The sequence below is a fragment of the Bordetella ansorpii genome (assembly GCF_900078705.1).
Taxonomy (GTDB): Bacteria; Pseudomonadota; Gammaproteobacteria; order Burkholderiales; family Burkholderiaceae_B; genus Bordetella; species Bordetella ansorpii_A.
The window spans coordinates 230,687-346,029 of record NZ_FKIF01000001.1 but is presented as its reverse complement, the minus strand read 5'-3'; the positions used below and the strand labels follow the sequence as shown (position 1 = coordinate 346,029).

98 protein-coding genes and 1 tRNA gene (2 of these 99 running past the window's edge) are annotated in these 115,343 nt (G+C 64.3%); 63 read left to right on the top strand and 36 right to left on the bottom strand.

Features of this window, described 5'->3' with window-relative positions; translation table 11 throughout:
- From A6745_RS01350 to A6745_RS01320, 7 genes are all read right to left on the bottom strand, one after another.
- Positions 1–525, bottom strand: partial view of an ABC transporter ATP-binding protein gene (locus A6745_RS01350; RefSeq protein ID WP_066122711.1) — the 5' portion only. 267 nt of this gene lie to the left of the window's left edge; 525 of the gene's 792 nt are visible here — the first part of the coding sequence; its start codon is at positions 523–525; its stop codon lies beyond the left edge, outside the window.
- A gap of 4 nt (positions 526–529) precedes the next feature.
- Positions 530–1,381, bottom strand: a complete 852-nt coding sequence (ntrB, locus tag A6745_RS01345; protein ID WP_066122710.1) for a nitrate ABC transporter permease — start codon at positions 1,379–1,381, stop codon at positions 530–532.
- The gene (locus A6745_RS01340) at positions 1,381–2,733 is read right to left on the bottom strand and encodes a CmpA/NrtA family ABC transporter substrate-binding protein (RefSeq protein ID WP_066122706.1); all 1,353 of its coding nucleotides are present in this window, start codon (positions 2,731–2,733) and stop codon (positions 1,381–1,383) included. Before A6745_RS01340 ends, ntrB begins: the two co-directional genes overlap by 1 nt.
- 16 nt (positions 2,734–2,749) lie before the next feature.
- Entirely contained in the window at positions 2,750–3,433 is a 684-nt protein-coding gene (locus tag A6745_RS01335) for a type 1 glutamine amidotransferase family protein (protein ID WP_066122705.1), read from the bottom strand.
- Positions 3,434–3,495: 62 nt separating this feature from the next.
- Positions 3,496–4,218: a response regulator gene (locus tag A6745_RS01330; RefSeq protein ID WP_082852835.1), complete on the bottom strand. Its 723-nt coding sequence runs from the start codon at positions 4,216–4,218 to the stop codon at positions 3,496–3,498.
- A gap of 67 nt (positions 4,219–4,285) precedes the next feature.
- On the bottom strand, positions 4,286–5,446 hold the full coding sequence (locus A6745_RS01325) for a PAS domain-containing sensor histidine kinase (RefSeq protein ID WP_066122704.1): 1,161 nt from the start codon (positions 5,444–5,446) through the stop codon (positions 4,286–4,288).
- Positions 5,447–5,591: 145 nt separating this feature from the next.
- Entirely contained in the window at positions 5,592–7,151 is a 1,560-nt protein-coding gene (locus A6745_RS01320) for an argininosuccinate lyase (protein ID WP_066122702.1), read from the bottom strand.
- Positions 7,152–7,314: 163 nt separating this feature from the next.
- On the opposite strand from A6745_RS01320, the gene A6745_RS01315 reads away from it, so the two are divergent.
- Positions 7,315–9,627: a hypothetical protein gene (locus tag A6745_RS01315; protein WP_066122700.1), complete on the top strand. Its 2,313-nt coding sequence runs from the start codon at positions 7,315–7,317 to the stop codon at positions 9,625–9,627.
- Between the two features lie 157 nt (positions 9,628–9,784).
- Positions 9,785–10,384 (top strand): nitroreductase family protein, encoded by a 600-nt coding sequence (locus A6745_RS01310; RefSeq protein ID WP_066122698.1) that lies wholly within the window; start codon positions 9,785–9,787, stop codon positions 10,382–10,384.
- A gap of 12 nt (positions 10,385–10,396) precedes the next feature.
- Here A6745_RS01310 and A6745_RS01305 read toward each other — a convergent pair whose 3' ends face one another.
- The 4 genes from A6745_RS01305 to A6745_RS01290 are packed head-to-tail and all read right to left on the bottom strand — an operon-like array spanning position 10,397 to position 13,805.
- Positions 10,397–11,182, bottom strand: a complete 786-nt coding sequence (locus tag A6745_RS01305; protein ID WP_066122696.1) for a GntR family transcriptional regulator — start codon at positions 11,180–11,182, stop codon at positions 10,397–10,399.
- 26 nt (positions 11,183–11,208) lie between these two features.
- On the bottom strand, positions 11,209–12,447 hold the full coding sequence (locus A6745_RS01300; RefSeq protein WP_066122693.1) for an amidase: 1,239 nt from the start codon (positions 12,445–12,447) through the stop codon (positions 11,209–11,211).
- 12 nt (positions 12,448–12,459) lie between these two features.
- Positions 12,460–13,365: a polysaccharide deacetylase family protein gene (locus tag A6745_RS01295; protein WP_066122690.1), complete on the bottom strand. Its 906-nt coding sequence runs from the start codon at positions 13,363–13,365 to the stop codon at positions 12,460–12,462.
- Positions 13,362–13,805, bottom strand: coding sequence for a nuclear transport factor 2 family protein (locus A6745_RS01290; protein ID WP_156513242.1), 444 nt, complete (start codon positions 13,803–13,805; stop codon positions 13,362–13,364). The genes A6745_RS01295 and A6745_RS01290 overlap by 4 nt, the downstream gene beginning before the upstream one ends.
- A 272-nt stretch (positions 13,806–14,077) precedes the next feature.
- On the opposite strand from A6745_RS01290, the gene A6745_RS01285 reads away from it, so the two are divergent.
- The 6 genes from A6745_RS01285 to A6745_RS01260 all read left to right on the top strand — a co-directional run bounded on the left by A6745_RS01285 (position 14,078) and on the right by A6745_RS01260 (position 21,922).
- Positions 14,078–15,262, top strand: a complete 1,185-nt coding sequence (locus A6745_RS01285; protein WP_066122687.1) for an ABC transporter substrate-binding protein — start codon at positions 14,078–14,080, stop codon at positions 15,260–15,262.
- A gap of 10 nt (positions 15,263–15,272) precedes the next feature.
- On the top strand, positions 15,273–16,151 hold the full coding sequence (locus tag A6745_RS01280; RefSeq protein ID WP_066122685.1) for a branched-chain amino acid ABC transporter permease: 879 nt from the start codon (positions 15,273–15,275) through the stop codon (positions 16,149–16,151).
- Positions 16,148–18,652, top strand: coding sequence for a branched-chain amino acid ABC transporter ATP-binding protein/permease (locus A6745_RS01275; protein ID WP_066122683.1), 2,505 nt, complete (start codon positions 16,148–16,150; stop codon positions 18,650–18,652). The genes A6745_RS01280 and A6745_RS01275 overlap by 4 nt, the downstream gene beginning before the upstream one ends.
- A gap of 178 nt (positions 18,653–18,830) precedes the next feature.
- Entirely contained in the window at positions 18,831–20,300 is a 1,470-nt protein-coding gene (gene pdxR / locus A6745_RS01270) for a MocR-like pyridoxine biosynthesis transcription factor PdxR (protein ID WP_197488071.1), read from the top strand.
- A gap of 124 nt (positions 20,301–20,424) precedes the next feature.
- A complete protein-coding gene (locus tag A6745_RS01265; protein ID WP_066122677.1) occupies positions 20,425–21,159 on the top strand; it encodes a sulfite exporter TauE/SafE family protein in 735 nt (244 codons plus the stop codon).
- A gap of 10 nt (positions 21,160–21,169) precedes the next feature.
- Positions 21,170–21,922 (top strand): SDR family oxidoreductase, encoded by a 753-nt coding sequence (locus A6745_RS01260; protein WP_066122674.1) that lies wholly within the window; start codon positions 21,170–21,172, stop codon positions 21,920–21,922.
- A 26-nt stretch (positions 21,923–21,948) separates the two neighbouring features.
- Here A6745_RS01260 and A6745_RS01255 read toward each other — a convergent pair whose 3' ends face one another.
- From A6745_RS01255 to A6745_RS01215, 9 genes are all read right to left on the bottom strand, one after another.
- Positions 21,949–22,920, bottom strand: coding sequence for a CobW family GTP-binding protein (locus tag A6745_RS01255; RefSeq protein ID WP_066122671.1), 972 nt, complete (start codon positions 22,918–22,920; stop codon positions 21,949–21,951).
- Positions 22,917–24,566: an amidohydrolase gene (locus tag A6745_RS01250; RefSeq protein ID WP_066122668.1), complete on the bottom strand. Its 1,650-nt coding sequence runs from the start codon at positions 24,564–24,566 to the stop codon at positions 22,917–22,919. Before A6745_RS01250 ends, A6745_RS01255 begins: the two co-directional genes overlap by 4 nt.
- A 32-nt stretch (positions 24,567–24,598) precedes the next feature.
- Positions 24,599–25,651 (bottom strand): ABC transporter ATP-binding protein, encoded by a 1,053-nt coding sequence (locus A6745_RS01245; RefSeq protein ID WP_066122665.1) that lies wholly within the window; start codon positions 25,649–25,651, stop codon positions 24,599–24,601.
- Positions 25,648–26,658: an ABC transporter ATP-binding protein gene (locus A6745_RS01240; RefSeq protein WP_066122662.1), complete on the bottom strand. Its 1,011-nt coding sequence runs from the start codon at positions 26,656–26,658 to the stop codon at positions 25,648–25,650. Before A6745_RS01240 ends, A6745_RS01245 begins: the two co-directional genes overlap by 4 nt.
- 1 nt (position 26,659) lies before the next feature.
- The gene (locus A6745_RS01235) at positions 26,660–27,532 is read right to left on the bottom strand and encodes an ABC transporter permease (RefSeq protein ID WP_066122661.1); all 873 of its coding nucleotides are present in this window, start codon (positions 27,530–27,532) and stop codon (positions 26,660–26,662) included.
- Positions 27,529–28,494 carry an ABC transporter permease gene (locus tag A6745_RS01230; protein ID WP_066122658.1) on the bottom strand — a complete coding sequence of 322 codons (966 nt, stop codon included), beginning with the start codon at positions 28,492–28,494 and terminating at the stop codon, positions 27,529–27,531. The genes A6745_RS01235 and A6745_RS01230 overlap by 4 nt, the downstream gene beginning before the upstream one ends.
- Positions 28,491–30,065 (bottom strand): ABC transporter substrate-binding protein, encoded by a 1,575-nt coding sequence (locus tag A6745_RS01225; RefSeq protein ID WP_066122655.1) that lies wholly within the window; start codon positions 30,063–30,065, stop codon positions 28,491–28,493. The genes A6745_RS01230 and A6745_RS01225 overlap by 4 nt, the downstream gene beginning before the upstream one ends.
- 68 nt (positions 30,066–30,133) lie before the next feature.
- Positions 30,134–31,522 carry an NAD(P)/FAD-dependent oxidoreductase gene (locus tag A6745_RS01220; RefSeq protein ID WP_066122654.1) on the bottom strand — a complete coding sequence of 463 codons (1,389 nt, stop codon included), beginning with the start codon at positions 31,520–31,522 and terminating at the stop codon, positions 30,134–30,136.
- Between the two features lie 29 nt (positions 31,523–31,551).
- A complete protein-coding gene (locus A6745_RS01215; protein ID WP_066122651.1) occupies positions 31,552–31,938 on the bottom strand; it encodes a nuclear transport factor 2 family protein in 387 nt (128 codons plus the stop codon).
- Between the two features lie 465 nt (positions 31,939–32,403).
- On the opposite strand from A6745_RS01215, the gene A6745_RS01210 reads away from it, so the two are divergent.
- The 12 genes from A6745_RS01210 to A6745_RS01155 all read left to right on the top strand — a co-directional run bounded on the left by A6745_RS01210 (position 32,404) and on the right by A6745_RS01155 (position 42,971).
- Positions 32,404–33,417, top strand: coding sequence for an ABC transporter substrate-binding protein (locus A6745_RS01210; protein WP_066122650.1), 1,014 nt, complete (start codon positions 32,404–32,406; stop codon positions 33,415–33,417).
- A 2-nt stretch (positions 33,418–33,419) separates the two neighbouring features.
- Positions 33,420–34,262, top strand: a complete 843-nt coding sequence (locus A6745_RS01205) for an ABC transporter permease (RefSeq protein ID WP_066122647.1) — start codon at positions 33,420–33,422, stop codon at positions 34,260–34,262.
- Between the two features lie 5 nt (positions 34,263–34,267).
- Entirely contained in the window at positions 34,268–35,089 is an 822-nt protein-coding gene (locus A6745_RS01200; RefSeq protein WP_066122644.1) for an ABC transporter ATP-binding protein, read from the top strand.
- A gap of 91 nt (positions 35,090–35,180) precedes the next feature.
- On the top strand, positions 35,181–35,882 hold the full coding sequence (locus A6745_RS01195; protein ID WP_066122641.1) for a GntR family transcriptional regulator: 702 nt from the start codon (positions 35,181–35,183) through the stop codon (positions 35,880–35,882).
- Between the two features lie 128 nt (positions 35,883–36,010).
- On the top strand, positions 36,011–37,510 hold the full coding sequence (locus A6745_RS01190) for a S8 family serine peptidase (RefSeq protein ID WP_066122638.1): 1,500 nt from the start codon (positions 36,011–36,013) through the stop codon (positions 37,508–37,510).
- Between the two features lie 12 nt (positions 37,511–37,522).
- Positions 37,523–37,768 carry a hypothetical protein gene (locus tag A6745_RS01185; RefSeq protein WP_066122632.1) on the top strand — a complete coding sequence of 82 codons (246 nt, stop codon included), beginning with the start codon at positions 37,523–37,525 and terminating at the stop codon, positions 37,766–37,768.
- Positions 37,769–37,889: 121 nt separating this feature from the next.
- Positions 37,890–38,825 carry a DNA/RNA non-specific endonuclease gene (locus tag A6745_RS01180; protein ID WP_066122629.1) on the top strand — a complete coding sequence of 312 codons (936 nt, stop codon included), beginning with the start codon at positions 37,890–37,892 and terminating at the stop codon, positions 38,823–38,825.
- 51 nt (positions 38,826–38,876) lie between these two features.
- Positions 38,877–39,110: a hypothetical protein gene (locus A6745_RS01175; RefSeq protein ID WP_066122624.1), complete on the top strand. Its 234-nt coding sequence runs from the start codon at positions 38,877–38,879 to the stop codon at positions 39,108–39,110.
- A 106-nt stretch (positions 39,111–39,216) separates the two neighbouring features.
- The gene (locus A6745_RS01170) at positions 39,217–40,416 is read left to right on the top strand and encodes a class I SAM-dependent rRNA methyltransferase (RefSeq protein WP_066122623.1); all 1,200 of its coding nucleotides are present in this window, start codon (positions 39,217–39,219) and stop codon (positions 40,414–40,416) included.
- A 32-nt stretch (positions 40,417–40,448) separates the two neighbouring features.
- The gene (locus tag A6745_RS01165) at positions 40,449–41,054 is read left to right on the top strand and encodes a glutathione S-transferase family protein (protein ID WP_066122620.1); all 606 of its coding nucleotides are present in this window, start codon (positions 40,449–40,451) and stop codon (positions 41,052–41,054) included.
- 243 nt (positions 41,055–41,297) lie between these two features.
- Positions 41,298–42,032 (top strand): flagellar brake protein, encoded by a 735-nt coding sequence (locus tag A6745_RS01160; RefSeq protein ID WP_066122618.1) that lies wholly within the window; start codon positions 41,298–41,300, stop codon positions 42,030–42,032.
- A 204-nt stretch (positions 42,033–42,236) separates the two neighbouring features.
- Complete coding sequence (locus A6745_RS01155) at positions 42,237–42,971, top strand: flagellar brake protein (protein WP_082852834.1); 735 nt, start codon at positions 42,237–42,239, stop codon at positions 42,969–42,971.
- Between the two features lie 46 nt (positions 42,972–43,017).
- On the opposite strand, the gene A6745_RS01150 is transcribed toward A6745_RS01155, so the two are convergent.
- Positions 43,018–44,322: a phospholipase A gene (locus A6745_RS01150; RefSeq protein ID WP_066122600.1), complete on the bottom strand. Its 1,305-nt coding sequence runs from the start codon at positions 44,320–44,322 to the stop codon at positions 43,018–43,020.
- Between the two features lie 152 nt (positions 44,323–44,474).
- Here A6745_RS01150 and A6745_RS01145 point away from each other — a divergent pair.
- Both A6745_RS01145 and A6745_RS01140 read left to right on the top strand, forming a co-directional pair.
- A tRNA-Arg gene (locus A6745_RS01145) sits at positions 44,475–44,551 on the top strand.
- Between the two features lie 167 nt (positions 44,552–44,718).
- A complete protein-coding gene (locus tag A6745_RS01140) occupies positions 44,719–46,095 on the top strand; it encodes a tyrosine-type recombinase/integrase (protein ID WP_231885874.1) in 1,377 nt (458 codons plus the stop codon).
- Positions 46,096–46,585: 490 nt separating this feature from the next.
- On the opposite strand, the gene A6745_RS28505 is transcribed toward A6745_RS01140, so the two are convergent.
- Positions 46,586–47,284: a hypothetical protein gene (locus tag A6745_RS28505; protein WP_156513241.1), complete on the bottom strand. Its 699-nt coding sequence runs from the start codon at positions 47,282–47,284 to the stop codon at positions 46,586–46,588.
- 162 nt (positions 47,285–47,446) lie between these two features.
- On the opposite strand from A6745_RS28505, the gene A6745_RS01135 reads away from it, so the two are divergent.
- From A6745_RS01135 to A6745_RS01110, 4 genes are all read left to right on the top strand, one after another.
- Entirely contained in the window at positions 47,447–47,809 is a 363-nt protein-coding gene (locus A6745_RS01135) for a helix-turn-helix domain-containing protein (RefSeq protein ID WP_066122593.1), read from the top strand.
- A 1,277-nt stretch (positions 47,810–49,086) separates the two neighbouring features.
- A complete protein-coding gene (locus A6745_RS27575; protein ID WP_197488070.1) occupies positions 49,087–50,118 on the top strand; it encodes a YagK/YfjJ domain-containing protein in 1,032 nt (343 codons plus the stop codon).
- Positions 50,119–50,377: 259 nt separating this feature from the next.
- Positions 50,378–54,886 (top strand): NACHT domain-containing protein, encoded by a 4,509-nt coding sequence (locus tag A6745_RS28500; protein WP_156513240.1) that lies wholly within the window; start codon positions 50,378–50,380, stop codon positions 54,884–54,886.
- Positions 54,887–55,188: 302 nt separating this feature from the next.
- On the top strand, positions 55,189–57,180 hold the full coding sequence (locus tag A6745_RS01110) for an ATP-binding protein (RefSeq protein ID WP_066122571.1): 1,992 nt from the start codon (positions 55,189–55,191) through the stop codon (positions 57,178–57,180).
- 139 nt (positions 57,181–57,319) lie between these two features.
- On the opposite strand, the gene A6745_RS01105 is transcribed toward A6745_RS01110, so the two are convergent.
- Together A6745_RS01105 and A6745_RS01100 are read right to left on the bottom strand one after the other, a co-directional pair.
- Positions 57,320–58,642 carry an MFS transporter gene (locus A6745_RS01105; RefSeq protein ID WP_066122569.1) on the bottom strand — a complete coding sequence of 441 codons (1,323 nt, stop codon included), beginning with the start codon at positions 58,640–58,642 and terminating at the stop codon, positions 57,320–57,322.
- A 38-nt stretch (positions 58,643–58,680) separates the two neighbouring features.
- Positions 58,681–59,811, bottom strand: coding sequence for a nickel/cobalt efflux transporter (locus A6745_RS01100; RefSeq protein WP_066122566.1), 1,131 nt, complete (start codon positions 59,809–59,811; stop codon positions 58,681–58,683).
- 302 nt (positions 59,812–60,113) lie between these two features.
- On the opposite strand from A6745_RS01100, the gene A6745_RS01095 reads away from it, so the two are divergent.
- The 7 genes from A6745_RS01095 to A6745_RS01065 all read left to right on the top strand — a co-directional run bounded on the left by A6745_RS01095 (position 60,114) and on the right by A6745_RS01065 (position 68,488).
- A complete protein-coding gene (locus A6745_RS01095; RefSeq protein ID WP_197488069.1) occupies positions 60,114–60,491 on the top strand; it encodes a hypothetical protein in 378 nt (125 codons plus the stop codon).
- Positions 60,492–60,591: 100 nt separating this feature from the next.
- Positions 60,592–61,719: an efflux RND transporter periplasmic adaptor subunit gene (locus tag A6745_RS01090; RefSeq protein ID WP_066122558.1), complete on the top strand. Its 1,128-nt coding sequence runs from the start codon at positions 60,592–60,594 to the stop codon at positions 61,717–61,719.
- Positions 61,719–64,802, top strand: coding sequence for an efflux RND transporter permease subunit (locus A6745_RS01085; protein ID WP_066122555.1), 3,084 nt, complete (start codon positions 61,719–61,721; stop codon positions 64,800–64,802). Before A6745_RS01090 ends, A6745_RS01085 begins: the two co-directional genes overlap by 1 nt.
- Positions 64,795–65,094 (top strand): DUF3240 family protein, encoded by a 300-nt coding sequence (locus tag A6745_RS01080; protein WP_066122552.1) that lies wholly within the window; start codon positions 64,795–64,797, stop codon positions 65,092–65,094. The genes A6745_RS01085 and A6745_RS01080 overlap by 8 nt, the downstream gene beginning before the upstream one ends.
- A complete protein-coding gene (locus A6745_RS01075) occupies positions 65,091–66,323 on the top strand; it encodes a TolC family protein (protein WP_066122550.1) in 1,233 nt (410 codons plus the stop codon). Before A6745_RS01080 ends, A6745_RS01075 begins: the two co-directional genes overlap by 4 nt.
- 105 nt (positions 66,324–66,428) lie before the next feature.
- Positions 66,429–67,124, top strand: coding sequence for a heavy metal response regulator transcription factor (locus A6745_RS01070; protein ID WP_066122549.1), 696 nt, complete (start codon positions 66,429–66,431; stop codon positions 67,122–67,124).
- Positions 67,100–68,488, top strand: coding sequence for a heavy metal sensor histidine kinase (locus A6745_RS01065; protein WP_330999979.1), 1,389 nt, complete (start codon positions 67,100–67,102; stop codon positions 68,486–68,488). Before A6745_RS01070 ends, A6745_RS01065 begins: the two co-directional genes overlap by 25 nt.
- Positions 68,489–68,509: 21 nt before the next feature.
- Here A6745_RS01065 and A6745_RS01060 read toward each other — a convergent pair whose 3' ends face one another.
- Positions 68,510–68,797 (bottom strand): metal-sensing transcriptional repressor, encoded by a 288-nt coding sequence (locus A6745_RS01060; protein ID WP_066122543.1) that lies wholly within the window; start codon positions 68,795–68,797, stop codon positions 68,510–68,512.
- Between the two features lie 205 nt (positions 68,798–69,002).
- On the opposite strand from A6745_RS01060, the gene A6745_RS01055 reads away from it, so the two are divergent.
- From A6745_RS01055 to A6745_RS01040, 4 genes are all read left to right on the top strand, one after another.
- Positions 69,003–69,692 (top strand): winged helix-turn-helix domain-containing protein, encoded by a 690-nt coding sequence (locus A6745_RS01055; protein WP_066122539.1) that lies wholly within the window; start codon positions 69,003–69,005, stop codon positions 69,690–69,692.
- Between the two features lie 154 nt (positions 69,693–69,846).
- Positions 69,847–70,299 carry a hypothetical protein gene (locus A6745_RS01050; protein WP_156513239.1) on the top strand — a complete coding sequence of 151 codons (453 nt, stop codon included), beginning with the start codon at positions 69,847–69,849 and terminating at the stop codon, positions 70,297–70,299.
- Positions 70,300–70,449: 150 nt separating this feature from the next.
- A complete protein-coding gene (locus A6745_RS01045) occupies positions 70,450–71,091 on the top strand; it encodes a HupE/UreJ family protein (protein WP_231885872.1) in 642 nt (213 codons plus the stop codon).
- Between the two features lie 15 nt (positions 71,092–71,106).
- On the top strand, positions 71,107–71,850 hold the full coding sequence (locus A6745_RS01040) for a transmembrane anchor protein (RefSeq protein ID WP_066122533.1): 744 nt from the start codon (positions 71,107–71,109) through the stop codon (positions 71,848–71,850).
- 245 nt (positions 71,851–72,095) lie between these two features.
- Here A6745_RS01040 and A6745_RS01035 read toward each other — a convergent pair whose 3' ends face one another.
- Complete coding sequence (locus tag A6745_RS01035; protein WP_066122530.1) at positions 72,096–72,395, bottom strand: DUF4148 domain-containing protein; 300 nt, start codon at positions 72,393–72,395, stop codon at positions 72,096–72,098.
- A 394-nt stretch (positions 72,396–72,789) separates the two neighbouring features.
- Between A6745_RS01035 and A6745_RS01030 the strand changes: the two genes are divergently transcribed.
- Positions 72,790–75,255 carry a heavy metal translocating P-type ATPase gene (locus A6745_RS01030; protein ID WP_066122529.1) on the top strand — a complete coding sequence of 822 codons (2,466 nt, stop codon included), beginning with the start codon at positions 72,790–72,792 and terminating at the stop codon, positions 75,253–75,255.
- Between the two features lie 124 nt (positions 75,256–75,379).
- Here the strand turns inward: A6745_RS01030 and A6745_RS01025 are convergent, their stop codons facing one another.
- Positions 75,380–76,483 (bottom strand): porin, encoded by a 1,104-nt coding sequence (locus tag A6745_RS01025; RefSeq protein WP_066122526.1) that lies wholly within the window; start codon positions 76,481–76,483, stop codon positions 75,380–75,382.
- A 365-nt stretch (positions 76,484–76,848) separates the two neighbouring features.
- On the opposite strand from A6745_RS01025, the gene A6745_RS01020 reads away from it, so the two are divergent.
- From A6745_RS01020 to A6745_RS01010, 3 genes are all read left to right on the top strand, one after another.
- Positions 76,849–77,565: a winged helix-turn-helix domain-containing protein gene (locus A6745_RS01020; RefSeq protein ID WP_066122525.1), complete on the top strand. Its 717-nt coding sequence runs from the start codon at positions 76,849–76,851 to the stop codon at positions 77,563–77,565.
- Between the two features lie 146 nt (positions 77,566–77,711).
- Positions 77,712–78,041 carry a hypothetical protein gene (locus tag A6745_RS01015; protein ID WP_066122522.1) on the top strand — a complete coding sequence of 110 codons (330 nt, stop codon included), beginning with the start codon at positions 77,712–77,714 and terminating at the stop codon, positions 78,039–78,041.
- 83 nt (positions 78,042–78,124) lie between these two features.
- The gene (locus A6745_RS01010) at positions 78,125–78,406 is read left to right on the top strand and encodes a DUF4148 domain-containing protein (protein ID WP_066122519.1); all 282 of its coding nucleotides are present in this window, start codon (positions 78,125–78,127) and stop codon (positions 78,404–78,406) included.
- A gap of 205 nt (positions 78,407–78,611) precedes the next feature.
- On the opposite strand, the gene A6745_RS01005 is transcribed toward A6745_RS01010, so the two are convergent.
- The gene (locus tag A6745_RS01005; RefSeq protein WP_066122515.1) at positions 78,612–78,911 is read right to left on the bottom strand and encodes a DUF4148 domain-containing protein; all 300 of its coding nucleotides are present in this window, start codon (positions 78,909–78,911) and stop codon (positions 78,612–78,614) included.
- Between the two features lie 525 nt (positions 78,912–79,436).
- Between A6745_RS01005 and A6745_RS01000 the strand changes: the two genes are divergently transcribed.
- Complete coding sequence (locus A6745_RS01000; RefSeq protein WP_066122512.1) at positions 79,437–80,591, top strand: porin; 1,155 nt, start codon at positions 79,437–79,439, stop codon at positions 80,589–80,591.
- A gap of 91 nt (positions 80,592–80,682) precedes the next feature.
- Here A6745_RS01000 and A6745_RS00995 read toward each other — a convergent pair whose 3' ends face one another.
- The 3 genes from A6745_RS00995 to A6745_RS00985 all read right to left on the bottom strand — a co-directional run bounded on the left by A6745_RS00995 (position 80,683) and on the right by A6745_RS00985 (position 83,669).
- A complete protein-coding gene (locus tag A6745_RS00995; protein WP_066123683.1) occupies positions 80,683–81,369 on the bottom strand; it encodes a heavy metal response regulator transcription factor in 687 nt (228 codons plus the stop codon).
- 273 nt (positions 81,370–81,642) lie between these two features.
- Positions 81,643–82,977, bottom strand: coding sequence for a heavy metal sensor histidine kinase (locus A6745_RS00990; RefSeq protein WP_197488068.1), 1,335 nt, complete (start codon positions 82,975–82,977; stop codon positions 81,643–81,645).
- Positions 82,977–83,669, bottom strand: a complete 693-nt coding sequence (locus A6745_RS00985; protein WP_066122508.1) for a heavy metal response regulator transcription factor — start codon at positions 83,667–83,669, stop codon at positions 82,977–82,979. Before A6745_RS00985 ends, A6745_RS00990 begins: the two co-directional genes overlap by 1 nt.
- Positions 83,670–84,059: 390 nt before the next feature.
- Between A6745_RS00985 and A6745_RS00980 the strand changes: the two genes are divergently transcribed.
- From A6745_RS00980 to A6745_RS00955, 6 genes are all read left to right on the top strand, one after another.
- Positions 84,060–85,226, top strand: a complete 1,167-nt coding sequence (locus A6745_RS00980; RefSeq protein ID WP_231885871.1) for a TolC family protein — start codon at positions 84,060–84,062, stop codon at positions 85,224–85,226.
- A 15-nt stretch (positions 85,227–85,241) separates the two neighbouring features.
- Entirely contained in the window at positions 85,242–86,708 is a 1,467-nt protein-coding gene (locus A6745_RS00975) for an efflux RND transporter periplasmic adaptor subunit (protein ID WP_231885870.1), read from the top strand.
- 15 nt (positions 86,709–86,723) lie between these two features.
- Positions 86,724–89,882, top strand: coding sequence for a CusA/CzcA family heavy metal efflux RND transporter (locus A6745_RS00970; protein ID WP_066122502.1), 3,159 nt, complete (start codon positions 86,724–86,726; stop codon positions 89,880–89,882).
- A 121-nt stretch (positions 89,883–90,003) separates the two neighbouring features.
- Positions 90,004–91,038: a glycosyltransferase family 2 protein gene (locus A6745_RS00965; protein WP_066122499.1), complete on the top strand. Its 1,035-nt coding sequence runs from the start codon at positions 90,004–90,006 to the stop codon at positions 91,036–91,038.
- A 16-nt stretch (positions 91,039–91,054) separates the two neighbouring features.
- Positions 91,055–92,476 carry an ArnT family glycosyltransferase gene (locus tag A6745_RS00960; RefSeq protein ID WP_231885869.1) on the top strand — a complete coding sequence of 474 codons (1,422 nt, stop codon included), beginning with the start codon at positions 91,055–91,057 and terminating at the stop codon, positions 92,474–92,476.
- A gap of 21 nt (positions 92,477–92,497) precedes the next feature.
- Positions 92,498–94,945, top strand: coding sequence for a heavy metal translocating P-type ATPase (locus tag A6745_RS00955; protein WP_066122493.1), 2,448 nt, complete (start codon positions 92,498–92,500; stop codon positions 94,943–94,945).
- A gap of 49 nt (positions 94,946–94,994) precedes the next feature.
- On the opposite strand, the gene A6745_RS00950 is transcribed toward A6745_RS00955, so the two are convergent.
- Together A6745_RS00950 and A6745_RS00945 are read right to left on the bottom strand one after the other, a co-directional pair.
- Positions 94,995–95,984, bottom strand: a complete 990-nt coding sequence (locus A6745_RS00950) for a cation diffusion facilitator family transporter (RefSeq protein ID WP_066122490.1) — start codon at positions 95,982–95,984, stop codon at positions 94,995–94,997.
- A 440-nt stretch (positions 95,985–96,424) separates the two neighbouring features.
- Entirely contained in the window at positions 96,425–97,870 is a 1,446-nt protein-coding gene (locus tag A6745_RS00945) for an MFS transporter (protein ID WP_231885868.1), read from the bottom strand.
- A 69-nt stretch (positions 97,871–97,939) separates the two neighbouring features.
- On the opposite strand from A6745_RS00945, the gene A6745_RS00940 reads away from it, so the two are divergent.
- The 5 genes from A6745_RS00940 to arsH all read left to right on the top strand — a co-directional run bounded on the left by A6745_RS00940 (position 97,940) and on the right by arsH (position 101,760).
- Positions 97,940–98,854, top strand: a complete 915-nt coding sequence (locus tag A6745_RS00940; protein WP_231885867.1) for a LysR family transcriptional regulator — start codon at positions 97,940–97,942, stop codon at positions 98,852–98,854.
- Between the two features lie 70 nt (positions 98,855–98,924).
- Positions 98,925–99,245, top strand: coding sequence for an ArsR/SmtB family transcription factor (locus tag A6745_RS00935; RefSeq protein WP_066123668.1), 321 nt, complete (start codon positions 98,925–98,927; stop codon positions 99,243–99,245).
- A gap of 63 nt (positions 99,246–99,308) precedes the next feature.
- Positions 99,309–100,595, top strand: coding sequence for an arsenic transporter (locus A6745_RS00930; RefSeq protein ID WP_066122486.1), 1,287 nt, complete (start codon positions 99,309–99,311; stop codon positions 100,593–100,595).
- Between the two features lie 30 nt (positions 100,596–100,625).
- Entirely contained in the window at positions 100,626–101,054 is a 429-nt protein-coding gene (gene arsC / locus A6745_RS00925; protein WP_066122483.1) for an arsenate reductase (glutaredoxin), read from the top strand.
- Complete coding sequence (gene arsH, locus A6745_RS00920; RefSeq protein ID WP_231885866.1) at positions 101,008–101,760, top strand: arsenical resistance protein ArsH; 753 nt, start codon at positions 101,008–101,010, stop codon at positions 101,758–101,760. The genes arsC and arsH overlap by 47 nt, the downstream gene beginning before the upstream one ends.
- A 64-nt stretch (positions 101,761–101,824) precedes the next feature.
- Here the strand turns inward: arsH and A6745_RS00915 are convergent, their stop codons facing one another.
- Both A6745_RS00915 and A6745_RS00910 read right to left on the bottom strand, forming a co-directional pair.
- A complete protein-coding gene (locus A6745_RS00915) occupies positions 101,825–102,841 on the bottom strand; it encodes a GlxA family transcriptional regulator (RefSeq protein ID WP_197488067.1) in 1,017 nt (338 codons plus the stop codon).
- Positions 102,816–103,790 carry a Bug family tripartite tricarboxylate transporter substrate binding protein gene (locus A6745_RS00910; protein ID WP_066122477.1) on the bottom strand — a complete coding sequence of 325 codons (975 nt, stop codon included), beginning with the start codon at positions 103,788–103,790 and terminating at the stop codon, positions 102,816–102,818. The genes A6745_RS00915 and A6745_RS00910 overlap by 26 nt, the downstream gene beginning before the upstream one ends.
- Before the next feature lie 186 nt (positions 103,791–103,976).
- Between A6745_RS00910 and A6745_RS00905 the strand changes: the two genes are divergently transcribed.
- From A6745_RS00905 to A6745_RS00880, 6 genes are all read left to right on the top strand, one after another.
- The gene (locus A6745_RS00905; protein ID WP_066122474.1) at positions 103,977–104,666 is read left to right on the top strand and encodes a DJ-1/PfpI family protein; all 690 of its coding nucleotides are present in this window, start codon (positions 103,977–103,979) and stop codon (positions 104,664–104,666) included.
- A 73-nt stretch (positions 104,667–104,739) separates the two neighbouring features.
- Complete coding sequence (locus A6745_RS00900; protein WP_066122470.1) at positions 104,740–105,564, top strand: metallophosphoesterase; 825 nt, start codon at positions 104,740–104,742, stop codon at positions 105,562–105,564.
- 50 nt (positions 105,565–105,614) lie between these two features.
- Entirely contained in the window at positions 105,615–106,499 is an 885-nt protein-coding gene (locus tag A6745_RS00895; RefSeq protein WP_066122467.1) for a LysR substrate-binding domain-containing protein, read from the top strand.
- A gap of 149 nt (positions 106,500–106,648) precedes the next feature.
- Positions 106,649–107,878, top strand: a complete 1,230-nt coding sequence (locus tag A6745_RS00890) for a CaiB/BaiF CoA transferase family protein (RefSeq protein WP_066122464.1) — start codon at positions 106,649–106,651, stop codon at positions 107,876–107,878.
- A 4-nt stretch (positions 107,879–107,882) separates the two neighbouring features.
- The gene (locus A6745_RS00885; protein ID WP_066122463.1) at positions 107,883–108,725 is read left to right on the top strand and encodes an enoyl-CoA hydratase-related protein; all 843 of its coding nucleotides are present in this window, start codon (positions 107,883–107,885) and stop codon (positions 108,723–108,725) included.
- 163 nt (positions 108,726–108,888) lie between these two features.
- Positions 108,889–109,857, top strand: coding sequence for a Bug family tripartite tricarboxylate transporter substrate binding protein (locus A6745_RS00880; RefSeq protein WP_066122460.1), 969 nt, complete (start codon positions 108,889–108,891; stop codon positions 109,855–109,857).
- A 16-nt stretch (positions 109,858–109,873) separates the two neighbouring features.
- Here A6745_RS00880 and A6745_RS00875 read toward each other — a convergent pair whose 3' ends face one another.
- Positions 109,874–111,835: a helix-turn-helix domain-containing protein gene (locus A6745_RS00875; RefSeq protein ID WP_066122459.1), complete on the bottom strand. Its 1,962-nt coding sequence runs from the start codon at positions 111,833–111,835 to the stop codon at positions 109,874–109,876.
- 126 nt (positions 111,836–111,961) lie between these two features.
- Here A6745_RS00875 and A6745_RS00870 point away from each other — a divergent pair, with 126 nt between their 5' ends.
- From A6745_RS00870 to A6745_RS00855, 4 genes are all read left to right on the top strand, one after another.
- On the top strand, positions 111,962–112,759 hold the full coding sequence (locus A6745_RS00870; RefSeq protein WP_066122456.1) for an SDR family oxidoreductase: 798 nt from the start codon (positions 111,962–111,964) through the stop codon (positions 112,757–112,759).
- 61 nt (positions 112,760–112,820) lie between these two features.
- Positions 112,821–114,068 carry a branched-chain amino acid ABC transporter substrate-binding protein gene (locus A6745_RS00865; protein ID WP_082852828.1) on the top strand — a complete coding sequence of 416 codons (1,248 nt, stop codon included), beginning with the start codon at positions 112,821–112,823 and terminating at the stop codon, positions 114,066–114,068.
- A gap of 7 nt (positions 114,069–114,075) precedes the next feature.
- A complete protein-coding gene (locus A6745_RS00860; RefSeq protein WP_066122453.1) occupies positions 114,076–115,017 on the top strand; it encodes a branched-chain amino acid ABC transporter permease in 942 nt (313 codons plus the stop codon).
- A gap of 4 nt (positions 115,018–115,021) precedes the next feature.
- On the top strand, positions 115,022–115,343 hold the 5' portion of the coding sequence (locus A6745_RS00855; protein ID WP_066123657.1) for a branched-chain amino acid ABC transporter permease. The gene runs 953 nt beyond the window's last position; only the first 322 of its 1,275 coding nucleotides appear in the window; the start codon lies at positions 115,022–115,024; its stop codon lies off the right edge, out of view.

Below are 115,343 nucleotides of genomic sequence, written 5' to 3'. Positions count from 1 at the left end.
CGTCAAGGCGTCCAGCGCGCCGAAGGGTTCGTCCAGCAGCAGCATCTTGGGTTGGATGGCGAAGGCGCGGGCGATGCCGACGCGCTGCTTCATGCCGCCGGAAAGCTCGCTGGGGCGCTTGTCCAGCGCGTGCTTCAGGCCGACCATGTCGAGATGCCGGATACTGTGTTCGCGCACCGCGTCGCGCGATTTGTCCGGCCAGCGCGACCGCACGCCGAACTCGACGTTCTGCAGGGCGGTGAGCCACGGCAGCAGCGCATGCGCCTGGAACACCACGCCGCGTTCCAGGCTGGGGCCGGATATCTCGCGGCCGTCCATGATGACCACGCCGTCGCTGGCTTCGTCGATGCCGGCCAGGATGTTGAGGATGGTGGTCTTGCCGCAACCCGAATGGCCGATCACGCAGACGAACTGGCCGCGCTCGATGCCGAAATCGATGTTCTCGAATACGGTTTGCAAAGGTTGGCCGGCGCGGCCCGGATAGCGCCTGGCCAGGCCCTGGACTTGCAGGAAAGGGGCGGTCATTCGCTTATTCCTTGTAGCTGACCAGCCGCGCGATGCGCGCCAGCGCGGTATCGAGCAGCATGCCGATCAGGCCGATGAAGAAAATGGCGCACAGGATGTTCGTGATGGACAGGTTGTTCCATTCGTTCCACACGAAATAGCCGATGCCGGTGCCGCCGATCAGCATCTCCGCGGCCACGATCACCAGCCAGGCGATGCCCACCGAGATGCGCATGCCCGTCATGATGGTGGGCGCGGCGGCGGGCAGCACCACCTGCAGCGCGGTGCGCAGGCGCGAGACCTCCAGCGTGCGGGCGACGTTCAGCCAGTCCTGCCGCACCGATCCCACGCCGAACGCGGTGTTCACCAGCATGGGCCAGACGGAGCAGATGAAGATCACGAAGATGGCGGAGGTGTTCGCGTCCTTGATCGTATAGAGCGCCAACGGCATCCACGCCAGCGGAGAGATCGGCTTGAGCACCTGGATGTAGGGATCGAAGGCGCGATACACGACGGGCGACATGCCGATCAGGAAGCCCAGCGGGATGGCGGCCAGCGCGGCCAGGATGAACCCCGCCAGCACGCGCGCGATGGAGTGCCCCAGTTGGATGCCCAGGCCCTTGTCGTTCGGTCCGCGGTCGTAGAACGGATCGCCGAGATGGCGCAACAACTGCGCGCCGACCTCGGCGGGGCCGGGAAACGGCGTCTTGCCGCCGCTGGCCGCGGCGTTGCCGACCAATGCCGCATAGGCCGGATCGACCGTCGCCGCGGCGGCGGGCTGGCGCGTGGCGACGTGCCAGACGGCCAGGAAGACGACCAATATCGCCAGGGAGAGCACGGCGGCGCGAGCCCGCACGTGGGCGGCAGCGGCGCGCATCAGCTCCTCCGGATGGGAAAGCCGGCCAGGTAGGCCTCGGGCTGGCTGGCGTCGAAGGGCTTGCCCATGACGGAGAACGGCTTGGACGTGCCGGACGGCGGCGTCAGGCCGGCCTCCCGCATCAGCCGTACGGCATCGGTGGCCAGGAAGACTTCGTTGGCGATCTTCGCGTAGTCCACTTCGCCCTTGATCTGGCCCCAACGCTTCATCTGCGTGAGGATCCACACCGCGAACGATTGCCAGGGCATGGGATCGAAGTCGATCCGTTCGGGAACGTTCATCACGTTGCCCAGGCCGTCGGCGAAGGTGCCCGTCAGCACCTGCTCCACCACGGTCACGGGCTGGTTGAGATAGTTGGGGGTGGAGATGGCGGCCGCGATTTCCTTGCGGTGCGCAGGAAGCCGCGCATAGGCCGTGGCTTCGATGATGGCCTTCAGCAGCGCCTGGTAGGTGTTGGGCATGCCGGTCACGAATTGCCTGCTGGCGGCGAAGGCGCAACAAGGATGGCCGTCCCAGATCGTCCTGGACAGGGTGTGGATGAATCCCACGCCGTCATAGACGGCGCGCTGGTTCACGGGGTCGGGCGCCAGGAAGCCGTCGATGTTGTCGGCGCGCAGGTTGGCCACCATCTCAGGAGGCGGCACCGAGCGGATCTGCACGTCCTGGTCCGGATCGATGCCGTGTTCGGCCAGGTAGTAGCGCAGCAGGTAGTTGTGCATCGAGTAGTCGAACGGCACCGCCAGCTTGAAACCCTTCCAGCTCTTGGGATCGCGGCGATCCTTGTGCTTCATCGACAGCGTGATGGCCTGCCCGTTGATGTTCTCCACCGCGGGCATGGTCCACGGTTGCGCGCTGCTGGTGCCCGAGCCCAGCGTGATGGCCAGCGGCATGGGCGACAGCATGTGGGCGGCGTCGTACTCGCCGGACATGGCCTTGTCGCGGATCAGCGCCCAGCCGGCCGTCTTGACCACTTCCACGTCCAGCCCCTGCTTGGCATAGAACCCCATGGGGTGCGCCATGATGATGGGGGTGGCGCAGGTGATGGGGATGAAGCCGACCTTCAGCTTCTGCTTTTCCAATGGCCCCGATCCCTGGGCGAAGGCCTCCTTGGCCGCGGCCAGGGGGAACAGCGAGGCCACCGCGGCCAGCGCGGTCCCCGACCCCACGGCGCGCAGGAACCGGCGCCGCAGCGCGTCGTTGGGGAACAGCGCGCGCATGACCGCGCTTTCCACGGCGCGGTCCTGCGCGGCCTGTTCGGGCAGCGCCCGGTCGTGTTCGGCTGGACTGGCGTGACGGCCGCAGGAGCAGCCCAGGCGGGCGGTGGGGTCGAAGGGATTGCGAAACAGAGACATGGCGCGCTCCGGCGGGTCAGTGGGAAACCAGGTTGGAGGGAAGCCCCGAAGGGGCGTATTCGATGTCGGCGCGATGCAGTTCGTAGGCATGCCGGTATTCCATGACGCGGGCGACCTCGTCCAGCATGGCTTCGGGGTAGCCGGCCCGGCGCAGCAGGTGCAGGCCCAGGTCGATGCCCACGGCGGGGCCCGCCGCGCTGACGATGCGCCCGCTGTCGACAATGCGGGCGTGCTGCGTGCGGCAGGCCGGCGCCAGCATCGCCAGGCGGTCGATGGGAGAGCAGCCCAGATGCGAGGCTTCGATGCGGTCGGGCTCCTTGCGGCTGGTCGCGGCCAGGCCGTCCAGCAGCCCCATGCAGGCGTACACCCAGACACCGGAACCGCTGCCCGCCAGCAGGCAGGCGGAGGGGAGCGAGGCGATGTAGCGATGCAGGCGGCGGTTGTGCATCTGCTGCCTGGCTCCGGGGCCGCCGGGGATCAGCAGCGCGTCGATGGCGGGCGCGTCGGCCAGGCCGAAGGCGGGCAGCACGGTCAGGCCGCTGGCCGTGCCGACGGCCTGCAGCGTTTCCCCGATGGCGCAGATGTCGATCTCGGGGGCGAAGCGCCGCGCCACGGAGAGCACGCCGTAGGGCGCCGCGTAGTCGAGTATCTCGGCATCCCGGTATACGTAGATGCCCAGCCTGAATCCAGGGATCTTCATCCTGTCCGCTCATCGCTCATGAATGATGTGGGACAGATGATGCGAGCGGACGGGCGCGATGCCTATCCCGTTTTCGATGATCCCCGTGTAGTGGCCGCACTACGTGGTGCGTGGGGCGCGCCCTCGTGGTGCGCGGATGTGTGCATCTGGTTCGCACCCAGACGGTGCCGATGCGCGTAGGTCGTCAGATCGACCAGCGAGTGCACGTCCAGCTTTTCGAAAATGCGCGCGCGGTAGGTTGAGATGGTGTTGGCGGACAAGGCCAGCTGTTCCGCGATAGTGGATACGGACTTGCCCGCCACCAGGAGCTGCAGGACCTGGAATTCGCGGTCCGACAGGGTCTCGTGCGGCGCTTCGGGATTGTCCTGCCGCACGCTGTGCGCCAGCAATTCGGCCACCGCCGGCGTGACGTAGGGCCTGCCCGACGCCGCGTTGGCCAGGGCGCCCATCAGCGACTCGGGGTCGCAGCCCTTGTTGAGATAGGCATGGGCGCCGGCGCGCATGGCGCGCACCGCGAACTGCGCTTCGGGATACACCGAGAGCATCACCACGCCCAGCCGGGGATGCTCGGCGCGTACGGCCTTCAGCAGGTCGAGTCCGTCGCGTTCGCCCAGCGCCACGTCGAGCACGACCGCGTCGTAATGGGCCGTGCGCAGGGCGCGCAGGGCGCAGGGGGCATCGGCCGCTTCGTCGGCGCGGCCGATCCGCGGGTCTTCCACCAGCAGGCGGGCCAGGCCACGCCTGATGATGAGGTGATCGTCGACGATCAGGATGTGCAGGCTCATGGCGATCTCTTCGTGAGGGGCGCGCGGGGGTTGGCCTGCCGGGCGGGCGTGGCCGGATGGATGGCGGTCATGGCGTGGGCGCGGCCAGGCTCAGGCCCTCGATGCGCAGCGTGGCGCATGTGCCGTCGCCGGGCGCGCTGTCCAGCACCAGCGCGGCGCCGATGGCCCGCGCCCGTTCGCGCATGCCCAGGATGCCGTACGACTGCGTGGGCGGGGGCTGAGCGGGCAGGCCCACGCCGTCGTCGCGCACCACGAGTTCCAGCGCGCCGTCCCGGATGGCGATCTCCATGCAGACCTGGCTGGCGCGGGCATGGCGCTGTACGTTGGTCAGCAGTTCCTGGACGATGCGGTAGATCTCGATCTCGGCGGCCCGGCCCAGGCGCATTCGTTCGGCCTGCGGCGTGCACGCATAGCGGCAGGCCAGCGATCCGCGCGCCTGGACGTCCTGCAGCAAGGATTCCAGCGCCGCCCACAGGCCCAGGTGATCCAGCGTGACAGGCCGCAGATCATTGAGGATGCGGCGCGTGGCGCCCACGGCGCTGGTGGTCACCTCGATCATGCGCGACAGGTGCTGCTGCAGCGCGGGCTCATCGGGCAGGCGCCGGACCAGCCAGTTCAGATCGAATTGCAGGGCGGTGAACGACGCACCCAGTTCGTCGTGGATGTCGCGTGCGATGCGGGCGCGTTCTTCCTCGCGCAGCATGCTCAGGTGGGCCGCCAGCCGGCGCAGCGACTCCTGCGCGCGTTGCAGCTCGACGGTGCGTTCGTCCACGCGGCGCTCCAGCAGCGCGTGCGAGGCCTGCAACTGCCGTTCGATGCGCTTGCGCTCGGAGATGTCGGCGAAGGTGACGACCGCGCCGATCACCTGGTCGTTGTCCCGGATGGGATAGGAGGCGTACTCGGCGGGAAAGCTGCTGCCGTCGCGCCGCCACAGCACTTCGTCGTCGGCCTGTTCGCCGCGCCCCTCGCGGAAGGCCTTGAAGATGCGGCAGTCGTGCACCGGCATCAGTTGCGCATCGGCGTGCGAGTGATGGATGAGGTAGTGCATGTTGCGGCCCACCACCTCGTCGGGCGTGTAGCCCAGCAGGGCGGCGCCCGGGCCGTTGATGAAAATGCAGCGGCCGCGCAGGTCTATGCCATAGATGCCCGAACCGGCGGACTCCAGCAGCATTTCCAGCTGGCGCCGCCAGGCCGCGTGATGCGACAGGTGATTCAGGTCGGCGAACATGCGATCCCCAATGCCTTGCACGAGGACGCCGTGTGCCGGCGCGCCTCGTGCCATGCCTTATGGCCGCATCTGGCGCGCGGCTCGCAGCGGGCAGTGTATGCCAGCCCCGAGGACGCTGTCACCGCAGGGTTTGCACCAGCGCGGATCAGTTCCTGCCGGCGCCCTTGCCGCTGTCGGCCAGCTTCTGGAACGCGCGGTCCAGTTCCGCCAGCGAACTGCCGATATGCGCGCGGCGTTCCTTGATCCAGGTATCCTGCGCCGCCAGCTTCTCGTTGGCTTCCTTCAGCATGCGCTGCATTTCGGCCGGCTGCGGGCCACCGATCGTGGCGCGGTTCTTCACGATGGCGATGGGATCCAGCGTCGAGCGGAACTCCTTCTCGTCCATCGGCAGTTCCTGCGGGTACTTGCTGCCCTTGACCGCTTCCTGATAGATGCGGCGTGCCTGGTCGTACGGGAAGTCCAGCGGCTTGATGTCCTTGGCCCTGGCGTATTCCACCACCTCGGAGGCGAAGTGGTGGCCCACGCGGAACGGCAGCTTGTACTTGCGCATCAGCACGTCGGCCAGTTCCTGCGAGGCCGTCCAGTCGCTGTTCAGTTCTTCCAGCGCGCGTTCGGGGCTGATCACCATGGCCTTCAGCACGCGGTCCCAGCGCTTCAACGCACTGATGGCGCTGTCGACCATCGCCGAGTTCTGCTTCACGTCCTTCGGGTCGCTCATGCCCGGTGTGATGTTGTGCGTCTGGATCGCCGGGCCCATGGCCAGCGTCAGCGCGGTCGAGGCGTCGCTGCGCGTGTCGTTCAGCAGGCCGGGATTGCGCTTCTGCGGCATGGCGCTGGACACATAGGTGTTGCCGCCGCCTTCCTGCAGCAGGATCCACGGGCGCGACTGCGCGTACTGCGTCATCACGTCCTCGACGAAATTGCCGGTATGCAGGGCGATGGCGGTGACGATGGAAGCCACTTCGACGGGCTCGTCCATCGACGACAGCTGCGAGGCGTCGTAGGCGTTGTCCACCAGCGCGTTGAAGCCCAGGTACTGGGCCATGCGCTTGCGGTCCAGCGGCCAACTGGTGCCGTTCAGCACCGTGGTGCCCATGGGGGAGCGGTCCACGCGCACGTAGGCTTCGCGGATGCGCTGCGCGTCGCGGTCCAGCGCGGCGGCGAACCCCAGCAGGTAGTGGCCGTAGCTGTTGGGCTGCGCGGCCACGCCGTTGGTGTAGTTGGGCACGATGGTGCCGACGTGCTTGCCGGCCAGCGCCACCAGCGTCCTGGACGTGGTGTTCAACTGGTCGGCCAGGTCGAGCAGCTTGTCGCGCAGGATGGCGGCGCGGTAGGTGGCGTGCATGTCCTGGCTGGAACGGCCCGCGTGCAGCAGGGTGATGTCCTGGCCGGCGGCCTGGATCAGCAGCGGCTCGAAGGTGATGACGGTGGCCGGCCGCTTGCCGCCGGGCTGGTTGCCGTCGGCGATCACCCTGGCGACGCCAGCGGCCAGGCGCGGCGCCATTTCCTTGTCAAGCAAGCCTTCGTCGGTATTGATGACGGCGGTGGCCTTGTTGATCTCGCCCAGCCAGAAGAACGGGTCGCGGGGCGGGGTCTGCTGGACGGCGGGCGGCTTGTCCGTGGAAGTGGCCTGCTGGGCCGCCGCGGTGCAGCAGGCCAGGGCCGCGGCCAGTGCGGCGGCGCGCAATAAGGGACGTTGTCTCATGGTGTCGTTATAGGGCTGGGTTGAGCAGCGGCCAGTGTAAGTCATGGGACCGGCCGAGGCTGGCGCCGCTTGGAACTTTGGCGAAAGGGGCGTTACTCAGTCGGAGTGCGTGGGGGCAGGCCGCCCTCGACCCGACCTGTTCGATGGTTCCAAGGAGCTTTCCATGTTGATCGGTGCGTCACCCACCCCCAAGCCCATCGTCACGCCCGACGTCGACGTGGCCAGATCCTCCGAGGTCGGCGGCGCCGAATCGGTCTGCAGCGAGGCGCCGCGCACGCTCCATGGCGTGCGCGATGTCGTTTTCGTCGGCGTGGGCAGCAGCACCGCCTATCTGCTGAATGGCATGAACCGCCAGTACGCGCCTGACGGGCACCAGCCCTGGACGCCGGGCGACCACGCCGAACCCGGCCCTTATGCGGGCAGCGTCGCCATCGTCGGGCAGCAGGATGCGTGGGCGCCGGCCGTGCGCGGACGGGGCGTCCTGAATCATCAGGAAGAGATCGTTGGCCAATGGGGGAGCGGCGTGCCCGGCCACGCGCCGGCCTATATGGGCCGTGACGCGTTCGTGGAGCAGAATCGCGAACAGATCGGACGCGCCCGGGAGCTGGGCGCCGATGTGCATGAACAGGCGCTGCGCAGCGTGGAGCGCCTGGATAACGGCAATTTTCAGGTCACGCTCGCGGACGGCAGCAAGCTGGAGACCCGACAATTGATCCTGGGCATGGGCGCCGGACCGCACAGCAGCGTACCGAATGTGCAAGTCGCCCGCGCGGCGCTGAACGAATTGCTGGCCCGCCTGCCGCAGGACAAGGGCGCCCGGTTGGACGCCCAGCAGCGTTCCGACCTGCTGGGAACCGACGCGGGAAAGCGCAAGGCCGCGCTCGATGCGCTGGAGCTGGATGGCGCCGCCCGCGGCGAGCTGGCCGACGCCATCGGGCGCATCCCCATGACGCGGGCCGAACGCATGCTGCTGAACATTTCCTACGATCACAGGGACGCGGTCGTCGCGCCGAGGGTGATGGACCTGGACAGTTTCATGCGCCTGAGCGAGAACACGGATCTCGCGGGCAAGCGCGTGGTGGTGCATGGCCCGAACGCCGGTATCGATGCCGTCGAACGCGCCCGCGAGAAAGGCGCGCGGGTCGACTGGCTGGTGCGCACCACGGACCCGGTGCTGCTGGACCGCAATCTGCTGGTCCACGCCAACGAGATCACGCCGGCGACCGAGGCGACGGCGGACAGCATGCTGGTGCTGCGCCACGTCGGCGACGTGGCCATCGCGCGCGGCGAAGGCGATCGGCCATTGCACCTGACCGGCACGGGCTTGAAAGGCGATCCCGCGCCCGACCTGCAGGCCGATTATTACGTCTATGCGCTGGGCCAGGACGCGGAGGCGCCCGGGGCCGTCCTGCCCTGCCTGGGCGCCTTGGCACGCGATCTCGAACCCGTCTACGACAACGACCAAGTCTTTGGCGACGCGGCCTACAAGACGGTGCTCGGCCTGCAGAGCAAGGGATCGGATTCCAGCAAGGGACTGGTCATCGTGGGCGCCGCGGTGGCCCAGATCGCGCCGTCGGTCTCCCACAATTATCTCGAACGGGCCGCCAGGAACGCGCTCGAAGCGTCCACGTTCCTGGCCTATCCAGGCTACGAGAACGGGGCGGCCCTGCGCCGTCTCATCACTGAGGGGGCCAGCAAGGAGGCCATCATGACGGCCTACGAGACCTGCAGGATGGAGGTGGGCGCCTTCGACGCGGAAGTCTCCGTTGCTGGCCTGACCCGGCCGCTGGATAGCCTGAAATCCGCCCTCGGCCACCTGTTCGAGGCGCGGGAGTACTTCGCCGCCCGCGATCCGGGCAAACTCGGCGTGGCGCTCGAACTGGAGAACCAGACGAGCACCGGGGTGGCGTCGGTCGTGGTGTCCCCGCAGCTCGGCACGGTGAAGGCGGCCTCGGCCGCGCTGGCGGGCATCATGCCCGCGTATGTCAGCCATGGGCAGGCCAACTTCACCAGCGACGACCGCACCATGCTGCGCGCCTATCTGGCGGAAACGCGCGACGGCCTCGGCGACGCCGATGCGGAGCGTTTCGTCCAGGAGGTGATCTCCACGCGCCATCTGAAGCGAGCCGACTTCGTGGACAAGGCCGCGGACGCATTGTGCGGCGCCGCCGGCGCCCAGGCATTCGTGCAGGACGGACTGTCGCCGGGCTTGCGCGACGCCGTGAGGGCCTATCACGCGGGCAACGAAGAAGACGGCGCGCCCGCGTTGCGCATGGCGGTGGTGCGGGAGCTGAACCAGGATATCGACGAGGGCAGGGTGGATACGCCGGTGCGTGGTGTGCCGGATTCCGTGCGGCGGGCCTACGAGGCCCGGCTCGACCGCCTGGCGTCCGGCGCCCAGCCGTCCACGCCCATGGTGCTGGATTGGGTGCTGCGCACGCCCGTGGCGGCCGTGCCGCTGACGGGATTCGCCTGAGGGCGTGGCCATGATCGGGTGTGACAGGACCGGGAACGCTGATTGGGCTATTTTCTGGAACGGTTTGTTCCGGATAAGCGCCTGGCGGAACGCTACGCGCTTGCGGCCGCCGCACGTAGAATTCCCGCATCCTCCCAAGCACTGAAGGTTCCCCGCCATGAGCAACGCTTTCATCGACGCGCTGAAGCAGCGCCGCACCCAATACGCCCTGGGCCGCAACGTCTCGCTGTCCCAGGAAGCCCTGGTCGAACTGATCCAGGAAGCCATCAAGCATTCCCCCTCGTCGTTCAACTCGCAGAGCTCGCGCGCCGTGATCCTGTTCGGCGCCGAAAGCCAGAAGCTCTGGAAGCTGGCCATCGAGGAAGTCCGCAAGGTCGCCCCGGCCGAAGGCTTCGAGAAGACCGAAGCCAAGCTGAACAGCTTCGCCGCCGGTGTCGGCACCGTGCTGTTCTTCGAGGACCAGGACGTCGTGCGTGGCCTGCAAGAGAAGTTCGCGCTGTATGCCGACAACTTCCCGGTGTGGTCGGAACAGGCTGGCGGCATGGCCCAGCTGTCCGTCTGGGCGGCCCTGGCCAATGACGGCGTGGGCGCCAGCCTGCAGCACTACAACCCGCTGATCGACAATGCCGTGGCCGCCGAGTGGAACGTGCCGGCCTCGTGGAAGCTGCGCGCGCAGATGCCGTTCGGCTCGAACGAAGCCCCGTTCGGCGACAAGGCCTTCATGGACGACGCCGAGCGCTTCAAGGTCGCCGGCTGAGCGGCGCCCGCTTCACTCCAGGCCGAGCATGCCCGCCAGGCTTTGCTCGGCCGGAGGCCGCACCAGCTGGATATGCTGTTCCAGCGCCCGCAGGTGCGCATCCATCTCGGCCACGGCCTCGGCCACTTTTCCCTGTTCCAGATGGTCCACCACCCGCGCATGCTCGTCGTGCTCGCAGGTGGCGTTGCCGGGCGGCTGGAAGATCGCCACCACCAGCGAACAGCGCGAGATGATCTCGTTCAGGTAGCGGTTCAGGATGGGATTGCGCGACAGTTCGCCCAGGTGCTGGTGAAAGGCGCTGGCCAGCCGCGCCCATTCGGTCTGCGCGTAGTCGTGCATGGCGCGGTGCTCGGCGCGCAGCTGGCGTCGCAACGCGGCGAAATCGGCGCGCGTCGCGTGTTGCGCCACCAGCGGCAGGATGGCGGCTTCCAGCGCGCGGCGCGCCTCGAACAGCTGGCCCACCTCTTCGCGGCTGGGCATGGCCACCATGGCGCCGCGGTTGGGGCGCAGTTCCACCACGTGGTCGTGCGCCAGCCGCTGCAACACCTTCTGCACCACCGACCGGCCCACGCCGAACAGCTCGCACAGCGCTGCCTCGGGCAGCTTGGTGCCGGGTTTCAGGCGCTGGCTCATGACGCTGCCGACGACAGCCTCGTAGATGCGGGTCTCGATGTCCTCGACATGGCCGTCCGCATCGACCGCCAGCGCGCCGGGGCGCACGCGAGGGCGCCCGCGTGCAGCCGCCTGGACGGCCGGCGCGGGCTTCGGTTTCGGCTTCGAGGGAACGGCTTTCGTCATGAGCAATGGGGAGGGCCAGGCGTGCGCTATTGTGCCACCGCCCGCGCGCCTGCCGTGCCCAGTGCGCCCGCGCGGGCACCCAGCTCCCGGGCCAACCGGATCAGCGCCAGGTCGCTGCCCGCCGGACCCAGGACCGACACGCCGTACGGCAGGCCATCTTCGCCCAGGAAAGGGATGCTGACCTGCGGCAAGCCCGCCAGGCCGGCCAGCGAGGTGATGCGGAAGGTCTGCGCGCGCACGCGGTCCACCGTGGCCGCGTCGGCGTCGCGCCGCAAGGCCGCGCTGGAGGCCGAGGGCAGGATGGCAAAACGGTCCTCGCCCAGCAGCGCGCGCAGTTCCGCGCGCAGGTCGTCCCGCAGCGCGGCGGCTCGTGCGGCGGCCCCGGCATCCACCGACGCCGCCGCGCGCCAGCGTCCTTCGACGGCGGGCGCGAAACGCGGGCGCGTGGCCTCGATCCACTCGCCGTGCGTGCGCCACGCGTCCTGCGCGGACAGGGTGATGTACGTGGCCCGCCAGGTCTCCAGCCCGGCCGACGAGGCTCGCACGGCCGGCACCGGGGCGGCCAGCATGCCGGCCGCCAGCGCGGCCACGCGGTCGACCAGTGGCTGGAAGGCGTCATCCGCCTGTTCGCGCGCATCCTGCAACACGATGGCCCCTCGCCATGGCCGGGCCGCCTCACCCGTCATCAGCACGTCGCCCACTCGCGCGAAGACATCCGCATCGACGGCCAGCCACGTCGCGGTGTCGTACAGCGGCGACAGCGGCACCAGGCCCGCCGCGGACAGGCGGCCATGCGTGGTGCGCAGGCCCCACAGTCCGCAGTAGCTGGCCGGCACGCGCGTCGAGCCGCCGGTGTCCGTGCCCAAGGCGAAGTCGCACAGGCCCGCGGCCGCGGCGGCTGCCGATCCGCTGGATGATCCGCCGGTGACGCGATCCGGCGCGCGGGTGTTGCGCGGCGCGCCGTAATGCACGTTTTCGCCGTGGATGCTGTAGGCCAGTTCATCGGTGATGGTCTTGCCCGCCAGCGTGGCCCCGGCGCGCAGCAGGGTGTCCACCACGGCGCTGTGCGCGGGGGCGGGGCCGTGCGTGGCCAGCCAGTCGGGATTGCCGGCGCCGGTGCGGTGGCCGGCCACGTCGAACAGGTCCTTGGCCGCGAAGCGCAGGCCGTCCAGCGGCCCCGAGGCGCTGGCCGCCAGTTGGAAACGGCCGTGCGGCACCCAGGCGCCGACGCTGTCCTCGAACGGCAGGGGTCGAAAAGCATGCATGTGGGGGGTCCTTTACAGCGGGAACAGGGTGTCGACGTGACGGAAGATCTCGCCCGGCGTGGTGATCCACACCTGGCCCGGCGCGCGATGCCCCGCGATGTGCGCCAGCGCGCGGCGCAGATGGCGCAGGCGGTAGGGCTGGCCGACCAGGTAGGGGTGCAGCGCGATGCCCATCACCAGCGGCTGGCGTTGCGATTGCATCAGCATCTCGTCGAAATTGTCGATGATGAGTTGCGCGAAATCCTTGCCGTCCATCTGGCGCGCCACGATCATCGGGATGTCGTTGACCTCTTGCGGATAGGGCAGGGACCACAGTGTGCCTTGCCGGGTACGCATGCGCACGGGCTGGTCGTCATGGCACCAGTTCAGCGTATAGCCGTAGCCGGTTTCGGCCAGCAGGTCGGTGGTGCGCGGCGACTCGGCGATCCATGGCGACAGCCAGCCCTGCACGGGCGCGCCGCCGGCCGCGGCCAGGCGATCCTGGCAATGTCGCAGCAGCGCGCGCTCCTGGTCTTCATCGAAGCGGCCCTGGTGTTCGGCATTGGTGTGGCCGTGGCCGATCAATTCGTCGCCGCGCGCCACGCAAGCCTGGATGAGTTCGGGGCAGTGGTCCAGGATGGCCGTGTTGGCGATGATGCCGGCGGGCATGTCCAGCGCATCGAACAGTTCCAGGCAGCGCCATGCGCCGACCCGGTTGCCGTACTCGCGCCAGCTGTAGTTCAGCACGTCGGGCTCGCCGAAACTGGCGCCCAGCTTGGCGCCCATGCCGTCGCCCCAGGCGAAGTGCTCGATGTTGAAGCCCAGGTATACCGCCAGCTTGCAATCGTCCGGCCAGTTGTAGTGCGGGCGTTGCGTGATGGGGCTGTAGTCGAAGCGGTCGTGCGTGGCCAGCGGACCGTGGCGCTCGGCCGCGCTCATTCCGAGGCCAGCCCGGCGCGCGCCAGCAGCCATTCGGCGCTGTCGTTCCAGACGTCCATCTCGGTGATCAGGCCGTCGCGCACCACATAGCGGTCGACGTAGCGGTTGCCTTCGAAGGGCGTGCCGTCCAGCCATTCGCCGTACAGCGTGCCACGGTTGTAGACCACGGCCATTTCGCGCGTGGCGCCGGCCACCACGTCGGTGGATTCGAAGCGCTTCCTGACCCAGCGGTAGCGCGACTGGTTGAAGGCCGTGCACTGCGCCGGATCGCTCATGGCGCGGCCGCCGGTGAAGCGGATGCGCAAGCCGGGCGCCACGTACCGGCGCGCGCCTTCGGGATCGGGCTTCATCAGCACGGTGAGGTACGTGTCGACGATGTCACGCGCCGAGATGGTGGCATCGTGCATCGTGCTGGTGCCCGAAGTTGGTGCGTCGTGCATGTTTTTCCCCATGAATTGCTCTGGATTGGTGCATTGCCTGGTTTGGGAATGCCGGCATCGCAGTCGGCTTTTCGCATCTGGCGAGAAATTTTTCGGCGACAAAAATCTTATTTATTGTCGGCAATAAATAGTGATTGATTGACGGCAAAAAAACAAGAACCGGTGTTTCGCGGCCGCCACGGACAAAGATGGCATGCGTTTTGCTTTAGCTCCAGGGTCGCCCGGCGGCGCGTCCGCCCTTCGTCCATCCAACATCCCCTGGGGAGAGTTCCATGTCCTGCTTCACTCGCCGCACCTTCGTTTCCGCCGCGCTTGCCGTGATGGCCTCGGGCTGGGCGTCCGGCGCGCTGGCCGCCGAACCCATCAAGATCGGCCTGATCACCGCGCTGTCCGGACAGTCCGCGCTGGCCGGCGAATCGCTCACGCGCGGCATGCAGGTCGCCATCGACGAGATCAATGCCAAGGGCGGCCTGCTGGGCGGACGCAAGCTGGAACTGGTGCGCCGCGATGACGAGGCCAATCCCGCCAAGGGCGTGGTGGCCGCGCGCGAGCTGATCTACAAGGAAAAAGTGGCCGTGATCTTCGGCGGCCTGGACACGCCGGTGTCGATGGCCATCGTGCCACTGGTCAACCAGGCCAAGATGCCTTTCATGGGCCCCTGGGCCGCGGGCACGCCCATCACCAAGAACGGCGCCAGGACGAACTACGTGTTCCGCGTGTCCGCCGTGGACGAGATCGTGGACCAGGGCATGGTCGAGTATGCGCAGAAAACCTTCAAGACCAGCAAGTTCGGCCTGATCATGGTCAACAACCCATGGGGCGAATCCAACGAAAAAGGCCTGGTGGCCGCGCTCACCGCCAAGGGCATGAAGCCCGTGGGCAGCGAGAAGTTCGAAGGCAGCGACGTGGACGTGGTGCCGCAACTGAGCCGCCTGAAAGCCGCCGGCGCCGACACCCTGTTCATGGTGGGCAACGTGGGGCCGTCGGCCCAGGTGGTGAAGTCGCTGGAACGCATGGGCTGGAAGGTGCCCGTGGTGTCGCACTGGGGCCCGGCGGGCGGCCGCTTCACGGAACTGGCCGGCCCCGGCGCCCGCGACGTGCACTTCGTGCAAACGTACAGCTTCTTCGGCAAGCAGTCGCCGGTGGGCGAGAAGGTCGTGGCGGCCTTGAAAGCCAAGTACGCCGACATCAAGGGCCCGGAGAACATCACGCCCGCCGTGGGCGTGGCCAATGCCTACGACGCCATGCAGCTGACCGCGCTGGCGATCACCAAGGCAGGCTCGACCGATGGCGATGCCATCCGCGAGGGCTTCTACAAGATCGACAGCTACGAAGGCCTGATCAAGACCTACAAGCAGCCGTTCACGCCCGAGGTGCATGACGCGCTGTCGTCGTCCGACTACGTGTGGGCGCAGTTCATCGACAACCGCATCGTGCCCGTGGGCATGGCGAAATAAGGCGAAGCCGATGCAATTGCTGGCCGCATTGATCAGCGGCCTGGGACTGGGCAGCATGTACGGTCTCATGGCGCTGGGCTTTCACATTACGTACTCGGTATCGGGCACGGTCAACTTCGCGCAGGGCAGCTCCATGATGCTGGGCGCGGTGCTGTGCTTCACCTTCGCGCAGACACTGGGCTGGCCCATGCCGCTGGCTATCCTGCTGGCGCTGCTGCTTTGCGCGGCGTATGGCCTGGTGGTGGAGTTCGCCGCCGTGCGTCCGTTCGCCAGCCGCGATTCCAACGCCTGGCTGATGTCCACCGTGGCATTGGGCATCGTGCTGGACAACGTAGTCATGCATACCTTCGGCAAGGAGCCCCGCAGCCTGCCATCCCCCCTGGCCAGTTCGCCGGTCGAGGTGGCGGGCCTGGGGCTGGGCATCTATCCGCTGCAGTTGCTCATTCCCGTGGTGGGCCTGCTGCTGGCGGCCGTCCTGCATGTGGTGGCCCGGCGCACGCGCTGGGGCATCGCGCTGCTGGCGGTGGTGCAGAACCGCGACGCCGCGCGCCTGATGGGCATTCCCATCAAGCGCGCCATCGCCGCGGCCTTCGCGCTGTCCACGCTGCTGGCCGGCGTGGCCGGCATGCTGATCGCGCCGCTGTTCAACGTGAATGCCGACATGGGCACGCTGTTCGGCCTGAAGGCCTTCGCCGTCGCCATTCTCGGCGGCATCGGCAGCGCCTGGGGCGTGATGGTGGCGGGCCTGCTGTTCGGCGTGGCCGAAGGCCTGATCACCGTGACCTTGGGCTCCAGCTACACGCAGATCATCACGTTCTCGCTGGTGATCGTGGCGCTGGCCTGCAAGCCCAACGGGCTGTTCGGGCGCGCGGAGGTGAAGAAGGTATGAACCGCAGACTGCTCATCGCGACCTTTCTGGTCGCCGCGCTGGGCATCGGCCTGGCGCTTACCTTGAACAGCTATTACGTCTTCGTGCTGGCCAGCATCGCCTTGCTGGCCGTCGTGGGCATCGGCCTGAACGTGCTGCTGGGCCTGACCGGGCAGGTCTCGTTCGGCCACGCGGGCTTCTACGCCATCGGCGCCTACACCGTGGCCATTCTCACCACCAAGGCCGGCTGGAGCTTCTGGCCCGCCTGGGTGGCGGGGGCGCTGCTGGCGGCCGCGCTGGGCGCCTTGCTGGCGTTGCCCGCCCTGCGCGTGAAGGGGCCGTACCTGGCGATGATCACCATCGCCTTCAGTTTCATCGTGCAGCATGCCATCGTCGAGATGCATGATCTGACCGGGGGGCAGAGCGGCATCATGGGCCTGATGCCGCCCGAACTGTGGCCGGGCTGGGGCCCGGAGCAGACCATCGCGGTGCTGGCCATCTTGCTGGCCGCCGTGCTGGTGCTGGCCTATGCGCGGCTGTCGGGCGGCGCATGGGGCGCGGCGATGCGCGCGGTGAAAGACAGCGAGACCGCCGCGACCTCCATCGGCCTGAACCCGCTGGTGATGAAGACCGTGGCCTTCACCTTGTCGGCCGCCGCGGCGGGCCTGGCGGGCGGGTTGTTCGCGCCGCTCTCCGGCTTCGTCACGCCCGAGACCTTCGGCTTCATGCAGTCCATCCTGTTCGTGCTGGTGGTGGTGCTGGGCGGCGCGGGTGCCGTGGGCGGTCCCGTCATCGGCGCCGTGGTGGTGGGGGCTTTGCCCGAGCTGCTGGCGTCGCTGGAAGCCTATCGCCTGCTGCTGTTCGGCGCCTTGCTGCTGCTGGTGCTGTGGGTTGCGCCGGACGGCATTGCTGGCCTGGCGCGCCAGATCCTGGGCCGCAAGCAGGCCCAGGCCACGGGCGCGGTGGGCGCCGTGCCGGCCGAAGCGTCCTCGGTACTGGCGCAACGCCCGCGTGGCCGGTTGCAGGCACGCGGCCTGGGCATGACCTTCGGCGGTGTGCGCGCCGTGGCCGAACTGGATGTGCAGGTGGTCAGCGGCGCCATCACCAGCCTGATCGGCCCCAACGGCGCCGGCAAGACCACGGCGCTGAACATGCTCAGCGGCTTCTACAAGCCCTCGGCCGGTGGTTTCGAACTGTCCACGGCCGGCGGCGCCACCGTGCCGCTGGCCGGATTGCCCGCCTACCGCATCGCGCGGGCCGGCGTGGCGCGCACCTATCAGACCTCGCAGTTGTTCGGCAGCCTGACGGTGGAAGACAACGTGGTGCTGGCGATGGGGCGCGGCAAGCTGGGCGGCCTGTTCGGCACGGCCCGCTTCGCCGATCCACAGGCGCGTACCCGTGCGCGCGCCTTGCTGGCGTTCTGCGGCTATCGCGGCGATCCTCAAGAGCTGTCCGCCGGACTGGCGCACGTGGATCGGCGCCTGGTCGAGATCGCGCGCGCGCTGGCCGCCGATCCCGACGTGCTGCTGCTGGACGAGCCGGCCGCCGGCCTGTCCCGCGAGGACAAGGACGCGCTGGCGGCGCTGCTGTCGCGCATCAGCGCCGCCGGCGTCGGCGTGGCGCTGGTCGAGCACGACATGGCGTTGGTCATGGGCATCTCGCATCACGTCCTGGTGCTCGACGCCGGCCGCAAGCTGGCCTGGGGCAACCCGCAGGACGTGCAGAATGATCCCGCCGTGCGGCAGGCCTATCTGGGCGAGTCGATGACGGTCGCGCCGCGAACTCCCCGTTCGCCGCTGGCCATGCCGGCCCCCGAGTTGCTGGCCGTGGCCGACCTGGTGGCCGGCTACGGGGCCGACCCGGTGCTGCATGGCGTCAGCCTGCGCGTGCGCAGCGGCGAGATGGTGGCGCTGTTGGGCGCCAACGGCGCGGGCAAGTCCACGCTGATGCGCTGCCTGGCCGGCCTGCACGCCAGCCAGTCGGGCGCCATGCACATGGACGGCCATTCGCTGGAGCGCCGGCCCGCCGAGGAAGTCGTCGGTTTGGGCCTGGTGCTGGTGCCGGAAGGCCGCCAGGTCTTCCCCGAGCTGTCCGTGCTGGACAACATCCGCCTGGGCGGCTTCCTGCACCCCAAGGGCCGCGAGGAGCGTCTGCAGGACATGTTGCGCCGTTTCCCGCGCCTGCGTGAACGGCAGCATCAGCGCGCGGGCCTGCTGTCGGGCGGCGAGCAGCAGATGCTGGCCGTGGCGCGCGGCCTGATGGCCCTGCCGCGCGTGCTGCTGCTGGACGAACCCTCGCTGGGCCTGGCGCCCAAGATCATCGCCGAGCTGTTCGCTTCGCTGGATACGTTGCGCGATGAGCAGATGACCATCCTGCTGGTGGACCAGATGGCCGGCCTGGCGCTGGCCCTGGCCGACCGCGCGTATGTGCTGGAGAACGGCAAGGTGGTGGCAGAGGGGACGGCCGCCGAGATCGCCGCCAATGAGAGTCTGGCCGAAGCTTATCTGGGTGGACACGGCTGATTTCCTCGCGGAGCTGCCGCGCCGCGCGCGGCGGCTGTCACCCCGCAAGCGGGCAGCAGGCCCGCCGCGATCCCTGTGAATCCTTGGTTTGGCCGCGCGGCAAGCGGGGTAGAATCAAGCTTCACCGAATCATGCCGGCTTGTCGGCATTGCCGCCGAGGGGCTACGTTCTGCAAGACTTGTTCCCGCCTTTCGACACGGTTCGCGGCCTGCAGGAGCAGTTGCGCGAGAAGCTGCTGGACGCCATCTTCGAGGGCGCGCTGCCCGCACACGAGCCCATGCCATCCAGCCGCCGGCTCAGCGAGGCCCTGGGAATCTCCCGCAATACGGTCGTCATCGTCTACGAGAAGCTGGCTCACGAGGGCTACCTGATCGCCTCCAACCGGCGCGGCTACTACATCAACGAGAAGTACCTGCGAGAGCAGCTCAACGCCCGGTTGAAGGCCGCACCGCACAAGCTGTTCGAACGGCCTGCCGAGGCGCCCGATTGGGAGGCTCGCCTGGCACAGCATCCATCCCGGCTCAGAGCCATCGTCAAGCCACGGAATTGGCGTGAATACCAGTATCCGTTCGTCTACGGCCAGGTCGAATACGACGAGATCACCGCGGTGAAATGGCGCGAGTGCGCACGGCTGGCTGCCTCGGGCGTGCACGCGCGTACCTGGCTGGACGACCAGGTGGCGCAGGACGACGGCCTGCTGGTCGAGCAGATCATCCAGCGCATCCTGCCCCGGCGCGGTATCAAGGTCGGGCCCGAACAACTGCTGGTGACCATCGGCACGCAGAACTCGCTGTTCATGCTGGCGCAACTGCTGGCCCGCCCGGGCATGACGTTCGGCCTGGAAGAGCCGGGCTATGTCGATGCGCGCAATATCTTCGCCCTGGCGGGGTGCGAACTGCGGCCCTTGCGCGTCGATGCGCAGGGCCTGGTGGTGGATGAACGCCTCGATGCGTGCCGGATGGTGTTCTGCACGCCCAGCCATCAATCGCCCACCGGGGTGACGATGCCGCTGCATCGGCGCATGGCGCTGCTGGAGCGCTCCACGGCGGCGGACTTCGTCGTCATCGAGGACGACTACGAGAACGAGCAGAACTATCTGGGCAAGAACCATCCGGCGCTCAAGAGCCTGGACGACTCCGGGCGAGTGATCTACCTGGGCAGCCTGACCAAGAGCCTGCTGCCTGGGGTGCGCCTGGGATTCATCGTGGCCGACGCAGAGCTCATTCACGAGTTGCGCGCGTTGCGTCGCTACCTGTACCGGCATCCGCCGTCCAACAATCAGCGCATCCTGGCGCTGTTCCTGGGCATGGGGCACTTCGATGCGCACGCCCGCAGGCTCAGGGAGGCGCTGTCGCGCAAGTGGCGCACCATCAGTCAATCTGTCGCCCGGCATCTGCCCGAGGTGACCGCCAGCGGCACCTCGGGGGGCTCGGCGTTGTGGCTGCGCGGCCCCACGGGCACCGACGCGTGGGCTTTGCAGCGGCTGGCCGCGCGTCGCGGCGTGCTGATCGAGCCTGGCCACATCCACTTTCTGCAGACGCCGCAGCCCACCGAATATTTCCGCCTGGGTTATGGGGCCATCGCGCACGACGCCATCGAGCCCGGCATCCTGGCGCTGGCCGAGGCCTGGGCGGAAATGACTGCCTGAGCGGCGCGGCCCGTGCGCTGCCCCTGGCCGGGGCTGGACCCAAAGGCCGGGGCCTCTGGCTCTGTCGCGCCGCGCGCGCGGGCTCTACAGTGCGTACTTTCCGCTGAACTGCCGGGAACCGCGCATGTTGTCTTCCTTTGTGTTGCCCGCCGGGCTGATCGTGCTGGTGGCCGGCGTCATCCGCGGCCTGACCGGCTTCGGCTTCGCGGCCTTCGCGGTGGTGGGCCTGGTCTTTCTGTTGCCCGTGCGCGAGGCCGTGCCCGTGGTCTTGTGCCTGGAGGTGCTGGCCAGCCTGTTGCTGGCGCCAGGCGCGCGCGGGCTGGTGGACTGGGGCATGGCGCGTCCGCTGCTGCTGTCGGCCCTGTGCGGCGTACCGGTCGGCCTGCTGGGCCTGGCCTATGTCGATGGCCACTGGATGGCCGTGGCGGTCTACCTGTTGATCGGCACTCTGGCCATGCTGGGCCTGGCGCGCGTGCCGCTGCCCGTGTCGGGAGGCCAGGGCGCGGCATGCGCCGTGGGGGGCGTTACGGGCGCGCTGCTGTCGGCGTTCTCCGTGGGAGGGCCGTTGGTCGTGGCCTGGTTGACGCACGCGGGTATGTCGCCTGCCACGCTGCGCGCCACCCTGATCCTGTTCTTCGGCCTGGTCGACGCCGTGTCGGTGGCGGCCATGTCCGCCAGCGGCCATCTGGGCCCGGCCACGCCGCTGCGCGTGGCCTGGCTGCTGCCGGCGACCGCACTGGGCCTGTGGCTGGGGCAATACCTGTTCAAACGGGTGTCGCCGCAGCGGGCGGTGGCCTGCACGCAATGGTTGCTGCTGGCGCTATCCTTGCTTGGCCTGGCGAGCACCCTGACTTCCTGAGGAGCAATACGTGAAAGATACTGTCTTCATCACCGGAGCCACTTCCGGATTCGGCGCGGCCACCGCCCGCCGCTTTGCCGCGCAGGGTTGGCGCGTGATCATCACGGGCAGGCGCCAGGAGCGGCTGCAGGCGCTGGCGCACGAGTTGGGCGAGCAGGCTTTCCCCCTGGTCGTGGACGTGCGTGACCGGCAGGCCATGCAGACCGCCCTGGACACGCTGCCCACCGAGTTCTCCACCCTGCGCGCCCTGGTGAACAACGCCGGCCTTGCGCTGGGAACTGCGCCCGCGCAGGCCTGCGATCTCGATGACTGGGACACCATGGTGGATACCAACATCAAGGGTTTGCTGTATGCCACCCGTCTGTTGCTGCCTCGCCTGATCGCCCATGGGGCCGGCGCGGGCATCGTCAACCTGGGCTCGATCGCCGGCAATTGGCCCTATCCCGGCAGCCATGTCTATGGCGCCACCAAGGCCTTCGTGCGGCAGTTTTCCCTCAACCTGCGCTGCGACCTTGCCGGCACCGGCGTGCGGGTGACGAACCTGGAACCGGGCATGAGCGAGAGCGAATTCTCGCTGGTGCGCTTCGGCGGCGACGCGCAGCGCGCCGACGCGGTGTATCGCGGCGTACAGCCCATCACGCCCGAGGACATCGCCGAAACGATCCATTGGATACTCAGCAGGCCGGCGCATCTGAACATCAACAGCGTCGAAGTCATGCCGGTGCAGCAATCGTGGAGCAACTTCGCCGTGCAGCGCGATTGACGGGCGGGCGCGGGGCCCGCCCGCGCTCATTCTGAAGACTGGAACAGACCCTTGAGGTCCACGAGGTTGGCAGCGTCGAAAGCGCGCTGCAAGGCCTGGCGCGGCAACTGCCCGCGCAGGCCGATCGCCACCACGCGGCCGGCCCGCTGCACCGTGCAGCCCGCGTCGGCCCGCCGCAGCGAACCATGCTTGCCGGCGAACTGCATCACGGCTGCATCGTGCCGATCGGTGCGGATCAGACCTTTCAGGCGCAGCACCCCTGCCGGCATGTCGCGCAGCAGCGCCCGCAGCTTGTCGGCGGCCAGCGCATGCGGGGTCGCGTAGTCCCAGCTTTCAAACAGATAGCCATGCTCGGCGGGCCCGGATGGCAAGAGCGCGGGCGCGGCGGGCAGCGGGTGTTCCAGATCCGGCGCGTGCAGCAGTACTTCGGGCACGTCCGCCTGCTCGGTCTCGTAGCGCGGCGTGTGGGGCACCAGGTGATCCAGCCAGGCGCGCAAGGCCTCCATCTCCTCGGCGGTGGCGCGGTCGCACTTGTTGACCACCAGCAGATCGGCAGCCTGCAACTGGCGCCTGACCATGTCGCGCAGCAGGGCGTCGCCGTCCTGGTCCAGCGCGGCCTCGGCGTCCACCAGCACGATGACGCTGTCCAGCGCCAGCGCGGGATCGGCCAGCCCGACCTGGGCCACCCTCCACGGATCCGAGACCCCGCTGGTTTCGATCAGCACGTGCTCGGGTGGGGGATGCAAGGCCAGCACGCGCATCAAGGCGTCGCCGAGATCGTCGCCGATCTGGCAGCAGACGCAGCCGTTGGCCAGGCTGATGAGGGTGTCATCCTGCGCCGCGACCAGCCGGGCATCCACGTTCACCGCACCGAAGTCGTTGACCAGCACCGCCCAGCGACGGCCCCGCCATTGCGTCAGGATGCGATTGAGCAAGGTGGTCTTGCCGGCGCCCAGAAAGCCGCCCAGCACTGTCAACGGTATGCGTGGCGGGATCATGGCGCGGCGGGCCCGTCCGTCGGTTCGCCGCCCAGCACGGTGCCGGCGATGCACAGATCCTTGAGCGCCTCGGGCGCGCAGCGGGAGGGGTCGTCCTCGAGCACGCAGAAGTCCGCGTACTTGCCGACTTCGATAGAGCCGATCAGATGGTCCATCTTCAGCGTATAAGCGGCGCCCAGCGTGATGGCGTACAGTCCGTCGGACAGGCCGATGCGTTCCCCTTCGCCAAGCACCCGGCCCGAGGACGTCAGCCGGTTCACCGCGCACCACGCCGTGAACAAAGGGCCGAGCGGCGTGATGGGCGCATCGGAGTGGATGGCCAGCGGCACGCCTTCGGCCAGGGCGGTGCCGCAGGCGTCCATCCGGTTGGCGCGGTCAGGGCCCATGGTCATGCCGTAGTGGGCGTCGCCCCAGTAGAAAATGTGATTGGCGAACAGGTTCGCGCAGATGCCCAGGGCGCGCATGCGGCGGAACTGCGCGGCGTCCGCCATCTGGCAGTGCTGCAAGGTGTGGCGGTGGTCCGCGCGCGGCTGTTGCTGCAAGGCCGCGTCCAGCGCGTCGATCACCAGTTCGGTGGCTTCGTCGCCATTGACGTGGATGTGCATCTGCAGGCCGGCGCGATGGAAGGCCGCGATGCGCGCGCGCAGTTCGTCGGGCGGCAGGATCCAGATGCCGTTGGGCGCGCCGTTGAAATAGCCGGGCCAGCGCACTCTTGCGGTGAAGCCCTGGATCGAACCGTCCGCCACGATCTTGACCGCGCCCAGGTGCAGCTTGGCGTTGCCCTGTGTACGGGCTTGAAGGACGCGCGCGATGCTATCTTCCAGGCTCAGCCCGCCGTACAGGCTGTTGAAGGCCGGCACGATGCGGCATGGATAGCCGGGGCGCAGCGTCGACTCGCGCAAGGCGGCCATCGTGTGGTCGGACAGGTCGTTGACCAGATCGGTCGCGGTGGTCACGCCGGCCAGACGCGCGATCTGGCCGAATTTCTCCAGACCGTCGGCCGACATGCCGATGACCCGGAAGACGTTGCCGATGATCCGGTTGACAGGGAACATGGCGGCGAATTCCTGAAGCTCGCCGGTAGGCGTGCCGTCAGGGAAGCGCACCACGCCTTCGATGTCGGTGTCCTGGTCGATGCCCGCCCGCGACAGCATGGCGCTGTTCACGTTCATCAGGTGCTGGCTGGCGTGCAGGACTGCGATGGGCCGGGTCGAAGAGACGCGGTCCAGGTCCTGGCGGGTCATGCGCGCCTTGCCGAAAAAGATCGGGTCGAAGCCCCAGGCCAGCAGGGGTTCGTCGCCGGGCGGCAGGGCGCGCTCGGCTTCCTGCAGGCGGCGCACCACGGTCTCGAAGTCGCGGCAGCCTTCCCAGACCTTGCCGTCGGGCGCGGTGCGCGCGTAGTAGCCCACGAACGGAAAATTCCACAGGCCGCCCGCCATCAGGTGGCTGTGCCCTTCGACCAGCCCGGGCATCAGCACCTGGTCGGCGTAGCGGTCGTCCACGTCGGCGGCGCCCCAGGACAGGGCGTCGTCGTGGGTGCCGACCGCCAGGATGCGGCCTTCCCGTACCGCCACGTGCGTGGCCTCGGGCGCGCTGCGGTTCATGGTGAGGATCTTGCGGGCGCGAAAGACTTTGATGGGATGCATGGATCGGCTCTGGATGAAGGAAAAGAATGGACTCAGTCGGGCATGGACAGGGGCGCGCGCGGCAGGCCCGCATCCAGCGTGACGCGGTGGCAGCGCACCCAATGGTCGGGCGCGACCTTGCGCAGCTCGGGCTCGCTGGCGCGGCATTGCGGTTCCGCCACCGGGCAGCGGGCGGAAAAGCGACAGCCCGGCGGTGGCGCTAGCGGGCTGGGCGGCTCGCCTTGCAGCATGATGCGGCGCGCCGCGCGGCGCCGCCCGCCGCCCACCGTGGGCACCGCGGACAGCAGCGCCACGCTGTAGGGATGCAAGGGCGCCGCGAAGAAGGCGCGACGCGGCGCGCGCTCGATGATCTGGCCCAGATACATCACGGCGATCTCGTCGCAGATGTGTTCCACCACGGCCATGTCGTGCGAGATGAACAGATAGGTCAGTCCCAGCTCGCGTTGCAGCCGTCCCAGCAGGTTCAGGATCTGGGCGCGGATCGCGACGTCCAGCGCCGACACCGGTTCATCGCAGACCACCAGTTCGGGCCGCGTGGCCAGGGCGCGTGCGATGTTGATGCGCTGGCGCTGTCCGCCCGAGAACTGGTGCGGAAAGAGCCGCTGCTGTTCGGGGCGCAGGCCCACCGCGTGGAACAGTTCGTCGACGCGCGCGGTGCGCTCGGCGGCCGTGCCGATCTGCATCAGCTCCAGCGGCGCGCGCACCGCGTCGCCGACGCGCTGGCGCGGATTCAGCGACGAGAACGGGTCCTGGAATATCACCTGGACGCGGCGCCGCGCTTCCTGCAGGGCGGGTCCGCTCAGCAGGCTCAGGTCGGTGATGCCCAGGCGCACGCTGCCATGCGACACGGGGGCCAGGCGCATGACTGCCATGGCGGTGGTGGTCTTGCCGGAGCCCGATTCACCGACGATGGCCAGCGTCGAGCCGCGCCGCACTTCGAACGACACCCCGTCGACGGCGCGCACCACCTCGGGTTTGCCGAACCAGCCGGAGCGGCCGCGCGGGTAATGGACTTTCAGATCGGTCACGGTGAGCACCGCGGGGGCGGGACTGCCCTGCGCCAGCGTAGCGGATGCGGATGTCATTGAGGCGTCTCCTTCAACCAGCAAGCCGCGCCATGGCCTCCTGCGTCGGCAATCATGGGGGGAATCTGCCGCGCGCAACGTGGCATGGCATGCGGGCATCGTTCGCGGAATGCGCAACCCTCGCCCAGTTCCCACAACGAAGGCACCATGCCGGGAATCTCGGCCAGCTCGGTGCGTGTGTCCTGCCGGCTGGCGCCCAGCTCGGGCAGACAGGCGATCAGGCCTTGCGTGTAGGGATGGGAGGGCGCGCCCAGCACCTCGTCCACGCTGCCCTGTTCGACGACGCGTCCGGCATACATGACGATCACGCGATCCGCCATTTCGGCCACCGCGCCCATGTCGTGGGTGATCAGCACGATCGCCGTGTTGCGCCGTGCCTGCAGGTCGCGCAGCAGATCGAAGATCTGCGCCTGCACGGTGACGTCCAGCGCCGTGGTCGGTTCGTCGGCGATCAGGATGTCCGGCTCGCACGCCAGCGCCATGGCGATCATGACGCGCTGGCGCATGCCGCCCGACAACTGGTGCGGATACTCCTCGACGCGCCGTTCGGGGGCAGGGATGCCGACCGCGCGCAGCAGTTCGATGGCCTGCTGGCGCGCCTGCCGGCCCCCGGCGCCCTGATGGCGCCGCAGCGATTCGCCGATCTGGTCGCCGACGCTGAATACCGGATTCAACGCCGTCATGGGTTCCTGGAAGATCATCGAGATGCGGTTGCCGCGGATGGCGCGCATGTCGGTTTCGGCCAGTTCCAGCAGATCGTTGCCGTCGTAGCGCACGTGGCCACCGGCGATGCGTCCGGGCGGCGTGGGAATGAGCCGCAGCATCGCCAGCGCGGTCATGCTCTTGCCGCAGCCGGACTCTCCGACGATGCACAGGGTCTGGCCGCGTCGCACTTCGAAGTCCACGCCGTTGAGCACGGCGGCACGGCCACGCCGCGTCTGGAACTCCACGCGCAGCGCCTGCACCTGCAGCAATGCGTTGTCGTGTTGAACAGTGGATGCGGTCATGTCAGCGCTCCCGCAGACGAGGGTTGAGGGCGTCGTTCAGGCCATCGCCCACCAGGCTGACCGCCAGCACGGTCAGGAAGATGGCCAGGCCGGGAAAGGTCACCGCCCACCAGGCGGCCAGCACGTACTGGCGGTTCGAGCCGATGATCAGGCCCCAGCTCATGAGATTGGGATCGCCCAGCCCGAGGAACGACAGGCCGGCCTCGAACAGAATGGCGCTGCCGACGGCCAGGGTGGCCGACACGATCAGGGGCGGCAGCACATTGGGAAGGATGACGCGCCAGATCAGGCGCGCGTTGCCCGCGCCGATGCTGCGCTCGGCGCGCACGAACTCCACCTCGCGAAACTTCAGGAATTCACCGCGCGTCAGCCGCGCCGTGTTGGGCCAGCTGACCACGCCGATGGCCAGCGTGATGCTCAGCAGCGTGGGCGAAAACAGGGTAGTGATGACCATGGCGAACAGCAGCGTGGGCAGCACCTGGAAGAACTCGGTGGCCCGCATCAGCACGTTCTCGACCGTGCCGCCGTAGAAGCCGGCCAGCGCGCCCACGGTGATGCCGATCAGCACCGACAGCATGGCCGCCACCGCGCCCACCAGCAGGGTGGCGCGGCCGCCGTAGATCAGGCCGGTCAGCACGTCGCGGCCCAGATAGTCGCTGCCCAGCCAGGCATCGGGCGAGCCGGGCGGGCTCAAGGGCGCGGTGACGATCTCGAAGGGGTCGGCCTGCAGCAGCAACGGACCCAGCAGCGACACGGCCAGAATCAGTGCCAGCAGGGCCAGGCCGGCCAGGGCGGTCGGGTTGCGCGCGAACATGCGCGCGGCCTCGGCCAGGGGATGGGCGGGCGCGGGCGCCAGAGCGGTAGCGGTAGTCATGTCTTGATCCGTGGGTCGACCAGGCGATAACAGAGGTCTGTGAGCTGGTTCATCACCACCACGACCAGCGAGGAAAACAGCAGCGTGCCCAGGATGGTGGGATAGTCGCGCCGCAGCACGGCATCGGAGGCCAGGCGGCCCAGGCCGGGCCAGTTGAAGACGGTCTCGACCAGGATGGCGCCCGCCAGCACGTTGCCGAACTGCAGGCCCACCAGGGTGACGACCGGCAGCACGGCATTGCGCAGCGCATGCTTGTAGAGCACCAGGAATTCCGGCAGGCCCTTGGCGCGCGCGGTGCGCACGTAGTCCGCGCCCAGCACGTCCAGCATGCTGGCGCGCGCCAGCCGGCTGTACTGCGCCAGGTGGATCAGGCTGAGCGTCAACGTCGGCAGCACCAGGTGGTGGGCTACGTCCAGCACGTCGCGCCAGCCGCCCTGGACCGCGTCCACGGCCCGCATGCCGCCCACCGGAAAGATCGGCCAGGTCGCGGCGAACAGGATGATGAGCATGATGCCGGTCCAGAACACCGGCGCGGCGAAGCCCACCAGCGAGACCAGGGTGACGGCCTGGGACAGCAGGCCGTTGGGGCGCCGCGCCGACAGCACACCCAGCGCCGTGCCCAACACCATGGCGCACAGCACCGAGGACACGACCAGCAGCAGCGTGGCGGGCACGCGCTGCGCGATCAGGTCGGCCACCGGCAGGTTGAAGTAATACGAGTAGCCCAGGTCGCCGCTGAACATCTGCGCCAGGTACAGGCCCAGTTGCGTCAGCAGCGGCTTGTCCAGCCCGTACTGCTGGCGCAGCGCGGTCATGGCCGCCTCGGACATGCCGCCCATCGAGCCGGCGATGGTTTCCACCGGATCGCCGGGCGCGCTGTGCACCAGCAGGAAGTTCAGCACCACGACCAGGGCGACCAGCGTCACCGCCCGCAGCACGCGCGACAGCAGGAAGCGGATCATTGCAGGGTGACCTCGTCGTACGGCGCCAGCGGTCCCCAGATCGAGGTGGGAACGTTGCCGACGCGCTTGCTGGTGACTGTGCGGTAGGGCACCTCGTTGATGAACAGGATCGGGAGGTCGTGCGTGACGGCCTTCTGGAAGTCAACGTAGAGCTGCTTGCGGCGTTGCGGATCGGGCTCGACGGCGGCGGACTCCAGCAGCTTGTCGACCGCCGGATTGGCGTACGCCTGGGTATTGGTCCAGATGATGGGCTTGATGTTGCTGGACAGGTAGGTGCGCGCCACCCCGATCACTGGATCGCCCCAGTTGAAGACGTTGTCCATCGTCATGTCGAAATCACCGCTGGCGATGCGCTTGGCCCACGAGGGAAAGTCGGCCGACGCGCGCACTTCGACGGCGATGCCGATCTTTTTCAGTTGCGAGCGCAGATACTCGGCCACGTTCTTCTGCTGGTCGTCGCTGCCCGGGATGTAGTCCACCGTCAGCTTCAGGCGCTCGCCGCCGTCCTTGGCGGGGTAGCCCGCGGCGTCCAGCAGCGCAGCCGCCTTCTTCAGGTCCAGCGCGTAGGGTGCCAGGTCCTTGGCGGCGAAGGGGCTGCCGGACACGATGGGGCCGATGGCGGGTTTGGAGAAGCCGGCGTGCAGCGCCTTCGAGATGAAATTGCGGTCGACCGCGTGCGCGATGGCCTGCCGCACTTCGAGCTTGGACAACGGTTCGCGCCGCAGGTTGAAGGCCAGCCAGTTGATCGCGCCTATCCCTTCGTAGCCTTTGTCGGTCACCACCAGGTTCGGGTTGCCCTGCAGGCGGCGCAGTTCGACCGGCGAACTCAGGCTGGGCAGCATCTGGATGTCGCCGCGCTCCAGCGACAGGGTCAGGCTGGACAGGTCGGGCATATAGTTGAAGATCACCCGATCCAGCTTCGGGCGGCCGGGCAGGAAGAATTTGTCGAAGCGTTCCAGCACCACGCGTTGGCCGGGCACGAACTCCACCAGCTTGAAGGGGCCGGACCCGACCACGTCCTTGGTGTTGCGCGGATGGTTTTTCAGGTCCGTGCCATCGTCGTAGATGTGCTTGGGCAGGATCGGAGCCAGGGCCGGCGACATGGCTAGCAGGATGGCCGGGTGCGGCTGGCTCATGCGCAGGATGGCGGTATGCGCATCTGGCGTGTCGACCTTCTCCAGCGGCGCGAGCATGGTCGAGAAGGGGTGGTTGGCCTTGATGGCCATCAGCGAGAACGCCACGTCGGCCGACGTGACGGGCTGTCCGTCGTGGAACACGGCATTCTTGCGCAGGTGCAGCGTCAGCGTGCGATTGTCCGGCGACAACTCCCACGATTCGGCCAGATAGGGCTGGGGATTCCATTTGTCGTCGAATCGCAGCGGGCTGGCGAACAGTTGGGTCGATGGCATGGCGGTGGCCAGGCCCGACTGCACCGCGCCGTCCAGGTGGCGTGGCACGGCCGTGCTGCCGACCACCAGCGTGCCGCCGGCGGCGTGCGCGGCGGGGGCACCCGCCGTGGCCAGGGCCAGGCCGCAGGCGGCCAGGAGTCTTCGGAGATTGGGTGTACGCATCTTTTTTCCCTTGAATGAGTTTCTCGCCTTGATCGGCTCATGCAGCCGCGGTGTGCCGCGGTCTTGCTCTACAGCACTTCGTCCTTCAGGTGATACCAGCGGTACAGCAGCGCCTGGCCCAGTCGCCTGAACGGCGCCAGCGGGTGGGTGGGCAGGCTGCTGTCGTAGATGGGCAGGTCGAACGCCGGGTCGGCGCGGCCCGCGATGCGTTGGGCCATGCGCCGCCCCGCGTGCGCGGAGAAGCTGACGCCGTTGCCGCCGTAGCCCAGCGCGTAATACACGTTCTGGCGTGGATCAGGCTGCGCGATGCGGGGCATCATGTCGTGGCTGACGTCCACCCATCCCCACCACGAGTAATCGATGTCGATGCCGCGCAGGGCGGGAAACTTCCGGTACAGGCCATTGACCAGTAGCCGTTCATGTTTCGGATGCCGGGCATCCGCGCCCGTGATGGAACTGCGGCTGCCGATCTGCACGCGGCGGTCGGGCAGCAGGCGGTAATAGAAGCGCAGCGTACGGGTATCCGTGATGGCTTCGTGGGTCAGGAAGTTCGTCGCCGCCAGCTCGGCGTCGTCGAGGGGACGCGTCACGATGCTGTTGGACAGGATGGGGTAGCAGCGTCCCGCCAGGCTCGGGTGCAGGCTTGCGGCGGTGTAGGCGCCGGTGGCGATGGCCACGGCGCGGGCACGCACGGTACCGCCTGGCGTGCGCAGCAGGTGCCGCTCGCCCTCTGTCTTCCAGCCGGTGACCGGGCTGCACGGGTGCAGCGTCGCGCCGTGTTCTCTTGCCATGCGCATGTAGCCGCGGGCAAGCTTGAGCGGATGCACGCTGATGCCGTCGGGTTCGTGCATGGCGCCGTGGGCCTCGGCGTCGCGCACATAGTCGCGATGCACCTCGTCGCGGCTCAGAACGCGGGTGGCATAGCCGAACTGATCCCGCATCAATGCGGCCTCGCTGCGCAGGAAGGCCATCTTCTTCTCGCGATGCGCGATGTACAGATGGCCGCCGGGCTGCGGATCGCAATCGATCCTGGAGACCAGTTCGCTGAAGGTGGCGAAGCCCGTTCGGATCTCGGTGTCCAGCCGCCGCGCGATATCCATGCCCCAGCGCGCTATCCATTGCGAGCGGTACAGCCGGCCGCTGGCGTTCTGGCCCTGGCCACCGTTGCGGCTGGTGCAGCCCCAGGCGATCTGGTTGGCCTCCAGCACGGCGGACTTGATGCCATGTTCTTTCGCCAGGAACAACGCGGTGGCAAGGCCCGTGAAGCCCGAGCCGATGACCGCGACGTCGACGTCGCGGTCGCCCGCGATCGGGCCGTCGTCCTGCGCCGGCGCCCCCGCGGTGTCCACCCAGTACGTGGGGGCATAATCCTGTCCGCTGCCGGGGCCCGGCGACACCAGGGGATCGTAGGTGGGGTTGTAGGCCTGGCTGCGTGTCGGGCGTGCTGACGTATCCATGATCGATCCTGTCTATGTTCGCGTGCGGCTCAGGCCGCTGCAGCGATGCGCTGCTTGCGGAACACGTTCTTCACCAGGATCTTTCCTTCGCGGAACGTGAAGATGTCCACGCCATCGACTTCGATGGCGCTGCCATCGGCGGCGGTGCCCGTGAAAGTCCATTCCGAGACGCCGCGGTCGCCGATTACCCAGTGCCGGCCGTTTTCCCACTGCGCGTCCGGCACGGTCTGCCATGCTCCCGCGAATGCGCGGGCCACGGCCTCGTGGCCTTCGTGGCGCGCACCGCAGGTCAGGGGACCGGCGGCCGTTTCGAACACGCAGTCCTCGTGCATGAAGGACATCAGGGCCGGCAAGTCGTGGCGGTTCCAGGCTGCGCTGAACGCTTCCAGCATTGCCGCGTCGGGTGTGGTTTCCATGTGTGCGTCTGTTTCCATGTCGTGAATGAGGCCAGCACGGCCTCGCATGGGACTAGACCTTACGCAGCCTCGGATGCGAGCCATAGATCCAGCGCCGAGGGATGTTGGAGCCAGTGGTCCACACGCCCGGCCCAGGACGATCCGCATCGTCGGATGCCACGCTGGCCATGCGGCGCATCGATGCAGTGCGCCGCCCGCGGGTGGTGCGGGTCATGCATGGTATTGGTGCCAGGCATGTCGGATCCGCCATGCACCTTCAGCCCTCTGCGAGAAGCCACTGCCCCTCCGGGCAGGGCGCATTGCCGTCCGAAAGGCGGTCGATCGGCGTCTTTTCTTCTGGGGCGAGGCTGCCCGCATCGCTGGCACGGATGTTGCTTCGAAAACTTGTACACAAGCTTGGATTCAGTGGTGCGCCTGGCCGCCTTGCTGTCTCCGGCATCCTCGTCAACGATCCTGGAGTTTTTCATGAGCAACCGTATTGCCGACCTCGCCAGCCCGCCGAATGCCGGACGGCGCCGCACGTTGTTGACGGGCGCGGCGGCGTTGGGCGTGCTGGCCGCGCCCGCGTTCGTGCGCGCGCAGTCCAGCCCGAAGATCCGCGTCGGCTATTGGCCGGTGGCGGCGGGACTGCCGTTCTTCGCCGCGATCGAGAAGGGGTACTTCAAGGAAGCCGGACTGGACGTCGAGGCCCTGAAGTTCGCGGGGCCCCAGCAGGTGATGGAAGGCATGCTGGCCGGACGTTGCGATGGCAGCGCCAATGGCACCGGCGCGGCCAACCTGGCCATCGGCGAGATCGCCCAGCCCGGCCTTTTCAAGATCTTCTGCACCAACCCCAGCAATGCCAGGAACGTGCTGGAGGAGTTCCTCGTTGCCAAGGACAGCCCCATCAAGACCGCGGCGGAGTTCAAGGGCAAGCGCGTCGCCTGCGGCCCGGGCATCCAGAACGTGACGCTGGCCAAGACCATGCTCGAGCGTGCCGGCGCCACCGGCGCCACCGTGACCGAGTTGCCCATCGGCCAGCACGTCGCCGCCATCGCCGCCGGCCAGGTGGACGGCGCCTACACGCTGGAACCCACCGGCACCGTGGGGCGCCTGAACGGCACGACCCGCGTGCTGGAAGCCGGTGTCGTGGCGCATTACATCCTGGGTGATCCCCTGGCGCCCTGGCATGGCGGCGCGGCCAGCCTGACCACGGAGTTCATCAAGAAGCATCCCGACGCCACGGCCAAGTACATCGCCGCCTACAAGCGCGGTGTCGATCTCGTGCGGCAGAAGCCGGACGAGGCACGCGAATTCATGAAGGGCTATACGGCCATCGAGGGCCAGTTGACCAAGGAAGTGCCGCTGGCCGCCTACATGCTGCACGACGAGTTCAAGGACAGCGACGTGGCGTACTTCCAGAAGTTCTACGACCTGTTCACCGAGAAGGGCATCTTCGCCAAGAAGGTCGACGTCGCCTCGCTGCTTTACAAGGCCTGACCATGTCCAAGGCGTCTACTTCCTCCACGCAGGCGGACGCCGCGCCCGGCTGGGCGCCGCCTGCCTCGCACGACGCGGCGCCGCCTAGGGCGCCCTTGCGCGACCGGCTCCTGCCTTTCATGGGCCCCGTCGTGCTGTTCCTCATCTGGGACCTCGTGGTGCGCGCGGGGATGATCAAGGCCATCCTGCTGCCCAGTCCGGCCGACACGCTGGTGGCGCTGGTCTCCGGCCTGGCGGGCGGGCCGTTGCTGACGGACTTCCTGGTCACGGTGATGCGCACCGTGCAGGCCTTCGTGATCGCCGCGGTGATCGGCATGCCGCTGGGCGTGCTGCTGGGCAGCAACGAACGGGCCTACCGCAGCGTCGAGTTCCTGATCGACTTCTTCCGGTCCACGCCGTCGTCGGCGTTGATTCCGTTGTTCCTGCTGGTCTTCGGCGTCAGCGACATCAACAAGGTGGCCATCGCGGCATTCGGCGCATTGCTGATCGTGGTGTTCAACAGCGCCTACGGCGTGATCAATGCGCGCAAGCAGCGCGTGATGGCGGCCAAGGTCATGGGGGCGTCGCGCTGGCGCATTTTCAAGGACGTCCTGCTTTGGGAAAGCCTGCAGCCCAGTTTCGTGGGCCTGCGCTCGGCGGTGTCCATGTCGCTGGTGATCGTCATCGTCGCCGAGATGTTCATCGGGTCCGAGAACGGCCTGGGCCACGCCATCATCGATGCCCAGCAGATCCTCAACGTCAAGACCATGTACGCCGCGATCCTGGCGGCCGGCGCGCTGGGCTACGTGCTGAACATCCTGTTCCTCGTGCTGGAGCGGCGCGTGGTCCACTGGAGCGGAAGGTAGATTCAATGAGTATCGTCATCAATCCTCCGGCTTACGCCGACGTGCCGGCGCCGCGCTTCACGCCCGGCCCGGCAGGCACGCACATCACCATCCGCGGCCTGACCAAGTACTTCGCCGGCTGGCCGCTGTACGAGAACTTCGACCTGGACATCCCGAAGGGAAAGATCGTCTCGGTGTTCGGCCCGAACGGCTGCGGCAAGAGCACGCTGATCAACATGATCGCGGGGCTTGTCCCGATCGATCGCGGCGAGATCCTGTTCGATGGCAAATCGCTGAAGGACACCCGCATCGGCTACGTCTTCCAGAACTACCGGGAAGCGCTGTTTCCCTGGATGCGCACCATCGACAATATCGCCTATCCCCTGCTGCTGGAAGGCCGTGGCAAGGCAGAGGTCGATCGCCGCATGGAAGAGCTGGTCGCTTCGTTCGACGTCAAGTTCGACCTGAACCGCTATCCCTACGAATTGTCCGGCGGCCAGCAGCAGACCGCGTCCATCATGCGCGCATTGGCGCCTCGGCCGGAGGTGCTGTTCCTCGACGAGCCGTTCTCCGCGCTGGACTTCGAGATGACGCTGTTCATCCGGGAGAAGCTGCAGGAAGTCTTCATGCAGACGGGCACGACCATGCTGCTGGTCTCGCACGACCTGGAAGAGGCGGTGTATCTGGCGGACCAGATACTGCTGCTGACCAAGCGGCCGACCAAGGTCGCGGAGATACTGGCCTACGACGATGCTCGCCCGCGCACGGTGGAGACGCTGTCGCAGCCCAGTTTCGTGGCGGCCAAGAAACTGAGCCTGGAGATATTCCAGCGCGAGGTGCGGCGATGAGCCAGGACGCATCGGGCCGGATGCCTGCGCCGGGATACCGGGCATGACGCAGGGGTGGGCTGCCGAACGGCCGCCGACCGGGACTCGGCAGATGCCCGGCGGCGTCATGCGGTCGCCGTCCACGCATCGCACGCGCGCCGATGACGTGTACGCGCTGGTCAAGCGCGCCATCGCGGATTTCCGTTTGCTGCCTGGCGACAGGTTCACGGAGGGCGATATGGCCCAGCGGCTCGGCGTGTCGCGAACGCCCGTGCGCCAGGCCTTGTTCCGCCTGCAGCAGGAGGGGTTTGTCGAAGTGATGTTCCGCAGCGGCTGGCGGGTGCTGCCGTTCGACTTTGCCCGGTTCGATGCCATGTACGATCTGCGTCGCGTGCTGGAATCGGAAGCAGTTCGCCGCCTTTGCTCGGCAGGCCCGGACATCGACCCTGCCGCGCTCGATGGATTGCAGGCGATCTGGCTGTGCGGCGTGGCCGAGCGCTGCGCGGACATGGCGCAAGTCAGCGTGTGGGACGAGGCTTTTCATTGCACCCTGGTAGCGGCGGCCGGCAATGACGAGATGGCGCGCGTGCACCGCGAGCTGACGGAGCGTATCCGGATCATCCGTCGCCTGGATTTCACCAAGCAGTCACGGGTGTCGGCGACCTACGACGAGCACGGCGCCATCCTGCGGGCCATCCTGGCACGCCAGGCCGATGAGGCCTGCGGCCTGCTTGGCGAGCACATCGCCGCCAGCCAGGCCGAGGTGCGCAAGATCACGCTGCACGAGATACACCTCGCTCGCCTGCGTGGTTGAACGGTACTGTCACACGACCGTCATCCTTACCGACGGATACGGACGCCGCCCACGGTCCTTTGCATAATTGCCTGCTGCCACGAGGCATCGCCTTCAGCGATCCCGTCACCAACAGGAGTAGCAACCCAGTGGTCCAGGCCGATCCCAAGCGTTCCCTGCTGTTCGTGGTGCTTCCCAACGTCAACGTGTGGAACACCGACGATCCCGGCAGCAGCCAGTCCTTCATGCGTTCGGCCAGCCGCATGGCGGTGCGCGGTCCCGAGGCCAAGGCCCCGGCGCGGCCCGCGATGATCCATGCCGCCGCGGCGCTGGACCGCGTGGCGCCCAATGACACGGTGCTGCTGTCCCTGGACCAGGCACAGCGCCTGGCCCTGCAACGCGAGTATCCCGGCCTGCGCATCGTGCCCGTCACGCGGCTCGCGCCGTTGTGGCTGCGCCGTATCGACGTCTCGCCCGTGATGGGCGCGTCGTCCGGCCGCAAGCAGACGCTGGACGTCGAGGTGGTGGATGCCGCCACCGGCAAGCCGCTGGCCGGCGTGGACGTGGTCGGCTTCACCGATCGCGCCGAGCGCGTCGGCAACACCGGCCGCACCAACGCCCGCGGCATCGCCCGCCTGGCCTTTCCGGCCAGCGTGACGTCGCTGGAATCGGTCGAGGCCATTCCCGAATCCGGCTACTGGCCGGCCTATGTGCGGCGCGTTTCCCTGGCCGATGGCCGCGCGCGCCTGCAGGCGCCGCCCATCGACCTGGCCGCGCCGGACATCCGCAGCCATTTCAAACTGATCGGCGAGGATGCCGACGGCCACGGCGTGAAGGTGGGCGTGATCGACACGGGCGCGTCCCGGCATGCCGACCTGCACGTGCGGCGCGGCCGCAACGTGGTCAAGGGCGAGCCGCCCGCCGACGTCACCGACCACATCGGCCACGGCACGCACGTCGCGGGCATCATCGCCGGACGCGGCAGGCCGGGGCAGGGCGTGCGCGGCGTGGCGCCCGGCGCCGACCTGCACGTCTACAAGGTCTTCGGCAAGGAAGAGGAAACGGCCTCTTCCTTCCACATCGCCAAGGCCATCCGCATGGCGGTGGACGACGGCTGCGACCTGGTCAACCTGTCGCTGGGCGGCGACAGCGAGGTGCCCGACGTGCTGCGCGAGATCCAGCGCGCCCGCGCCATGGGCGTGGTCTGCATTGCCGCCGCCGGCAACGACTACCGTTCCGAGGTGGATTACCCGGGCCGCTACAGCCAGGTGCTCGCCGTCAGCGCCAGCGGCCGCAAGGGGGTCTATCCCGCGCACGCCGCCCAGGTGCTCAGCGCCGCCAAGCCCTTCGGCACCGATCCGAAAGACTACGTGGCGGACTTCAGCAACGTGGGCAGCGAGATCAGCCTGATCGGCCCTGGCGTGGGTATCGTTTCCGCTTATCCAGGCGGTTACGCCGTGATGGACGGCACCTCGATGGCATGCCCGGCCATCGTCGGCGCGGCGGCCCGGCTGCTGGCGCGTTCGCCCAGGATATTGGGGATGGATCGGAACCAAAACCGTTCCGACGCTGTCGTAAAAATGGCACTCGACGCGGCCCGGCCACTGGGGCTGGGCGCGGGCTTTGAGGGGGCCGGAATTTTGGTGTAGGATGAATTCATCATGAGCCGCTACGTCATCTGCTATCAGGGCGATTGCGATCCTCCCCGCAAAGAGGAACGCCAGGTCATGTCGTCCCTGAACAAGCATGCCGCCACGGTCATCGAGCAAATGCCAGGGTCCCTGTTGGTGGACGGCATCGAGGCCGACATCGCCGCCGCCCTGGACCGGCTCGAACACTGGACATACACCCCCGAACGCAGCGTCCGCATCCGGCCGCCGCGCAAGCACATCAAGCAGCCTGCCTGAGCGGCAGGTGTCGACATCCAAAGCCCGGCCGCCCGGGCTTTTGTTTTGCCGCCGGATAGCCGCGTCCGGCGCAGACCTCCGATTTCTTCAACCTGCGTTTCCACCCTGAGGCAGCACAGCAATGGCGAAGTCAGGCAAGACCGCTCCCCGGTTCCGGTTCGCCCCGGAAACCCAATTCGAAATCGAACGCGTCAAGACGGCTCCCGAGCCGCTGGAAAGCTACGACGACCGCGAGGGCTACGACCCCGCGTTCATCGATCCTGACCGGCCCGTCGGCCTGCCGGTGCTGGGCAAGGCGTTGCAGCGGGACGCCGTCACCCATACCTGGCGCGGCGCCAGGACCCACCTGCTGCCCTACACCCATTTCTCCACGGCGGTCTCCAAGTCGCGCCGCCTGCCGATCTTCAGCGCCTGCAACATCGACGGCGCCAATCTGCGTCCGGTGCCGCGCAGTAATGTGTGGAAGTACGATCCGCGCATTCCCGAGAAATACCAGATCCTGCGCGAGGCCTACGGCGCCGAGCAGAAGGGCTATTTCAGCCGCGGCCACATGACCCGCCGCCAGGATCCGAACTGGGGCAGCAAGAAAGTGGCCACCCTGGCCGACGCCGACACCTTCCACGCCACCAACGCCGCGCCGCAGGTGCAGTTCTTCAATGGTGGATTGTGGGGGCGCATCGAGGACTACATCCTGGAGAACGCCGACACCGACAACATGCGCGTCAGCGTGTTCACCGGCCCGGTCTTCGCCCAGGACGATCCGGTGGTGCACGGCGTGCGGATTCCCGTGCGATTCTGGAAGGTCGTGGCCTTCGTTCACGACGAGACCGGCCAACTGGCGGCGTCCGGCTACCTGGCCTCGCAGGCCAAGGCCATTTCGGACCTGCGGCCCGCCTTCGTCTTCGGCGACATCGAGCATCAACAGCGTCCGCTGGCGGCCATCGAGGAACTGGCGGGCCTGAGCTTCCCGGACCTGGCGGGGCGCGACGTGCTGGCGGGCGCGGGTGTCGATTTTGCGGCGGCGTTGCGCGACGTACGCGACATCATGCTCGCGTAGCGGTATCCTGCCGCCTATAGCGATAACCACATCAATACGGGCGCCGGAGACATGCACCAACAGATCGCCATCGGGGTGTTCTGCCTATTGCTGGCGCTCATTGCCCTGATGGTGGGCCGGCTGGTCTATTGGCATTGGGTGAAGAAGGCGCCTCGGGAGGTGCGGCACGTCGAGGGCGAGGCCATCGAGCCCGACCGTGACGCCATCCCCCCCGCCTATTCCGCCCTGGCGATCCTCGTGCTGTTCGCGGTGCTGGTGGGGGTGTTCATCGTGCTGACGGACTAGTGTGGCGTGCTACGATCTTCGCGGGGCGCGGTTGGCAAGACCGCGCCCCGTTTCCTTTTCTCCACGGGCCGGCCGGCGCCGGCTGGCCCCGCACATAGCAGGCCGCATGGGCAGATTGATTCTCAAGCCGGGCAAGGAACGCTCGTTGTTGCACCGGCACCCCTGGTTGTTCGCGGGCGCGGTCGATCGTGTCGAGGGCCGGGTATCGCCCGGCGCCACGGTCGCTTTGCACGCCAGCGACGGCCGTTTCCTGGCGCGGGCGGCCTACAGTCCGGAATCCGCCATCCGGGCGCGCGTCTGGACCTTCGACGAGGCCGAGCCCGTCGACCATGCCTTCATCAAGCGCCGTATCCAGCGGGCCCTGGCCCTGCGAGCCGGACAGGTCCGCGGCACCGGCGCGGTGCGCCTGGTGTTCGGCGAGGCCGACGGCATGCCCGGCCTGGTGGTCGACCACTATCGTTCGCTGGACGGCCAGCGCCAGCAACTGGTCTGCCAGTTCATGGCCGTGGGGGTCGACGTCTGGAAGAAAGCCATCGTCGACGCCCTGACGCGCGAGACCGGCTGCGAGCACGTCTACGAACGCTCCGATGCGTCCGTCCGCGAGAAGGAAGGCCTGCAGCAGACCACCGGCGTGCTGGCGGGCGATGAACCGCCCGAACTGCTGCTGGTGGAAGAGGGCGGGGTGCGCTATCAGATCGACGTGCGCAACGGCCACAAGACGGGCTTCTACATCGACCAGCGCGACAGCCGCGCCTTGATCGCCCGCCATGCCGCCGGCCGGGATGTGCTGAACTGCTTCTGCTACACCGGCGGTTTCTCGCTGGCGGCGCTCAAGGGCGGGGCGGCCAGCGTGCTGTCCGTCGACTCTTCGGGCGAGGCCCTGGCGCATGCGCGGGCCAACGTGCTGGCCAATGGCTTCGACGCCGGGCGCGCCCAATGGCTGGATGCCGACGCGTTCCGCACCTTGCGTTCGCTGCACCAGGACGGCCGGCAGTTCGACCTGATCGTGCTCGACCCGCCCAAGCTGGCGCCGTCGCAGCAGCACGTCGACCGCGCGGCGCGCGCCTACAAGGACATCAACCTGACGGGCCTGAAGCTGCTGCGGCCCGGCGGGTTGCTGGCCACGTTCTCGTGCTCGGGCGCCATCGGCGCGCCGCTGTTCCAGAAGATCGTGGCCGACGCCGCGGCCGACGCGGGCGTGGATTTGCGCATCCTGGACCGGCTGGGCGCGGGCGCTGACCATCCCATGCTGGCCAGCTTCCCCGAAGGCGAGTACCTGAAAGGGCTTTGGCTGCAACGCATCTGAACGACGATTCAACCCCCCGGAGACAAACCGACATGAAGCTCTTCTACTCGCCCACCTCCCCGTACGTGCGCAAGTGCGTGGTCCTGGCACTCGAACTGGGACTGGACGGCCGCATCGAACGGCTGCCCGCCGCCGCCAACCCGATCAACCGCGACCAGAGCATCGTGCCGGTGAACCCGCTGGGCAAGGTGCCCACGCTGGTGACCGACGACGGCCTGGCGCTGTTCGACAGCCGGGTGATCTGCGAGTACCTGGATGCCCTGGGCGGCGGCAAGATGTTCCCGGCGGGCCAGGACCGCTGGGTGGCGCTGGCCAACCAGGCGTTGGGCGACGGCCTGCTGGATGCGGCGCTGCTGGTGCGCTATGAAGTCGGTCCGCGTCCCGAGGCGCTGCGCTGGGAAGACTGGAAGCGCGGCCAGAACGAAAAGATCACCAGTTGCCTCGAGCGCCTGGAACAACTGGCTGGCGGCTTCGGCGACAAGCTCGACATCGGCACCATCACCCTGGGTTGCGCGCTGGGCTACCTGGATTTCCGCTTCGCCGGCCTGGACTGGCGTGGCCAGTACCCGAGCGCGGCGAAGTGGTTCGCCTCGTTCAACGCCCGTTCGTCGATGCAGCAAACGCTGCCGCCGCAGTAAGCCTCCATCCCTGCCGTCCCGCGGCGCATGGCCGCGGGAGCGGCGCACCGTGGGAACATCTCCACAGTTACAGAAAAGAAACGTGAATGTCGCAGAGCCGGTGAAATCTCTCTGGTAAGATTTCCCGACAGTTGTTACTTTTTTATACGGCGGCGAGCGCGTATCTGCCGTCAGTAGGCGCCTGCCGACCGCTCAGGGGCAGGCTGTCATCCACGCGTGTTTCGTCGCCCCGCAGACAATGCCATGAACGACTCCAATCAGTTTTATTCGGTGACTTCGAAGCTCGAGATCGCCCGGCTGTTGCACCTCGCCCAAACCCGCAACGCGCTGGTGTTGATGCGCATTCCTGGCCGTCCGGTCACCAGCCTGACCACGGTGCTGCACGCCGACGGCCACGCCGATTCGCTGTACCTCGATGCCGCGCAAGATGTCGAACTGAACCACCGCATGATCAGCGGCGGCCGCGTGCTGTTCGAGACCACCATCGACAGCATCACGCTGGCGTTCGAAACCTCGGGCGTGAAGATGGTGCAGTACGAAGGCCATCCGGCGCTGCACTCGCAACTGCCCGAAGCCGCCTCGTACGCCCAGCGCCGCGACAACTTCCGCATGGACGTGCCGATGCAGCAACCCGCCATCTGCGAACTGTGGGCCGAACACGATTACGATTCCGCGCCGATCCGTCTGGTCGTGCGCGACATCAGCTCCACGGGCCTGGCCCTGGCCGACACCGCCATGGCCATCAACGTGGCGCCGGGGTCGAAGTACCGTTGCAACCTCGAACTGCCCGGCGTGGGCTCGTTCGAGCTGTCGTTGCGCGTGGTGCATCACCATGACGACGAACTGGCCAAGGGCGGCCTGGCCCGCCGGGTCGGCTGCCAGTTCGATGGCCTGGACGGCTCCACCGGCATCCGCATTCAGGCTTACGTCAACCTGCTGCAACGCGAACTTATCTCGCGCCAGCGCGGCTTGTCCTGATCTCGCTCACCCTCATCGAGAAACGCGGTGTGCCACACCGCGTTTGTCAAAAAACTGACGGAACACTTTGATAGGATTTGGAGACTTTTGACGCTGTTTGCTACGTTGCCGGAGATATCTCACTGAACCGGCCTCGATCGGGACTGCCTTGGCGCCCCGGTCGCACGCGTAGCGCGTCCGACCTGTCTCAAGGATGTCCTGTCGATGGATTCGACGTTTCCATCTCGCGTGGCGAACTCGCCTCTCGAAATCGTCCGATTGCTGGAGCTGGCCCAGTCCCAACGCGTTCCGCTGACGGTCTCGTTGTCCAGCGACAGCGTTGCCGGCGTGACCGCGGTCCTGCACGCGGATGTCGCCTCGAATACCCTGCTGATGAAACCGGTCCGCGAAGACGCGGTGAACCGGATGCTGGTGCGCGGCGGCCGCGTCGTCTTCGAGACGCCGGCGGACCAGCTTGGCCTGATGTTCGAAACGCCTGGCCTGTCGTTGATCGACTATTCGGGCCACCCGGCGCTGCATAGCCATCTACCCGAGCGCGCCTCGTATGCGCAACGCCGCGATACCTTCCGCGTCGACATCCCGACCAGCCACGGCCTGGTCTGTGAGCTCTGGCCCATCAGCAGCACCCGCAAGACGCCGTTCCGGCTGAAGGTGCGCGATATCAGCGGCACGGGCATCGCCCTGGTCGACAGCTCGCGGTCGCTGCCCGTGACACCGGGCACCGAATACCGCGCGCGCCTGAAGCTGCCCGACGTCGATGCCTTCGAGTTCCACCTGAAAGTGGTGCATCACCAGGAAGAGTGGCTGGCCATGGGCGGACGCATTCGCCGCATCGGCTGCATCTTCGATGAGCTGGGCCGCATGGCGTCGTGGCGGGTGCAGTCGTATGTGGACGCGTTGCAACGCATACAGATCGCCAAGCAGCGCGGCTTGTCCTGATGTCCGGACGCCTCGGCGGCCAGGCAGCCAGGGCGTCCGCGAACCTTTACGGCACGATCGACACGCCGATCCGGAACTGCGACTCGTTGCGCTGGTTGTAGCCCAGCAGCGTTTCGCCGTAGCCGTTGAAGTACTGCAGGTGCACGTAGCCGTTCATGTCGAACCACGAGCGCAGCGGCCAGGCGAAGTCCACCTGCGTGGTGCGGCGGCGCTGGTCGCCCTGGCGGTACATGGCCGACAGCACGGGGCCGTTGTCCAGCGCCCAGCGCACGTTCCAGTCGACATGGCCGGCATAGTCGCTGTAGTCCTTGTTCTCGGACGCCTTGCCGAAATAGCCCTTGATCTTGGGGCCGAAGCTCAGCGTGCTGCCGCTGTCGAAGCGGTAGTGCAGCGAGGGTTGAATGTAGCCGTCGTTGATCGAACGCGAATCCGCGCCGTCCTTGCCATTGGACATATGTTCCACGCCCACGTTCATGCCGAGGCGCCAGTTCTGGTTGGCGGACTGCCACACGTCATCCTTCAACCAGAAGAAGCTGGGATTGAACGTGGTGTCGACGAAGGGCTTGGAATCGCCTTCCAAGTCCCACAGCGACGTCTGCGTATAGCCCAGGTAAAGGTTCTCGGCGAAGGTGGCCGGCCGGTCGCTGGGCGGCGTGAACAGCCGGTACTTGGCGCTGAGCTGGAAGCGCGCGCTGGTGCGCTCGCGCGTGCCCACTACGAAATACGAGGGTTGATAGGCCGACAGCGCGCTGCGGAAGGTGTCGAAGCCCGAGTTGTGGTCGACGGGGGCGCGTCCGGCCACGGCGGCCTCGGGGGCGGGGCCGGAGGTCGGCGAGGCGCCGGCTTGCGTGACCTGCGCATCGGACAGCGGTTGGCCGGTACGCGCATCCACCACGGGTACGTTGGCCGGCGCGGCGGTGATGCTGCGGCCGTCGTCGCGGCCCGTGGCTTCCAGCGCCAGCAGCGCGGGTTCGCCTTCGATGGACACGGCCTGCACGCCGCGCGCCTGCGTCGGGACGACCACGTCCCAGGCCACGCGCGCGAAGTTGTTGACGGGGATGGTCAGGATGGCCGGCTCGCCGGGCAGGGTGGCCACGGTGCGCATGACGCCGGCGGCGCTGCGCCATTGCAGCACGAGTTGGCGGGGGGCATTCCAGCGCACGCTGGTGCCGCCGTCGTTGAAATACACCGCCTCCAGCCGCACCGTGTCGCCGGGCGAGGCCGCGGGGCGGTCCAGTTTGTAGGTGACGCCGGCCAGGGCGGGCGTGCACGCGGCGGCCAATGCGGCGGCTGCGAAAATGGTGCGCCAGGCGTGGCGGGAGGGGAAAGCGGAAGGGGCCGAAGCTTGCATGACGGTCCAGTATCGAGGCCGAAAAAGGGTCGCTGAACTGTATCACCCGCCTGTAAGCGCGGTGCTACGCCGTGTAAGAGTGGCTGCAAAGCGCGTGTCGGTGCATGTCGGCGGTTTCGGCCTCTATAATATGCACCGCATTTCGGCCCCGGCCGCCCTTAGCTCAGGTGGATAGAGCACTCGCCTTCTAAGCGAGCGGTCACACGTTCGAATCGTGTAGGGCGGGCCAATTGATGGTCCGAAGCAGTCCGGTAAATTCCAGAATCCCCATCTAAGATATTGATCTTGATGGGGATTTTTCATTTTCTGGTCCGTTGCTGTCCAACGGGGTTCCATTGAGTCCAAAGCGGGTAAGTCGGCTTTTGAGTAAAAATTTGGTAAGATTGGATCGTTGTTATGGATTCAAACTTATCAAAAGGTTTTGGAAGGAAGAGGCTTATGCCAAGGCTTGCCAGCGGACTGAACGATCGTTCGGTCAAGAACGCTAGACCCAAAGAAAAGGCTTATTCCTTGGCCGACGGAGAGGGGCTGTCCTTGATCGTGTCGCCGGCAGGCAGGAAGTCCTGGTCGTTCCGGTATCGCGTAGATGGCAAGCAGAATGCTGCGGTCATTGGCGAGTATCCAGCCATGTCTCTGGCTCAGGCCAGGACGAAGGCGGCCGACCTGCGAATCTCCGCGAAGACTGGTGGAGCCGTTACGGGTGCTCGTGCGGAGCGTCAAGCACGCCGTGATGAATTGAATGCAACCAAATGGGAAGATCAGAATGCGGATTGGCAGTCTTATTCCTTGACGGCGATTTCCGAAAAGTGGTTCGAAATTTACTCGCAGAGCCACGCCAAACAGACCAACTATCAGGTGCGGTACATCATCGATGAGCATTTCCAGCCGAAGGCTGGCAACTTGGATATGCGAACACTTCGAAGCGGGCAACTGACTCCGGTACTGCGTGAGCTGGCAAAAAACACGCCTGCTCAGGCACAGGTTGCGATCCGGTGCATCTACGGAATGATCGACTACTGCATTGCCGAAAATATCCGAGAAGATGATGAAACCTTCCGGTTTCGAGGGGTGCTGCCAAAAAGGCATCAAAAGAAGCATATCCCGGGCGTTACGGATGAACGATTCATCGGCGGGTTGATGAAAGCGATTCACGGATACGGCGGCTATGTCGTGCGCGACGCATTGCTGCTTTGTTCCTGGACTACCTTGCGGCCGGGCGTGGTCGCGAGTGCGCGCTGGGACGAAATTGACCTGCGCCGGGCAGAATGGCACATCCGAGGTAAGAACGAAGATGGCACGAATCGCATGAAGACGGGCGTCGATCATATTGTCCCGTTGCCGCGCCAAGCAGTGGGCATGCTCAAGGAAATGGCGAAGCTCACAGGAAGGGAAAAGTACGTTTTTCCCGCCATGGGAGGCTGGGGGCAGGAAAAGCATGTGCACAGAGATGCGCTATCGAAAGCGCTGCGCGAAATGGGATTCCAAGGACAGCACACACCGCACGGATTTCGAGCGTCTTTGCGCACACTGGCGCGAGAGCGCCTGAAAATCGATGTCGATATCTTGGAAGCTCAATTGGCGCATGCCAAGAAGGACGACGTGCAGGCTGCTTATGATCGAACGCAGTTCTTGGACGAGCGCAGGACAGTGATGCAAATGTGGGCGGACTATTTGGATGAAAAGATGCAGGAGGCTGCGGTCAGCAGTACTGAGTGGGATGATGCGTTCGCGGAAGCTTTCTATGGCGCGGCTGATGACCGAACGGCGGCCTAAATTCTGAAGACTTGCGTCTGCCATCAGCTAGCCGTCGTCGTTCAATTCACTGAGATCGCTCGCGAACGGTGTTGATGCGCTGAAAGTGCTCGTTTCTTGCCGTTTCCAGCGGTTTTTGCGATCTTGTTAATGGTCCTCCGGCCTTTGCCTTGGATGCCGCCTGTGATTTCCTGGAGTGTGTCGCTGTGCTCTAGCTAGGGGAGTCTTCGCCCCGCGCATTGTGCTGAGGTACCGATTTTGTGCGTGGCTGCGTGCAAGTTGGCGCTGTCCGCTGTGTGCAGCAGCGCTGTTTTCCGCCTTTTTTTGCCGTTTTTCAGCGTTTTCCGAGTTCTTGTTAATGGATGGCCTCGCCATATGCCAAGAAAGGGGCAGCAGTGCGCTAGCTCTCAGAAGACCGCCATCGTCGGTCTAGCAGGTTTTGGCGAGCGCAATGACGTGAGAGTTCAGCTAGGGGATCCGTTCTTGAGTGATCTTGCGTTACCGCTGGGAGTCAGTACGGATTGATGGCTTCCTGAACGGCGGCCCAATCATTCATATCCTTCAAGCGTCGCGCCAGCTCTCGTGCGTACGGATTGTTCGGATCCAACTTGGGCCGGGGCTTCTTCCGTTCAAGAGCGGCTAAGTGAGCCTTCCACTGGTCAGGCGTAGCAAGCACGTAGCCCGGGCAGGGGGCGGATTCGGTGCCGGAGGTGCACCATCCGGCTGATCGTAGACTTTGTGCCGTATTGTTGGCTTGCTCGCAAGAAATGCGATCACCGTTCATGCATTGCTGCGCTACGTAGCGGTACCACCCAGGCGAGTCACCGACGAAGGTGCTGCCGACCCAATCTTGGTTCGAAGCGCTGCGCATGGGGGCGGCCAGTTTTACTTCTGGCTGAGGCGCTTTTTTTTCGACGCCTTTTGGCGCGCATGGCGCCCAGCGTTGCTGGTAGGAAGGGGCGTCCTTGGGGCCATAGCACCAGCCATGCTGGCGAAGCCATTTGCTCTCCTGATCTCGAGCGGCGCAGTACTTCTGCTGCACCGTTGGATCCGAGCTGCCTGCGCACTGATTGAGTGCATCGTAGTACGCCTGTACGTGCCGCTGCGGTTCTGTCGACTGCGCTGCATGTGCAGCCCAGCAAGCTATGGATAGATGAAATGCCAACAGCCCGCGCGCAACGGCAAAGCGTAGGTTTGGTGCCAAATTCATGTTTCATCCAACTTAGAAGGTCGATTTATGCAACTTTAAAGGTTGAGTCCCAAATTATCCAGATGCTTAATTCAACTAAATAAGTTGACTATCAACCTTTTGGTGTGTTACGCCATTTGGGCTGAGGCCTAACCATCTCCACCTGCAAAGTTGGAGTTGGCAATGACACAAGACGAACAGCAGTTCCTGAAAAGGCTTGGGCAAGCGATCGCCAAGAAAAGGAAGGCAGCTGGCTACACGCAAGAAAAAGTGGCAGAAAAATTGGAAATTGGCAGCGAGGCTGTTTCGAGAATCGAACGCGGTCTTGTCAGCCCAGGATTTCCGAGGCTCTTCCAACTCGCCGATTTGTTCGGCTGCGGAATCGAAAGCTTTTTTGTCGAGGGTAGTCGAAGGCCTAGTGATGTGGGCGAGCGCGTCGCCAGGATGCTGGAGGGGCTTAGCGAATCAGACCGAACTCTCATCCTTGCAATCATCGAGCGTCTCTCGAAGAGGCTCAGCAAAGCTGCGGATGACTTTGACGTATAGAGAATCGGTTCTTGGCATACAGAACCTGGTTGAAAAATCTCTTGATGCGCCGCTTGGACGTGATCAGTTCTGCGCGGAAGCCCAGGCTGATACCTGCTCGCAAACCTATTCGTAGTGAGAGAGCAGTGCTGGCCAACGCACACCAGCTACGGAGGCAATGCGAAATTTTCAAGCCCCAGAGTTCTCGCGCTGTGACCCCTCAGCACTAAATTTTTGCTTGATTCCTTCGCGAGCTCTTGCTGCGAACTCGCATTTCCGTAAGAGCAACAGATCTCCTGCCCGTTAACGCAGTCGGGCTGGGCATGCCGTAGTGCGAGAAAAGATTTAGTGACGGTCCCCGCCAACCGTACACAAACTGCGCTCTCTCATTCTGCTAGATATGCGGTTGGGCGGTATCGCGATGCCTATCAGGATTGCAGACCCGCCCCTCTACATTGTGCAAGCTGAATGGCAGGTCTTGCCGAGAGCGCTGCGCTCATTGATCGGGCGTGGCGCTTCCGCTTCTTCGTCGCTTCCCATATTGGAATCACACGAGACGTCAGCTAGCCAGTCAAGCTTGTCAACTGGTCTGCTCACCAGTGGGTCGTTGCTCGACTTCGTCTTTGTAGTTGCAGTGACGTGGAACGACCTCGCGGTTCGCGCCTGCATTGTTGAGTCATCGACCCTTTAACGCCAAAAAACGGCGTTTTATCGCGGTTTTTTAGCACTTTCGGCGACTCTTGTTAATCGTCGTGAGCTCGCTATTCGGGCTTGCGCACTTCGATCGAGTGCGCCGCTCAACAAGAATCTACACGCAATGGATGGGCATGTTGTCTGGCCGGCTCATTGCGTCACGTCTGAAGGTTTCGATGCACTCCACTGTACCCAACACCGCACAGTCGCAACTTCCCCTTGAAGGCTTTGTGCGCATCAAGCAGATCATCGCTCCGAATGGGCCAATTCCTGTTAGCAAATCCACTTGGTGGGCGGGCGTTAAGTCAGGAAGGTTTCCGAAACCCGTAAGGATATTTGGTCCTAGGATCACCGTGTGGAATGTAAAAGAAATCCGCGCTTTGATTGAACTGTAGCTTCAAGGAGAGGAGCGAATAAAACACTAACTTACTCAACACGGTCGGATGAAAAAGGTGCATTTTTCTATGCTGGAGCAAGAAGATTGCGCCAATTTGATCTGAAGAATTCGGGTTCTTATGTTATTTGAATATGAATTGAAAGTAAGTCGTGGGGCGCATCCGGACTTTGAGAGTGCACATGGCAGCTCGCCTGTGGATGGGGCGTCTGTGTCCGAAGTTGATGACACTCTCAAGTTCTTCGGATCAAACGAGGATCTGGCTACTGCGGTGGATAGAGTTGTCGAAGTAGCGAAGCTGGCGCTCAGCTCGAAATGCCAATTCTTCTCGCTAGATGATGCAGTCCTTTCTGTATCTTCTGAACGTGGCGAGAGTGAAGAAATCGCGCAGGCCGTTCAAACCTATTTGCCTCGTCTTCGAAATGCTCTCCCGCGGTACAGAGACAATCCATACATTGCTCTCGTAGATGACGCTTTTGCGGAAGGGGGGCGCGCTGAGCGAGCTGCGCATAGGTGGCTATCGAAAAAAGACATCCCATCGAGAAGTACATCCGATACCCTAGCCAAAAGACTGAACCGTGCTATTCGCGAGATGCGAACCGAATCAACAGGTGCAGTATTCCGGCGAAAGCTGAAAAAGTTCACTAGATCATCTGACAAGAATAGGAGGGAGTTAGATAGTTATATCGACATGCTTTTTGAAAAAAGAGCTCGGCTATTGGTTGTTCGTGTGGATCTAACGTATCGGAAACGAGTTGATGGCCCGGGCGCAGCGGAGCGACGTTTGCAGATGTCTCTTGTGAAAAGCGACTGGTCAAAGATGTATAGAGCTCTACAAACTGATCTCTCTGAAATCGAGCTCGAGGGATTCGCATACAAGATTGAGTATGGCCCTGAAAAAAAATTCCACATTCATGCCATGTTGTTGCTTGATGGCTCGAAAGTTAGGAAAGGTGTTTCGATTGCTAGAAGAGTGGGTGAGTGGTGGAAGAAAATTGTTCCAGATGGCCAAGGTCTTTACTTCAACTGCAACGCAAAAAGATACGCATACGCAGCGCTTGGGGTGATCGACTGGAATGACGAGAAGAAGAGAGAAATACTTTCTAAATTTGTCGTTTCCTATCTCACTAAGCCTGATATGTATCTACCTCTGGTGATGGATGGAGAGAGGAGATTCGGCAAAGGAAACACTGCGCGGAAAGTCTCTCAGCGAGGACGCCGTCGAGCGGGACAGGAACCGTAGGTTGCTAGAGAAGTAGTGTGGCATCAACGCGTGTCTGGTGCCGAGCCGCCTTCGAACGAGCGTCCATACTGAGCAGCCTCGGGCATGCAGGGCTGTTAGTCAAAAAAAGATAGGAATCGGTTTTTGGCATAGAGTTTTCAACCATTGGCAGCGGTGTTCTATCCGAGTCAGATTCTGGAAAAAAGGCGAGCTCCGTCTTGCCAGCTCTGCTCGGATTGGATCTTCATCATGCCGCTGCGCTTCTTGCTCATTTCACCAAATGGTCACTCTTAGAACTGACATCGAAAGAGCTCTTGATGAGCTGGCCTCTCAAGAAGAGGGAATGCGTTTTCAGGGGCTGGCGGTCGTGATCGGCAAGTTGCGCTGGCCCGAGCTTATCGCCCGGCAGCGCAAGAAGGATTTCGGTCTTGATGCTTATGCGCCAGCTAGCCTGGCGCCGGGAGGGATCGGAACGGGACTTGCAGCATCGATCACGCCATCGCTCAAGAAGATCTCTGGTGATGCCGAGGCAGCCAAAGAGAATTTTCCTGACTTAGGGAGGCTGTTGTTCGTGACTTCCGCCAAGGTTGGCAATGCCGATCGACGACGGTGGGAGGAGACAATCCGGACGAAATACGAGATAGAACTCCATATCATCGAGCGAGAGGAAATTCTCACGCTGATGATGATCCCGGAGAACGCCTCGCTTCGAGCGAGTTTTCTCCACCTCGATGTCGGCATCGAGCCGCAAGTCGCAGACCTTGTCGCCAGAATAAGACGAGCTGCCGAGGTGGTCGTCCAGACTTGGATCAGCAGGACGAAGGGACATCCGCTCATCGATCTCACTGCGAAACGGCTTGGTCCTGATGGCGCGGAGTCCACCGACGTTCTTTCGCTTGAGCAGATTTATCAAGCGCTCACGGAGAGCGGTCGCGTTGTTCTTGAAGGACCTGCTGGGCGCGGAAAAACGACGACGTTGATACAACTTGCTCAATGTGAGCGAGCCCCTGGCACATCATTCATCGTAGATCTTCCTGCGTGGACGTCTTCGAACCAAGGGTTGCTCGAGCACATAGCAGGAATGCCTGCTTTTCAAGCTGAAGGAGTTACGGCGGCCGATCTTGCGCGGGTTCAGTCTACCGAGCCTTTCCGACTCTTATTGAACGGCTGGAATGAGATTGCGATTTCGAGTTCGGGGCGAGCCACCGACATGCTCCGAAAAGTTGAACGGGAATTCCCGACTGCGGGCATCATCGTCGCGACTCGAACGCACCATTTGACTCCGCCGCTGCCGGGCGCCTTACGACTGCGACTGATGCGCCTTCGCCGCAAGCAGCGGGCAGCCTACCTTGATGCCCGTCTTGGTTCGAAGAGCGCCGAGCTTTGCGCAAAGATCGATGCCGACCCCGCGCTCGACGAATTGACTCGCACGCCGTTTATCCTCGCGGAGGTCGCTTCGCTATTTGAAGCGGGCGCTGCAATCCCATCTACGAAAATGGGAGTGCTAGAGCAGGTCCTTCATCTTCAAGAGCAGAGAGACGAACATAGGAACGCGCTGCAGTCAGCTCCGATTTTCGGCTTGCAGACTGAATATCTGAAGGCTCTCGCTGCCGAGATGATCCGCAACGGAGGTGTAGCGTTGCCTGAGCCTGACGCTCGAGCCGTTTCCACCGTCGTCTTGCGCGGTCTGCTTGAGCAGGGGCAGACAGAGCCGGTGGGGGCGCCAACTGTCCTCGTCGCGTTGACGGCGCATCACGTTCTGGAACGGGTCGACTATCCAAAAGCAGCGTTTCTTTTTGAGCATCAACAGCTTCAGGAGTACTACGCAGCGTTCGATGTGCGCTCATGCCTTCTCGACCTAGACGATGCTGACCAGCAGGCGAGCGATCGCTTCTTGGCAGAGTACGTAAACAATCCAGCATGGGCTGAGCCTCTGCGGATGATTGCAGAGACGCTCGCCGGTAAGAGCGGAGACGGCGGGCTCGATAGAAAAAGCACCGGAGCAGGCGCACATCTAGTGAAGATGGCGCTCGCCGTTGATCTAGTGTTCGCTGGCGAGCTCGCGCAGCTTTGTGGCGCGCACGTATGGGGCGTGGTTCGTGAAGTAGTCGGAGACCGTATCCGGGCAGTCTATGCCACCCCTGACGGCAGCTTTCGTGAGTATGCTCTCGCGGCTATGCTCGCCACTGGTGCGGCCGATTTCGGCGACATCATCGTGCCATTGTTGTCTGATCCAGATCCTCAAATTCGGCTTCAAACGTACCGGATTTGGCCAGATTTTCAGGTCACCTCGCTTGGGCCTAATTGGCGCGAGGAAGTGCGTGGTTGGAGTGAGGATGCTCGCGTAGATTTCGTTGGGGAGCTCCTTCATAACCGTGCAGATGTTGAGATCGCTGCGTTTGCGGCGCAAGACCAGAGTGGGCTCGTAAAAAAAGCGGCGGTTTCGGGTCTGATGTGGAGCGGATCAGATCATGCGCTGGTTAGTGTTCTGGAATCGATAGATGCTGCGTTATTTGAAGAGATTGCGCTCAAGAACGCTAGTGAGTTACCCGCGGGGCTTCGGCCGAAAGTCACTGCTGCGATATGGAGCTCTCTAGAACATGTCATTGATCCTGCAGCGCGCTTAAGAGCTGCGATCGCCTTGGTAGAATTAGGCGAAGCAAACGTAGCGGTCGTAATTAGAGATACGGTAGAGAGTCTTTCTGGTGACGAGGTGCGCAACCTTAGTTCCAACATTCTCCCTTCAGCGCTGGACTTTATGCGCCCAATAGACCCTGCCTGGACGAGTGGGTGGATGGCCAGCCAAGTTGCCGAAGGCAATTGCTACGATCCAGAGGGTTGGATTTCGTATGTCACAACTATCCCGCAAGGCCTCATCGAGAGATGCTTGCAAAGGATCGAAACGGAAGACCTCAGTAGCGTAGATTTTAGTGGGCTAGTTGCAGTCTTAGCTGAGGGTGCAGATACTAGTATCGCTGTGCGAGTGCTCGAGAATCTGCGGATCCTGCAGGAGAGCATCCATGCGAAGTCGGACACGCTCCAAAAGTTAGATTGGCAGGTAAATCGTCAATTGGAAGCTGCGTTCCGCTCCTTTCCCGTCGAAGTTGCTGCTGCAGGCATTCTCTCATTTGCTAAGCAAGGCGATGTTCTCGATCTCGAAGTGGTAACTGGTCTTTTGAGTAGCGTCGCCAGAGCTGACGTCGAGCCGCTACATATCACCGACAGTGACCTACGTGATGGACTGCGTGCTTACCTGAAAAGTGGCGTAGATATTGTCCTTTGCCTCGATGACTTTAATGGCGAAGCTAAGGCAGACCTAGCCTCATCATTAGCGCAAGTGGGCCAGGCTGAAGACATAGCGGACTTGCTGAAGCTGATTCATTCCGACATCAGTAGAGTTCGTCGTGGTAGAGCTGCACGCTTGGCAGGTGATCATGGACCTCTTGCTAACGGAGGCTCAATGACCTATGCAAACTGGCATATTGTTGCCGTCATGCAACTTGACGCTGATGCGGCTGATCAAGTTCTCGTCGATCTGCTTGCCGAGCCGGAGTACCTTTCGAGTGTTGCTGCAGCGATGGCACGAGACTTCTTGCCGAAGCGGGCAGGCTCTTTGGGGCGTGCGCTCCGCTATGACATCGTTCGTGCCGCGCGCGAAGGTTCTATTCCTCCTCTTGTTGATTCCCAACGGCGTTCGGCGTTTTCCGCTGCGCTCAAGGGGCTAATTGCCCATCTGCTTGAACAGAGCGCGGGCGGGCAACGCTCTGGGGATCTGACATTGTTGGCGAGAGCACTCGCTGCAATTGATGGCCGCGAGTCTGCAGCTACAGTGCTGGATCTGATTGGGACGCCAAGCCAGTGGAGCCAGTACGCGAGCCTTGAAGCCGCTGAGTTCTTGCTGATGGCTGGTGTTTCGTTGCCAGCAACTGTGGTGTCGGCCTTAGTTGAGTCGGTGGTCGGACGTACTGGGAATTGGTTGCAGGATTCAGATAGGCATTTGCTAGCTAGCATCCTTGCGCTTTGCCCCTTTGTCGAACCCCCTGAGGCAGGAATTGCGATAGCACGCGATGCGCTTGGCAAGTGCCGATTGAGGGGGCACGAGTTGCGCGAGCTCGTTACGGCTCTCGGCGAGAGCCGATCAAGTGTCGCTGTAGATCTGCTTTGCGAGCTTGCTTCCGATGAGTCGGTTCTGGGGCAATGCGAGGAGAACTTCATCAATGCCTTCGCTGCACTTGATACACCACGGGCACATGAGCTATTGCTCGGCTCGATTGATCCGGATGTTCAAGGGATCAGGGTGACGCGCCGGCATTTTCGTGAGCACGTTGTAATCGAGCAGCTCGCTGGACTAGCTCAGCGAAAACCTGATGTGCGTTTTCGGGTACGGGAGCTATGCGAACGAGACCTGCCTGAAAGAAACCGGCAGTTGCTTTCGCGGGTGATTGCTCGGCTTGGGACGTGTGAAGCCCTTACTCTAAATTTGAGTTTGATTGACGATACCAAGCCTTCACCAGTTCCGCAGGGCGTCTGGGATCAGTTCAAATCTGCATTTGTGCTGCATCGGCCCGACGAACACATTTCCGATGCCTTCACAATGAGCGCTAGCGCATCAAATGAGTTGCGGATCCGACTATTCAGAATGGCCCATGACGACAACAAAAGGCGCCAATCTGCTTGCATGCTCCTTGGGCGTCTTGAGGAATGGCGATTGGAACACGGCAGGCCGGTCGATGAGCCTCGTCACCCCGACTTTGCATCAGGCAACCAATGGCCTCCCAGCTTGTCTTGACTCGGATCTTAGACTGCGCTGGATCAGTCCATTCGGGGTGGAAAAGTAGAGCTCGAGCTAAAGCATATGAGATCGCACCAAGACGATGATGCCAGCTAGCATGTCTTGCGATGCCTTGGATAGAATTGCTATTTTCCGGTTCTTCTCGGTAGTGGCTGAGCAGTACAGCAGTGAGGCTATTTGACGCGAAGCGCTGCTGGATGATGAGTGGCAATGGTTGCCCTCGTGTCCGATGCTACTGACCTACGTTGCATAACTTGAAAGCGGCGCCTGCGGCCATACCTTCAACTCAGAGACTTAAGATGGCGATGCGACAAATTTCTGGAAAAACTGAGATCAATGGGGAAGGGATCAAGAAGCATTTTCGGACCACCGACCCGTGGCGCACGATCGCCGAACTGGCTTGGAATGGCTTCGATGCCAAGGCGCTCCGTGTCGACGTGATCGTTGACGAGGGGACCATGGGTGGCGCCACGAGAGTGCTGGTGTCTGATGACGGCGAGGGCATTGACCTCGAGGCGCACGCCGAGACGTTTGGGCGTTTCAATGACTCGAGTAAGAAGGAAGACGTGTCGACTCATGGCTCACATGGTCGAGGCCGACTGTCGTTCCATCGGCTGGCTCAGCGTGCGATTTGGTGGACAAACTCCACAGCGGCTGGGCCGGCAAGAATTGATGTGAGTGGTGCGGCGCTTACGAACTATGAGGGGCGCTCAGTAGAACTGGCGGCGCTTCCTGTAAAGATGGCTGCGGGCAAGACCGGGACGATTGTGGAGCTGCTCAACTTACATGCTGAGCTTCCTATAGAAGACCAGCTTCGCAGGCTGCTTTCCATCGAGTTCGGTTGGTTCCTCGCACTCAACCCCACGAAAAGTATCTCCTTGAATGGAGGTGAGGTGGTGGTGCCGTCGCACGATCGAGTCCAGCGCCAGCTTTCGATAGACGGTTACGAATTCGATGTGTCGGTCCTACGATGGGACCTTAAGCCAAGTTCCGAGAAGTCCTATGTGTACCTCTTGAACTCTTCAGGTAAGACAGTAGATAAGAAGCTGAGCACCTTCAATCACAAGGGCGACTTTCACACCAGCATCTACTTGACCTCAACCTGGATTGACGCCTTCGCGCCAAGTGGTGGTGACTTGGTTAGTCCCGACGCGACAGGCTTCGAATCGGAGACATGGCGAAAAGTTGCGCGCGAGCTCAATAAGATTACCAATTCTGTCTATGATGAGTTCCTGCGTCAGCAGTTTGAAAGGGAGATTGATAGTTACGTCGCCGACGGCATCTTCCCAACTTATGCGGGGTTAACTGAGGACTACAAGAGCTGGCGGTTCGAGAACACGAAGGGCATCCTGCGCGCTATTTACACTGCCGATCCGAGTTCGTTGAAGTCGCTCAAGAAGAGTCAGAAGAAAATTATTGTACGGCTCCTGGACAAGCTCGCGGTGTCCAATGAGAACGATGCGATCTTCGAAATACTCAACAGCGTTCTGGAGCTCGACGACCCGTCAGCTAAGCTGCTCGCCAAGCAGCTCAAGAGTGTGTCGCTGCAAAGTATCGTATCGGCGATTGAGGTGCTGCGTCACAGGCACGAGGTGGCTGACAAGCTACGGACGTTGATGAACGATCACTATACGGAGACGCTCGAGACACCTGACTTGCAGAGCATCATCGAAGCCAATACGTGGTTGTTCGGCAGCTCCTATGAAACGCTTGGGGCCGAGGAGGATACATTCACAAAAATTGCAAAATCGCTTCGCGACGCGGTCAGGGGAATCGACGATCTTGCCTTGGATGACCTGGACTCGACAGACGCTAAAGCCATTGACGGAGCGAGTAAACAGACCGATTTGTTCCTAGCGCGTAAGGTGCCGCATCATGACTCCATGGGTCGTAGAATTTATCGCTGCATCGTGATCGAAATCAAGCGGCCAAGCATTGCTCTCAACTACAAGCACCTTCAGCAGCTTGATGGTTACGCGCAGCTCATAAAAAAGCATGCGGAGTTTGGCAGTAGCGCGATGCACTTCGAGCTCATTCTGATTGGGCGCAAGATCTCCGAGGCGGACACAGAAATTCGCAGTCGTATGCAAGGTCAGGTCGCGAAAGGGTTGCCTGGCCTGGTCAGTGATGATGATCGCATGCAGCGTTTCGTACTCAACTGGTATACGTTGTTGGACAACTTCCTACTGACTAATCAGACAATGATCGACGCACTGAAACTCAAGCGTGATTCCTTCGATGACTTTTCGCGCCAGGGGTTGGTGGCAGACATGCAGAAAACGGCCGCGTGACGTTAGGATCACAACCCAATTTTCTGCATGCTCTTTAACGCTATGAGGCTGCGTGACGCCATGCGGGACAAATTCTGTTCCAGGAGAATCATGTGCGCGCTTCGGAGTCTATCGGCGGTGTAAGTTCGTGGCGCCTATGTCAATGATCAGGCTTATCCGGCCAGTGCCGATGAAGGTCGTCGATCACATACTCATGGGCATGGGGCGCGTCTGCCGCGGCATGTTCCAGAATGTGCGGATGATTTCCCGACAGATCCTCGTGTGAGTGACGAACAGGGCCATCTTCGTGTCTTGGCCATAGTCTGGTGGCAAGCACCACCGCGAAGGCGGCCAAGGCTGCCATCGTTCCGAACGTCGCTTGCGAACTGGCGTTTGCACTCATCCAGCCTGCCAAGGGATACGCCACCAGCCAGCATGCATGCGACAGAGCGAACTGCGCAGCAAACAACGCCGGCCGGTCGTCCGCGTGGGCAGACCGACGCAGCAGCCTGCCGGATGGCGTCTGAGCCAGCGCATAGCCGATCCCCAGCACGAACCACAACGGAATCAGCAGCAGGTAGTCGTCAACCGCGACGCCCGCAAGCAGTCCGATCACGAGCACTGCCGATCCAGCAAGCATGGCGCGGCGGTCGGAGATTCTGTCCAACAGACTCGGCAGGGTAAGCGCCGCGATCATCGAGCCTCCGCCAAACGCCGCCAGCGCGATGGCCGTGGCATTCTGGCTTAGCGCGAACTTGCTCTGCACCAACACCACGGTATTGACGATGACCATGGCGCTGGCGGATGCGACTGCGAGGTTCAACGCCAGCAGGCCTCTGAGCCGAGGCGTGGACAGATAGATCCTCATTCCGCGTGTCGTCCGGTCATAGATCCCCCGCCGTACCGCTGCCTGGCCCCTGGGCAGCACGACAGAGACGACCAGCAGCGACGACGCGACAAAGCCTACGGACGTCCCCCAGAACAAGCTGTGGAAGCTGACGACGCTCAGCAGCAGCGCAGCCAGCATCGGACTGGCCACGCTTTCCAGGTCGTAGGCCAGCCGAGATAGCGACAAGGCCCGCGTATAGTCGGCTTCCTTGGGCAGTACGTCGGGAATCGTCGCCTGGAACGTCGGCGTGAAGGCCGCCGATGCAGATTGGAGGACGAAGATCAGGATATAGATCTGCCAGATCTCGTTGACGAACGGCAGTACCAGCGCAACGCCGGCGCGCACCAGGTCCAGCGCCACCAGCAACTGCCTTCTGGGCACGCGGTCCGCGAAGGCAGCCGCTACAGGAGCCACGCCGATATAGGCCGCCATCTTGATGGCCAGGGCCGTGCCCAGCACTTCACCGGCATTGGCGCCGGCAAGGTCGAAGGCCAGCAGCCCCAGGGCGACGGTAGCCAGGCCTGTGCCCACCAACGCGACCACTTGCGCGATGAACAGATGCCGGTAAGTGCGATTCCGTAGTACCTCTAGCATCGGTTTCTCCCAATGTGTGTCATCCAGATTCAGCCCATCTACAGGGTTTGCATGCCGATCCATCCGGTCGCGCCGACGTACAGGCCCACCAGGATGATCAGTGCGCTGGAAAAATAGGGCGCTCGCCTGGCGACAGTCGATAACCAGGAGGTCCGTTTCGAGACCTGGCGTACGCTGATTGCCGCTACCGCGCCCACGGTGACCAGCGTCAGCGCCAGACCGATCGAGAAGCACAGCACAAGCACGGCGCCAAGCGTGAATTCCTTGAGTTGCAGGCACAAGAGCAGCACCGTGATGGCCGCGGGGCAGGGGATCAGTCCTCCCGTCAGCCCGAACAAGGCAATCTGCCAATTGGTGACGGGGCGGTCTGCAAAACGCTTCCGGATGTCATTGGCGTGCGCGAGTTGATGGGCATCCTGGTAGTCCTCGCCAGCGGCCTCGAGCCCACGCAGCTCTTCGTGCATGTGATCATGGCCATGGCCTTCGACGAACGACAGGTCATAGTCGTGGCCATGATGGCCATGCGTCAACGTCAGGCGAGCCATGAATTCATGCGGTTCCGGTATCTCGTCCGCCGATTCCAGGAAGCCGCCGCGATCCACGAAAGAAAACACCTGGCGGGCGCCGTCAGGCCGCTCGGTCGCCACACTGATTTCCGCTGCATGCCATGCCTGTCCGCGCACGGTGCGCAGGCGCCAGCGAGGCGGGACGCCTTCTTCGTAGATGGACAGTTCGACGAAGCCATGACCCGTATCCACCTGGCGCGTCTCGGCGTCATGGCCGTGGTGATGGGCATGATCATGGCCAGGGACCCGGCGCGCATGCTGCTCGCGCCAGGTCCGCCAGAACATCCATGCCGCGATGGCGACGATCACGATGCCCGACGCGAACTGGAAATAGGGTTCCAGTTCCTCGGCGTTCACGCCTTGCCACAGATACATGCCGCCCAGGCCGATGGCCCAGACGATCAGCGTATGCGACAGCGTGGCCGTGAGGCCCAGCAACACGGCCTGGCCCACGGTGCCCCGGATGGCCACGATGAACGCCGCCATCATGGTCTTGGAGTGGCCGGGTTCCAGGCCGTGAAGCGCGCCCAACAGGATGGCGCTGGGGATGAATAGCCATGCGTGGGACGTGCCCTGCGCAATCAGTTCGGAGAATGACAACATGCGTGACCTGCTTCGGTATGTCCAGGTGCCCGTAAGGGTGCGGGTTGGGCCGCCATTCACGGGTCCGAGATGGGTGGTTGGTCCACCGTGCAGTCATCATATCCTCCAGGGGGGGATATTTTCCACTAAACCATGATGCCTCCCAGGAATTGCCGTTGCGCAGTCGTCACACCCCTCCATGGGCACCCTGGCATGCCGATGCGATGACAAAATAGTAATTTGACCGTATCCCCCCGGGCAGGATACGATCCGCCAGACATGGGATGGACGAACGACCGATCCGCAGGTGCTCTCCCTACTCCATGGACTCCATTGCAAGCCACATGCCTCGTACGCTCAACCAAGCCGTTTCCTTGCTGCTGCTGACCACTTTGTTGGCGGCAGCGGGCTTGTTTGGCTGGAACACGGGATGGATTTCTCACGACGATGTGCATGGCACGGAACTGATCGTTTCGTCAGCCGACACTTCCGATCACGATGGGATGTTGGCGATCAAAGGCAAGTTGACCGACGCGCAACATCAATTGCTGCACGACGCGTCTCATCACCCCGTGGCGCTGACGGCAGCCGGAACCCAGCCCGACGTCGCCTGCAGCGATCTTGCCTTTTCCCTTCCGGCATACCTTGGCGTGCCCACCATGGCGTTCGCGCCGCCGCTGCGCCCTCCGCGCGCCGTCTGATCCCCCTGACGCCCTCGCCCATCTAAAGGGCTGATCTACCAACCCGCTCGCGACTCGCGCGCGAGAGCTTGCGCGCCTGCCTGGCGCATCAGAGATTTCCATGAAAAACGTATCGGCCGCGCTTCGGCGCCAGGTTGGCCTTTGCCTTGCCGCGTCCCTGCTGCTTGCGCCTGCTGTGCAGGCTGCTGAACGCTCCGCCAGTTTCGATGTGCCGCCGCAGCAAATGACGGCTCTCGGCATCTCTCTTCTGACTCTTTCTGCCAAGGCGCCGGAAGTCAGGACCACCTATCCCGCCAAGGTGGTCATGCCGCCGAATGCGGAGCAAGTGATCAGTTCTCCGGTGCCGGGCCTGCTTACGCAGATTGCCGTGCAGCCTGGCCAGGCGGTCGAGGCGGGAACGGCGCTGCTGGTCATTGCCAGCAGCGAATATGGGCAATTGCAACTGGACATGATCCAGGCCGCCGCGCGTGCATCGCTGGCGCGTCAGAATGCGCAGCGCGAACGCAGCCTTTTCAGTGAAGGCATCATTCCGGAGCGCCGCGTGCAAGAGGCCCAGGCCACCTTGCGCGAGGCCGATGCAGCCATTCGGCAAGCGAGAGCCGCCTTGCGTCTGGCGGGAATGAGTGATGCGGACGTGGATCGACTGCTGAAGTCGGGCGTACCGGAGTCCTCGGTCACGGTGCGTGCAGGCCGCAAAGGAGTCGTGAATGCGCTGCTTGCCCGCAACGGGCAGCGCGTCGATGCAGCCACCGCATTGGCCGAGATCTCAAGCACCGACACGCTCTGGCTGGAAATCCAGGTGCCTGCTGGTGCGCTGGTCGATTGGGCCGAAGGCGCGCAGGTATCCGTACAGGGGCGCGAAGTCGCTGCCCGCCTGATCACCAGCGCGACCACTGTGGACGCCGCGTCCCAGACAGTCACCATCCGCGCCGCCATCGAACGCAGCGCCACGCCGTTGCGGCCGGGCGAGGTGTTGAGCGCGGAGCTGGCCGCGGGCCAGGGCCCTCAGGGTTGGAGCGTGCCGCTATCGGCCATCGCCCACGATGGCAAGCAGGCCTACGTCTTTGTCCGCACCGGCCAGGGCTTCGATGCCCGGCCCGTGCGGCTGCTGGCCAGTGCTGGCGCGGTCGCTCGCGTGGCAGGTGAATTGGCGGAAGGTGAGCAGATCGCCACCAGCAGCGTCGTCGCCCTGAAGGGTGCATGGCTCAAGAGCGGGGAGGAGGAGTGATGCTGCAACGCCTGGTCCAGTTCGCCCTATCTCAGCGCCTCTTCATCCTGATCATGGCCGCTGTGTTGGGCGGCGCGGGGTGGTACGCCTATCGGGGCCTGCCGATCGATGCTTTCCCGGACGTGTCCAGCACGCAGGTGAAGGTCATCATGAAGGCGCCCGGGATGACCCCTGAAGAAGTGGAAAACCGAATCGCCGTGCCCATCGAAGTCGAGATGCTGGGTATCCCCGATACCCGCATCCTGCGTTCGGTTACCAAATACGGCCTGGTCGACGTGACCATCGACTTCCAGGACGGCACCGACATCTATTGGGCCCGCCAGCAGGTCAGCGAACGGTTGAGCGGCATCATGGAATCCCTGCCGCCGGGTATCGAAGGAGGGATGGCCCCGACGACCACGCCGTTGGGTGAGATGTTCATGTTCACCGTGGAAGGCGATTCGATGTCGCTGTCCGAACGGCGCAGCCTGCTCGACTGGGTGATCCGGCCCGCCTTGCGTACCGTGCCCGGCGTGGCCGACATCAACTCGCTGGGGGGCGTGGTGCGGGCATTCGAGGTTGTCCCGGACGCCTTGAAGATGGCCGCCGCCGGGGTCACGACCCTGAAGCTTCGGGAAGCGATCTCCGCCAACAACCGGAACGACGGTGCAGGAAGGCTGGGCGAAGGCGGTGAGGTGCTGCTGGTGCGTAGCGAGGGCAACATCCAGCGCCTGGAAGACTTGCGCGCGATCACGATCGCGGCGGCCGACGGAAAGGTGGTGCGGGTCGGCGACCTGGCGGACGTGAAGATCGGGACGGTGACCCGATATGGGGTGGTGACGCAGAGCGGCGAGGGTGAGGCGGTGCAGGGGCTGGTGTTGGGCCTGGCTGGTGCGAATGCACAGCGTGTCGTCAGCGGCGTCGAGGCGAAGCTGGCCGAGTTGCAGCCGACCTTGCCGGAAGGCATCACCATCAAGCCGTTCTACAACCGAGCTTCCCTGGTCGAACGGGCTGTGGGGGCGGTGTCCAAAGCGCTGCTGGAGGCCACGCTGCTGGTCATCGTGCTGCTTGGCGCGTTCCTGGGCAACCTGCGTGCCGCGCTGACTGTCGCGCTGGTGCTTCCCTTCGCCGCGTTGAGCACATTCATTCTGATGCGTCTGTTCGGCATGTCCGCCAACCTCATGAGCCTCGGCGGCCTGGCCATCGCGATCGGCATGCTGGTCGATGCGGCGGTGGTGGTGGTGGAGAACATCGTGCAGCGCATCGCCAGCGATCCGACTTCGGGCAAGGTGCCCCGGCTGCACATCATCTATCGCGCGGTTCGCGAGGTGTCCGTGCCCGTCACTGCCGGCATTCTCATCATCATCACGGTGTTCCTGCCGCTGCTGACGTTGCAGGATCTTGAAGGCAAGTTCTTCGTGCCGGTCGCGGTCTCCATCGTGTTCGCGCTGGCCAGTTCGCTGCTGCTGTCGCTGACGGTCATTCCGGTGCTGTCCTCGTATCTGCTGAAGAAAGTGCAGCACGACGAGCCTTGGCTGCCACGCAAGCTGTTGGGCTTGTACGAGCCCGCGCTGGCCTGGGCGCTCAAGCGGCAGAAAGTCGTGGCGGTATGTGCGGTTGCGATGCTTGTCGTGGCGGGCGTGTTGTACACCCAGGTGGGCAAGACGTTCATGCCGACGATGGACGAGGGGGATCTGATCGTGGGCATCGAGAAGTTGCCGTCGGTCAGCCTCGAGGAAAGCGCGCAGTTGGATTTGCGCATTCACAAGGCCATCATGGCGGCCATCCCGGAAGTGACGGGCATCGTGGCCCGCGCAGGTTCGGACGAGATCGGCCTCGATCCCATGGGGCTGAACCAGACCGACACCTATCTGTTGCTGAAGCCGCGTGACGAATGGCGCATGGGCAGCAAAGAGGCGCTGATGGATGAGGTGAGAAAGGTGCTCGATCCCATGCCGGGCATCGAGTACAGCTTCACCCAGCCTATCGAGATGCGGGTCTCCGAGATGATCATCGGGGTGCGCGGCGACCTGGCCGTCAAGATCTACGGCCCGGACCTCGATGAGCTCAACCGGTATGCACAAGAGGTCGAGGCGCTGCTCAAGACCGTGCCTGGCAATCAGGACGTATACACCGTGCAGAACGATGGCGTTCAGTACCTGCAGGTCAAGGTGGATCGTTTGCGTGCCGGCCAATTCGGACTGTCTGTCGAAGAAATCCAGGACGCGCTGCGTGCCCAGATCGAAGGGCAGCGTGCCGGCGAGGCCATCGAAGGAAATCGCCGCACGCCTATCGTCATCCGTGGTCCGGAACGCACCCGCCTGTCGCCGACGGAGTTCGCCGCGATGCGCATCACTACCAGCGATGGGCGGACGGTGCCTCTATCAACGCTGGCAACGCTCGAGCGGGAAGCCGGTCCCGTCAAGATCGACCGGGAGATGGGCAGCCGGTATAGCGTGGTGATTGCCAACGTCGGTGGCCGGGACCTGGTCAGCTTCGTCGAAGAGGCTCGCTCGCTGGTGACGCAGAAAGTGTCCTTGCCCACTGGTTACCGCATCACGTGGGGCGGGCAGTTCGAGAACCAGCAGCGCGCCGCGGCGCGGTTGACGGTGGTGGTGCCCGTGGCGTTGGGCATGATCTTCCTGTTGCTCTTCTCAACCTTCCGTTCGGTGCGGCAGTCGGTGCTGATCCTCAGCAACATCCCCTTTGCGCTGGTCGGCGGCGTTGTCGCGCTGTGGTTGACGGGTGAGTACCTGTCCGTGCCTGCATCGGTCGGCTTCATCGCCCTGCTGGGGATCACGGTGCTGAACGGTGTCGTTCTGGTGAGTTATTTCAACCAGCTTCGGCAGGAAGGGCTCGATCTACGAGAGGCCGTGGTGCAAGGCGCCAAGCGCCGTTTGCGTCCCGTGCTCATGACAGCCTCGATCACCGCATTCGGTCTGATTCCCCTGCTTTTCGCAACCGGTCCGGGATCGGAGATTCAACGACCCCTGGCGATTGTCGTCATCGGCGGCCTGATTACCGCCACGGCATTGACGCTGCTCTTGCTTCCCATCCTCTACCTGCGCTTTGCCGTTGGCAAGCGAGGAGAAAACAATGTTTGACACCTGCCTCACTGTACTTTGCTCTCCAGCCGTCGAAGAAAACATTCAGGACATGCTGTTGGTCATGGAGCCGTCTCCGGTCGTGATACGGCAGGCCACGGCCGCGCATGGCGTAGCCTTTGGCCCACTGAGCCAGGCCGAGCAAGTCCTCGGCCGCGCCATGGCGGTCGAGATTCGTGTGCTGTGCACTGCCGTTCAAGCTGACACGATCGAACAACTGATCGCAAGCGGCTTCGGAAAATCCGGACTGCTGAGCTGGCGCTTCGCGGTCACGCAAGGAGCTCAGCGATGAAACGAGCATATTTGATTACCGCGCTGCTGCTTGTGTGCGCGGCTGCCCCGGTGTACGGACAATCTGCCGGAATGCCGGATACCGCTGCGGTCCGAGATTTGTTGTCCAAGGATCCCGCGGTGGCGGCCGCCACGGCCAATTTGCGTGTGGCGCGTAACGCCGCCGGCATTCTGGAGGACTCGCCCTACGAATGGACGCCCTCTGTCAGTGCCCAGCGCCGCAATGCCGAGGGGGGCGAGCGCTTCAACGAATGGAACGTGGGCGTCGATCGCACCATCCGCTTGCCGGGCAAGGCGGCGGCCGACAGCGACATGGCGGGAGGTGTACTTGCCGAGGCTCGGGCAAGTTATCGAGCGGCGATCCACAACTCCGCGTCGGAGCTTGCCACGCTCTGGATCGATTGGCTTCATGCCGAGGCCGCGAGAAAGCTGGCGCAAGACAATCTGCAGGCCGTGGAGCGCGGCGTGCAAGCGGTCGAGAAGCGGGTCAAGGCGGGCGATGCCTCGCGCTTGGATCTTGGGTTGGCGCAAGCCGAGTTGGCCGACCAGAACCGCCAGAGATTGCAGGCCGCTACGTTGAGCGATATCGCCTGGTCTCGTCTGTCGTTGCGCTTTCCTGGCGTATTGCGAGAGGCTATCGAGTTGCCCCAACCGCTTGAACTGCCTCTGGACGACGGGGAACTGCGCAGGCGTGTCATCGATTACAGCGAGGAGCTGGACATGACGCGGGCACAACTGGTGCAGTCTCAGGCCGCCGCTGCCCGTGCCCGTGCGGAGCGATTTCCCGATCCTACCGTGGGCTTGTTCAGGGCGTCGGAGCGCGGCGGAGCTGAGCGGTACTGGGGCGTTCGGGTCAGTATCCCGATTCCTGGTGGTGCAAGATTCAAGCGTGCGGATCAAGCCGCGGCCAGCGCCGATGTGTCGTATCAGGGGCTGGAGTTGAAGCGGCGTCAGTTGGATGCCAACGTGGCAAGTGATATCGCCGCCGCCCGTGGCGCCATGCTGACCGCCGATGTCGCGAGGCAGAACGCGGAAATGCTGGCGAAGAACGCCGCGCTGATGCAGCGTGCATACACGCTGGGTGAAGTCGACTTGCAAGGACTCTTGATGGCAAGGCGCCAGGACCTGACGGCGGCCAGCAGTGCGCTGGCGGCGCGCACCGACGCGCTCAAGGCGAGCTACAAGCTGCTGGTGGATGGTCATCTGATCTGGGATCTGGAAAGGGATTGACCGGGCGGTCTGCGTGCGGATCCTGCACTGAGCTGGCGGTTCGGCCCTTGGCTGGACTCGCCTGTCTCGTGCGTCCGGGAGACTTAACAGTCAGGATAGTGATTGATGAAAGTTCTGGTCGTAGAGAACGAAGAGAAATTGGCCGACTACCTGCAGCGTGCCTTGCAAGAGCACGGCCATGTCGTCGAATGCGTGCATGACGGGATCAGCGGACTGCACTGTGCCGAGCAATCGGAGTTCGACGTCATTTTGCTGGACTGGATGCTCCCTGGCATGAATGGAATCGAGGTGTTGCGCAGGCTTCGCACGAGCAAGCAGACGCCAGTGTTGATCTTGACTGCGAGAGGCGGGATCGAAGACCGGGTGACCGGGCTGCATGAGGGCGCTGACGACTATCTGTCCAAGCCGTTCGCCCTGTCGGAACTGCTGGCGCGCGTGTTCGCACTGGGTAGGCGCGGTGGGTCGCGCGCTACCGATGCCACCGTGCCGTCTGGGAAGCTGGAGGTTGCGGATCTGCAGATGGATCTGCTCGCGCGCAAGGCCACCCGGGGAGGGCGCAGGCTGGACCTGACCTCAAAAGAGTTCGCGCTTCTGGCCTTGATGATGCGACGCCAGGGCGACGTGTTGTCTCGCATGACCTTGGCCGAGCAGGTCTGGGACATCAATTTCAACAGCAACACCAATGTCGTCGAGGTGGCGATGCGGCGTCTGCGCTCCAAGGTCGACGACCCGTTCCCGTTGAAGTTGCTCCATACCGTCAGGGGAATGGGCTATGTATGCGAGCTCCGGGCCCCGGAATGAGGGCGCCAGACACGACACCACGGTCTCTGGGGGCGCAACTATCATCCTGGCTGGCCGCCCAGACGTTCATCGTGCTCGGCATTGTCTGCATTGCCGTGTACATCTTTGCCAATCTCAATCTGGCGCTGCGTCAGGATGGCCTGCTCGAGCAGAAAGGCGAAGTTGTCGCCCATCTCGTGAGCGAGCACGAGGCTAGCGGGAAAGATGCTCGAATCCTGCAGCACAGCCTCACCGATCTGTTTGCCAGAAGCTCCGATTTCTACCTCGAGATTGCTTTGCCTGGCGGGCCGCCCGGTTTCGGCAATCCGTTCGTCGTCGCGGAGCCCTTGGTTCACCATCAGCGTTCGCTGGGCATGCTGCTGCCGGACCTGAGCAGGCCGGGCCAGTTCATGACGGCCAAGCTGTCCATGGATGTGTCGGCCGATGCCAAGCTCAGCACGGCATTGGCGTGGACGTTGTTTGCTTGCGCATTGGGAGGAGCCATAGCGGTCTCGGCCAGCGCCGCCTTCGTCGTGGGCCGTGGGTTGAGACCCCTGGATACTCTGGGCAGGCAGGCGAAGGGCATCGCAGCCGACACAATGGGGCAGCGGCTGGATGGAACGGGACAGGCCACTGAAGTTCAACCTCTGGTTGATGAGTTCAACTCTGTATTGCAGAGATTGGAGCTCGCCTATATCCAGTTGGAGTCTTTCAATATGGACGTCGCGCACGAGTTGCGTACGCCGCTGGCCACGCTGGTGGGAAACATCGAGTTGGCGTTGAGCACGCGTCAAGATGCGAAGGCACTGCGCGACGTGCTGGCGTCCAGTCTGGAAGATGCCCAGCACATTGCCGAGATCGTCAACGACATGCTGTTCCTATCAGGAGCGGACCGAGGTGCGAAGGCCCGCCGAAGCCGGGTGGATAGCGTCGCTGGCGCGCTGGAAGAGGTGGTCGAGTATTACGAGGCGCTAGCCGAGGAAGCAGGGGTGTCTGTGCTGGTATCCGGTGAGGCGAGCGCCATGCTGGACCGCAGTCTGCTGCAGCGTGCCGCGTCGAATTTGCTATCCAATGCGTTGCGCTACGCTGACCGCGGAACGGTCGTTCGTATCGAGGTGCTTGAACAGCCGGAGTTGGCGGTACAAGTCATCAATCATGGTGATCCGCTGCCGCCGGAACACCTGCCTTTGCTGTTCCATCGGTTCTACCGTGCGGACGAATCCCGTGGCGATCACGCCGAGCACCAGGGGCTCGGACTTGCCATTGTGTCCGCGATCGCCCGTATGCACGGTGGAAAGGGTTTCTGCCGGTCGGAAGGCCGGCTGACGACCATCGGGCTGACACTGCCTGGTGAACCGGTGCCTGATGGTAGCCAGGACGCCTAGGAGCGGGTTCACAGCGACGGATCAGAGGTACTTGGTGATCGCCTTGAACTCGTCTATGGTCTGGCGGTTCTCCGCCGTGACTTCGCCGACGGCGTCTTCCAGGCAATGGTCGATATGGTCCTGTATCAGGACTTTCTTTGCCTGGGAAATGGCCTTTTCCACCGCATGAAGTTGCTGGGCAAGGTCCAGGCAGGAGCGGCCGTTCTCCATCATCAGCAGGATACTTCGCAGATGGCCCTCGGCTCGCTTGAGCCGTTTGGCCACGGCATCGTGATGATGGTGGAGATGGTCGTCGGGATGCGCAGTCATGGCAGGATCATACACAGAAGAGGATAAGGACGGCGTTGGTGCGTTTTGGCGGGCTATGGGCCATGTGGGGGCGGAGCCTGTCGGATTCTGTCGCCAGGATTACGGGAAGACTGCATGGTAATGGCATATTCGTAATGCGGTCGTAGGTTTCCCGACTATGTCCGCTCGCTAGAGTATGGGCAGAGATCACTCTGTCAGTACATAGATGAAAGTACTCGTTATCGAAGACGAACAGCCTCTGGCCGAAGCCTTGCGCCGCGGTCTTACGGAGAATGCCTATTTCACCGATATCGCCTCGGATGGCGTCAGTGGCCTGTGCATGGCCCGCGAGACCCAATACGATTTGATCCTCCTCGATCTGCTCCTGCCGGATATGGATGGATTCGAATTGCTGGATGGATTATGTGTTCACGATGCCGTGGCGGTCATCGCCATGAACGAGCAGGACGACCTGTCTCTGCGTGTACGGGCGCTCGAGCAAGGCGCCGATGATTACTTGCTCAAGCCCTTTGCCTTTCCAGAGTTGCTGGCTCGGATCGTCGCTATCCAGCGGCGAGTGAAAGGGGAGGGCTGCGGCGTAAGAGCACAGAACCTCCTGAGGGTTGGCGATCTTGAGATGGATCTGTTGAGGCGAAGGGTATCCCGGGGCCGTGCGCGTATCGACTTGAGCGCCAAGGAGTTCGGCTTGCTGGCATTGCTGATGCGCAGGCAAGGAGAGGTCGTATCCAGGCTTGTATTGGCGGAGCAGGTATGGAACAAGAACTTCAACAGCAATACGAACATCGTCGAGGTTGCAATCAAGCGATTGCGCGCGAAGATCGATGATCCGTTCGGCGTCAAGCTGCTTCATACGGTGCGTGGCATGGGGTATACCCTGGAGCTTCGCAACGTATGACGTGGGCGCTATCCCTGGTGGGAGTTAACCTGCAGACCAAGCCGAAAACGCTGACGTTGTACAAGAGGCATGAAGCAGTTATCCTCTAGGGGAGGATGGTTTCGCCAGGATCTGCCCGCGTGAATGTGCTCTGAAGTCGCCATCCACGTAAGCCATGGATCATCTCGGTGACGTAAGCACCGCCACGAACCATCGCGGCGGTGCCATGGTGGTAGCGAAGAGGTTTTGTGGATTCATGAAGGCGTTGTTGCCGATCAGATGCTGGTTCGCGGTTGTCATGAGCGTCTTGGCGCTCGTGGTTGCCGTGGTGCCTCTGTTCGGCCCATCGACCCACACGGGCGGAGCAGGGCATGTCTATCACGGCCATGTCCACGACATCGATGAGGCGCCGCCGCAGGTGGCGGGCGAGAGTACGGAGGTCCGCGCCGCAGCGGCTGTCGCATTCCTGGATCACTACAGCGAAGACCATTCGCATGAGCAGAAACTCTACCTGACGAGTTCAGTCGCCTATTGGCAGCCGCCTTCGCAGCGCTACCTGAGCGGCTATTTTCAATCGCCCTATGGCGCCCCGGTGCGCCAAGACGAGCGTCCGCCAGACCTGACCTGACCGCGTTGACTCGCCCTGCCCGAAAGGGCACTTCAGCTCAACCGTTTTTCAGGTTCATTCATGCATATCCATTCTTTTCCCGGCGCACGCCGGGCAGGGCTACGCCTGCCTGGCTGGGCCTCGCTAGGCATCGCCCTGGCCTTGTTGCTCATGTCCGTCTCGACTGCCTTCGCGCATGGCGTGGCGGAAGGCGACAAGGGCTACATCCAGGAGATCAGCGGGGTTCATATCCTGCCTTTCATCTATCTGGGCGCCAAGCACATGGTCACGGGCTATGACCATCTGCTGTTCCTGTTCGGCGTGATTTTCTTTCTCTACAAGCTGCGCCATATCGGGCTTTACGTCAGCCTCTTCGCCATTGGCCATTCCACCACCTTGCTGCTGGGTGTGTATATCGGAACGTCGGTCAGCTCGTACCTGATCGACGCCATCATCGGTTTGTCGGTGGTCTACAAGGCCTTGGACAACGTCGGTGCGTTCCAGCGCTGGTTCGGCGTTCAGCCGAACACGAAGGCGGCCACTCTGGTGTTTGGTTTCTTCCACGGGTTTGGCTTGGCGACGAAGATCCAGGAGTACGAGATCGCCTCCGATGGCCTGATTCCCAACCTGCTGGCTTTCAACGTCGGCGTGGAGATCGGGCAACTGCTGGCGCTGGGCGCCATCCTGATCCTGATGGGTTACTGGCGCCGCTCGCCGAGCTTCCTGCGCCATGCCTACACCGCCAATGTCGCCATGATGTGCGCCGGGTTCATGCTGATCGGATATCAGCTGACCGGGTACTTCGTCGCTTAAGAGAAAGGATGCTTCATGTACAACACCGATATTCCTACCCGTGCCGAACTGCCGTCCAGCGCGCAGTTGCTGCGTTCCACCGCGATTGCTGCCGGCGTCGCCGTCGTGCTGCTGGTGACTACCGTCTTGCCTGGTGAGTACGGCATTGATCCGACTGGCGCGGGCCGTGTTCTGGGGCTGACGTCGATGGGCGAGATCAAGGTTCAGCTGGCTCAGGAAGCCGAGGCCGATGCGCAAGCCGGCGCGGCACCGGCGACCGCCCCTGTCATGCAGGCCGCTGCCGTGGCGCCTGCCGCGGTCGCTCCGGCACCGACGCCTGCTCCGAGTCCCGCGCCCGCTCCTGCGCCGATACAGGCTCCCGCATCCGTGCAAGCGCAGGCGCCCGTACAGGCGCCGCCCGCTGCGGCTGCCGCGCCGGCGCAAACGGCGGCAGCCAAGCGCGACCAGATGACGTTGACGCTCAAGCCGGGGCAGGGCGCGGAAGTCAAGATGGCGATGAAGCAGGGCGCCAAGGTCGCATTCGTCTGGACGACCAACGGCGGACCCGTGAACTTCGATACTCACGGAGATCCGGTCAATCCGCCCAAGGATTTCTACCATGGCTACGGCAAGGGGCGGCAGGTGGAGCAAGACCAGGGCCAGATCGAGGCTGCGTTCGACGGCAACCATGGTTGGTTCTGGCGTAATCGGACCAAGGGTGACGTGACGATCACGCTGAAGACCGAGGGCGACTACCAGGGTCTCAAGCGCGTCATGTAGCCCGCCTGCGGTGTTGAGACTTGATTTCTGCACCGCAGCCTGCAGCAGGCGGAAGCCAGCTTCTGCTTGCTGCATTACTGAGTACCACCGGCTTGCACAGACTATGTGTGCGGTGCACCGATGGATCGCACAGCAGATTTCTTGTGCATCCAGGTGAGCGGCAAAAAAAACGCATATCACCGAAGTGGTATGCGTGGAAATAGGCGTCTTTCCCTCGCGGTGGGCGGGGAACTCAGGATCGTCGGCTATTGCGTCAGGCGTTGCAGTTCCTGCTGGTATTCGGGGCCGTTGCGCATGCGCCGGTACTCGGCTTCGGCCGTGCGGTACTCGCGGCTGTATATGTCGGGGGTGCTTTCCATGCGCCAGAACTTGTCCATCCCTGCGCGCCGCCAGACGGCCAGATCGGCCTTGACTTCTGCGCGCGTCAGTTCATGGGGTTGATACGCCTGTGCGTCCGCGGTTCGCGGCGCCGAGGTGCTCGCATAGGAGGCTGATGCTGCGCAGAGTGCCAGCGCGGAAAAAAGGAATTTCAGGGGGGCTTTCATCTATCGCTCCTTGACAGGTCCGCGCAACACAGACGTGGCGGATCGTTGGGTACGTTGATCGTTGGTGCATCAGAACGTAGAGAAATTCTATCTATGCGTTCTCGACCTGAACCCCACGCCGACATTACGTTTTAGTCAGCATCCCGGTATTTGCCGATACAGAAAAAGGCCCGCCCGAATGAAGAAGAAACGATGAAATCAATCAGACGCGGCGTTGTCCTCTCCTGTTTCTTGCGCAGTCTGTTTCGCTTACCCGAGGGGGCGGATCAGCCCGTCCAGAATGACGCACTTGTAATTGGTCTGTTCGGATTCCGTCAGGCTCGTTTGGCTAGATTCGTCTTCATCGCGCCATTACGCATGCCGATATTTCTAAAATTTCAAATAACGCGCTGACATGATTGCTTCGTGCCGCCTGGATGTTCCCATTGTCTTGCCTCCGGTCTGCAGTTCGCCGGAAACCCGTATCAAGAAGTTGATTGCAGCCTTTAGCGCATGTCCAGGCGTCGAGCGCGTACATATGGACTGCAGTGGTCCGGGCACTTTACGGCTCACCCTCTACTACGCCTATCAAAGTTTGTCACTGGCGAGAGTCCGGGCCATCGTTGCCGACGCGGGCGCAGAGGTCTCCGCCCAGCTTGGGCGTACCGCTTGGCAGATGAAAGGCATATCGCATCTGCGGCGCGCGGAAATGGTTACTTCCTATTTGCGGAACATCGATGGAGTGATTGAGGCAACCGTCGAGACCAACGGAATCGTGTGCGTGGACTTCGATCGACGACGAGTCGATGAGGAGACCATCCTGTCCGAATTGGCTTCCATCGATGTATTGCCGCTCGAGATTCGTGACACGCATGTCCTGCGTCCCGATCAGAAGGACGCGCGCAATGCCTGGTTGGCACAGCGCCGCGAGATCGCATCTATGTTGGCAAGCGCGGTGCTGTTGTGCGTGGGAGTTGCAACGGAATGGCTCTGGCCGGCAACAGGCGGATGGCTGCCCCTGATGTGTTTCATCGGGGCCTATATGGCGGGCGGGCTTTATACGTTGACGGAGGCGCTCGACAATTTTCGGCTACGTCGATTTGCGATCGACAGCCTGGTGTTGGTGGCTGCCACAGGAGCGGCCGTGCTGGAGGCCTGGTCAGAAGGTGCCTTGGTTCTGCTGCTGTTTCGCTTGTGCCATGCCGTCGAGCGCAAGGCTATCGGTTGGGCAAGGCGCGAGATCAATACCTTGGCGGCGGTGAGGCCGGCGACGGCCGTGGTGCGGCGAGATGGAGAGGCACTACTGAAGGTTCCGGTGAGGGAGTTGGTGATTGGTGACGTCGTCATGGTCTCGCCCAACGAACGTGTGCCAGCTGACGGTTTCGTCGTTCGGGGTATCTCTGGCCTTGATGAGTCGTTGGTGACGGGGGAGAGCACGCCGATCGAGAAATATGCCGCTCTCGACGCTGCCTGGGCAAGACGCAATCCTGAATCCATTGAGGCAGGATCTCGCGTGTTGGCAGGAACCGTGAATGTGGCACACGCGATAGAGGTCGAAATCACGCGGCTGCCTTCCGAATCCACTCTGGCGCGGATGGTTGAGTCGATCAGCAGGGTTGAGTCCAGGCCGTCGTCGATCCAGCGGATGGCCAACCGCTTGGAACAGATCCTCGTTCCGACGATTCTTATCCTGGCGTCGACGATTGTGTTGTCGCTGGTCGTGGCTGACGTACCACTGCGCGACAGCCTCTATAGGGCTATTGCCTTTCTCGTGGCTGCAAGTCCGTTCGCGTTGGCAATCGCCACGCGCGGCGCGGTGCTTGCCAGCATCGCGTGCGGGGTCCGCAATGGCGTCTTGATCAAGGGTGGAGCACCGTTGGAAACGCTGGGCAGACTGGATGTCGTGGCGTTCGAAAAAACCGGTACTTTGACGCGTGGCTTTCCGCATATTACCGACATCATGCCCGCTCTTGGCGTCACGCAGCGGGAACTGCTGAATGTGGCGGTGGCCGTCGAGTCGCAAAGCGGACATCCGCTCGCGATTGCGATTGCCCGCGACGGTGCCGCGTTGCTTGACGAGGCGGATCCGGCATTTCATGCAAACGCGGTGGAGAACTTGGCGGATCAAGGTCTGAGCGCATGGATTGCAGGCGAGATGGTTTTGATAGGCAAGCCAGAGATATTCGGCTGCGATGGCATCATTCCCCTGGGTCAAGATGTTGAGGATGCGACCAGGATGCTGCGCAGCGCTGGGCGCACGGTCGTGGCCGTCCGGCTGGGAAGCAGGGACCTGGGTGTAATCGGACTATTGGACTTGCCCAAGGACGACGCTAGGGATGCTCTGCTGACTCTACGTGACGCGGGCATTGCACGTTTGGTGGTGGTCTCCGGCGACTATTCTCCTGTGGTAGAGCGTCTCGCACGACAGGTGGGTCTGGATGACGCGTGGGGGGACCTGAAGCCTCGGTCTAAATTCGCCGTCATTCAAGAGCTGGAGAGAGCCGGGAACGTCGCCTTGGTATCCGTTGGCGCTCACGACGAGCGGGCAATGGCTGCCGCCTCCGTTAGTGTGATCATGGAGGGGGCGCACTCCGGGACGGCTTTGGAAACAGGGGATGTTGTGATGATGAGCGGCGATCTGAACAAGCTGCCTTTTGTCGTCGGCGTCGCCCGGCGAGCGGATGCGGTAATCAGACTGAATCTCCTGCTCAGCTTTGGACTTGCTGCCGCGCTAGTCGTGGCGACCATGATGGGCATGAGCATGGGAGCGGCGATGGCGTTTCAGTTCGGATGCACGGTGCTGATCGGAATCAATGCCGTGCGGATCCTGCCTTCCCGGCTCTTGCCCATGCAATCCGTGGCTGGTTCAAAGACGCTTTGAGTATGGGTTTGCCCCGTTCAGGAAAAACGTCTTTGCCATATCGCGTGGAGTGCCTAGTGGGAATGTCGGTATATGCGCAGAACAGCCGACGCACACGCCCCGTGCGCGTCGGCTGCTGCCGACATTAGAAGCTGTGACGCATGCCGACGCCGATGGATTGCGTCGTGTTGCCCGACACGAAAGCGACGTTGCGGCCATAAGCGCCTTGCGCGTACAGATTGGTGCGCGCCGACAGCTTGTAGGTGTAGGCCAGACTGAAGATGTGCTGCGACTTCAGGTCACGGCCAGCGTACGCGGTGCCGCCGTCACGCGGATCGACCATGCCCCAGCCCGCCAGCACCTTGCCGCGCGAACCCGCGTCGACACTCATGCCCACGCCGTACGAATAGGCGCGGAAGCCGTCGTTGAAGGGGCGAATGCTGCCGAAGCCCATGTCGGAGTTGCGCAGTTGCGACGGCGTGCCGAACCAGCCGTCGTCGGTGATGCCGAAGCCCAGGTGCACTTCGAGCACTTCGAAGTCATAGCTGCCAGCCAGATTCCACGACTTCGCGGTCACGCCCGTGGCGGTCTCGGCGTCCTTGTTCTGGTCGTAGGTCAGGACGGCTTTCAGCGGGCCGTTCACGTAGCGCAGGCCGGTGGTCAGGGCGCGCGTGTTGGGATCCTGTCCGCCATCCTGCTTGAACCGCTGCTCTCCGTCGGCGTTGAAGGAGTAGCCTACGCCGACCTGGAAGCCCGAGAAGGTGGGGCTCAGGTATTGGATCTGGTTGTCATAGCGGACTTCGGCGGGGCTGAACGTGCCGGCCGTGCGCGACTGGTCGTAGTTGTTGCCGAAAGGGGTGGCCACGCCCGCCAGCCAGCGGTAGGCTATGTTGCCTTGACGGCCCATCGTGAACTCGCCCCAGGAGGCCGACTTCAGGCCAACGACGGCTTCACGTCCGAACAGGCGGCCGCTCTGGCTTTGCGTGCCGTTCATCAGGCTGAAGCCGCCCTCCAGGGTGAAGATCGCTTTCAGACCATCGCCCAGGTCTTCGCTGCCGCGCAGGCCCCAGCGATTGCTGGACTGGCCGCCGTCCCATGCGCCGAAGCGCGAACTCTTGGCATCGTCGCTCTTGAACTGGGTATAACCCACGCCGCCATCGGTCAGTCCATACATCGTGACGGACGACTGGGCGTAGGCCGTGCCCGAGACAGCGCTGATGACGGCGGCGGCCAGAATACTCTTCTTCATGAAAACTCCAGAATTTTTGATCTTCCCAATCCGTTGGCCGGATAAGGGCCATCGGGGGGACTTCGTTTGAGGAAGTGGCGGCATTTCATCAAGCTGGTGTTGCGTTGCTTGTGAAAGAGAGCCGCGATCCGTGTTTCATGACGCAGATGTAATGAATGGGAAATGGCCGCGTTAGAAAGGTCTCGTCGATGCCGTACTTTCACGTGCTTTCTGTCGCAACAGGGCCACACGTAGAGATGCACCGGGCGTCTGCATGCAGGTTCTTGGCAACCTTACGGTTGTGTAATCGGCGTGTTCGCGGATTGTCGTAGTAGCGCCAGTACAGTTGCGCGCAAGACTTCTGGCTTGACTAGGCACGATCCGCAGTGAAGATTCTGATCATTGATGACGAAGACGATTTCTCGGCCTACATCGGCCAAGCCTTGCAGGACGACGGCCATGTGATTGATGCCGTCGGTGATGGCGTCAGCGGCCTGCAGCGGATACGGGAGGCGCCCTACGATCTGGCCATCATCGATGTGGCTTTGCCCGGCATGAATGCGTTCGAGCTGTTGTCCCAACTGCGCCGAAACGATCATCTGTTCATCATGATGCTGGGCAGAGACTCGCGTATCGACGTGCGGGTGCGCAGCCTGCGTGAGGGCGCGGATGACTACCTGACCAAGCCGGTCTCGCTGTCGGAGCTTCTTGCCCGGGTGTTTGCATTGGGGCGCCGCAGTCTGCGGCATCGTGCGGATAGCGCGGGAAGCGGATTGATCAAGGTGGCGGACCTCGAACTCGATCTTTTTCGCAGGCGTGTGTTCAGGAATCGAAAGCGACTCGATCTGACCGCGAAGGAGTACAGCCTGCTGGCGCTGATGATGCGCAAGCGCGGTGAAGTGCTGTCCCGTCTGGTCCTGGCGGAGCAGGTCTGGGATATGAAATTCAAGAGCAACACCAACGTGGTCGAGGTGGCGATCCGGCGTCTGCGCAGCAAGATGGATGACCCGTTCTCGCGGCGGTTGCTGCACACGGTGCGCGGCATGGGATATGTGCTGGAAGACCGTGGTCCGGTTCCCGGCATGCGACTGCACGCTTGCTGAATTTCCATTTTCAGATGCCTGGCCTGGCGCCGCCAACACCCATTACCGAAACGTAATCCGACAGACCGGGAACTGTCGACGGCCTGTCCTTAAAGTACGTTCATGCGCCTTCGTGCGCGGAACTCTTAACGATCAAGGACTGCAAGATGAAATACCTTCCCACCGCCATTGCACTGGCCGTTTCCCTCGGCGCCGCTTCCGCCGCACAGGCGGATACCTGGCACCAGACGAATACCGAGGCTGGCTACGAAATCCACATCGAGAACAACGCAGGAAAGAGCGCCGAGACGGTGCGCCAGGAACTGTTGGCCGCCAAGGCCGACAAGCAGGCCTGGTACTACTCGTATCGCGCCCAGCCCAAGCCTTTCTGGTTGACGGAATCCGAGAAGACCCGCGAGCAGGTGCGGGCCGAGCGTGACGCCGTCACGCCGCAACAGCGGGCCCGCCTTGCCGAGATCTACGGCGCCGGCGCTTGACAGACCATGCCGTCTGACGTGCTCGGCCGGTCTATGCCGGCCGCACGCATGGCGGAGCGTTTTCCACAGGAATGGAGTCGACCATGAAATCCCTGATTCTCGCCCCCGTCGTTCTCTTGGCGCTCGCAGGATGCGCAGGCGCCTCTCAGGATCCAGTGTCCGAAGGAGGACGGTCGCGCGCTGAAGTGCAAGCCGATCTGGCCATGTGGAAGCGCGCGGGGATGGACAAGTACTACCGTGGGCACAACACCCAGGCGTTTTTTTCGCCCGAGTATCGCCGTCGCTATGCGCAGTACGAAAGCCTGCGCAACGGTCCTGCTTATCAACAGGAGCTGGAGCGTTTGCGTGGTCGGCAGAGCGATTGAGTGTGCCGGCGTCGTCCACGCGTATCACCCGCCCGCTTTCATGCGGGCTTTTTTTTGGGCGCGGCAATCGGCAATCGGCAGGGGATGCAGATCCGCTTTCCGACAGTCATGAGCACAGGCAAAAAAAACGCATACCACCGAAGTGGTATGCGTAAAAAAGGACCTCTTCCCTTCGCGGTGGAGGAGGTCACTCAGGATCGTCGAGTTACTTCGTCAGGCGTTGCAGTTCCTGTTGGTACTCGGGGCCGTTGCGCATGCGGCGATATTCAGCCTCGGCGGTGCGGTACTCGCGGCTGTAGATGTCGGGCGTGGTGTCGGTGCGCCAGAATTCATCCATGCCGGCGCGCTTCCATACGGCCAGATCGGCGCGCACTTCCGCGCGAGTCAATTCGCGCGGCTGGTAGGCCTGGTTGTTGGCGGGCTGTTGCGACGCGGATGTGGCGTATGCGGCCGAGGTTGCGGCCAGCGCCAGCGCGGCGCAGAGGAATTTCACGGGTGCCTTCATAAGTCGCTCCTTCTGTACTGATCCACACATCACAAGCGTTGCGGATCGTTGGCTACGTTGATCGTTGATTCATCAGAACGTAGAGAAATTCTAGCGATGCACCTTCGACCAAATGCGCACTGCGAGATTACGTTTTCGTCAGCAATTCGACATCGTGCGTGGCGTGCGATATCGCTACAGAAAAACACGCTATGAATGTGGCGGGATTGCTACAGAAGAGCATCTTCATGAACATTGAAGGCGCTGCATTTGAATGGCCTTTGCAATGCGGCTTCCTGTCCTCAATCAATGGAAAAACATGGACTTGGAGAGAGTTTCCGGTCAGTGCGAAATGGCTCGATGACAGCAGGCAAACATATTTGTAATTCTCGCGTTCGATTCCTGTCGATTGCCCCTGCACACACTTGCCTTGGCTAATGCCGATGGACGAGAGGGTTGTCATTTTTCTGACGACGCAGCGACCCCTGCACCCGATTCGGACACCGGCCTGGCACCTCAGTCTGACTCTGTGCAAAGGAGCACTTCTTGAAAAAGACGATCCTGCTGGCCGCATCCGTGGCCGCCTTCTCCACCACCGCGCAAGCGGAAACGTCGGTCACCTTGTATGGTCTGATCGACACCGGCATTGGCTATGCGAATGTCGATGGCTCGGTCAGGAACCCCGCGACGGGCGCACGTACTTCGTTCGACGCCAGCCGCATCGGCTCCACGACCGGCACCACCGCCGGTTCGCGTTGGGGCCTGCGTGGCAAGGAAGATCTGGGCGATGGCCTGTACGCCAGCTTCCGCATGGAGTCGGGCTTCGACAGCAACAACGGCAACTCGCTGCAGAATGGCCGCCTGTTCGGCCGTGAAGCTACCGTGGGCCTGGGCAACAAGGCTTGGGGCGACTTCACCATCGGCCGCCAGTACAACGTGGCCAGCCGCCTGTACTCCGCCATGTTCGGCGCCCAGTACGGCGGCTTCAGCCAGCTGAACACCGGCGCCGGCCTGGGTTTCAGCGCCGCGAACTTCGTGCGCTACGACAACCTGGCGCTGTTCGAAAGCGCGCGCTTCTCGGGGTTCCAGTTCTCGGCGGGCTACTCGTTCAACGCCGATGACCGCAACACCGCGCAGACGGGCTTCGCCACGGCGGACAACACCCGCGCGATCACCGGCGGCGTCAGCTATGCCAACGGTCCCGTGATGGCGTTCGTCTCCTACGACCAGCTCAATCCGTCGGGCAAGCTGTCGAACGCGCAGCGTGCGACGACGCCGCGCTCGTTCACCGTCGGCGGTTCGTACGATTTCGAGGTGGTGAAGCTGGCGCTGGCATACGAGCGCATGAATGATGGCTGGTTCGCCGGCAAGAGCCTGCCCAACGGGGCCGCCATCGGTTCGTTCCGCGGCACGCCGTCCACGTCGTTCGTCGATGGGTTCAGCACCAATTCGTACCTGCTTGCGCTGTCCGCACCGATGGGCAAGGCCGGCACGATGTTCGGTTCCTGGCAGCGTGTTGACCCCAACAACGATTCGCTGACCGGCGGTGACTCGACCACCAACACGTTCTCGCTGGGCTACAGCTATGCGCTGTCGAAGCGCACCAATGTGTATGCGGTGGGTCAGTACACCAAGAACTATGCGTTCCTGGATGACGCCAAGGCCACCGAGGCCACGATCGGCGTCCGCCACGCGTTTTAAGACGCGGGCGTAGTTCGTGGGAGGGCCGGAAGAAATGACAGTCTCTTCCGGCCTTTTTCGTGGTCTGGCTCATGCCGTCGAAGACAGCAGTTCAATCGGCCTGATGCTCCAACATATACCCCATGCCGCGCACGGTGTGCAGCAGCTTGATGTCGAAGGGATCATCCACCTTGGCGCGCAAGCGTCTGATGGCGACCTCGACCACATTGGTGTTGCTGTTGAAGTTCATGTCCCAGACCTGCTCGGCGAGCACCAGGCGAGAAAGAACCTCGCCTTGTCTGCGCATCAGGAACGTCAACAAGCCGAACTCCTTGGCCGTCAGGTCGATGCGGGCGCGTCCGCGCATGACGCGGCGGCGCAGTAGGTCGAGCTCCAGGTCGGCGACCCGCAGTACATTTTGGCCCTGGGCGGTGTCGGCGCCGGCACCGCGCCGTTTGATCGCCAGCACGCGTGCATGCAGTTCGGACAATGCGAACGGCTTGATGAGGTAGTCATCGGCGCCTTGCTCCAGTCCGCGGACCCTGTCTTCCAGGCTGGCCCGCGCGGTCAGCATCATGATCGGAACCGCGTCGTTCTGCCGGATCCGGTGCAGTACTTCAAAGCCTTCCATATCCGGAAGGTTCACGTCCAGGATGATCAGGTCGTACTGGGATTCGTAGGCAAGGTGCAGTCCGCTGGCTCCATCCAGGGCAATGTCGACGAAGTAGCCATTCTCGGTCAGGCTGCGCCTGAGTGTCTCTGCAAGTTTTTTCTCGTCATCGATAACAAGTATTTTCATCTGATCGTTGGTGCTGCCTGCCACGGCTGCGGCATGAGGGTGATGTCGCATGTGCCAACGTGGAGCTGCTGCCGCTGTCTCGGCGATTCGTGCGGTGAAGACGAACGCCTTCGCAGCGCGGTGCAACTGCACGCCAGCGCCTGCGATCGTAGACACTCACTTTAGCGATCAGGCCGCGTCAGAACCCGAACGTGCGAATTACGAATATGCAATCGCTGGATAGGGCGTTTGTAATCTCGCTGACGGAATCGGCGCCGCGGCACGGGCTTCGCGTTATGCCTGCGCGACCGCCATGCAGAAGCCTATGCTGGTGACCCCGCCTTCCGACATCGCATGGGGCTTGCCGCCATGCATGCGCGCGATGGCCGCAACGATCGCCAATCCCAACCCGTGATGATTGGCCTCGCTGGTGCGCGAGGAGTCCTGGCGATAGAAACGATGAAACAGGCGCGGCAGATGCTCGGCGCCGATGGGGTCGCCCAGGTTCTGCACGCGCACCAGAACTTGTCCTGGCTGCGGGCTGTCGATGAGCACCTTGACCTCGGAGTCCGGCCGCGCGTAGCGCACGGCGTTGGAGAGGAGATTGGAGATGGCGCGCTGGAACAGCGGCGCATCCACCTGCGCAAGGTGGTCTCCCATGACGCTGAGCCGCACGCCGGCATCCAGGGCTTCGGCCTCGTGATACTCCAGGACTTCTTCGACCAGCGCACGCAGTTGGGTGGGCTGGCTGACCCGGGCCTGGGCGCCGCGGTCGGCCTGTGACAGGAACAACATGTCGTTGATGATGGCCGACATGCGTTGCAGCTCCTCCAGATTCGAGCCCAGCACTTCGCGCAGGTCCAGGGGGTGCCGGCGTGAAGACAGCGCCAGTTCGGTCTCGCCGATCAGGGTGGCAAGGGGCGTGCGCAGCTCGTGCGCGACGTCCGCGTTGAAGCCTTCCATCTGGACGTAGGCGCGTTCCAGGCGTTGCAGGCCGGCATTGAACTGCCGTACCAGCGGCTTCAGTTCAACGGACAGGCCGCTTTCATCCAGCCTGTCGCCGATGCGGTCCGGAGACAGCATTTCGGCCTGCTTCCCCACATCGTGCAGCGGGGATAAGGCGCGGCGAACCATGATGTCGCCGATCAGGCTGACGACCATGGCGCCGACCACGGCGCAAGCGAACAGCGTCCAGGCCAGCACCGCCCTCAGGTGATGATCGGCCGAGGTGTCCAGCAGCAGCTCTCCATGCATGCTGAGATTGGGCTGTTCGGGGATGGACATGCTGAAGATGACCTGACGGAAGTGCCCCTCGTTTTCATACAGGTTGTTCTCGCCGTAAAGCGAGGTGGCCTTGTCGATCGTCAGGCTCAGGCTGAACTCGGAACGTCCGTAGAAGAAATCCCGCAGCTTGTGGTCCATCTGGGATAGGTCGCCTTGACGGGCGTATTCCTCGACCAGATGTTCGATGACTTCCTTTTTCTGTTCCAGCAGGGCCCGTTGCCGGGATTGCAGGTTCATGTTCAGGGAGACGTACACCACCAGGCAGACGAGCCCCAATGCCGCGAATGTCAGCAAGGCCAGCCAGCGCGACAGCCAGCGGCGCAGGGACTTGGGCGAACGCAGCATTACTCGTTGTCTCGCAGTTCCAGCACATAGCCCATGCCGCGCACCGTATGCAGCAGCTTGACCGGGAAGGGATCGTCGACCTTGCCGCGCAAGCGGCGCACGGCCACCTCGACGACGTTGGTGTTGCTGTTGAAATTGATGTCCCAGACCTGTTCGGCCAGATCCAGCCGGGACAGCACTTCGCCCTGGCGTCGCATCAGCAGCGCCAGCAGCGTGAATTCCTTGGCGGTCAGGTCCAGGCGCGCGCCGGCGCGGTTGGCACGGCGGCGCAACAGGTCCAGTTCAAGGTCACCTACCTTCAAGACGTTCTGGCGGCTGGGCTCGATGATGGCGTTGCCCCGGCGGCGTCCCAGCGCCAGGACGCGGGCCAGAAGTTCCGACAGGGCAAAGGGCTTGACGAGGTAGTCGTCCGCGCCATCCTGCAGTCCGCGCACGCGGTCCTCCAGCTTGTCGCGGGCGGTCAGCATCAGGACGGGGACGCGGTCGTGCTTGCGAATCTCGGCCAGGACGGAGAAGCCGTCCATGCCGGGCAGCATCACGTCCAGCAGGATCAGGTCGTACTGCGTCTCCTTGGCCAGGTGCAGCCCGCTGATGCCGTCCGACGCCACGTCCACGACGTAGTTGTGCTCGGACAGCGCCCGCTTGAGGTATTCCGCGAGCTTGCGCTCGTCTTCGATGATCAGGACTTTCATGTGTCGCCACTCGATGCGTGGTCTGTCTTTTGTTCGCGCAAGGCCACTTGGGATCGGGTCTGGTAGGCCCGTGACGGTCATTCTACGGACGGGGCCTCGCCAATTCGCCTACCGGCAGATTACGAAGTTGTAATGCGCCGGCGGGATGCCGCCAGATTACAAAATTGTCATTTTTCTGTCGAAGATCTGACTGTTGCCGTTAGCTAGAGTACCAGCCGTTCCCGCCGACCCTCTGCCGGCGCCTCTCTCTACAAGCGTTGCGTGCGTCGCGCCGCTTTCCCCCAGTCAGGTCGAATCATGCGTTTCAAGCCCTTGCCGCTCGTGGTCGCGGCGCTATGTCTTCTCGCGCCGCCGGCGTGGGCCCAATCTGGAGATAGCGGCGCGTCCGCCGTGCTTCAGCCCTCGGCGTCGGTCACGGGTGTACTGACGCTGCAACAAGCCCTGGATCGTGCGTTGGAAGACAGCCCCCTGTTGTCCGCGGCGCGTAACGAGGCCAAGGCCGCGGATGGCCTGCTCGAGCAGGCGGGCCTGATCCCTAACCCCAGTCTGGACGTCAGTGTCGAGGACCAGAAGAAGGCGACGCGCACGACCACGACCATGCTCAGCGTGCCCATCGAGTTGGGCGGCAAGCGTGGCGCGCGGACCGAAGCGGCACGGCTGGCACGCGACGTCGCGCGTTTGGATGCCGACGCCAGCCGCGCGGAGGTGCGCGCATCGGTCATGGCGGCATTCTTCGACGTCGCCGTGGCACAGGAAAACGTCCGGGTGGCGGGCATTTCGCTGGATGTCGCGCGACAGGCGCAGCGGATCGCGACCCAACGCGTGGAGTCTGGCAAGGCGGCGCCCATCGAGCGCACTCGCGCGGACGTCGAGGTCAGCAATGCGCGCCTGGCCGAGCGGGCGGCGCGGATCGCCTTGGAAGACTCCCGCCGTACGCTGGTGCTGTCCTGGGGCGAGAGCACGCCGGGATTCGAGAAAGTCGACGCCGATCTGGACAGTCTTCCGGCCCGGCCCTCGCTCGACGAGCTGCGCAACAGCCTGAACGCTTCGCCGCGCATGGCGTCCAGCCGCACCACTGTGGAACTGAGCCAGGCCGAACTGGAGGTCGAACGCAGCAAGCGCTTTCCCGACATCACGCTGAGCGCTGGCGTGGCGCGGGACAACGAGATGGGCCGCAATCGCGGACAAGTGGGCGTTTCGATTCCGTTGCCTTTGTTCGATCGGAATCAAGGCAACGTCTATGCCGCCTCCATGCGCGCCTACAAGGCGCAGGACGTCTATCGGGACATGACGGCCCGCAATACCTCCGAACTGCTTCAGGCCGCATCGCGCTACGACCTGGCCGTGGCGTCCGCGCAGGAGTATCGGGACGCCGTGCTCCCTGGCGCGGCCCAGGCATTCGACGCCGCGCGAAAAGGCTTCGAGGCCGGAAAGATGGGCTACCTGGAAGTCCTGGACGCACAGCGCGCGCTGTCGCAGGGCAACGTCTCCTACCTGAACGTTCTGGCCGAGGCTTATCAGGCCCGGGCGCAGATCGATCGCATCATTGGCCGATAAATGAAAGAGCAATCCATGACCCGTCGTCCCCCTTTACTTTCTTCAGTGCGTATCCTGGTGCTGGCCGCCGCTTTGTTCGGTCAGCCGATGGCCTGGGCCGAAGAGGCCGGGCATGCCGCCGAGGGCAGCGAGGCGAAAGCCTCCGGCCCGAATGGCGGCGTGGTCACCCAGGATGGCAGCGATGCCGTCGAACTCAACGTGGCGGAAGCCAATGGCCAGAGCCGCCTGCAAGTGTGGGTGACGGCCGGCGGCAAGCCGGTGAAGCCGGCGGATCTGACCGTCAGCGCGGTGCTGAACCGTCCTGGTTCGAAGCCGGAGCCGTTGAAGATGATGGTGGAGCCTGGCGTAGTGTCCAGCGCGGGCAGCATCGATGAGCCGCATTTCTTCGATATCGACGTCGAGGTGAAGTGGCCAGGCCGGACCGCGCCGTTGCGTGCTGAGTTCCACAAGGATGAGGGGCTGATTGCCCTGACTGCGGAACAGATCGCCAATGCGGGTATCAAGACATCGGAAGCCGGTCAGGGGAATGTGGCCACCAGCGCGCGCTTTCCCGGCGAGGTGAAGTTCAACGCGGACCGCACGGCGCACGTGGTGCCGCGCGTGGCGGGTGTGGTCCAGCAGGTGTCGGCCGAGCTGGGGCAGGCGGTGAAGAAGGGCGACCTGCTGGCGACCATCTCCAGCCCGACCCTGTCTGAAATGCGCAGCGAGCTGGAGGCGGCGACGCGTCGCCGCGAACTGGCGCGCACCACGTACGATCGTGAGCAGAAGCTCTGGAAGGAACAGGTCTCGGCGGAACAGGACTTCCAGCAGGCGCGAACCGCCTTGCAGGAGGCGCAGATCGCCGTGCAGAACGCCGAGCAGAAGTTGCGCGCCATCGGCGGCGCATCGCGCGCGAAGGACCGCAGCCTGCTGGAAGTGCGAGCGCCGTTCGACGGCATCGTCGTGGAGAAGCACATCGCCCTGGGCGAGGCCCTGCCCGATACCGCCAACATCTTCACGATTTCCGACCTGACCACGGTCTGGGCCGAATTCCTGATCGCGCCCAAGGACCTGCAGCAGGTGCGCGTGGGCGAGTCGGCGCAGGTCAGCTCCACCGCGTTCGAGCAGACGGCGCATGGCAAGGTGTCGTACATCGGTTCGTTGCTGGGCCAACAGACCCGCACCGCCACGGCCCGCGTCACGCTGGACAATCCCGAGTCGGCCTGGCGTCCGGGCCTGTTCGTGTCGGTCAATGTGGTGGTCGACAGCGCCGACGTGGCGGTGGCTGTTCCGGCCGATGCCGTGCAGACGGTCGAGGACAAACCGACGGTTTTCATCGCCGTGCCGGGCGGATTTCTGCCGCAGCCGGTCACCTTGGGCAAGACGTCGGGCAAAGAGGTCGAGGTTATCTCGGGCCTGGCGCCGGGAACAACCTACGCCACGCAGAACACCTTCGTGCTGAAGTCCGAGCTCGGCAAGGCCAGCGCCGAACACGGCCATTGAACGGAGCGACGCGACATGTTTGAACGTCTTATCCGTTTCGCCATCGAGCAGCGATGGTTGGTGTTGTTCGTCAGCCTGGCCATGGCGGCGATCGGCGTGTTCAATTACAACCGCCTGGCCATCGACGCGGTGCCTGACATCACGAACGTGCAGGTGCAGATCAACGTCAGCGCGCCCGGTTATTCACCGCTGGAAACCGAGCAGCGCATCACCTATCCGATCGAAATCGTCATGGCGGGCCTGCCCGGGCTGCAGCAGACCCGTTCGCTGTCGCGCTACGGGCTGTCGCAGACGACGGTGATCTTCGACGACAGCACCGACATCTACTTCGCGCGGCAACTGGTCAGCCAGCGCCTGCAGGAGGCCAAGGAAAATCTGCCGGACGGCATCACGCCGGTCATGGGGCCGATCTCGACGGGGCTGGGGGAAATCTTCCTCTGGACGGTCGAGGCCGAACCGGACGCCCGCAAGTCGGACGGCTCCGCCTATACGCCGACGGATCTGCGCGAGATCCAGGACTGGGTGATCAAGCCGCAGATGCGCAATGTGCCAGGGGTGACCGAGGTCAACACCATCGGCGGCTTCGCCAAGGAATACCAGGTGGCGCCCAACACCGAGAAACTGGCGTCGTATGGCCTGTCTCTGGCCGACATCATGACGGCGCTGGACCGCAACAATGCGAACGTCGGGGCGGGCTATATCGAGCGCAAGGGAGAGCAGTACCTGATTCGCGCGCCGGGCCAGGTGCAATCGATCGAGGATATCCGGCAGATCGTGCTGACCGCCGTCCAGGGGCAGGCCATCCGCGTCGGCGACGTCGCGGACGTGACGATCGGCCGTGAACTGCGCAGCGGCGCGGCCACCGACAACGGTAAGGAGGTCGTGCTGGGCACGGTGTTCATGCTGATCGGCGAGAACAGCCGCGCCGTGTCGCAGGCCGTGTCCGACCGCCTGGCGGCCATCAACAAGACCATGCCGGAAGGCGTGAAGGCGATTCCGGTCTATGACCGCTCCACGCTGGTGGACAAGGCCATCTCCACGGTGAAGAAGAACCTGGTCGAAGGCGCGACGCTGGTCATCGTGATCCTCTTCCTGTTCCTGGGCAACATCCGTGCCGCGCTGATCACCGCGATGGTGATTCCGCTGTCCATGCTGTTCACGTTCACGGGGATGGTCACGTACAAGGTCAGCGCCAACCTGATGAGCCTGGGGGCGCTGGACTTCGGCATCATCGTCGATGGCGCGGTGGTGATCGTGGAGAACTGTGTCAGGCGCCTCAGCCATGCGCAGGAGCATCATCGCCGTCCGCTGACGCGCAGCGAGCGTTTCCAAGAAGTCTTCGCGGCGGCTCGAGAGGCCCGGCGTCCGCTGCTGTTCGGCCAGTTGATCATCATGGTGGTGTATCTGCCGATCTTCGCCTTGAGCGGCGTCGAGGGGCGCATGTTCCATCCGATGGCGCTGACGGTGGTGATGGCCCTGCTGGGCGCGATGATCCTGTCTGTGACGTTCGTCCCCGCCGCCGTGGCCCTGTTCATCGGCAAGCGCGTCTCCGAGAAGGAGATCCGTGTGATGTCGTGGGCGCGGCGCCGCTACGAGCCGCTGCTGGATCTGGCGTTGCGCCGCACGCCGGCCATGCTGGGCGGCGCGCTGGCCTTGCTGGTGCTGTGCGGATTCCTGGCCACGCGGCTGGGCAGCGAGTTCATTCCGAACCTGAATGAGGGCGACATCGCCATCCAGGCGCTGCGCATTCCGGGGACGAGCCTGACGCAATCGCTGGAGATGCAAAGCCGCCTGGAGGTTAGGCTGAAGGAGAAATTCCCGGAAATCGAGCGGGTGTTCGCGCGTACCGGTACGGCGGAGATTGCCTCCGACGCCATGCCGCCGAACATCTCGGACGGCTACATCATGCTCAAGCCGCTGGACCAGTGGCCCGAACCGCGTAAGACGCATGGGGAGCTGCTGGCCGCGATCCAGGAAGAAGCGGCCAAGATGCCGGGCAACGTCTACGAGTTCTCGCAGCCCATCCAGCTGCGCTTCAATGAACTGATCTCGGGGGTGCGCAGCGACGTGGCGGTCAAGATCTTCGGCGACGACAACGATGTGCTGAATAAGACCGCACTGGAGATCTCCGAGGCGCTGCAGAAGGTATCCGGTGCATCGGAAGTGAAGGTGGAGCAGACTACCGGCCTGCCCATGCTGACCATCGATATCGACCGCGCCAAGGCGGCGCGCTATGGCCTGAGCATGTCCGATGTGCAGGACACGATCGCGATCGCCGTGGGCGGCAAGGAGGCCGGTACGTTCTTCCAGGGCGACCGTCGTTTCAAGGTGGTGGTGCGTCTGCCGGAGAACGTGCGCGAGGACGTGGATGCACTGCGCAGGCTGCCCATTGCCCTGCCCGCCGTGGAGGGGCAACCCACGGCCTACGTCCCGCTGTCCGAGCTGGCCTCGTTGACCTTGGCGCCCGGACCGAACCAGGTGTCGCGCGAGGATGGCAAGCGTCGCATCGTGGTCAGCGCGAACGTGCGTGGCCGCGACCTGGGCTCGTTCGTTCAGGAGGCCGAGCAGGCGATTGCGCAGGTCCGCATTCCGGCGGGGTACTGGACAGCCTGGGGCGGCACGTTTGAACAGCTCGAGTCGGCCACCAACCGCCTGAAGATCGTCGTGCCGGCGGCGTTGGTGCTGGTGTTCGCGCTGCTGTTCGCCATGTTCGGCAACGTCAAGGACGGCCTGATCGTCTTCACCGGCATTCCGTTCGCGTTGACGGGTGGCATCCTGTCGTTGTGGATCAGGGGATTGCCGCTGTCCATCACCGCGGCGGTCGGCTTCATCGCACTGTGCGGGGTGGCGGTGCTCAACGGTCTGGTGCTGCTTTCCTTCATCCGCACGCTGCGCGAGGAGGGGCGGCCGCTGGAGGTCGCGGTGCGTGAAGGATCGCTGACGCGTCTGAGGCCGGTGCTCATGACCGCGCTGGTGGCGTCGTTGGGCTTCGTGCCGATGGCGCTGGCGACGGGCACGGGGGCCGAGGTGCAGCGGCCGCTGGCCACGGTCGTCATCGGCGGCATCATTTCCTCGACCATCCTGACGCTGCTGGTGCTGCCCGCCCTGTATCGGTGGCTGCATCGCAAGGATCCCGAGGAGCTGGAGTTGGAGCAAGCCAAGCTGCCGTCTTGACTCATCCGGTGAGCCTGCGGAAGCACCCTTCCGCAGGCTTTCAAATTTGTAATGTACGAGTCCAGGGATTGTCGCAGCGCCACTTATAGAGTGGCGCTTCGTCATTCTTACTGCGACTTCCATGCAAGACCACGCACGTTTTTCGCGGCATCCGGGGGCCGGGCATACGCCGCCGGACTGCCTGTCCATCGTCATTCCCTTCCTGAACGAGCTCGATGTCCTGCCGCTGTGCGTGCTTCGGCTCGTTTCGTTGCTGGAGCAACAGCGAGAGTCCTACGAGCTTGTCTTCGTCGACGACGGCAGCACGGATGACAGCGTCGCGTGGTTGCGTGGCGCGATGCGCGCCAATCCCGCGATCCGCGTCGTGCGCCTTAGCCGCAATTTCGGCAAGGAGGCGGCCATGACGGCCGGCCTGGCCCATGCCCGCGGCGACGCCGTCATCGTGCTGGATGCTGATCTGCAGGATCCTCCCGAACTGATTCCCGACATGCTGCGGGCCTGGCGGGACGGGGCCGATGTGGTCTGCATGCGGCGCCGGTCGCGGCAGGGCGACGGCTGGCTCAAGCGCCTGTCGGCGCACCTGTTCTATCGCGTGCTGCGCAGGGTGAGCCGCGCCGATATCCCCGCGGATACCGGTGACTTTCGCCTGATGAGCCGGCGCGCGGTGGATGCGCTGCTGAGCCTGCCCGAACGATGCCGCTACATGAAAGGCCTGTATGCGTGGGTCGGCATGCCGACCCGGGTCATCGACTACGACCGGGCGCCACGGGCGGCGGGCAGCACCAAGTGGAGTTACTTCGCGTTGTTCGGACTGGCGTTGGAAGGCATCACATCGTTCTCCGCACGTCCCTTGCGTTGGGCCACGGGGATCGGGGTGCTCGTCGCGCTGTCGGGAGGCATCTTCGGGCTGACCATCGTGTTGAAGACGCTGATACTGGGTCATCAGGCGCCCGGCTATCCCTCGTTGATGGCCGTGATCACCTTGTTCAGCGGCATTCAGCTGGTGACCATCGGCCTGCTGGGCGAGTACCTGGGCAAGGTCTACATCGAGACCAAGCAGCGTCCGATCTATCTGGTGAGCGAGATTCTGGAAACGGCCGAGCGGGCTGAGACGCGCGGTGCGCATTTGGAGTTGGTCGATGCGCGTCAGCAGTAAGGTGTTCTGGTCGGTCATGGGCGTCGCCGCCGTGGCCAGGTTGTTCTCGATGGCGGTGCTGCCTTTGGCGGATACCTCCGAACCGAGGTATGCCGAAGTGGCGCGGTTGATGGCGCAGACCAATGACTGGATCACGCCGTGGTTCGAACCCGGTGTGCCGTTCTGGGGCAAGCCGCCGCTGGCGTTCTGGGCCCAGGCGTTGAGCATCAAGCTGTTCGGTGTGAGCGAGTTCGCCGTGCGCTTGCCCGCTTTCCTGGCGATGGCGGCATTGCTTGCCATGGTGTATTCGTTCGCGCGAGGCATGTTCGGCCAATCTGCCGCGAGATGGTCGGCTCTGGTGCTTGCGACGATGCTCCTGCCCCTGCTCAGCGCGGGCGCTGTGCTGACCGATCCGTTCCTGGCCTTTGCCGTCACGTTGTCGATGCTGTCGTTCATATCGGCAAGACGGGATGGGCCTTGGTATCAGGGGTTAGGATTTTTCCTGGGCCTGGGACTGGGCATGTTGGCCAAGGGCCCGTTGGCCGTCGTGCTGATTGGCGGCGTCTGCGCGGGCTGGATGCTCTGGCAACGTGATTGGCGCGGACCGTTGCGGGCATTGCCTTGGGGGCTGGGCATCCCTCTGGCAATGTTGGTGGCATTGCCTTGGTATGTAGCCGCCGAGTTCAAGACGCCGGGCTTTCTGCAGTACTTCATTGTCGGAGAGCACTTCCTGCGGTTCGTCGATTCGGGCTGGGAAGGAGATTTGTACGGGACGGCCCATGCGCGTGCGTTGGGCGCGATATGGCTGGATTGGATCGGTGCGGCCGCGCCCTGGAGCATCCTGATCATCGGAGCGGGGGTTCTGGCGTTGTTCCGGCCCGCCGCACGTCAGGCCGTGCGCGCGTCGCTCGCGGATGGCGGACGACGGTACCTGTTGCTGTGGGCGATCGCGGCGCCGGCCCTGTTCACGCTGTCCGGGAACATTCTGTGGACCTACGTGTTGCCGAGTCTTCCCGCGGTGGCGCTATTGCTGGGATGTGGCTTGGCGGCATGGCAGCCGGGCCGCTTCGTGTGCCTGGCCAACCGGGCATTGCTGGCCGGCATGCTGTTGGTTCCCTCGGCGGCGGCGGTGCTCAGTATCCAGGCGCTGGGGGACCCCTTGCATTTCAAGACCGAGAAGGGGCTCGTTCAGGCCGCGGCTGCCCTCAGGAATGCAGACCAGACGCTGTACTACGTGGGGGAGCGGCCATTTTCGGCCCGTTACTACTCGGCGGGCACCGCTGTCCTGCTGCCTTGGGACACGGCTGACCTGCGGCCATTCTGTCGCGGTGGCGGGATGCTGACGGCGGTTCGCCGTGATCGGCCCTGGCCCATGCTGGCGGCGCCTGGCGTCACCGCGCGGGCGGTGTACTCCAGCAAGCGATACACCCTGTACGAGATCCAGGGCTGCGCCCAGTGACTTTCCAGTGAACCTGATGATATGACCGATACCCTTCGCCTGGATGTTCCCATTGTGCTACCCGCTGCCAGCGGTGCTTCGGATGCCTGCGTCGCACGACTGATCGGCGCGCTCGAGGCGCGTCGCGATGTCGAGCGTGTGCATGTAGAGAGTCCGGCGGGGCAGCCCGCGCAGCTTTGCATTCACTACGATCCGCAGCGTCTGTCGATGTCCCGCATTCGGGCGATCGTCATCGCCGCCGGCGCCGAGGTATCGGGACGGTTCGGCCATGCTGCCTGGCGCATGCGCGGCATTACGCATATGCGGCGGGCCGCCACCGTGAGTGCCCATCTGCGCGGGGTGACAGGCGTGGTCGATGCAGACGTCGATGCCACCGGCGAGGTACGCGTGGAGTTCGACCGGCAGCGGGTGGATGAGGGCGTCATTCTGTCCGAATTGGCATCCCTGGATGTGACGCCCGCTGAAGCCCCGCGGGATGCGTCCCGCGGTGGCGATGAGGACAATCACGATCATGGCGCCTGGCTTGGTCCTCGCAGCGAGTTGGCGTTTTCCCTGGCATGCGGCGCCTTGCTGGGTCTGGGCGTCGCCGTGGAGAAGTTCTGGCCTGCCCTGGCGGCCTGGCTGCCGTTGGCGTGCTTCATGGCGGCCTACGTGGCCGGCGGCTTCTTCACGTTGCGCGAGGCCTTGGACAATCTGCGGCTGCGCCGTTTCGAGATCGATACCTTGATGCTGGTGGCCGCGGCGGGTGCGGCCGCGCTGGGAGCATGGGCCGAGGGCGCGTTGCTGTTGTTCCTGTTCAGTCTGGGGCATGCGCTGGAGCACTACGCCATGGGGCGTGCGAAGCGGGCCATCGAGGCCTTGGCAGCCCTGGCGCCCAAGACCGCCACGGTGCGCCGCGACGGCATGACCCGCGAAATACCCGTGGATGAGCTGGTCGTGGGCGATGTCATCCTCGTGCGGCCCAACGAGCGGGTGCCGGCGGATGGGTTCATCACGCGGGGGACGACCAGCATCGACCAGGCTCCCGTCACCGGTGAAAGCATGCCGGTGGACAAGCGGCCGGTGACGGATCCTGCTGTTGCAAGGCAGCGTCCCGATGCCATCGATGCGCAGTCCCGGACCTTCGCTGGCACGATCAACGGCGCAAGCGCCATCGAGATCGAAGTCACCCGGCTGTCTTCGGAGTCGACGCTGGCGCGTGTCGTGAAGATGGTCGCCCAGGCCGAGGTCCGGAAGTCACCCACTCAACGCATGACCGACAGGTTCGAACGCATCTTCGTCCCATCGGTGCTGTTGCTGGCGGTGGCGATGTTGTTCTCGTGGGTCGTGGTCGATGAACCATTCCGCGACAGCTTCTATCGCGCCATGGCGGTACTCGTGGCCGCCAGCCCGTGCGCGCTGGCCATCGCCACGCCCAGCGCGGTGCTGTCCGGCATTGCCCGGGCCGCGCGCGGCGGCGTGCTGATCAAGGGCGGGGCGCCACTGGAGATGCTCGGCGGCCTGGATGCGATGGCCTTCGACAAGACAGGGACATTGACGCAAGGCCGTCCGCGCATCACGGATGTGATGCCCGTCTGCGGTACGACCAGGCAGGAGCTGTTGCGTGTGGCGGTGGCGGTCGAATCGCAGAGCGATCATCCCCTGGCGGCAGCGATCACCCGTGATGGCCGCGAGTTGTTGGACGCGACCGAGCTTGACCTACGCGCGGATGCCGTCGAAAGCCTGACGGGGCGAGGGTTGATGGCCCGGGTCGCCGGCGAAACGGTGTGGGTCGGCAAGGCGGAGTGGTTCGGTCAGGATGGCGCGCCGCTGGGCAACGAGGCCGAGCGCGCGATCACCACGCTGCGCAACGCGGGCCGCACGACCATGGCGGTGCGCATGGGCAGTCGTGATCTCGGCGTGATCGGCCTGCTCGACACGCCCCGAGAAGGGGCGCGCGAAGCCTTGCAGGCGCTGCGTGACGTCGGTATCTCGCGCATGATCATGATCTCGGGCGATCACCAGAAGGTCGCGCAGGCCGTCGCGGACGAGGTGGGCCTGGACGAAGCATGGGGAGATCTCATGCCGCAGGACAAGGTCGATGCCATCAAGGAGATGGGGGCCGAGACGAAGGTCGCCATGGTCGGTGATGGGGTGAACGACGCACCGGCCATGGCCAGTGCCACCGTCGGTATCGCCATGGGCGCGGCGGGTTCGGACGTGGCGCTGGAGACCGCTGACGTGGCCCTCATGTCGGATGACCTGCGCAAGCTGCCTTTCGCGGTCGGCCTGAGCCGGCATACCCGAGCGGTCATCCGGCAGAACGTGTTCGTCAGCCTGGGTGTCGTCGCCATCCTCGTGCCGGCCACCATCATGGGAATGAGCATTGGCGCCGCCGTGGCGGTGCACGAGGGCTCCACGCTGCTGGTGGTGATCAATGCCCTGAGATTGCTGGCTTATCGGCCCGCGACAGAGCCGACACAAGCATGATGCGAACGTAGAAGACGCAAAGCGCAGTTTGAATGTCGCGCAGGTGATCCTAACCGTGTTCGCGGTTCAGTCGTCCTGGCGGATCGACCTGCACAGTGACGTGATCGATAGCGTAGCGCTTCTTCAGCCATGCGGAGACCAGCGGCGGCAATGACAGTGGATCCACGCCCATTGCAGGGCTGACGTGTACCGTGGCGATTGCACTGTCATCGGTCAATGTCCAGGCGTGGAAGTGACCCGCTTCGGCGATCTCGGGCAATTCGGCCAGGCCGCGCTCGGCCGTCTCGGCGTCCACGCCCTGCGGTACCGCTTGCAGCAGCACCCGTATCGAGTCCTTGACGAGGCCCCAGGCGGAACGCACGACCAACAGCGCGACCAGGACGGACAGCAAAGGGTCCAGTATGGTCCATCCCGTTAACATGATGCCGATGGCCGCCGCGATGGCGCCGACCGAGCCCAGCAGGTCGCCCATGACATGGAGCAATGCACCGCGCAGGTTGCCGTCGCTCTTGTCACCGGACCATAGCGCCCAGGCTCCCCCAAGATTTACCAACAGGCCAACTACGGCCACGATCAGCATGGGGCCCGCCAGAACTTCGGCTGGCGAGTTGATGCGGGCGATGGCTTCCCAAGCGATCCAGGCGACCAGGGCAAGCAGTGCGGCGCCATTGGCCAAGGCGGCAAGGACGCGTACGCGATGAAAGCCGTAGGTACGCGTGGCGTCCGCCGGGCGGCGCGCGATGCGGTAGGCGATCAGCGCCAGCAAGAGCGCGGCGGCATCGGACACCATGTGGCCCGAATCCGCGATCAGGGCCAGCGAGCCGGACATCCAGCCGCCTATGGCTTGCACGATCGCGTAGCCTGCGGTGAATAGAAAGACGAGCCTCAGCCGGCGTTCGTTTGAGGCCGTGACGGTCTGTTTGTGGTCGTGCCCATCGGCATGATCGTGGCTGTGACTGTTATGGTCATGGGCGCCACCTTCATTGTGATGGTGAGTGGGCTCAGCCTTCTGTTGGTCCAGCGGTTCGGTGTTCGGCATATGTGTCGTCCCTTGAGCCGGCGTCCTGGAGGTCAAAGACATCGAGGAGCATGTCCCGGATTCTATCGATCTTCACTGGACAATTTCAGCTGCGCAGCACTTTCCGTTATTGGCAGATGAGGGTTCATCATCTATCGTGAGCAGCGCCGCGGCGGGCTACAGTCGATGCTTGGGAACAGTGGCCAACCGCTTGTACTCAATGGCGCTGTCAGAGGACCGCGATGGCATGTCTTTTGAGTCTGTTTTTGAGTCAGATTGGCCTTTTTTTGGAAAATGTACCTGCTGGTTCGAATCGTGTAGGGCGGGCCAATCTACAGGCGGCCGAACCCGTCGACGGTTCCGAGCACAGTAAGCCTAATGTGGTCGATGGCGCTCGGCATCGACATCGGGCCGCTTCACCCCTGGCATACGGGCTCACCCCTTTCAGTCCAACAGGTCCTTCAGCGCGGGTGCAGGCGCATCGCACTGAAAAAACTGCCGAGCAGGGCGCAACCTCCCCCCAGCCATAACGCCATGACCGGCCCCGTGGCTTGCCACCAGTGAAAACACTGAGCGACCACGGCAGCGCCACAGGTTTGTCCCAACAGACGCGAAATCGCTACCAGCCCGCTTGCGCCACCGCTGCGGTTGGTGGGCGACTTGCTCATGATTTCGCGCATGTTGGGTGCCTGAAACAAGCCGAAGCCGGCCCCGCACAGCGCCAGCCGCAAGGCGACGCCGGCCTCGGAGGTTTCAGGGGGCATCGTCGCCAGCGCCAGCATGCCCACCGTCAGGGCAAGAAGGCCGGCACTGCACAGTACGCCCGGCGAGAACCGCCCTCGGTCGCTCAAGGGGGCTGCCACGAGTGCCATCAGCCCGACTACAAGCGGCCACGCGGCCAGGAGAAATCCCGTACCGACCACGGACACGCCCAACGACCGTTGAAGGAAGAACGGCAAGGAAACCAGTGCGAGCGACTGCGTGGCAAACGCGCAGATCGAAGTCAGCGACGAGAGCCGTACGACGCGAATGCTCAACAGGTCCACGGCGAGCATCGGCGCTGGATGGCCGCGCTGCCTGCGCAGCAACAGCACAAGACAGAGGCAGGCCAACCCCACCGAGATCAGCGCGAAGCCCGCTCCGCCACCATTTTCGACCGAGCACACCCCCAGCGTGAGCAAGCCGAGGAATGCCGCGCATAGCGTGGCGGGCACGACCTCGAACCGATGCCGGTCGCCTGCGGCATCCGGCAGGAAGCGCAAGGACAGCGCAATCGACAAGGCTGCCACCGGCACATTGATGAAGAATAGCCAGTGCCAGCTGGCAACCGTCAGCACCATCGAGGCGATGACGGGGCCCAGCGTGAAGCCGACCGCGACGAACAGCGCGTTCATGCCGACCCCGCGGCCCAGCCTGTGGGGGGGATAGATATGGCGAATGAAGGCGATAATGACGCTCATGATGGCCGCTGCGCCCATCCCCTTGATGGCCCGGCCGACGACAAGCATCGGCAGCGCCGAGGCTGCGCCGCATATCGCCGATGCCAAGGCAAAGGCGATCAGTCCGCCGATGAACACCTTTCGATAGCCGATGGATTCGCCCAGTGCGGCAAACGGCAATAACGCCGCGATCATCGCGATCTGGTAGGCATTGGCGACCCAGACGATGGCGGCATCGCTGGATCGAAGGTCCGTCGAAATCTGGGGCAGGGCCGTGTTGGCGATGGTGGTATCGAGAGCTGCCAGGATCGCGGCGCTCATCAACGCAAGCATGCAGAGCAGACGCTTGCGCGCAGGCACCGGCAGGTCCGCGGCCGCTGTCGAATGGGGAGGGGCAGAAGTCATCATGGCCAAGCATTCCGCATCACACAGTTCATGAATGCTCGATGATCCCAGGGTCATCATCATCTGTACAATGAATAGTAATGATATTCACATTCACGAAATGGATTAATGGCTCCGATGAGTCTTCGCCGAGTGGATCTCAATCTCCTGGTCGCGCTCGACGCCTTGTTGGCGGAACGCCATGTCACGCGCGCGGCGTTGCAGGTCGGGCTCAGCCAGCCCGCGATGAGCAATGCGCTGCGCAGGCTGCGTCATGCGATGAATGACGAGTTGTTGATTCGCACGCCTTACGGCATGGAGCCTACGCCGCGGGCACTGGAACTCATCGAGCCGGTCCGCCAGCTCCTGCGGCAGGCCGAGCGCGTGCTCGCGTCTCCCAACTCATTCGATCCGGGGACGTCCACCCTGCGATTCCGGGTTCGCATGTCGGATGTGCTCGGCTACCTGCTCATGCCAGGGCTGCTCGGCTTGATGCAGCGCGAGGCGCCGGGCGTCACGCTCGACGTGGTGCATCTTCCCCCTGTCGATACGGTCAGCGCGCTGGAGTCCAACGACATCGACCTGGCCGTGAGCATGAACCTTGAACTGCCTTCCTCCGTGCGCAGTAGCCCTTTGCTCGATGACAGGATGGTGTGCGTCATGTCGGCGCATCATCCGCTGGCTCGAGAACGCCTCACACTGCCGAAGTTTCTGAAGCAGGATCACATCAAGGTATCGATCAGCCCTCTCGACGGCCGGTATGTCGACAGCGCACTGGCGAGAATGGGCAAGGCCCGGAGAGTCGCCGTGAGTGTCCCGCACTGGCTGCTTGTCCCGCATCTGCTGAGAAGTTCAACCATGGTGTCGGTGTTGTCCGAGCGGCTGTTCGAGCGCGCGGGTACAGGCTTGGCGCGTCGCGACCTGCCGTTCTCCAGCGATATTTTCAGTTGGTCTCTGTACTGGCACAGGCGCAATGACGTGGCGCCGGCCCAACGCTGGCTCCGCGCGAAGTTCGATGAAACCGTTGCGGGTCTACGGACTGGGGATTTTGTTCATGGCCCGTCGTAACCGTTTGGGATCCCGGCAATCTTGGAGCCCATTATTTTCATAATTCTAGAAATATCATAGAATGTGCGCCATGAACGAAATAGAGATCGTCGATTCCCTGAGCGCGCTGGCGCACCCTCTGCGGCTGCGCGTGTTCCGTGCGCTCGTTGTCGCTGGGCAGGAAGGCCTTACGCCGGGCGTGATGAGCGAGGGCCTGCAAACGCCTGCGCCGACCTTGTCGTTTCATCTCAAAGAACTGACTCGCGCGGGGCTCGTTACCCAGGAGCGCGCGAGCCGCCACCTTGTCTATCGGGCAGCCTTCGAGCGCATGGATGGTCTGCTGAGATACCTGACTGAAAACTGCTGCCAGGGAGCGGAGTGCGCGGTAAGCACAGCGTCATGTAAGTGCTGACCTGGATTCAAGCCCTGGCCCTGGCCCCAACACGGGGCGCCTCACCCTCCTCAAGTTGGAAAAATGCTTACGGCCGTATCGATATTCGTCCTGACCCTGGTCTTTGTGATCTGGCAACCGCGGGGACTTGGCATTGGCTGGACGGCAACGTTGGGGGCCGTCATCGCGCTGTGCCTGGGCGTCGTCCAGATGGCGGACATCCCTGTCGTCTGGGACATTGTCTGGAACGCCACCACGACCTTCGTTGCGGTCATCATCATCAGCCTTCTTCTGGACGAGGCGGGCTTCTTCGAATGGGCTGCGCTGCATTTTGCGCGGTGGGGTGGGGGCAGCGGGCCAAGACTCTTCTCGCTCCTGGTTCTTCTGGGGGCCGCAGTCGCCGCGCTTTTCGCAAACGACGGCGCCGCACTCATCTTGACGCCCATCGTGATGGCCGTCCTGCTGGCCCTGGGCCTCTCGCCCGCGGCAACGCTGGCCTTCGTGATGGCGGCAGGGTTCATCGCAGACACCGCGAGCCTGCCTCTGGTCGTGTCCAATCTGGTCAACATTGTCTCCGCTGACTTCTTCGATATAGGCTTCACGCGATACGCATCGGTGATGATGCCGGTGAACGTCGTGTCGGTGGCGGCCAGCCTGGCTATTCTCTACCTGTTTTTTCGCCGGGATATCCCCGCTACCTACGACCTCGCGCGGCTGAGTACGCCGACGGCGGCCATCCGCGACGCCCGGACCTTCAAGGCGGGTTGGGCGGTGCTGATTCTGCTGCTGGTGGGCTTCTTTGCCTTGGAGCCTATCGGTGTGCCAGTCAGCGCCGTCGCGACGGTGGGGGCCTTGATTCTTTTAATGGTGGCCTCTCGTGGCACGGCCATCCAGACCCGAAAAGTGCTGAAAGGCGCGCCTTGGCAGATTGTCGTCTTCTCCCTGGGCATGTACCTGGTCGTTTACGGGCTGCGCAATGCCGGGCTGACCGGCTACATCGCGGAATTGCTCAATTGGGTCGCGCAGGGCGGGGTCTGGGGCGCTGCGTTGGGCACGGGCATCCTGGCTGCCGGCCTGTCATCCGTCATGAACAACATGCCTACCGTGCTCATCGGGGCACTGTCCATAGACCAGTCCTCCGCCACTGGGGTGGTCAGGGATGCGATGGTCTATGCGAACGTCATCGGCTGCGACCTCGGCCCGAAGATCACCCCCATCGGCAGCCTGGCCACGCTGCTGTGGCTGCATGTGTTGTCTCGCAAAGAAACCACGATTTCCTGGGGCTATTACTTCAGGGTCGGCATTGTCCTGACTGTTCCCGTCCTCTTGGCCACGCTCGCGGCATTGGCGCTGCGCCTGACCTTCGTCTAAGCCTTTCTGCACCCATCGCGGAGACTGGAAATGAGCCACATCACCATCTATCACAATCCCGCCTGCGGGACCTCTCGCAACGTCCTGGCGATGATTCGGAATTCGGGCGAAGAGCCCGAGGTCATCGAATACCTGAAGACACCTCCGGACCGTCCAACGCTCGAACGCCTTATCGCTGCATCCGGCCTCTCGGTCCGCGACGTGCTTCGACGCAAAGGCACGCCGTACGACGACCTGAAGTTGGACGATCCTGAATGGACGGACGAGCAACTGATCGGTTTCATGCTCGAGCATCCCATCCTGATCAATCGTCCTATTGTCGTGACGCCGTTGGCGACCAGGCTGTGCCGCCCCTCGGAATTGGTGCTTGATATCCTGCCCAATCCGCAGCAAGGCCCGTTCAGCAAGGAGGATGGCGAAGTCGTTATCGACAGGGATGGCCGCCGTGTCGGCAATTGAAGACCTGGGCAACCTGGACCGCAGCCATTTCGAGTCATGGGATGCCGCGCGTCTCTTTCCGGGCGAACGTTCGACCCATCCTCCGCGAATCCTGTTGCTGTACGGGTCTCTGCGGGAACGCTCCTTCAGCCGTCTGGCGGCTGAAGAGGCGGCTCGTATTCTGCGAGCGTTGGGCGCGCAGACTCGAATGTTCAGCCCGCGGGACCTTCCGCTTCCCGACGGCGCGACGGATGACCATCCCAAGGTGGTCGAGCTGCGCGACCTGGTTCAGTGGGCGGAAGGAATGGTGTGGAGCTCGCCCGAGCGGCACGGTGCAATGTCGAGCGTGCTGAAGTCCCAGATCGACTGGATACCCTTGTCGATGGGGGCCGTGCGGCCCACGCAGGGCAAGACGCTGGCAATCATGCAGGTCTGCGGAGGCTCCCAGTCGTTCAACGCCGTCAATCAAATGCGGGTGCTGGGCCGATGGATGCGCATGCTGACCATTCCGAACCAGTCGTCCGTGGCCAAGGCTTGGCAGGAATTCGATGACGCAGGCCGGATGAAGCCTTCGGCCTACTACGACCGAATCGTCGATGTCATGGAGGAGCTGGTCAAGTTCACTGTGTTGACCAGAGACGTTTCGCCCTATCTCGTGGACAGGTACAGCGAGCGCAAGGAATCGGCGCAAGCGCTCTCGCAACGCGTCAATCAGCGCGGCATCTAGGGCCGGCTAACGCTAAAGAGACCCGGCATGCAGTGGTTCGTGCTGGGGATGCTCGCCCCGCCGATCATCCCCCATCCCTCACGGCCATCGGCGCCACGCCCAACCGGCGCTCGAACGCCCGCGCCATCTGCTGCCTGCCGGAGAAGCCGCAACGCAACGCGATCTTGTCCAGCGACTGATCGGTGCCGGACAGCAGTTCGCGGGCCAGGTCCACCTGCGCGGCGCGGATGTACTGGCTCGGCGACAGGCCCAGCGCTTCCTTGAAGATGCGCGACAACTGCCGCGAGCCCACGCAGACGTGCTCAGCGACGTCTTCGACGGTGACGCCGTGTTCCAGGCGCGCGAGGATGAAGTCCGTGGCGCGCTTGAGCCTGTCCGACGATCCGCCATAAGCGGCCAGCGCCATGCTCTGCTGGCCCTGGCCAGGCGCGCGCACCCGGAAGACCACCAGTTCGCGGGCGATCTCCAGCGCCAGCCCGCGGCCGAAATCCTCGTCCACCAGGCTCAGGGCCAGGTCGATGCCGGCCGAGGCGCCCGCGGCGGTGAAGAGCTTCTGCTGACGCGTGATCAGGGCATCGGTATCCACGCGCACGGCCGGATACTGTTGGGCGAAGCGCTCGATATGCCCCCAGTGGGTGGTTGCGGCCTTGCCCGCCAGCAGGCCGGACTCGGCCAGCACGTAGGCGCCGGTGCATACGGAGCCCACGCGGCGTACACGCGGCTCGACCGCCAGCAGCCAGTTTCTCAGCTGCAGGTCGTGCCGGGCGTTCATCACGCCCGGGCCGCCGGCAATGATCAAGGTGTCGAATGCACAGATGTCGGGCGAGGGCAGGGCGGCGGTCTGCAGGCGCAGGCTGGACGACGTGGTGATCTCGCCGCCGAACGTGGACAGCGCCGTGATGCGGTAGCGGTCGGGCTCGTTCTCGTGGCGCAGATGGTGGTTCGCGCGGCTGAAGACGTCGGCCGGGCCGGTGGCGTCCAGCAGCAGCACGTCATCGAACACCACGATGCCGATCTCGTGCGTCCCCCTGCGCAAGGCAGCGGGCGGGATCGCGTCAGTTCGCGACGAAGCCGATGTCATCGACGACTTGCTTCCACTGCGCATATTCCCTCTTCATGGTGTCGGCCAGAGTGTCCGGATTGCCGTCGCCGATCTCCAGCCCGGCGGCCAGCAGGGGCGCCCGGACACGCTCGTCGTTCACGGCCTGCTGCACGGCGGCACGGTAGCGCGCGATGGTCTCGGCGCTGGCGTTGTGCGTCAGAAAATAGGAGAACCATTCCTGGCTGACCAGATCCTTGAATCCTTCCTCGGGAAAGACAGGCACGTCGGGCAGTTGCGAGGCGCGCCGGGTGCCCGTCACTGCCAGGATGCGCAGCTTGCCCGCACGATGGTGATCCAGAATATCACTGGGCGCCAGGAACGCGAATGGCACCTGTCCGGACAGCACGTCCGCCAGCGCCGGGGCCGATCCACGATACGCCACCTGGCTGAAGTCGCTGCCCAGCGCGCGTTGCAGCAGTACGCCCGAGAAATGGAAGGCGCTGCCCGATGCCGGGGTGCCATAGAAGCCCAGCTTGGGATTCTTCCGGATCAGCTCGACCGCTTCCTTCAGGGTCTTGGCCGGCACGGTGGGCGCGCAGACGAAGGCGATCGGCGCGGTGGCGACGGTGCCGATCGGGACGAAGTCCCGGAAGGGATCGTAGGGCAGGTTGCGGTAGGTGTGCGGGTAGATGACCATGGACGATCCGATGGTCTGCAGCAGTACACTGCCGTCGGCCGGCCCCGCCTGCGCGTAGCTGACCGCCAGTTGTCCGCCCGCGCCGGACTTGTTCTCCACGACGACGTTGGATTGCAGGCTCGCGGCCAATACGGGCGCCACCACGCGGGCGATGCGGTCACCGGTGGCGCCGGGCGGAAAGCCTACCAGCAGCCTCACCACGCCAGGTTGATTGCCCTGGGCCATCGTCAGTCCCGGCGGCAGCAACGCCAGGCCGGCCAGCGTCTGCAGGAGTTTCCTTCTGTGGTTCATGATCGATCCTTGTTTTCGACCGCTGAATGCGGTTCCCCTTGGCGCCCAGTGTTGCGCGGCAGCATTCGCGGCACCGGACGTAAGCGGCCTGTTTTCGGACATCGCAGGGAAAACACGCGGTTGGCATGTCCGGAAATACCCGCACTTTGTCCGGCGGCGGAAGGGCTTCCGGCGCAAAGTACAGGCATGGATACCGCACCCAGAACCCGCATCGGCATGCTTGTCTTCCCCATGATGACCTCGCTGGACATCCTGGGGCCCTTCGAAGTACTGGCGCGCGCGCCGGATTGTCAGGCGGAACTGGTCTGGAAAGACCTCGATCCCGTCCGGGGGGACACGGGATTGCGCATCCTGCCGGACCGGACCTTCGCCGACGCGCCGCAATACGACGTGATCGTGGTGCCGGGCGGACCGGGGCAGACGCCCTTGATGGAAGATGCCGAGGTGCTGCGGTTCCTGCGCGACCAGGCGCTGGGCGCGGAACTGGTCACGTCGGTGTGCACCGGCTCGCTGCTGCTGGCCGCGGCGGGGTTGCTGCAAGGACGCAAGGCCACGTCCCACTGGCTGTCCATCGATCAACTGGCGCTGTTCGGCGTCGAGATCGTGCCGGACCGGGTGGTGGTGGATGGCGACCGCATCACCGGGGCAGGCGTCACGTCGGGCCTGGATTTCGCCTTCACCGTGCTGGCGGCGCTGCGAGGCGAACAGGCCGCGCAAGCGCTGCAACTGATGCTGGAATACGATCCCGCGCCGCCGTTCCAGAGCGGCCATCCGCGCGTGGCCGATCCCGCGCTGGTCGAGCAGGTGCGCCAGAAGGCGGATGGGATGATCCGTCAGCGGCGCGAGGTGTCTGCCCGGGTGGCGAACAGCGGCTGAACCCTCGTGAGGTTCTCCGGCGCAATGCCGCTGCGTGGACCCGCTTGTCTTGCGGCAGCGGTAATCTAGCCGGATGAAGATCCAGCTGCTTTCCGACCTGCACCTCGAAACCAACGCCGATTTCATGCCGATGGCCGCGGCCGACGCCGACCTGCTGATCCTGGCGGGAGACATCGGCACCTGCCGCCCGGATGGCAGGCCGTTTCCCGAGGGATTCGGCTTGCGCCAGTTTTCTCCCAAGGACAGGTGGCCGGTGCCCGTGGTCTATCTGCCGGGCAATCACGAGTACGACCACCAGGATTTCGACGCGGCGCACGACCGGCTGCGCAATCTGTGCGAGTCGTTGGGCATACAGTGGCTGGAGCGCGAAAGCCTGGTCATCGATGGCGTGCGCCTGCTCGGCACCACCCTGTGGGCCGATTTCGACGCGCTGGTTCAGGCGCGCGACACGCAGGACCAGGTCCGGATCAAGCGCGAGAAGGCTTTCCGGGCCGCCAACTTCTATCTGGAGAAGGCCGGTACCACGCGTGGCGGGCAGCCGTTCCTGGCCGATGCCCTGAAGGAACAGGCCCTGGTGTGCCAGGCGTGGCTGAAGACGGCGCTGGACACGGATTTCGACGGTCCGACGGTGGCCGTGACGCATTTCGCGCCGACCCTGTCCAGCGCGGATCCGCGCTACGGCCTGACACCAGGCACCGCGGGTTTCTGCAACAGCCTGGATGCCTTGCTGCCCAAGGCCGATCTCTGGATCCATGGCCATCTGCACTGCGCCTTCGATTATGTGCAGCAAGGCTGCCGCGTCGTCGCCAATCCGCTGGGCTATGAGTGGAAAGGCGAGCAGGACGGATTCAATCCGACGCTGGTGCTGGACATCGAGACGCGCCGGCCGGGCTGGTAGCAGGAAGGCGCCTGTAGTACTTTGGCCGCCTGTGCCCGATTCCGCCCCACATGGCCCGCCGCGATCCGCTTCCTCCGCTCAACCCTGCCCGTGCGTTCGAAGCCACGGGCAGGCTGCTCAGTATCTCGCGCGCGGCGGATGAGCTGTGCGTCACGCCCGCCGCCGTCAGCCGGCAGGTTCGTGCATTGGAAAGCCACCTGGGCACGGCGCTGTTCCTGCGTGTTCGCGGCGGCCTGGAACTGACGCCGGCGGGCGCGCGCTACCTGTCCGACCTGATTCCCCTGTTCACCGCTTTGCGCGAAGCCACCCTGGCGGTCACGGCCGGCAACCGGGGACGGCAGACCTTGCGCATCCGGTCGCCCGCCACCTTTGCCGTGCGCTGGCTGATCCCGCGCCTGGCGGGTTTCCACAAACTGCACAGGAACATCGACGTGCAGGTCATGACGTCGTTTTTGCCGCTGGATTTCCAGCGCGAGGACATCGATGCGGGAATCCAGTTGGGCGATGGCCGTTGGCCCGGCATGCACAAGCTGCGGTTGGTGCGCAACGAGCTGATTCCCGTCGCGGCGCCCGTGCTTGGCCTGAGGAACAGGAAGCAGTTGGCCGCCAAGACCCTGCTGCATTCGATGGCGCGTCCCGGCGACTGGGATCTTTGGCTGCGCGCCGCGGCCGTGCGTGGCGTCGATCCCATGCAGGGGATGAAGTACGAGACCTCGCTGCTGGCGTACCAGGCGGCCATCGAAGGGCATGGCGTGGCCATCGCGCAAAAAGCCCTGATCGAGAAAGAACTGGCCGACGGGACCTTGTTGGCGCCCCTGTCCCCGGCGTTGGATCTCGAGGAATACACCTACTACTTCGCCTGGCCGACGGGCAAGGCGGCGTCCGCCGCGCTGCGCGCATTTCGTGACTGGCTGGCCGAGCTGGCCATAGCCTGATCCGTCCGGACGTCCGGCAACCTTTTAACAAAAAGTCAAAGCCCGGCGCCCATAAAGTCGTTTGCCGGCCCTGGGGGCCGCTGCCTATCCTGCCTGCATCAATCGCGCTCTCGGCCGTCGATCTCGCCGCGGGCCTTCAGGAGGGGGATATGCTCAAGTGCAGCTTGCAGGGCCTGCGGGTGGTGGATTTCTCGCACGTGCTTGCGGGGCCCGTGTGCACCATGATGCTGGCCGACATGGGCGCGGACGTGATCAAGATCGAGCCGCCCGCCGGTGAACTGGGACGGCAGATCGGGCCGCCGTGGCTGTCCGGCGAAAGCGCGGTGTACCTGAGCGTCAACCGCAACAAGCGGGGCGTGGCGCTGGACCTGAAATCCGCGCAGGGGTGCGAGGCCGCCCGCCGTCTGATCCAGGGCGCGGACGTCGTCGTGGAAAACTTCCGGCCGGGCGTCATGCAAGGGCTGGGGCTGGATTACGCGACCCTGTGCGCCGATCACCGCGCGCTGGTCTACTGCTCGATCTCGGCCTATGGGCAATCCGGCCCCCTGCGCGAGCGACCGGGCGTGGATGGCATCGTGCAGGCGGCCAGCGGCCTGATGAGCACGCTTGGCGTTGCGGGCGGCGAGCCCGTCAAGGTGGCCACGCCAGTGGCCGACATGGTTACCGGCTATCTCGCGGCGATCGCCATCCTGGCGGCACGGGGCCAGGCGCAGCGCTGCGGCCAGGGCCAGCATCTGGACATCAGCCTTTACAACGCCACCCTGATGCTGCAGCAGATCGGGTATGCCTCGTATTTCGCCTCGGGCACCGCGCCGCGCCGCACCGGCAGCGCCGCCCCATATGCCGCGCCCAACGAAGCATTCGAAACGCGCGATGGCTGGATCATGGTCGCAGCCTATCACCCCAAGCGCTGGAGCGCCCTGTGCGCGGCACTGGGCGCGGCGGAACTGGAGTGCGATCCACGCTTCGCAGGCAATGCGGACCGCGTGGCGAACCGCGAGGCGCTGCGGCAATGCCTGACGCCGTTGTTCCGCCGGCACGGCTCCCGCCATTGGGTGGACAGGCTGTGCGAACAGGACATCCTGTGCGCGCCCGTTGCCGATTACGAGGACGTCGTGCGATCGCAAGCCTATGCCGCCAGCGGCATCGACAGTTGGGTCGACCATCCGCTGGCCGGCAGGATGCGCCTGCCTGGCTTTGCGCCCGGGCCCGCGCATGGCTGGGATGCGTCGGCCCCCGACCGGGCCGCGCCCATGCTGGGCCAGCACAATCGCGAAGTCCTTGCGGAGTGCGGCTACGGCGCCGCCGAGATCGAATCCCTGTTTTCGCGGGGCGTGCTGGCCACGTCCGGCGTGCCTTCCGTCTCTGTCCAAGGATGAACCGATGAATACCATTGATACCGAAACCGGGCGTCTGTCGTCCGACGCGCTGGTCCTGCAGGACGTGGCCGACGGGGTGCTCACCCTGAGCCTGAATGCGCCGGCCACCGGCAACGCGATGTCGGTCGCCATGGCCTGCGCCCTGGCGCACGCGCTGGAACAGGCCCAGGCGAGGACCGACGTGCATTGCGTCCTGTTGCGGTCCACGAGCGAGCACTTCTGCACGGGCGGCAACGTGAAGGACATGGCGCGGGGCGCGGATCTGATGCAAGGGTCCATCACCGATGTCCGCGTGCGCTTGAAGGCGACCTTGCACAGGCTGACCCTTGCGCTGCAGGCGCTGCAGGTGCCGTCGATCGCGGCGGTGAATGGCGCGGCGGCCGGCGCGGGATGCGATCTGGCGCTGATGTGCGATTTGCGCATGGCCGGCGAGCGGGCCACGTTCGCCGAGAGCTTCCTGCGGCTGGGCCTGGTGTCCGGTATCGGGGGCGCCTGGTTTCTCACGCGCCTGGTGGGCCGGGCCAAGGCCCTGGAGTTGACCCTGACCAGCGAGTTCATCGACGCGCCCGCCGCCCTGCGATTGGGAATGGTGTCCCGTGTTGTCCCGACGGCCGAGCTGGACGAGGCCAGCTCGGACCTGGCCCGCCGCATCGCCGCCAATCCGCCGACTGCCCTGCGCATGGCCAGGCGGCTGGTGCTGGACGCGGCCGAGTCATCATTGCCCGTAGCCCTGGAGACGGCCGCCAATATGCAGGCCATCCTGCTGTGCGGCGACGAGCACAAGGCAGCCGTGGGTGAATTCCTGGCACGACGCGCCCGCCGGAATGCCGAGGGGTCCGCCACCTGAAGGACGCCGCAAGCCGTATTGCAGAACCCATACATGCGCCGCGCGTCTCTGCGCGTCGCCATAACAGCTGCGACAGGGCCTGCCAACCGGATCGGCAAGCAGCAATACCACGCTCTGCCTACCGAAATTCTGCACTAAATCGAACGTATAAGGAGACAACGTCATGATTCGCTCGTTCCGACGCCTGCTTGCAGGTATCGCGGTTTCCCTCATCGGCCTGTCGGCTGCCCACGCGGCAGACTACCCGGCCAAACCGGTCACGTTCGTCGTGCCGTTCGGCCCGGGCAGTGCGACCGACCTGCTGGCGCGCGCCCTGTCGGCGTCTGTCGCGCAGCAGGCCGGCCAGCCCGTCGTGGTCGAGAACCGGGCCGGCGCCAGCGGCATGATCGCCGCGCAACATGCCGCGCGCGCGGCCGCCGATGGCTACACCGTGCTGATCACCACCAATACGACCCAGGCCGCCAATCCGCACCTGTTCAAGAAGCTGCCCTACGATCCGGTGGCCGATTTCATGCCCGTGACCGGGTTGGGACGCGGCGGCCTGGTGCTGGTGGTGCGCGCCGATTCGCCGTTTCGCACCGTGGGGGATCTGGTGGAGGCGGCGCGCCGGATGCCCGGAAAGCTGAGCTTCGGCAGCGGCAATTCGTCCAGCCGCATGGCGGGCGAGATGCTCAAGCAGTTGACCGGCACCGACATCGTCTGGGTGGGCTACAACAGCAACCCGAACGCGCTGAACGACCTGTTGGGCGGGCACATCGACATGATGGTGATCGACACGGTGACCGGCCTGGCGCACATCGAGTCGGGCAAGCTGCGTGCGCTGGGCGCCTCCACGGTGCAGCGCCTGCCGCAATTGCCGCAGGTGCCGACGCTGGACGAGGCCGGCATCAAGGGTTACGACATGGGATACTGGTTCGCCGCTTACGTGCCCGCGGCAACGCCCGCGCCCGTGGCGGCGAAGCTGCGGCAGTGGCTGGTCGCCGCGGTCGCCAGCGAGGGGGCCCAGGCGTTCTTTCGCAGTTCTGCCACGCAGGCATGGACGCCGACGCCGCAGGCGCTGGCCGATTTCCAGAAGGCCGACATCCGGAAATGGGGGGCGGTCATCGAGGCGGCGGGGATCGTGCCGGAGTAAGCGCGGGGTCAGGGCCTCAGACGCCCGCGTCCCACAGCCGCAGCGCCACGTGCGTCTCCAGGGCGCGCGCGGCATCTTCCCAATGGCCGATCAGTCCCGCCACGCTGCCCAGCCGTTGCCTGACGGTATTCACGTGTATGCCCAGCGCGGATGCGGTCAGGGTGGCGTTCTGCCGGTTGTCGAAGTAGGCCAGCAAGGTGGCCGCCAGCGCCGACCCGCGCTGCGCGTCGTGCGCGATGAGCGGTCCGATCCGGGCCTGCAGGAAACGCTGCAGCCCCGCCTGGTCCTGCGTTTCGAACAGCACCGAATACAGCGCCATTTCGTCTTGCGCCACGACGCGTCCGCGCAGGCCCAGCCGGGCGACGACGGCCAGCGCGCGGCGCAGCGACGCGTACACCGTGGGCATTTCCGCCGCGCTCTGGATGGGCCGGGACTGTACGCCAAGGTAGCCGCTGCCCAGTTCGCGCCGGGCGAATTCCGCCAGGGTGTCGCGCAGTGGCGCGGCCTGCGCCGCGGCGCCCACCGCGGCCAGCACGCCGTCCACCTCGTCCAGCACCACGCCCGGCAGCGCCAGCGCCGCTCGCGCCCGGTTCGCCACGAGACCTTGTCCGGACGGCCCGGTGTCCAGCAGCACCAGCGACATCGGGCGCGCGACGTCCAGGCCGTGGCGTTCGGCGCGTTCGCGGGCCAGCGCGGGCTCGCCCTGACGGGGCGAGATCAGGCTGCGCAGCAGTTCGGCGACGTCGCGGTGCCGGCTGGCTTCCATCCGCTCCTGGGACAGCAGCACGATGCCGATGACGCTGCTGCTGCGCTCGAAGGTCCGGATGGACGTGCCGCTGACGTCCTCGGCGCGGAACAACAGCACCGAGCCGAGTACGCCGGCTCCGCCGATCACCGCGATGGCGCGGCATAACTCCCCGCCATCCTCGTAGGCCACGACGGAGCGGCCAGCGCGTCGGCTCTCTCGCAAGGCCCGCGCGATGGCCGCGCTGTGCTTGCCATGGGGAACGTAGTCCGCGGCAGCCGCGCTGGCGCGGTCCGCGGCGTCGGCCCGCGCGATCACGTGCTGGATCTCATCGAGCACCAGCACGCTGCCCTGCAGCAGTTCCGCGATGGACTGGCACAGCTCGCCCAGCGTGGCGCCGCGCGCCAGCAGTGAGGTCAGCCGTTCGTGCGCTTCCACCGCGCCCTGCACGTCGTGCGCGTGGCGTTCGAGCTCGGCGCGTGCCTGGTCGGTCTTCTGCAGCGCCGATTGCGCGTCCGCGAAGGCGCGTGCGTTGGTGATGGCCACGGCGGCGTGGGTGGCCAGCGTGCTGAGGATGGAGACGTTCAACGCCGTGTGGCCGCGGTGATAGCGGTCCGCCACGAACAGCAGGCCGATCACCTGGTCGTCGCGGATCAGCGGCGCCCCGACCATCGCCGTCACGCCTTCGGCGCGGAAGATGTCGTCCAGGAAGGGATCGTGCTCGAAGCGGGTGTCCTGCAGGTAGTGCGGCGTGGAGAAGGGCAGCCGCGTGGTCATCACCACGCCTGCAACGCCACGGTCACGGCGGGCGGTCATGCGGCCGATGGGTTCGGAGATGGCGCCGTCGGCCACCACGACCTTGAACTCGCCGGCCTGATCGTCATAGACCGTGAGCCAGCACACGTGCGCGCGCAGCAGCCGGCGCGCGCGCAGCACGATGGCCTTGAGCAGCTCGGGCAGGTCGAGCCGGCCCGCCAGATCCTGCGCCGATTCGATCACGGCCAGCATGCCGCGTTCGCGTTCCTCGTGCTGTTCGAGCCGGTGGTGCAGGCCCATGGCCATGCGCGCCAGCTCGACCATGCCGGACTTCTGCGCCAGGCCGTCAGGCAGGGCCTCGATCGCGGCCAGCCGGGCCGCGAAGGCCTCGGCCGGCGCGTTCTCGTGCAGCAGGCCCATCAGGTCCGAGGCGATGGCCGAGGTGTCGGCGTCGGGGGATGGGGCGGCGGGGGGCATGGGCGAAGGCGATAGGGGTTATGTAGGTTAATCATATCAACAAGGGGGTTCCAGTGTTGGGCTTGCACATGGCTTGAGGCGCTCATCTGCTGGAGACTGTCATCCATCGACCAAAGGAGATCCCCGGTGCACACCAGCTTCATCGATTCGTTGCGGCCGCCGCCCGGCCTGCGGATTCTGGTTTCGGCGGGCGCATCGGGCATCGGCGCCGCGGTGGCGCGGGCCTTCGTCGAGACGGGCGCGCGGGTGCATGTGTGCGACATCGATCGCGCCGCGCTGCAGCGCCTGGCAGCCGATGTCCCCAACCTGACGACCAGCGTGGCGGACGCTTCGGTGTCCCGTGACGTGCAGGCGGTGTTCGACGACGCGCGCAACGCGCTGGGCGGCCTGGACGTGCTGGTCAACAACGTCGGCATCGCGGGGCCCACCGGCCCGGTGGAGCAGCTGCTGCCTGGTGATTGGGAGCGCACCGTCGACGTGAACCTGAACAGCCATTTCCACTTCGCCAGCCGCGCCGTGCCGCTGCTGAAGGCCTCCTCGCGCAATCCCTGCCTGATCGCGATGAGTTCAGTGGCGGGCCGGCTCGGCTATCCGCTGCGTACGCCCTATGCCTCCACGAAGTGGGCCATCGTGGGCTTCATGAAGTCGTTGGCGATCGAGCTGGGGCCGCATGGCGTGCGGGTCAACGCGATCCTGCCCGGCACGGTGGAAGGCGAACGCATGAACGGCGTGATCGGCGCGCGCGCCGCGGCGGCTGGCGTGGATGTTCAGGCCATGCGCCAGGAGTACCTGCAGAAAATCTCGCTGCGCCGCATGGTCACCCCCGAGGACGTGGCGGCCACGGCGCTCTTCCTTTGTTCGCCCGCGGCCCGCAACATCACGGGCCAGGCGATCAGCGTGGACGGAAACATGGAGTACCTGTAAGCCAGAGGCCGGGGCGGGCCTGACGCCGCCCATTCCATTCGAAAAAAACCGGAGACAGACAATGAAGAAGTTCGACCTTTGCACCCTGGCGGGCGCTTGCGCCCTGGCTGCGCTGTGGACGCTGCCGGCGGCGGCCGACCCCGTCAAGATCGGCTTGGTGGAGACCCTGTCGGGTCCGCAGGCCTCGTCGGGGCAGGCCTACCGGACGGCGGTGCGCTACGTGGTGGACCAGATCAACGCGGCCGGCGGCTGGAACGGCGAGCCGGTCCAACTGCTGGAATACGACAACCAGGGCGGGCCGTCGGGCGCGGCGGACAAGCTGCGCGCCGCGGCGGCCGACGGTGTGCACCTGATCGTGCAGGGGGCGTCCTCGGCGATTGGCGGCCAGATCACCGAAGACGTGCGCAAGCACAATCTGCGCAATCCGGGCAAGGAGATGGTCTATATCAATATGGGCGCGGAAGCGCTGGAGCTGACGGGCGAGAAGTGCAGCTTCTATCACTTCCGCTTCGCCAGCAACGCCGAGGTGCGCACCCGGGCGCTGGTGCAAGGCATGAAGCAGGCGGGCGCGCTGGGCGGCAAGGTCTATGCCATCAATCAGAATTATTCCTGGGGCCAGGACATGGAGCGCGCCATCGTCGCGAACGCCCAGGCGGGTGGTTATACAGTGGTGGCCAAGACCTTGCACGACGTCAACAAGATCCAGGATTTCGCGCCCTACGTGTCGCGCATCGCCGCTTCCGGCGCGGATACCGTGCTGACCGGCAACTGGTCCAACGATCTGCTGCTGCTGATGAAGGCGTCCAAGGCGGCGGGGCTGAAGGCGCGCTACGGCACGGTCTATCTGGATCAGCCCGGCAACCTGGCCAACGCGGGCGAACTGGCCCTCGGCAACTTCGTGGTGCACACCTTCAACGCCGATGCGGGCGGCGAGGACGCCGCGCGGTTCGTGGCCGACTACCGGGCCAAGACGGGCGCGGCGCCAGTGTTCATCGAGCCGCAGACGGTCTACGGCATGATGATGGTGGCCGATGCGCTCAAGCGCACCAAGGCCAAGGACGGCAAGCTGGTGGTGAACGATTTCGCCAAGGCGCTGGAGTCGGCCCGCATCCAGACGCCCATGGGCGAGATGAGCATGCGCGCCGAGGACCACCAGGCGCAGATGCCCATGGTGGTGTCGGTCGTGTCCCGCGATGCCACGTTGAAGGTCGACGGCACGGACATGGGCTTCAAGTCGACGCTGCGGCTGTCGGCGCAGCAGGCCGCCACGCCGCCGCAGGCCAGTTGCCAGATGAAGCGTCCGGGCTGACCGCGCCATGGACCAGATCCTGTTCTCGCTGATGAATGGCGCCATCTACGGACTGGTGCTGTTCATGGTGTCGGCCGGCCTGACGTTGATCTTCGGCATGATGGGCGTGCTCAATTTCGCGCATGCGTCGTTCTACATGCTGGGCGCGTATTTCGCCTACATGCTGCAGGACGTACTGGGCTTCTGGCTCTCGCTGGTGGCGGCGCCGCTGCTGGTGGGGGCGATCGGCGTGGCGGTCGAGCGCTACTTCCTGCGGCGCGTGCACCGGCATGGGCATGCGCACGAGTTGCTGGTGACGTTCGGCCTGTCATTCATCATCGCCGAGCTGGTCAAGCTGTTCTTCGGCAATTATCCCGTCGACTACCGGATTCCATCCTTCCTGGATTTCTCTGCGTTCAGCATCGGCGCCACGCAGTATCCGGTGTATCGGTTGCTGATGGGCGCCATCGCCATCGCGATGTTCGTGGCCATCTACCTGCTGCTGACGCGCACGCGGGTCGGCATCGTGGTGCGCTCGGCGATCCACAAGCCGCATATGGCCGAGGCGCTGGGACACAACGTGCCGCTGGTGTTCATGGGGGTATTCGGCGCGGGCGCGATGCTGGCGGGCCTGGCGGGCGCCGTGGCCGGCGCCTTCTACACCACCAATCCCAATATGGCGCTGGAACTCGGCGTGATGGTGTTCGTCGTGGTGGTCGTGGGCGGCCTGGGTTCGCTGCCGGGCGCCATGCTGGCTTCGTTGCTGATCGGCGTGATCACCTCGCTGGCGGTGACGCTGGACACGAGCCTGGCCGATCTGCTGGCGTTGGCCGGCGCGGGCGACTGGGCGCGGGACCTGGGCGGACTGATGACGCTGAAACTGTCCAGCCTGGCGGCCACCCTGCCGTTCGCGCTGATGCTGCTGGTCCTGCTGGTGCGGCCCGGCGGGCTGATGGGCGAGAAGGCCTGACATGATGAAGAGACCCTTGATTCTTTGCCTGGCGGGCATCGCCCTGCTGGCGGCGTTGCCTTTCCTGTTGTCCGCAGGCCTGTTGAACGCGGCCATCCAGATGCTGATCGCCGCGCTGTTCGCCAGCGCCTACAACCTGCTGTGCGGACAGGCGGGCATGCTGTCGTTCGGCCATGCCGCGTACTTCGGCGTCGGCGCCTTCGCCACGGTGCATGCCATGAACGCCATCGGCGGCGCGGGGCTGCTGCCCACGCCGCTGATGCCGCTGGCGGGCGCGGTGGCGGGCCTGGCCTTCGGCGGCATCGCCGGCTGGTTCGCCACGCAGC

Excerpts from the sequence above, each read along its gene's own strand:
- ntrB (WP_066122710.1), bottom strand. The coding sequence starts at position 1,381 with ATGCGCGCCGCTGCCGCCCACGTGCGGGCTCGCGCCGCCGTGCTCTCC.
- A6745_RS01340 (WP_066122706.1), bottom strand. The coding sequence starts at position 2,733 with ATGTCTCTGTTTCGCAATCCCTTCGACCCCACCGCCCGCCTGGGCTGC.
- A6745_RS01335 (WP_066122705.1), bottom strand. The coding sequence starts at position 3,433 with ATGAAGATCCCTGGATTCAGGCTGGGCATCTACGTATACCGGGATGCC.
- A6745_RS01330 (WP_082852835.1), bottom strand. The coding sequence starts at position 4,218 with ATGAGCCTGCACATCCTGATCGTCGACGATCACCTCATCATCAGGCGT.
- A6745_RS01325 (WP_066122704.1), bottom strand. The coding sequence starts at position 5,446 with ATGTTCGCCGACCTGAATCACCTGTCGCATCACGCGGCCTGGCGGCGC.
- A6745_RS01320 (WP_066122702.1), bottom strand. The coding sequence starts at position 7,151 with ATGAGACAACGTCCCTTATTGCGCGCCGCCGCACTGGCCGCGGCCCTG.
- A6745_RS01315 (WP_066122700.1), top strand. The coding sequence starts at position 7,315 with ATGTTGATCGGTGCGTCACCCACCCCCAAGCCCATCGTCACGCCCGAC.
- A6745_RS01310 (WP_066122698.1), top strand. The coding sequence starts at position 9,785 with ATGAGCAACGCTTTCATCGACGCGCTGAAGCAGCGCCGCACCCAATAC.
- A6745_RS01305 (WP_066122696.1), bottom strand. The coding sequence starts at position 11,182 with ATGACGAAAGCCGTTCCCTCGAAGCCGAAACCGAAGCCCGCGCCGGCC.
- A6745_RS01300 (WP_066122693.1), bottom strand. The coding sequence starts at position 12,447 with ATGCATGCTTTTCGACCCCTGCCGTTCGAGGACAGCGTCGGCGCCTGG.
- A6745_RS01295 (WP_066122690.1), bottom strand. The coding sequence starts at position 13,365 with ATGAGCGCGGCCGAGCGCCACGGTCCGCTGGCCACGCACGACCGCTTC.
- A6745_RS01290 (WP_156513242.1), bottom strand. The coding sequence starts at position 13,805 with ATGCACGACGCACCAACTTCGGGCACCAGCACGATGCACGATGCCACC.
- A6745_RS01285 (WP_066122687.1), top strand. The coding sequence starts at position 14,078 with ATGTCCTGCTTCACTCGCCGCACCTTCGTTTCCGCCGCGCTTGCCGTG.
- A6745_RS01280 (WP_066122685.1), top strand. The coding sequence starts at position 15,273 with ATGCAATTGCTGGCCGCATTGATCAGCGGCCTGGGACTGGGCAGCATG.
- A6745_RS01275 (WP_066122683.1), top strand. The coding sequence starts at position 16,148 with ATGAACCGCAGACTGCTCATCGCGACCTTTCTGGTCGCCGCGCTGGGC.
- A6745_RS01265 (WP_066122677.1), top strand. The coding sequence starts at position 20,425 with ATGTTGTCTTCCTTTGTGTTGCCCGCCGGGCTGATCGTGCTGGTGGCC.
- A6745_RS01255 (WP_066122671.1), bottom strand. The coding sequence starts at position 22,920 with ATGATCCCGCCACGCATACCGTTGACAGTGCTGGGCGGCTTTCTGGGC.
- A6745_RS01250 (WP_066122668.1), bottom strand. The coding sequence starts at position 24,566 with ATGCATCCCATCAAAGTCTTTCGCGCCCGCAAGATCCTCACCATGAAC.
- A6745_RS01245 (WP_066122665.1), bottom strand. The coding sequence starts at position 25,651 with ATGACATCCGCATCCGCTACGCTGGCGCAGGGCAGTCCCGCCCCCGCG.
- A6745_RS01240 (WP_066122662.1), bottom strand. The coding sequence starts at position 26,658 with ATGACCGCATCCACTGTTCAACACGACAACGCATTGCTGCAGGTGCAG.
- A6745_RS01235 (WP_066122661.1), bottom strand. The coding sequence starts at position 27,532 with ATGACTACCGCTACCGCTCTGGCGCCCGCGCCCGCCCATCCCCTGGCC.
- A6745_RS01230 (WP_066122658.1), bottom strand. The coding sequence starts at position 28,494 with ATGATCCGCTTCCTGCTGTCGCGCGTGCTGCGGGCGGTGACGCTGGTC.
- A6745_RS01225 (WP_066122655.1), bottom strand. The coding sequence starts at position 30,065 with ATGCGTACACCCAATCTCCGAAGACTCCTGGCCGCCTGCGGCCTGGCC.
- A6745_RS01220 (WP_066122654.1), bottom strand. The coding sequence starts at position 31,522 with ATGGATACGTCAGCACGCCCGACACGCAGCCAGGCCTACAACCCCACC.
- A6745_RS01215 (WP_066122651.1), bottom strand. The coding sequence starts at position 31,938 with ATGGAAACCACACCCGACGCGGCAATGCTGGAAGCGTTCAGCGCAGCC.
- A6745_RS01210 (WP_066122650.1), top strand. The coding sequence starts at position 32,404 with ATGAGCAACCGTATTGCCGACCTCGCCAGCCCGCCGAATGCCGGACGG.
- A6745_RS01205 (WP_066122647.1), top strand. The coding sequence starts at position 33,420 with ATGTCCAAGGCGTCTACTTCCTCCACGCAGGCGGACGCCGCGCCCGGC.
- A6745_RS01200 (WP_066122644.1), top strand. The coding sequence starts at position 34,268 with ATGAGTATCGTCATCAATCCTCCGGCTTACGCCGACGTGCCGGCGCCG.
- A6745_RS01195 (WP_066122641.1), top strand. The coding sequence starts at position 35,181 with ATGCCCGGCGGCGTCATGCGGTCGCCGTCCACGCATCGCACGCGCGCC.
- A6745_RS01185 (WP_066122632.1), top strand. The coding sequence starts at position 37,523 with ATGAGCCGCTACGTCATCTGCTATCAGGGCGATTGCGATCCTCCCCGC.
- A6745_RS01180 (WP_066122629.1), top strand. The coding sequence starts at position 37,890 with ATGGCGAAGTCAGGCAAGACCGCTCCCCGGTTCCGGTTCGCCCCGGAA.
- A6745_RS01175 (WP_066122624.1), top strand. The coding sequence starts at position 38,877 with ATGCACCAACAGATCGCCATCGGGGTGTTCTGCCTATTGCTGGCGCTC.
- A6745_RS01170 (WP_066122623.1), top strand. The coding sequence starts at position 39,217 with ATGGGCAGATTGATTCTCAAGCCGGGCAAGGAACGCTCGTTGTTGCAC.
- A6745_RS01165 (WP_066122620.1), top strand. The coding sequence starts at position 40,449 with ATGAAGCTCTTCTACTCGCCCACCTCCCCGTACGTGCGCAAGTGCGTG.
- A6745_RS01160 (WP_066122618.1), top strand. The coding sequence starts at position 41,298 with ATGAACGACTCCAATCAGTTTTATTCGGTGACTTCGAAGCTCGAGATC.
- A6745_RS01155 (WP_082852834.1), top strand. The coding sequence starts at position 42,237 with ATGGATTCGACGTTTCCATCTCGCGTGGCGAACTCGCCTCTCGAAATC.
- A6745_RS01150 (WP_066122600.1), bottom strand. The coding sequence starts at position 44,322 with ATGCAAGCTTCGGCCCCTTCCGCTTTCCCCTCCCGCCACGCCTGGCGC.
- A6745_RS01140 (WP_231885874.1), top strand. The coding sequence starts at position 44,719 with ATGGATTCAAACTTATCAAAAGGTTTTGGAAGGAAGAGGCTTATGCCA.
- A6745_RS28505 (WP_156513241.1), bottom strand. The coding sequence starts at position 47,284 with ATGAATTTGGCACCAAACCTACGCTTTGCCGTTGCGCGCGGGCTGTTG.
- A6745_RS01135 (WP_066122593.1), top strand. The coding sequence starts at position 47,447 with ATGACACAAGACGAACAGCAGTTCCTGAAAAGGCTTGGGCAAGCGATC.
- A6745_RS28500 (WP_156513240.1), top strand. The coding sequence starts at position 50,378 with ATGGTCACTCTTAGAACTGACATCGAAAGAGCTCTTGATGAGCTGGCC.
- A6745_RS01110 (WP_066122571.1), top strand. The coding sequence starts at position 55,189 with ATGGCGATGCGACAAATTTCTGGAAAAACTGAGATCAATGGGGAAGGG.
- A6745_RS01105 (WP_066122569.1), bottom strand. The coding sequence starts at position 58,642 with ATGCTAGAGGTACTACGGAATCGCACTTACCGGCATCTGTTCATCGCG.
- A6745_RS01100 (WP_066122566.1), bottom strand. The coding sequence starts at position 59,811 with ATGTTGTCATTCTCCGAACTGATTGCGCAGGGCACGTCCCACGCATGG.
- A6745_RS01095 (WP_197488069.1), top strand. The coding sequence starts at position 60,114 with ATGGACTCCATTGCAAGCCACATGCCTCGTACGCTCAACCAAGCCGTT.
- A6745_RS01090 (WP_066122558.1), top strand. The coding sequence starts at position 60,592 with ATGAAAAACGTATCGGCCGCGCTTCGGCGCCAGGTTGGCCTTTGCCTT.
- A6745_RS01085 (WP_066122555.1), top strand. The coding sequence starts at position 61,719 with ATGCTGCAACGCCTGGTCCAGTTCGCCCTATCTCAGCGCCTCTTCATC.
- A6745_RS01080 (WP_066122552.1), top strand. The coding sequence starts at position 64,795 with ATGTTTGACACCTGCCTCACTGTACTTTGCTCTCCAGCCGTCGAAGAA.
- A6745_RS01075 (WP_066122550.1), top strand. The coding sequence starts at position 65,091 with ATGAAACGAGCATATTTGATTACCGCGCTGCTGCTTGTGTGCGCGGCT.
- A6745_RS01070 (WP_066122549.1), top strand. The coding sequence starts at position 66,429 with ATGAAAGTTCTGGTCGTAGAGAACGAAGAGAAATTGGCCGACTACCTG.
- A6745_RS01065 (WP_330999979.1), top strand. The coding sequence starts at position 67,100 with ATGCGAGCTCCGGGCCCCGGAATGAGGGCGCCAGACACGACACCACGG.
- A6745_RS01060 (WP_066122543.1), bottom strand. The coding sequence starts at position 68,797 with ATGACTGCGCATCCCGACGACCATCTCCACCATCATCACGATGCCGTG.
- A6745_RS01055 (WP_066122539.1), top strand. The coding sequence starts at position 69,003 with ATGAAAGTACTCGTTATCGAAGACGAACAGCCTCTGGCCGAAGCCTTG.
- A6745_RS01050 (WP_156513239.1), top strand. The coding sequence starts at position 69,847 with ATGGATCATCTCGGTGACGTAAGCACCGCCACGAACCATCGCGGCGGT.
- A6745_RS01045 (WP_231885872.1), top strand. The coding sequence starts at position 70,450 with ATGTCCGTCTCGACTGCCTTCGCGCATGGCGTGGCGGAAGGCGACAAG.
- A6745_RS01040 (WP_066122533.1), top strand. The coding sequence starts at position 71,107 with ATGTACAACACCGATATTCCTACCCGTGCCGAACTGCCGTCCAGCGCG.
- A6745_RS01035 (WP_066122530.1), bottom strand. The coding sequence starts at position 72,395 with ATGAAAGCCCCCCTGAAATTCCTTTTTTCCGCGCTGGCACTCTGCGCA.
- A6745_RS01030 (WP_066122529.1), top strand. The coding sequence starts at position 72,790 with ATGATTGCTTCGTGCCGCCTGGATGTTCCCATTGTCTTGCCTCCGGTC.
- A6745_RS01025 (WP_066122526.1), bottom strand. The coding sequence starts at position 76,483 with ATGAAGAAGAGTATTCTGGCCGCCGCCGTCATCAGCGCTGTCTCGGGC.
- A6745_RS01015 (WP_066122522.1), top strand. The coding sequence starts at position 77,712 with ATGAAATACCTTCCCACCGCCATTGCACTGGCCGTTTCCCTCGGCGCC.
- A6745_RS01010 (WP_066122519.1), top strand. The coding sequence starts at position 78,125 with ATGAAATCCCTGATTCTCGCCCCCGTCGTTCTCTTGGCGCTCGCAGGA.
- A6745_RS01005 (WP_066122515.1), bottom strand. The coding sequence starts at position 78,911 with ATGAAGGCACCCGTGAAATTCCTCTGCGCCGCGCTGGCGCTGGCCGCA.
- A6745_RS00995 (WP_066123683.1), bottom strand. The coding sequence starts at position 81,369 with ATGAAAATACTTGTTATCGATGACGAGAAAAAACTTGCAGAGACACTC.
- A6745_RS00990 (WP_197488068.1), bottom strand. The coding sequence starts at position 82,977 with ATGCTGCGTTCGCCCAAGTCCCTGCGCCGCTGGCTGTCGCGCTGGCTG.
- A6745_RS00985 (WP_066122508.1), bottom strand. The coding sequence starts at position 83,669 with ATGAAAGTCCTGATCATCGAAGACGAGCGCAAGCTCGCGGAATACCTC.
- A6745_RS00975 (WP_231885870.1), top strand. The coding sequence starts at position 85,242 with ATGACCCGTCGTCCCCCTTTACTTTCTTCAGTGCGTATCCTGGTGCTG.
- A6745_RS00970 (WP_066122502.1), top strand. The coding sequence starts at position 86,724 with ATGTTTGAACGTCTTATCCGTTTCGCCATCGAGCAGCGATGGTTGGTG.
- A6745_RS00965 (WP_066122499.1), top strand. The coding sequence starts at position 90,004 with ATGCAAGACCACGCACGTTTTTCGCGGCATCCGGGGGCCGGGCATACG.
- A6745_RS00960 (WP_231885869.1), top strand. The coding sequence starts at position 91,055 with ATGGGCGTCGCCGCCGTGGCCAGGTTGTTCTCGATGGCGGTGCTGCCT.
- A6745_RS00955 (WP_066122493.1), top strand. The coding sequence starts at position 92,498 with ATGACCGATACCCTTCGCCTGGATGTTCCCATTGTGCTACCCGCTGCC.
- A6745_RS00950 (WP_066122490.1), bottom strand. The coding sequence starts at position 95,984 with ATGCCGAACACCGAACCGCTGGACCAACAGAAGGCTGAGCCCACTCAC.
- A6745_RS00945 (WP_231885868.1), bottom strand. The coding sequence starts at position 97,870 with ATGATGATGACCCTGGGATCATCGAGCATTCATGAACTGTGTGATGCG.
- A6745_RS00935 (WP_066123668.1), top strand. The coding sequence starts at position 98,925 with ATGAACGAAATAGAGATCGTCGATTCCCTGAGCGCGCTGGCGCACCCT.
- A6745_RS00930 (WP_066122486.1), top strand. The coding sequence starts at position 99,309 with ATGCTTACGGCCGTATCGATATTCGTCCTGACCCTGGTCTTTGTGATC.
- arsC (WP_066122483.1), top strand. The coding sequence starts at position 100,626 with ATGAGCCACATCACCATCTATCACAATCCCGCCTGCGGGACCTCTCGC.
- arsH (WP_231885866.1), top strand. The coding sequence starts at position 101,008 with ATGGCGAAGTCGTTATCGACAGGGATGGCCGCCGTGTCGGCAATTGAA.
- A6745_RS00915 (WP_197488067.1), bottom strand. The coding sequence starts at position 102,841 with ATGACATCGGCTTCGTCGCGAACTGACGCGATCCCGCCCGCTGCCTTG.
- A6745_RS00910 (WP_066122477.1), bottom strand. The coding sequence starts at position 103,790 with ATGAACCACAGAAGGAAACTCCTGCAGACGCTGGCCGGCCTGGCGTTG.
- A6745_RS00905 (WP_066122474.1), top strand. The coding sequence starts at position 103,977 with ATGGATACCGCACCCAGAACCCGCATCGGCATGCTTGTCTTCCCCATG.
- A6745_RS00900 (WP_066122470.1), top strand. The coding sequence starts at position 104,740 with ATGAAGATCCAGCTGCTTTCCGACCTGCACCTCGAAACCAACGCCGAT.
- A6745_RS00895 (WP_066122467.1), top strand. The coding sequence starts at position 105,615 with ATGGCCCGCCGCGATCCGCTTCCTCCGCTCAACCCTGCCCGTGCGTTC.
- A6745_RS00890 (WP_066122464.1), top strand. The coding sequence starts at position 106,649 with ATGCTCAAGTGCAGCTTGCAGGGCCTGCGGGTGGTGGATTTCTCGCAC.
- A6745_RS00885 (WP_066122463.1), top strand. The coding sequence starts at position 107,883 with ATGAATACCATTGATACCGAAACCGGGCGTCTGTCGTCCGACGCGCTG.
- A6745_RS00880 (WP_066122460.1), top strand. The coding sequence starts at position 108,889 with ATGATTCGCTCGTTCCGACGCCTGCTTGCAGGTATCGCGGTTTCCCTC.
- A6745_RS00875 (WP_066122459.1), bottom strand. The coding sequence starts at position 111,835 with ATGCCCCCCGCCGCCCCATCCCCCGACGCCGACACCTCGGCCATCGCC.
- A6745_RS00865 (WP_082852828.1), top strand. The coding sequence starts at position 112,821 with ATGAAGAAGTTCGACCTTTGCACCCTGGCGGGCGCTTGCGCCCTGGCT.
- A6745_RS00860 (WP_066122453.1), top strand. The coding sequence starts at position 114,076 with ATGGACCAGATCCTGTTCTCGCTGATGAATGGCGCCATCTACGGACTG.